The organism is Streptomyces arenae, assembly GCF_022343545.1.
Taxonomy (GTDB): Bacteria; Actinomycetota; Actinomycetes; order Streptomycetales; family Streptomycetaceae; genus Streptomyces; species Streptomyces humi.
Map to the genome: position 1 here is coordinate 169,705 of NZ_JAKQYH010000059.1, position 86,066 is coordinate 255,770.

The window sequence follows — 86,066 nt, forward strand, 5'->3', positions numbered from 1 at the left end:
CACGACCGCGACCACCTCGTCCGAGCCGTCCGCAGAGGCCTACGCCGGATCCAACGACGCACCGACCTCATCGAGGGCTGCCTCGCGGAAACAGGCCTCTCACTCACCCCGACAACTGAACGGAAAGGTCAGTAGGGCCATCGTCTGCACCCATGGTGCGACGACTCGCGGACCGTGCGGTCGGCAGGCGCCCGGTAGTGATCGAATTACGGGTACGCCGGTTCCGCTGCGTGGACAGGGGCTGTCTACGGGCGACCTTCGCCGAGCAGGTAGACGGGTTGACCTACCGGTACGGACGGCGGTCGGCCGGCTTGCGGGCCGTGCTGGAGACCACGGCGTTGATGCTGGCCGGGCGGGCTGGCGCCCGCCTGACCCGCACGTTTGCGGTGACGGCGAGCCGGTCGACCATGATCCGGCTGATACGCGCCCTGCCCGACCCGGCGCCGAGCACCCCACGAGTCCTCGGCATCGATGAGTTCGCTCTGCGCAGATGCGCTACAGCTCCGGCGCCGTCGAGGGCCACAACAACCGGATCAAGATGCTGAAACGGCAGATGTTCGGCCGCGCCAACTTCGACCTCCTGCGCAAGCGGGTCCTCCTCGCGGCATGAGGCCGTTCATGATCGCGGTTTCGGTGACCCTCCGTGGCCCTGGCACGGAAAGCGGAAAGTGATCCAGAACCAAGAGTTCGGCCGTCGTCGAGACCCCGGCGCAGCCGCAGCGACACGCGAAGGTCCCGCCCGCGATCACGCCGGACAAACAGGGCGAACCATCAACCTCATCAGGCAATCGCGACCGCTGACGAATCGAGGTTAAGGATACTGGGCAGTCGGTCCGGTTCACCGCCAACGCCTGCTGGAGCATTACCGACAGCGGCGGTCTGGACCTGCCAGAGATTGGCGTGGTGAAGGTGTGGCGGTCCCGTGCCCCGCCCGCCGTGCCCTCCTCTGCCACTGTCGTCACGGATGCAGCCAGCCGGTACCTCGCCTCCTTCGCCCTTGACCTCGCCGCTGACCAGGCACGGATGCCCGAGACCGATGGCAGCATCGGTATCGATCTCGGCTTGGCCCGCTTCACGGTCCTGTCCGACGGCACGAAGATCGACTCCCCGCGCTCTCTGCGGCGCGCGGAGAAGAAGCTGAAGCAGGCACACAAGGAGCTGTCCCGCATGCAGAAGGGATCGAAGAACCGGGCGGGCCCGCCCGCTTGAAGGTCGCCTGTGCCGATGTCAGGGTTGCTGACGCGCGCCGGGACTTCCACCACCGGTGCGGGCAGACCCTGGTGAAGACCGGCCGGTTCACGCCGACCTCCCGGGCCTGTTCCACCTGCGGTGTCGTGGACGGGCCCACCCCCCTCAGCGTCCGGGAGTGGATCTGTACCGCCTGTGGCGCCGTCTATGACCGGGACCCCAACGCCGCGATCAATGTGAAGACGGCCGCCGGACTGGCGGTACTGGCCTGCAGAGCGCCGGTAGGACCAGGTCTCGTTCTGGCGCAGCGCGGAGAAACAGGAAGCCATGGATTTCCGACCGAACCCTGTGCCGCGTAGCGGCACGACAACAAGTCGAGAAGGCCGGAATTCTCGGGCCTCAGCCCGAGGAACAAGTCAATCAGGCCCGCAGAGGTCGCGCGCGAACAACACCGGGCTACTGCCGGAGGCGGGCGGTGGACCCCGATGAGGCCTGGCGCCGTTGCGTACCGGCTTCAGCTCGGAGCCTCCGCCAACGGGATCTCGGCCCAGATGGTCTTGCCGGTAGAGGTCTGGCGGCTGCCCCAGCGCCTGGTGAGCTGCGCGACGATGAACAGACCGCGGCCGCCCTCGTCGTAGGTCCGTGCACGGCGAAGGTGAGGGGCGGTGCTGCTGGCATCGCTCACCTCGCAGATGATCGCAGAGGTGGCGGCGCTGTCCGGTCGTTCGGCAGGCTCAGGAAGTATCAGCCGTACGCGAACTGGTTGGCGCCCGTACCGGATCGCGTTCGTGACCAGTTCGCTGACGACCAGTTCCGTGAGGAATTCGAGTTCCGGCAGATTCCATGTCGTGAGGGTCCTCGCCACCCACTTGCGGGCCTGTCCCACGGCGGTCGGCTCGTCACCGGGCTGCCAGTCGGCCACTCGGTCGCCGCCGAGGGCCTTGGTTCGCACCAGCAGCAGTGCCGCGTCGTCGGTCCGATGGTCGGCCGGCAGACTACGGAGCAGTTCGTCGCACGAGGCCTCCAACGAGCCCCCCGATGGGGTGATTGCCGCCCGAAACACTCCGATATCGGCCTCATGCTCGCTGCCCTCCAGGAGACCGTCGGTGTAGAGCGCGAGGACACTGCCTTCCGGAAGCTTGCGCTCTGCCACCTCGAAGGGCAGCCCGCCCAGGCCCAGTGGAGGCCCGGCCGGCACGTCGACGAACTCGGCGGAGCCGTCGGGCCTGATCAGCGCAGGTACCGGATGACCGGCACGAGCCATCACGCAGCGACGCGACACCGGATCGTAGAGAACGTACAGGCAGGTGGCACCGACCTCGCCCACGCCCACGCTGGGGGGCGCGGTACCTGGTCTCCTCTCCGCCGCCTCCTGGTCCAGTCGCAGTACCAGGTCGTCAAGCTGGGTCAACAGTTCGTCCGGAGGAAGATCGACATCAGCGAGGGTCCGTACCGCCGTGCAGAGCCTTCCCATGGTCGCCGAGGCCTGGATTCCGTGCCCCACGACATCCCCCACGACCAGCGCCACCCTGGCGCCCGAGAGCGGGATGACGTCGTACCAGTCCCCTCCGGTACCAATCTCCGGGTCGGCCGGCAGATACCGCGAGGCAACCTCCACGGCCGGTCCGGCTTCTCGCGGCGCGTGCTCGGGAAGCAGAGTGCGCTGCAGGGTCAGGGCGGTGCTGCGCTCGCGGGTGTAACGGCGCGCGTTGTCGACACAGACCGCCGCGCGGCTGGCCAGTTCCTCAGCCAGCCGGAGGTCCTCGTCGGAGAACGGGTCCGGGGTGCGGTGACGGGACAGGACGGCCACCCCCAGAATCAGGCCGCGTGCGCACAGCGGCACCAGCAACGACGAGTGGATCCCGTGTCTCTGTATCGATTCGGCGCGTTCGGGACGGCCTGCGCCCCACTCTTCGAGGGACGCCGCAGTGGTCGGGACCAGCAGCGGCCTGCCGATGGCCAGTGCCCGTCCGTGCGGTGACTGCCGGGCGTAACTGTGTAGGGCGCCGAGTGCCACCACGGACTCTGGGCAGCCCGGCAGCACGGACCGCTGGGCGACGCGACGGAACAGCAGAGGCTCTTGCCCGCGAGCGCTGCGGGCCTCCTCGCCGCCGAGTACACGGTCGAGGAGGTCGACGAGGGCGAGGTCGGCGAAGCACTCCGTGGCCACTTCGGCCAACTCGTCCGCGGTGCGGCCGAGATCGAGTGTGGTGCCGATCCGCTCGCTCGCCCGGTTCAGGGCGCCCAGCCGTCTACGCGCAAGGTACTGCTCGGTCGTGTCGACCGCGCCCAGCGAGACGCCCTCGATCCGTCCTGCTGGGTCTCTGACCGCGTACAGCGAGATCAGCCAGGCACATGCCCCTGTTTCCCCGGAGGTGGGGCTGTGCGCTTCGAACGTCACCGTTTCGCCTGTACTCAGCACGTGTTGCGCTGCCGCACTCATGCCCGTCGGCTCCTGCGGGGTCTGCTCGGCTTGCCCGCCGATCGACAACCCGAGCAGGTCTGGCGCGAACTTGTTCAAGACTCCTGTCATGCCCGCGTTCGCGGCGACGCGGATTCCGTTGCGGTCGAAGAGCGCCATGGGTAGCGGCAACTGTTCGAGGGCCCACTGCTTGAGGAGAGCGGTTTCGCAACGGCCGGGGCCTTCCCCTGCGGGGCCTGGACAGGGCTCGATTTCCAGTGTCCAGAGGATGTCGTCCATGCGCCCCAGCAACGGGCGTAGACGCAGAAGGACTTCCGCAGGAGAGCCGTCATGATGCCGGAGGGCCGCCTCACCTCGCCAGGCCCTGCGTTCCAGCCAGCACCGGGTGAGGGCTTCCGGTACGGGTCCGGCGAAGAGCTCCCAGAGCCTGCGCCCGGCCATTTCCTCTGGTGTGGAATCCAGCGGGTCACGGCCACTGGGCGCCCACGCCTTGATCTCCCCCGACGCCGCCACCACACCGACCACATCGCCGTTCGCGGGCACCGCCATCGCGGTACCCGTGTCAGTGAACGCAACGACTGGGTCATCATTCATGGCGGCACACCGTCTGGGCCGCGACTTTCCTCTGCGGCTGGCCACCGCAGCGGATGAGCAGCCCATATCAGCGTGCTCCACATGTGACGCCTACGCAAGAGAACGGCTTTGCGTCGCCAGTAGCAATGGGCCCGGGTGGGCGGTGTCACCCCCTCCCACGAGGGCGTTTAGTGGCTCGTCTCTTGCCCGCGAAGGGTGACGTTGACCGGAGTGGGCGCCAAGGACAAGAGGTGGTTAGCGCTGGAGTCGGCCGGCACGCGTCACGGCAATCTGCCGGACGGCGTGTGGCTGGTGGAGGCCTGGTCAGCGTTCGGCGGCCGATGCGTCGCTCAGGCCGGTGTGTCATCCAGGAACCGCGAGGAGCCGTCGACAGGCATGGTGCCGTGGCACTTCGCGGCGAGCTTGCCGTTCCTGTCCCGGGCAGTGACCGTCAGGAATCCCATGGTGCGGCCGCACTTGTCCACGACGGCCTCGAAGGTGACCGGAGGCAAGGCCGGTCGGAGGAAGTCGCTGTTCAGCGTGGCGGTAGCAGGCATCGAGCCCGGCTCCAGCATGGGGATCAGGGCGATGGCCATGACGTGGTCGGCGCATGCCGCGACGAGGCCACCGTGGATTGCACCGTTGGGATTGAGAGGCCAGGGGCCCCGGTCGAGCACCAGGACCGCCCTGCCGGGCTCTATGTCCTCACAGCGCAGCTGCATGGCCTGCGACGCAGGCATCTCATTGGCCCAGGCGATCCACTTGTCACGATCGCCCCCGTGCGGCGGCGGAGTGGATTCGAGACCGCGTTCCGGTTCTGTCATGTCAGGCCACCGTCCCTTGTGGTGTCTTTGCCTCCTGCGGATGGCGCTCCCAGACCGACTCCCCGTGCATGTCGAGCACAAGGGTCCCCGACTGATTGGTGAGGGTGCCGCGAGTGAGAACGATCGAGCGCTGGGGCCCACGCGGGCGGACCTCACGGATTTCGACCTCACCGTGGAGAACGTCACCGGGGTGTACCGGCGCAGGCAGGCGCATGCCTCCCATGCCCCGCCCCGCGATGATGGCGGCGCGCGAGAAGAGCGCGTCCGCCGTGAGGCGCTGGAGGATCGAGAGGGTGTGGACACCGCTGGCGATCAGCCCGCGAAAGTGGCTCCGCGCGGCGGCCTCCTCGTCCGTATGGATGGGCAACGGGTCCCACCGGCGACCGAAGTCCAAGACATCCTCCCTGGTGACAGTGGCATGCCCCAGGTCGTAGACCGACCCCGGCTGTAGATCGTCGGCGTACAGCAGTCTCATCTTTGATGCTCCCATGTCACCCCACATGATGTGACCGATCGTTCACTTGCAGGTCGATGAAAAGGCATGATGCCCCACGGCATGGATAACGGTCATTGACTGACAGTGTCCTCGTGCGCATTATTGGAACACGCTAGCCCAAAAATGTGAGGTGTGGGTACATGGCCGCGACGGAACTGGGTATCGCAGTGCCGAGCGCTGATGCGGATGTCTTGGAGCGTCTCCTGAGGGGGCGCTGGAGCTGCCGGGGATATCTCTCCGAGCGGTTGCCTCGCGCGGTGATCGAGCGCGTCTTGCAACTGGCCCAGCGCACTCCTTCGTGGTGCAACACTCAGCCGTGGCATGTGGTGATCACCGAGGGTGACGGAACCGATCGCTTTCGGCAGGCCCTGACGAAGCGGGCTGCCGAGGCCTCCATGGAGCCGGACTTCGCCTTCCCGCAGCGTTACACGGGTGCCTACAGGGAGCGTCGCAAGGAGGTGGCCTTGCAGTTGTACGAGAGTGTGGGCATCGCGCGCGGCGATCGTGAGGCCTCGGCTGCTCAGACAGCGAAGAACTTCGAGTTCTTCGGTGCCCCGCACGTCGCCGTCATCACGACGGACGCCGATCTCGGCGTCTATGGGGCGGTCGACTGCGGGTTGTACGTGCAGTCGTTCCTGCTCGCCGCGCACAGTCTCGGGCTTGGTGCCGTCCCTCAGGCTGCGCTCGCCTCGTACGCCCCTGTCGTCAGGGAGTTCTTCGCGCTCCCTGAATCCCGCCGTGTCGTGTGCGGGATCTCCTTCGGCCGTCCCGACGCGGACCATCCGGCCAACGGTTTCCGTGCCCCTCGTGAGTCTGCGGCATCCGCGGTCACCTGGGTGGACTGACCCTTGCTTCCGGTGGCGAGACCCTGATCGGGGCCGGTTTCGGCGTGAGATGATCGGCGCCGCAGGAGGAATGGAGACGAGGGATGCAAGGGGCCGATGCGGGCAGTGAGGCCCGGCGTGGGCGGGGGCGTCCGCGCCGGGAGATCGATCCCGGTGCCGTGGCCGACGCTGTGGCGGAACTCTTCGCCGAAGGCGGTTTTGACGCCGTGTCGATCAACAGCGTCGCCGAGAGGCTTGATGTGTCCCGGGCGACTCTGTACCGGACCGTACCCAGCAAAGAGGACTTGCTGGGCGTTCTCTTCGAGCGCAGCACGCGCGAGCTCACCGAGAAGGCGCAGGGCATCCTGGGGCGTGCCGCTGAACCGCGCGAAGAGCTGTACGCATTGGTCCGGTTGCAAGTGGACGCAGCGGTACGGATGCGCCGGTATCTGCCGGTCTTCTTCGGCGGAGTCGGTCTGCCGGCCGATGTGTACGGACGCTGGCACGACTGGAGCCGTCTGTACGAAACCCTGTGGATCGCTGCGGTAACCCGGGCGATGGGCGCCGGAGTCCTGGAGAAGGGCGATCCTGTGATCGCGACACGACTGCTTCTCGGCATGTGTATCTGGGTGTCGCGCTGGTACCGGCCCAATGAGCCGTACACCACGGAGGAGATCGCGGAAGCGGCGATCAAGCTTCTCCAGTCGGGCCCCTCCGCGAACCGCTGAGTCAAGCCGCTCCGGCGGTGATCCACAAACGATCCTGCTGATGGGCGGGATGTGTTCACCGTCATGGAAACGATCGTTCACATACTTAGGAGTGGCCGTGGACCGAGCAGTCTTCACCCAGGATCACGAGGGCTTCCGTGTGCGCGTGGCCGGGTTCGTCGCCGACGAAATCGTTCCGGAGTACCTGGACTGGGAGCACGCCGGCCGGCCCAGCCGGCGGTTCTGGAGGAGGGCCGGTGAACTGGGGATCCTGGGCATCGGCGCCCCGGTCGAATACGGGGGCATGGCGGGGTCGACCTTCACGTACAGCGTGGTGGTCACTGAGGAGATACAGAAGCGGTTTCTGGCGCTCGGCGGTCTCCGTGTGCAGACGGACATCTGTATGCCGTACTTCCTCCACTACGCCAACGACGAGCAGAAACGCCGCTGGTTGCCGCAGATCGTCAGCGGCCGGGCGGTGACGGCGCTCGCTCTGTCCGAGCCCGGAGCGGGCTCCGATCTCAAGGCTCTGAGCACCAGGGCGGTGCGCGAGGGGGACCACTACGTCGTCAACGGGGCGAAGACGTTCATCTCCAACGGATCCGCTGCGGACCTCGTGATCCTCGCTGTGAAGACCGCACCCGAGTCCGGTCGGCACGGGATCAGCCTGTTGGTGGTGGAGACGGACAGCCCAGGTTTCCATCGCGGACGCAGCCTGGACAAGCTCGGGCTGAAGGCGCAGGACCTCGCCGAGCTCTCGTTCACCGATCTGCGGGTACCGGCAGAGAACCTGCTGGGGGAGGAGAACCGGGGCTTCGAGTACCTCACCTCGAACCTCGCCCAGGAGCGCCTGTCGATCGCTGTCAATTCCCAGGCCGCCGCATCCGCCGCGCTGGCGCACACCGTCGAGACCCTCTCGGGTGCAGGGCTGGGGCAGCACGCCAAGTTCGAACTCGCCGCCTGCGCCGCGGAGGTCCGGGCCGGCCAGGCACTGGTGGACCGGGCGCTGGCGGAACTGGAGGCGGGACTGCTGACGGGCGCCGACGCGGCGCTGGCGAAGCTGTACTGCACCGAGATGCAAGGCAGAGTCGTCGATCGCTGCCTGCAACTCCACGGCAAGGCCGGATACGGGCGCGACAAGCACATGGGGCGGGCTTACGTCGACGGCCGGGTGAGCCGCATCTATGGCGGGTCCAGCGAGATCATGAAGGTCATCGTCGCCCAGTCGCTCGGCCTGTAGGGGGGTGAGTCATCCCGCTTGGAAGCGATCGTTTACTTTAGCGACACGGTGTCCCAAAATAGAGGAGTCACCGGTCGGCAAGACAGGAGCTGCACGCATGGCCACCACCACACACACCCCCGCGTTTCCGCTCGTGCCATCGCCGGAGGAGCAGCTGCTGAGGCAGTCGGTGGGCGCGCTTTCACGGCGTTACGGCCCCGGCTACTTCCAGAACGTCACGGACGCCGGAAAGCCGGCGACTGAACTCTGGAGCGAACTGGGGGACTCCGGTTTTCTCGGTGTCCATCTGGCGCAGGAGTACGGCGGCGGAGGAGCGGGCCTCTACGAGCTCGCGGCGGTCATCGAGGAGACCGCCGCGGCAGGTGTACCCGCGCTCGCTGCCGTCTTCTCCTGCGGCGTCAACGGCACGATCCTGTCCCAGCACGGAACGCCCGGGCAGAAGGACCGCTGGCTGCGCGGCCTCGCGACGGGCGCGATGATGAGCTCCTTCGCGATCACCGAGCCCGACGCGGGTCTCAACTCGCACAACATCAGCACCACGGCGCGCAGGGACGGGGACGGCTGGCTGATCAGCGGCCAGAAGTACTACATCTCCGGTATGGACGAGGCCGACTGGGTCATCGTCGTCGCCCGGACCGGCACTGACGAGCGGACCGGGCGTGGACTGCTGTCCATGTTCCTGGTCGACGCCGACGCCGAAGGGCTGACCTTCCAGCCGCTGCCGACCGCCCTGCAGGTTCCGGAGCGTCAGTCGACGGTCTTCTTCGACAACGTCCGAGTGGGACCCGACCGGCTCGTCGGCAAGGAGCACCACGGCCTGCGGGCCGCCTTCGCCGGGATCAACGCCGAACGTCTGCTGGTCAGTTCGATCTGTACAGGGGTCGGCCGATATGCCCTCGACAAGGCAGTGGACTACGCGAGTGAACGGACGGTCTGGAAGACGCCGATCGGCGCGCACCAGGCGATCGCCCACCCGCTGGCGGCGGCCAAGGTGGAGCTGGAGACTGCGCGTCTGATGACGGCGAAGGCCTGCATGCTGTACGACCTCGGACAGGATGCAGGCGAGGCCAGCAACATGGCGAAGATGACCGGCGTCGACGCGGGCCTGGCCTGCCTGGACGCGGCGATCCAGACGCACGGCGGCAACGGTGTCGCGCTGGAGTACCAGCTGTCCAACTACTGGTTCCTGGTGCGGATGTTGAAGATCGGCCCTGTCTCCAAAGAGATGATCCTCAACTTCATCGCGGAGCACACTCTCGGGCTGCCGCGCTCGTACTGACGGATCATTTTCCGAGGGGGACGGCCGACGTCCCGCGATGCGGCTTCCGCGCTGTTCCACCCTCATGGAAACGATCGTTCACATCGCTGTGCGCGAGGCGCACGAGGAGGACGTCATGGCTTACCCCCTTCCGCAAGACAACGCCCTGAAAGGGCCGTTCCAGCCCATGCGCTTCGAGGCCACGGTCGAGGAGTGCATCGTGAGCCACGGTGAGATCCCCAAGGACCTGGCCGGAGGCTTCTACCGAACCGGTCCTACCTGGAAACGCCCGACCCGCCAGGGGCCGAACGCCCTGCTGGGTATGGACGGCATGGTGCAGGGCCTCGTCATCGAGAACGGCCGGGCCGACTTCCGTAACCGCTGGATCCGTACGCCCAAGTACCTGCTCGAGGAGAAGCACGGCCGTTCTATGTTCGAGTGGAGTGACGGTGGCTTCGGCGACTGGCGCGACAACGCCTACGGCGACGTGAAACGGGACCGCTACAACTGCGGGGTACCCCAGGGCACGGCCAACATCAACATCTTCCCGTTCGCCGGGAACATGGTTGCCTCCTCCGAGCAGGGCGGCGCACCGATCGCGATCGACCCGATCACACTGGACACCAAAGGCATCGTCGACTGGTCTCCGCGCCTCTCGCCGGGCCTTCACCAGCCCGCCGGCTTCGGGGACAACGCCTTCACCGCGCACCCCAAGTGGGACCACGAGACCGGCATTCTCTACGGCTGGACGTACCGCGACACAGCGCCCTTCGTCACGCTGCACATCGTGCACCCCGACGGCGCGGTCGACTCACGGGACCTCGACGACGCCCCCTACAACACCGTGGCGCACGACATCTGGCTCACCCCCGAGTGGATGGTGATGCCCTTCCAGCCCTTCACCCTGGACAAGAAGAAGATCGACAAGGGTCTGGGCATCTGGGGCTGGGAGACCGAACTCCCGATCGTCATCGCGCTCATCCCACGTGATGACATCCACGGCGAGATCCGCTGGATCAAGACGGATCTTCCGCCCCAGTACGTCATGCACACCATGTCGGCCAACGTGAAGGACGGCAAGCTCACCCTCGACGCGCCGGTCTTCAACCGGCCGCCCTTCCCCTTCGAACAGGACTTCGCCGTGGGCGACGATGTAGCCCTGTTCTTCTCCATAGCCAAGAGCCACCTTGGCCGCTGGACGATCGACCTCGCCACCGGAAAGGCAACCAGCGAGCAGCTCTCCGACCGTCCCTCCGAACTCCCGAAGGTGGACGAGCGGTTCTACGGCAGGGGCTACCGATGGGGGTTCCAGGTCGGCGGCGTGGTGAAGCGCTCCGGGATGTCGATGAACAGCCTGGTCGTCACCGACATGGAGAACCTGTCCGAACAGGTCTACCAGATTCGTGCCAAGGAGCACGCGGCTGTCCTGGAGGCCACCTTCGCCCCGCGCACCCCGGACTCCCCCGAGGGTGACGGCTACATCATCGTGCCGGTGTCCTGGTGGGGTGAGCGGCGCAGTGAGTTCCAGATCTTCGACACCTACGACATCACCAAGGGCCCGATCTGCCGTATCGACCTGCCCTTCATGATGGGCTGGACGCCCCACGGCCACTGGATGGACTTCCGCCGCTGACCCAACGGGAGCCATGACGCGGGACCGCCATGCGAGCCCGGCGGTACCGCTCCGCCGAATAACGGATCAACCAAGCGACCACCAGGAGAGATTGCCGTGGAGACAGGCGATTGGAGCAGGTTCACCGAAGAGCAACGGGATTTCGCCCTCGCCGTACGGGAGTTCTGCCGACGTGAAGTAGGCACACGGGAACAGCGGAACAACTACACCGACGGCGGCCGGGAGGCACACAGCCCGGAACTGTACGAGAAGCTGGCCGCCACCGGTTACGTGGGCATCGCCATTCCCGAGGAGTACGGCGGCAGCGGCGGTGGGCTGATCGAGCAGTGCCTGTTCTTCGAGGAGATCCACCGCGGACTGGCCCCCGTGCACGGTGCCGGCTGCTCGCACACCGTCGCCGGCGTGTACAAGCGGTTCGGCACCGACGAACAGAAGAAGACCGTACTGCCCGCCATCGCCTCGGGCCGTGTGATGTCCATCAGTCTCTCCGAACCGCAGGCCGGCTCGGATGCGGCCAACGTCGCTTGCAAGGCCGAGCGAGTGGACGGCGGATACCGGCTGAACGGGCAGAAGACCTGGTGCTCCGACGCCCAGTTCGCCGAACGCATCCTGGTCGTCGCGAGGACCGGGCGCGGAAGCGACCGCCACGACGGACTGACCATGCTCGACGTCCCCGTCGGCGCGGCCGGACTGACGATCCGACCGATCTCGACCATGGGCGGCAACGAGGTCAACGACCTGTACTTCACCGATGTCCACGTCCCGGACACACAGGTGGTCGGCGAGCCCGGCCGTGCCTGGCGCCAGGTGATGGCGGGACTGAACGGCGAGCGGCTCGTGGCGGCGGCCCAGGGACTCGGCATGGCGCAGCGCACCTTCGACGACCTGCTGGAGTACGTCAAGGAGCGGGAGCAGTTCGGGCAGCCCATCGGCACCTTCCAGGCGCTGCGACACCGGATCGCCACCCTGGCCATCGAGATCGAGGCATCCAAGGCCCTGACGTACGACACCGTCCACCGGGTCCAGCACGGTCTCGGCGATCCGCAGGAACTGGTGCGCCTCACCTCCATGGCCAAGGTCAAGGTCACCGAGACGGCGAAGCAGGTCGCCCTCGAGGGTGTGCAGATGATGGGCGGCTACGGCTATGCGACCGAATACGGCATGGAACAGCACCTGCGCAACGCGATCGCTCCGACCATCTACGCCGGCACCAACGAGATCCAACGGGAGATCATCGCCAGCACCTTCGGCCTTCGCTGAGGGAGGAGAGCCCATGACACCCGACACCCTGACCGCAGTCCGGTTCAGCACGCACGACGACGGCGTACGCGAGATCGTCCTCACACGCCCCGATGTCCTCAACCGCTTCGATGCCACCCTCCACCACGAACTCACCACGACGCTGGAGGCCGTACGCGACGACCCGGAGGCCCGCGCCGTCGTCCTTGCCTCCACGGGCGAGGTGTTCTCAGCGGGGGGTGACTTCGCGCTGATGCGGGAGGCGTACGAGGACGGAACGGTTCGCCGCTCCCTTGTCGACGATGCCCGCCGACTGCTGGACGCCTTCCTGAACCTGCCGCAGCCCGTGGTCGCCGCGGTGCAGGGCGCGGCCATGGGACTCGGTGCCACTGTGGCGCTCGCGTGTGACGCGGTCGTCGCCGCCCGGTCCGCCACCCTCGCCGACACCCACGTCAACGTGGGCCTGGTGGCCGGAGACGGCGGATGCCTGGTCTGGCCACAGGCGGTCGGCATGCTCAGAGCCCGACGACACCTGCTCACCGGTGACCCGCTCGACGCCGAGACCGCTTACCGGCTGGGTGCCGTTACCGACCTGGTCGACACCCCGGGCGAGGCCCACCCTGCCGCCATGGCCATCGCCCGCCGAATCGCCCGGCGTGCCCCACTGGCCGTGCAGGGCACCAAGCGGGCCCTGAACGTGGTGTCGCGCCGGCGGGCGGCAGAGGTCGTCGAGCTGTCCCTGGCCCACGAGGAGAGCACCCTCGGATCGGAGGACATGCTGGAGGGCATCGCCGCGTTCACCGGCCGTCGCGCACCGAGGTTTCACGGCCGGTGACGGCTGGACATTGAATGCCGGATGGGCGGCCGCGATATCGCGGCCGCCCATCCGGCATTCAACGCGAGGCAGAAGTCCGGTCCCGCCGGGGGCACGTGCCCCCGGCGTCCCTTCTGCGGCTGTCAAGCTCGTTGGTCGAAGCGCCGTCCGAGGTACTCCGACGCGATCCGGGTGCGCTGCATGGTGGTGGTGCCGCCGGCCAGGGCCCAGCCGTGCGAGTCGCGGTGCAGTCGCTCGATCTCGTACTCGTGTGAGTAGCCGTAGCCGCCGTGCAGCTGCATGGCCAGGTCGGAAACCTTCTTCGCCATCTCGTTGCTGAAGCACTTGGCGATGGAAGCCTCGAGCGCGGACGGAGCTCCCGTACCCGCGGATACCGCGGCTCGGTAGATCAGCAGCCGCGCCGCCTCGACCTGGATCACCATGTCCGCGAGGCCGGCCTGCACCAGCTGGAACTCGATGATCTCCTTGCCGAACTGCTTGCGCTCCTGCACATACCGGGCGGTACGGTCGAGCGCGGTCTGGCCGATGGCCAGGGACATCGTGGAGTTGCCGAGCCGCTCGATGGAGAACGCCGTGAACAGGTTGCGGAAGCCGCCCTTGGGAATGATCACGTTCTCCACGGGCACGCGCACATCCGAGAAGAACATGTCGGCCGAACCCACGCCCCGGTGCCCCATGAGGTGCTCCTGGAAGCCGAAGGCCAACCCCGGGGTTTTCTTGTCGACGAGGACCGCGCCCATGCCCGCGGCTCCGGGCTCGGGCCCGAAGCGCACGTAGACGAGGTACTGCTCGGCGTGCCCGGCACCGGAACACCACCGCTTGCTGCCGTTGATGACGACTTCGTCGCCCTCGACGCGAGCCGAGGTGGCGGCATCGGTCGCGGCCGAACCCGCGTCGGGCTCCGAGATCGACACGGCGATGGTGGACTCGCCTGCGGCCACGGCCGGGAGAATGCGCTTCTTCTGTTCCTCGCTACCGAACAGGTGGATCACCCGAGCCGGGCCGGTGGACGCTTCGAACACCGGCCAGGCGGCCAGCGGACTTGCCTTCGCGAGCTCTTCGAGGACGATCAGGGCGTCGATGAGGGGCCGCCCCCCGCCGCCGTACTCCTCCGGGAGGGTCAGGGCCAGCAGCCCCAGGCTGCCCAGCAGGCGCCGTTCCTCGTCGGGCAGAGGCGTTCGCAGCTCATCCCATGAGCGGGCGTGCGGGGCGTAGCGCTCAGTGGCGACTTCGGCAGCGAGTTGCTTCAGAGCCCTTTGTTCATCGGTCAGTTCGAACATGTCTGTCTCTTCTCGGGTGTGCGAAACGAATCGATACCTCAAAGGCGTTCGATGACAGTGGCGTTGGCCATACCTCCGGCCTCGCACATGGTCTGCAGCCCGTAGCGTCCGCCGGTGTCTTCCAGTCCGTTGAGCATGGTGGTCAGCAGACGTGCTCCCGACGCTCCCAGCGGGTGGCCGAGTGCGATGGCGCCACCGCGCGGATTGAGCTTGTCGGGATCGGCGTCGAAGTATTCGCGCCACGCCAGCGGTACGGGGGCGAAGGCCTCGTTCACCTCGAAGTGGTCGATCTGGCCGATGGTGAGTCCGGCTCGCGCCAGAACCTTCTCCGTAGCCGGAAGCGGGCCGGTGAGCATGGTGATCGGGTCATCGGCGGCCAGTGCGAAGGAGTGGAACCGGGCGCGGGGGCGCAGGCCCAGGGTGTTGGCCCGCTCCTCGCTCATGATCAGTACGGCGGAGGCGCCGTCGGTGAGCTGTGAGGAGTTGCCAGGAGTGATGTGCCAGCCGATCTCGGGGAATCGCTCCGCCAGTTCCTCGCTGTGGAAGGACGACGGGAGGGCTCCCAGCTTCTCCACCGTCGTACCGGGCCGGGGCGTTTCGTCCGAGTCGACGACCGTACCTTCCGGGGTGACGATGGGGACGATCTCGTTGCTGAAATCGGCGGCCGCCGCGAGTCGGTGCGAGCGCGCGGAGAACGCGTCCAGGGTCTCGCGGTCGAACTTCCAGCGGGCTGCGATGAGCTCTGCCGACACTCCCTGGGGAACCAGGCCGGGCGAGTACCGCTGGGCGACGGACGGGCCGAAGGGGTCCTGGCCCATACGGGAGGCGAACATGGGGATCCTGCTCATCGACTCGACCCCGCACGCCACTACGACGTCCTGGGCGCCGGCCATGATGCTCTGGGCCGCGAAGTCGGCAGCCTGCTGGCTCGATCCGCAGGCCCGGTGGACGGACACCGACGGCACGCTCTCGGGCAGACCGGCCGCGAGCCAGGCCCACCGCCCCACCGGTCCGGACTGCTCGCCGACCTGGCTCACACATCCGGTGATGACGTCGTCGACCTGCACCGGATCGATTCCGCTGCGGTCGATCAGCTGCCGCAGCACCTGGCCCAGCAGTTCCACCGGGTGCACGTGGGAGAGCGCCCCGCCCGGTTTGGCGTTCCCGGCAGCCCTGCCTTTTGCCATGGGTGAGCGGACGGCGTCCACGATCACTGCGTTGCGCGGCATGTTCTCTCCTCAGGAATCGGTGGTCGGCACGAGGGCGGCGCAGGCCGCGGTGTCCCAGTAGTAGGCGCGGATCTCCCGTACGAGGCCGTCGCCGTCGAAGGTCCACAGCTCCAGTGCCCCGGTGCTGAGCGCGTGCGGCGACCCGGGGGGGTACCAGTCGAACTCCAGCTGGGCCCCGATTCGGTCACCGCCGTCCACGATCGCGGTGACCACCGGCCCCACGGGGCCCACGCGGACGGGCGACGAGGCCATCCGGCCGAACATGCGGGCCAGCCGGCCGGCTCCGGTGACGGTGCCGCCGTAGGGCAGGGAGTCCGGCAGAACGAGGGTCACCTCCGGGGAGAATGCCTTCGCGACGAGACCTTCGAGAGCAGCCGAGTCCCTGTCGGCCAGTGCTCGGTAGAACGTACGGACCAGGGTTACCCGGTCGTCCTGGGGCCTGAGCGTGTCAGCCATCGGCGTGCCCGTCCTCGTCGGTGTACTCGTCCGGGCGGAAGTGGAGAGTGCGCTGCCAGTAGTCGACGTATTTCCAGGGACTGCTGATGACCACCCGGCCGGCGTCGTTGCGGTAGTACGTGGAGCTGCCCGGGTGGGACCAGATGGACTGGGACAGAGCGTCGTCGAGTTCCTTGTTGTAGTCCCAGAAGACGTCCTCGCGAACCTCCAGCGAGGGGTTGCCGTTCGCGAGCATATGGGCCAGCGCCTGCATGACGTAACGGACCTGGAACTCGACGGCGAGCACCGCGCTGCCCCCGTGGCCGGCGTTGGTGTTGGGCCCGTTGACGATGAAGAAGTTGGGGAAGTCCGGCACCGTGACGCCGAGGTAGGCGCGGGCATCGTTCTCGCCCCACACTTCTCGGAGGGTGCGGCCCGACCTGCCGCGGATCTCCATCGGCCACAGGAACTGCAGGACCTTGAAGCCGGTGGCCAGCACGATGGCGTCGGCATCGAACTCCTCCCCGGAAGCGCTCACCAGGCTGTGCTCGCGTACTTCGGACACGCCCGAGGTGATCAGGTCGACGTCGTCGCGGGCGATGGTGCGGTACCAGCCGTTGTCGATGAGGGGCCGCTTCACATAGGGCGGATAATCGGGCAGACAGGCGTCGAGCAGATCGGTGCGCTCGCCCAGTTCGGAGGTGATGTGCCTGGTCAGGAACTCGCGGTGGCGCTCGTTCGCCTCGTTGACCGACCGTTCGGGGTGCGGCCAGTCCGGGTCCACCTGCAGGGAGGAATGCAGTCGGTCGCTGAAGTTCCAGAATGCCCTCAGCCGGTACCAGCCGGCGTAGAAGGGAACCTCGTCCATCAGCAGACGCACCGCTTCGGAGACGTTCCGGTGGTAGTTGGGGTGGGGGAGCGCCCACTGTTTGGAGCGCTGGAAGACCAGGACTCGCTCGGCCTCATCAGCGATCGAGGGGACCAGCTGCATCGCACTCGCGCCCGTTCCGACGACTGCCACGCGCTTGCCCCGGATCTCCGCGTTGTCGCGCCACTGGGCCGTGTGCATCACCGGTCCGCCGAACTCGCCGAGTCCGGGTATCGGTGGCACCTGCGGTCGGTTGACCATGCCGACGGCGCTGATCAGCGCATGGGCGGTCTGCGTCTCCTCGGTACCGTTGGAACGTCGGGTGCGGACCTGCCAGGTGGCCGTCCGGGAGTCGTAGTCGGCACGCACGACCTCCGTGCCGAAACGGATGGCGCTGCGAAGGCCGAGGTCATCGGCGATACGCGCCAGGTACCCGTGCACCTCACCGCCCCTGGCGAAGTAGCGGGTCCACGCGGTGTTGGGCGCGAAGGAGAAGGAGTAGAGGTGGCTCGGCGTGTCCACGCCGCACCCGGGATAGGTGTTCTCGTACCAGGTGCCACCGATGTCGGGATTCTTCTCCAGGACGACGTGTTCGATGCCGGCGGCCTTGAGTTTGGCAGCCATGCACAGGCCGGACAGGCCCGCACCGATGACGATGACCCGGAAATCCCTGTTCCCGTCGGGCCGGGGGACCTTCACATCGCGGGTGACCAGGCCGAGTTCCTCGGCGAGGAGTGGGCCGTAGGCGCGGGGGACCTCCTCGTCCAGGGCCGCCTCCAGCATCTCCGCGACCTGCTCGGGAGAAGGGTGGCAAGGGGTGATGGTGCCCGCGTGGTAGGCGATGACGGCCTCGAAGGCCGCGTCGCGGATGTCCCTTTGTGCGTCCTCGGGGAGGCCGGCGGAGTCGTTGTCGTCCAGAGGCCGGGCGCGCCTGGGGCGGTACGGTGCCCGCAGCCAGCGCTGATCGCCGGTGAGTTGTGCGAGCACCATGAGCAGCGTCGGCAGGTTGGCCTCGTCGAGGGCCGACCGGAGACGCTTGTGGAGAGTCTGAGGCACGTTGTTCCCCTTTGTGTTGCGCGCCCCGGTGAGTGCCGCTTCGCGCGAACGATCGTTCTTCTGACGGGATGTGGCGTCCTTATTTATGAGGCGATGCGTCTCAATATAAATTTCCATCGAGAGCCCGTCAATGATGGAAACGATCGTTCCGTAGACTGCTGGGGTGAAGCGTGAGCAGCAGATCCTCCGGGCCGCCGAGAAGCTCTTCTATGAGCGGAGCTTCGACGGTGTTGGCGTCGATGCGATCGGTAAGGAAGCAGGGGTCACGGGGTCGGCGATCTATCGCCACTTCGAGAGCAAGGATGAGATCCTCGAGGTCTTGTTCGATCAGGCGATCGACGCCCTGCTGGTCAAGGTGGGGGAGCCGGAGGGCGACCCGCGAGAGGAGCTGGCCCGCCTGGTCAACGCCCACATCGGTTTCGCGCTGAGCCATGAGCGGCTGGCCGCGATCTGGTCGCGGGAGGTGCGGGCGCTGTCCGGCACCGGGCAGCGTAACTTTCTGCGTCGTCAGCATCGCTATGTGGAGCGCTGGGTCGACTGCCTTGCGGTGTGTTATCCGCGCCGCTCGCGGGACGAGCTCGTGTCTGCGGTGCGGGCCGTCCACGGGCTGATGATGTCCGACGCCACGCGTCCACCGGGCGGGAAGCGGGCGCCGCAGCTGCACGCCCTGCTGGTCGACCTCGCGCTGGCGGCGCTGGAGGTGCTGGCCGAGCCTGACGCGGGGCGGTCGGCAGCCACGGAGTGAACCTTCGCCGTGCCGGAGTGGATCAGGCCGATACGAAGTGCGCCAGAGCGGCGTCGAACTCCTGCGCCGACTCGATCATCGGGTAGTGGCCGCACCCGTCCAGCTCGATCAGCCGTGCATCATGCAGCTGTTCGTTCAGCCAGTGCGCGCCCCTGGTCGAATGCACCGGATCGTCGGCGCCGATGATCTGGAGCACGGGCATGGTCACCTTTGGCAGGTCCGCCAGGAGGCTGGTGTGCAGCATGGAGCGGTAGCAGGCGATGGCCGCCCAGGAGGGCATGGCGAGGGAGTGCTGTACGAGTCGTTCGAGGGTCTGTGGATCAGGTGTGCGGCGGAACCCTGAGCTGATCGTCTGCCGACGGGCTGCGGCCTGGTTGCTCCGCTCGGCGGAGATCAAAGGCCCTTCGAGCTCCTCGGGAAGTCGCCCAAAAGGGAAATCCGCGCTCCTGCTCGCCCGTACGCCGTTGGAACTCACAAGGGCCAGCCGGGCGATCCTTCTCGGCTCCTCGGCCGCGGCGCGGAAGGCGACCTGCCCCCCGAACGACCAGCCCACCAGGATGCAGTCGTTCACGTCCAGCCGGCGCAGTGCGGTCAGTAGATCCTGGGCGAGTTGTGCGATCTCGTACCCGTGGTACGGCTTGTCGGAGAGTCCGTGGCCGCGTTGGTCGATGCAGAGCACGCGGTGGGTGCCGGACAGGTTCTCGGCTTGGCGGGCCCATACCCTGTGGTCCATTCCGAATCCGGGGATCAGGACCACCGGTCGGCCGGCGCCGCCCATGTCCTGTACGAAGAGTCGAACATTGTCGTCGACCCGGATGTACGTCATCGCTACCTCTTCGCGGCCGGAGCGTCCTCCTATTTGTGAGACGCCTCGTCTCAACGCTAGTGATCCACCCATGTGGCGTCAACGATGGCTCTGCGGGGGCCTGGACTCATCCGTTCGCTGCGGGCTCCTGGTCGGCGCGTAGGTGCCTGCTCGCGGTGCCCGGGGGTCGGACCGATCGTTCACGTTTGGCTCGCCGCACCCCTTGACCGCAGCTGGGTGCACATTTACGGTGCGTGGAGTCTCAAAAAAGTACCTCTCCGCTCGTCGGGAACGGACTTCCCGAGCGCATGGAGAACTCGCATGAGCCACGGAGCTCTCCGGCGTGGGCGCGATTCCCGAGATCGCGTCGCTCGCGCCGACCCCAGGCTGCTGCCGCCAGTCGAAATCTCCTGACCCCTAAGGATGCGACATGACCGAGGCATTGCAGGATATGGTCGACATTTCACATCTTGCAGATCGGCAGTCACTGTGCGCGGTGTTCCAGGAGACGGTTGCTCGCGTGCCCGACCGCGTCGCGCTCAGAGCCTGGGGAGGCGGCCCCGAGCTCACTTGGGCCGAGTACGGCAGACGAGTCCGAGCGACAGCGGCCGGACTGCGGAGCCTCGGGGTCGATCGAGGCAGCACCCTCGCCATCATGCTGACCAACTCGGTCGAGTTCCATGTCCTCGACACCGCGGCGTTGCACGTGGGTGCCGCGACCGTGTCCGTGTACAATACTCTCCCCGCCGACGACATCGAGTTCGTCCTGCGTGACTCCGGAGCGGTTGCTGTCGTCTGCGACGCCGCTTTCGTCGAGCGTGCCGACGACGCCCGGCGTCGGGTGGGTGTCGAGCATCTCGTCGTCGTGAACGGGTCCTATGAAGGGACCATCACCCTCGACGAGCTGGAGGCCAGGCAGACCCCCGGGTTCGACTTCGACGCGACATGGCGTGCTGTCCGGCCGGACGACCTCGCCGTGCTCATCTACACCTCAGGGGCGACCGGAGCACCCAAGGGCGTCGAGCTGACCCACCGAACCGTCCTGGGTAACCAGCAGGGACTCAATCTGGCGATCGGCATCATCGACGGGGCCACGACACTGTCGTTCCTGCCGATGGCGCACGCCGCTGAGCGGCACATGTCCCACTACCGTGCGATGGTCGGAGGTCTCACCGTCACGACGATCCCGGATCTGCGGAGTGTCCCTCAGGCGCTCACCGAAGTGCGGCCCGACTACTTCTTCAGCCCTCCACGCCTCTGGGAGAAGTTCCAGTCCGCCCTCACCGACGAGGTCGCAGCGGACGACGCCGATCGTGCGGCCCTTGCGCGTCTGCTTGAATTGGGACGCCAGGAAGTCGAGGCGCTCCATCAGAACAGCGCCCTCGACACTGTTCTGGCTGAGGAACTGGCTGCTCTGCGGTCGACGCTCGGTGGCCGGCTTCTCCACCGGATCGGACTGGGGAACGCGAAGGTGGCGCTGACGGGCGCCGCGCCCGTCTCGGGTGATCTCGTGATGTTCTACGTCTCGCTCGGTCTGCCCATCCTGGAGGCCTGGGGACTGTCCGAGTGCGGTGCGTTCGGAGCGTTCAACAGGCCCGGTGACTTCAGGGTCGGAACCGTCGGCAAGGTCCTGCCAGGTGTCGAACTGCGCCTGCTGGACGACGGAGAGATCCTGTTGCGCAGCCCGTGGCTGATGCGCGGCTACCGCAACAGCCCGGCGAAGACCGCCGAAGTGTTCGACGCTGACGGCTGGCTGCATACGGGGGATGTCGGCGTCCTCGACAAGGACGGCTTCCTGTCCATCGTGGACCGGAAGAAGGACATCATGATCAACGCCGCTGGCAAAAACATGTCACCGGCGAACATCGAGGCCAAGCTGCGCGACGCCGACCCGCTGATCGCCCACGCCGTCGTAGTCGGTGAGGGGCGTCCGTACAACGTGGCGCTCATCGTCCTGGCTGCCGACTCGCTGAGTTCCTTCGCAACGCGGGAGGGCCTAAGCCACCTGTCCCTCAGGGACATCGCGGCGCACCCTGTCCTTCTTCACAGGATCGAGAAGGCCGTCGATGTGGCGAACTCCCGTATGTCCAGGGTCGAGCAGATCAAGAAGCACCTGGTGCTGCCGACGGAATGGCAGCCGGCCAGCGACGAGCTTACGCCGACGATGAAGCTTCGCCGTCGGCCCGTCAACGACAAGTACGCGAAGGAGATCGAGTGCCTCTATGAGTGAAGCGCTCGCCTCGTCGCCGCCTTGCCCCCTGTATTGGAAGGAATCTCCGTGATTGTCGAGACCGACGACTACTTCGCCCACCAGATCGTCGAGCCGCACGCACACGTGCTGTACAACGACCCCAGCTGGGCCGACCGTTCGTACATCAGTATCTCCGACCCCGACCGGTTCGGCATGGACATCGGTGTGTCGATGTATCCCAACAACAACGCCATCGAGACGTACGCGATCGCGGCGATCCCGGGCCGTCAGTGGTCGCTGCGCGCCTCTAGGGACCTGAGCGCCGGCCGCTACCCCCTGTGGGCCGGCCCCTCGCGGTTCGAGATCGTCGAGCCCATGAAGCGCTGGACGATGACTCTCGACGAGAACGAGAGCGGGATCTCGTACAACCTGGAGTTCATCGCGCGCGGCGGGCCCTACGAAATTCGCCAGCCCGAGATCCGCAAGAACGGCCGCCTGATCCACACCGACGTGTACGTCTTCCAGCCAGGGCTCGTCAGCGGCACCCTCAAGCTCGACGACCACGAGTTCGAGCTGAACAGTGTCGGCGCCCACCGCGACCGTACCTGGGGCCTGCGAGCGGCCGGTGAGGGGACACTCCCGCACGGCGTACTGGCCTGGCTGGCCGCAGACTTCGAGGACTTCGCCATCGTGGCCCACATCAGGGACCGGGGCGACGACGTTGCCCAGGTCCGGGACGGGGCGATCTTCTACCCCGACGGCCGGACGGTACCCCTTGTGGCCTTCGAGCACGCCCTGGACTTCGATTACGAGACCCGTCAACTCAACCGTGCCCATCTGACCCTGACGGACGAGGACGGCAAGAAGTACCAGATCGAGGTGGAACCGACCCTGCGCATTCACCTCTCCGGGGCCGGATACGTCACGGATCCCAAGCGCCGGCGCGGTCGTCAGGGCAACTCACTGTGGAGCGAGCGGTGGGACCTCACCGACCCGAAGCTTGTCGCCTCTGTCGAAGGGCTGAACGACAACGTCGGCCGGGTCACCTGCAACGGCGAGGTGGGCACCGGCGTCCTGGAGACATCGCTCGGCGAGCACACCCGTTATAAGGCCGTTCCTGCACGCTACGTCTGAGGTTGGGAGAAGCACGATGCTCAAGCGGAACGGCATCACTGCCGAGAGCAAGGAAGAACACGTCGTCCTTGAGTTCCTGGACGGAATGGGACCGGATCTCGGCTCGTTCGTCGCGGCCTTCGAGGCCCGCCTGGCAGAGGACGCCGTCTGGGAGACCGTGGGCCTTCCGCCCCGGACCGGCCGGACGGCATGCGTGAACTACCTCCACACGCTCAAGGCCACGACAGGGATGGAGTACTGCGCCATCACACTGCATGCCCTCGCCTCACGCGGAACGGTGGTCTTCACCGAACGGGACGACAACATGTACCGGGCGGACGGATCTCTGATCAAGGCCTTCCGAGTCGGCAGCGTCATAGTGGTCGAGGACGGACTGATCACGCGGTACACCGACTACTGCGACCTCAGTTCTCTCCGGGGCTGACGTGGGCGCCGGGCTGTAAGCTCGCGCCCACCAGCACCGTCGTGAGACGGCACCCGGGTGCCGGTGCCTAGTGCTGGATTCCTCAAACGGTGTACACATATCGGCGTCGTAGTCGGCGGGTTGGCGGTGCGGGTCTGCCCCAGACCCAGGCGGTGGCACGGGAGTTGAGCTGTCTGGTTGCAAGGGTGGCGGCATGGCGTGTTCCGCTTTGATCCGGTGCCCGTCGGGTGACCAGGCGGGTGCGGGCGGGAAGGTCCGCGGGATCAGTGGCACCAGCTCGTCGGCGCAGATCACTGTCGCGTCGTCGGGCCGGATATGGCGCCAGCGCACGCCTTCGGCGAGCAGGATGCGGCGGACCTATGAGCGGCCCACCTCGATCCCCGTGGTCCGCGCTGCTGCGGCCAGGGAATCCAGAGTCCACTCGATTGGCCCGGACTCGTGGAACGCCGATAGCTGCCCGACAGGTTTCCACCTCGGCCGCCCCGGTGACACGGTCTTGACCAGGGAGATGATCCTGGAGCGTTCTTCCTCGGTGATCCGCCGCTTGCGGCCCTGCCCGCCCAGATCATCCAGCCCTTGCAGGCCCAAGCGGTTGAAGCGGTGCAGTCGGCACCGAACCGTCTTCTGGCTGCAGCCCAGTTCCACGGCGATCGCCGGCACGCGTAGCCTCGACCAGCTCAGCTCGATCATCCCGGCTCGCATCACCACGTCCCGCGGCGCCTTCCGGGCCCGCGACAACCGGCGAACGACGGCCCGTTCGTCCTCGTCACGCCCCGGTCGTGCCCGTAAAACCATCGTCCAGCACCCGCCCCCGAGCACCCGAACATCCCCGCCACCAGGACATATACCCAGCGAAAGAGGAACCCAGAACCACGAGGACTACTGTGCCCTCGGGTGATTGAGGAACGGGACGACATCGTAGACCTTGCCCACGAACAGCGGTTCGTGGGCTTGAAGCGTCAGTCAGGTGCGGCTTGGTGTGCTCGGCCGCTGCGGCCGCTGACGGACCTCCCGCACACTGATACTTCACTGTCTGGCGATTGTCCGGCGCCGGCCCAGCGACGCGCACTCAGCCGACGGCTACAGCCCCACCCCGGCAGCCAGTATCTCCTTCATCTCCTCGCTCGTTCCGCCGTGCCATCGCAGATAGCGGGCGTCCGCGTAAGCCTGCGCGATCGGGTACTCGCGCATGTAGCCGTATCCGCCGTGCAGTTGCATGCCCTGGTCGACCGCTCGGCCGAACAACTCGGTGCAACGCAGCTTGGCGGCCGCTGCCTGTGAAGGAGCGAGCTGTCCGGCCACCCGTTCCTTCGCGCAGGAACGCAGGTAGGTCTCCGCCAGCGCGATGTCCGCGTAAACCTCCGCCAGAGCGAAGCGGGTGTTCTCGAAGTCGGCGACGGATCTTCCGAACACCTTGCGCTCCCGTACGTAGTCGAGCGTCCATACGAGCGCCGCGCGCGCGCCTGCCACCCCGATCGCGGCAAGAGAGAGCTGCTCGTCGGCGCACAGCGTGCGGAACTGCTCGGTGGCGTCGCCGGGAAGGACGCACGCTGTGGACACCATGACGCCGTCCAGATGGATGTCCGCCAGGTCCGCACCGTGCACACCGAGCAGTTCCGGGCCAGCTTTGCGGCTTACGCCCGCAGCGGTGGCATCGACGACCACGACGGCGTACTCACCGGAGTCGGACCGGGCCGCGACCACGAGGAGGCCCGCCGAGGTGCCGTTGGCCACGCCCTTGGCGACCCCGTCCAGCCGCAGTCCGCCGCAGACCTCTTCGAACCGTAGGGGGGACGGAGTACCGATCACGGACGCGAGAGTCGTGCCGGATGCCAGCCCCGACAGCCACATGGCGCGCTGGGCCGCGCCAGCCCAGTGGGCCAGCACGGGAATGGCCACGTTTGTGTGAGTGGCGAAGGCCAGGGCCGGGCCGATCAGTCCCGAGCCGGCTAGCTCTTGTACAGCCAGCAGGCCGAAGCGCACATCGTCCGCCCCGCCGCCGTTGTGTTCTTCGGGGATCTGCATGCCGAGAAAGCCGCTGTCGGCCGCACTCAGGAACACAGTGGCGGGCATGGCGGCTGAGTCTCGCCACTGTTCCCTGCCGGGCAGCACCTTCCGGTCGAGGAACTCACGAAAGCTCTCCTGGAACGCCTCATGGTCCTCGTCGAACACATCTCGTGTGTCTGGCACTTGATTCGTCTCCTTTTCGCAGCGTCAGGTTCCGGTCCACAGGGGTGCGCGCTTCTCCACGAAGGCCCTGGCTCCCTCCGCCGCGTCGTTCGACGAGCGGACGGCGTCGGTGTAGGGGGCTTGCAGTTCGAAGGCCTCGTGGGTGGACCAGTCCGCCGAACGGTCGGCGAGAAGTTTCGCGGTGCGCACGGCGAGCGGCGCGTTGGCGGCGATCGCCGTGGCCAGGGTGCGCGCCTCGGCGAGAGCGGTTCCGGGAGGTGCCACCTTGTTGACCAGGCCCAGTTCTTGTGCTCGTGCAGCGTTCACGGGCTCGCCCGTGAGGATCAGTTCCATCGCTACGGACCGGGGGATCCGGCGCGGCAGCCGCAGCACACCGCCGGCGGCCGCCACTAGGCCGCGCTTGACCTCCGGCAAGCCGAACCAAGCGTCCTCGGCGGCCACGATGAGATCACAGGCGAGGGCGATCTCGAAGCCACCGCCCAGCGCCCTGCCTTCCACTGCGGCGATCAGCGGTTTCGCGGGCGGAGTCTCAACGATGCCGAATCCGCCTCGGTTCTTTGTCACCGGCCGTTCCCCGGTCGCGCTGAAGGCCTTGAGGTCCATGCCGGCGGAGAAGATCCTTCCCGCGCCGGTGAGGATACCGACGCGTATGTCGGCGCGGTTGTCGAGTTCGTCCATGGCTGCCGAGATCGCCTCGGCGGTGGGCCGGTCGACCGCGTTGCGGACTTCGGGGCGGTCCAGCAGGATGACTGCGATTCCGTCGCTGACGTCCATGCGTACGGTGCTCATCGCGGTGCCATCCGGATGGCACCGTCGAGGCGGATGGTCTCGCCGTTGAGCATGCCGTTGTCGATGATGTGCAGGGCGGTCCTGGCGTACTCCTCGGGTCGGCCGAGGCGGCTCGGGTGTGGAACCGTACTGGCGAGCGAGGCGCGGACATCGTCGGAGAGACGGTGGAGGATCGGGGTGTCGAATGTCCCCGGGGCAATGGTGCAGACGCGTATGTTCCGGCTCGCCAGGTCACGGGCCGCCACGATGGTCATGCCGACGACCCCCGCTTTGGCGGATGCATAGGGGATCTGGCCGATCTGCCCCTCGAAGGCTGCGACGGAAGCCGTCAGGACACATACCCCGCGGTCTCCGCCGAGCGGTTCGTTGGCCGCCATCCGGGCGGCGGCCAGGCGGAGGGTGTTGAACGTGCCGATGAGGTTGATGCCGACGACCTCTTTGTAGAGTTCGAGAGAGCCTGGCACACCGTCCTTGCCTACGAGGCGCATGGCACCGCCGCGGCCCGCGCAGTGCACGAGTACCCTGAGCGGCGCGATCTCCTCTGCGGCATCCAGGGCGGTGCCGATCGCTGTTTCGTCGCGTACGTCGGCGGGGGAGAACCGCACCCGGTCACCGAGCTCCTTGGCGACCGTCTCACCTTGTGAGCCGGGCAGATCGGCGATCACGACACCGGCGGCTCCGGCGTCTAGGAGGCCGCGCACCGCGGCCAGACCGAGGCCCGAGGCGCCGCCGGTAACGAGGGCCGAACTTCCGTTGACATCCATGCGTCGTCCGTTCTCGGCTCGCGGAGCCGCTGGTCAGCTTGGCGCGGTCACTGCTCGGCGAATTTTGAGTCTTGCCGTCTCAAAGATATCCTGGATGATGAGGAGGGTCAAAGGTCGTTCACTGAGCCTATGCACTCGTTCCTGATAGGCACTGCTCCGTGGGATGCGTTGAAGCTCATTGCTTCATCTGACTATGTGAGCGATCGTTCTCAGAATCTCTTCGGGAGGCAATGATGGCGGACGCGGAGACCATCCCGCCGCGAGGACCGCTGGCGGGGCTGCGTGTAGTGGAACTCGCCGGCATCGGACCGGGACCGTTCGCGGCGATGCTGCTGGCCGACATGGGTGCCGACGTGCTGAGGATCGAGCGTCCGGAAGGATCGCCAAGCGGTGTGCCCCCTCTGCAGGACGTGCTGCGGCGAAGCCGTCGATCCGTGGCTCTCGACCTGCGGTCGCCCGACGGTGCCCGAGCCGCCCTCGACCTGGCCGCTCGCGCCGACATATTGATCGAGGGTTTCCGGCCCGGTGTGACCGAGCGGCTCGGACTCGGTCCGGAGGACTGCTGGAAGCACAATCCCCGTCTTGTCTACGGCCGGATGACCGGTTGGGGCCAGGAGGGGCCGCTGGCGTCGATGGCTGGCCATGACATCGGCTACATCGCCCTGACCGGCGCCCTGCACGCCATGGGGCGCCGAGGTGAAGCACCGGCCATCCCGCTCAACCTGGTCGGAGACTTCGGCGGCGGTTCGCTGTATCTGGTCATCGGGGTACTCGCCGCAGTCTTCGAGGCGCAGCGTTCTGGACGTGGCCAGGTGGTGGACGCCGCGATCGTGGACGGTGCGGCGTCGCTGACCGGCCTGATGCACGGCATGCTGGCCGCAGGCCTCTGGCGCGACGAACGGGGCGTCAACATGCTGGATGGCGGTATGCCGTGGTATGACACATACGAGACTGCCGATGGGCAGTGGATGGCCGTGGGCGCCATCGAACCGCAGTTCTACGCCCAGTTCATGACTCTGCTCGGGCTGGATCCGGACGAAACCCAGCGCGCGGATCCCCGGACATGGACTGAACTGAGGAAGCAGATCGCCGCGGCTTTCGCGCAACGGGCACGAGACGAGTGGACCAAGGTCTTCGAAGGAACCGACGCCTGTGTCGCACCCGTCCTGAGCCTGGCCGAAGCCGCGGGGCATCCGCACCTCGCGGCCAGGGGAACCTTCACCGAGGTCGGTGGAGTGACGCAGCCGGCTCCGGCACCCCGCTTCAGCCGTACCCCGTCCGCGGTGCGGTGTCCTCCCGCCCGGCCCGGAGAGCACACCCGTGCGGCCTTGTCGGAGTGGGGTGTCGAAGACGTGGAAGCGCTCATCGACACCGGAGTGGCGGTGCAGTCATGAGCGGCGACGCGTCAAGCCCGAGTGATGACAGGCGCAGTCTGCGGCTGGACCGTGACGGTCCCGTCGCCGTGCTGACCCTGGATCGCCCCGAGCGGCTCAACGCATTGAGCCACGACCTCCTCGTCGAACTGCGGATGAGGCTCCGGGCGCTGGACGAGGACCGGGGTGTCCGCGCGATAGTGCTCACCGGCGCGGGTCGTGCGTTCTGCGCGGGTGCCGACCTCCAGAGCGGTCCCAGCGACGCGGAGTCCGTTCTGCGGACCTACTACAATCCTCTGATCAGCGAGATGTCTGACCTGCGCACGCCAATGATCGCAGCCGTCAACGGAGTTGCTGCGGGCGCCGCCGTGTCACTCGCGCTCGCTTGTGACCTGCGGATAGCTTCCGAGAACGCGTCGTTCCGGTTGTCATTCGTCAGGGTCGGGCTGGTTCCCGACGCGGGTTCGACCTGGCTGCTGCCGCGTGCCGTCGGCACGGCTCGTGCCGCCGAGATGGCCTTGCTCGGGCGGCCTGTGCACGCAGCCGAGGCCCTCGACTGGGGGTTGGTCAATGAGGTGACACCCGTCGGTGAGGTGGGTAAGCGAGCCCTGGAACTGGCCCGGGAGGTCTCCGCGTTGTCGTCTTCGGTCGGCCCTACTCGGCTGCTGCTGAGCCGTGGGCTCGGCGTGGACCTGGCCGAGCAGTTGAACGCCGAGGCTGCAGTGCAAGGCCGAGTGCAGGGAGAGCCGGACTACCAGGAGGCGCGCAGAGCCTTCGCGGAGAAGCGCTCGCCCCGTTTCCGGCATTCTTAGAAGGCTACGGCGTGGTATTTATGGCGATCTTGGCGAATGTGCTCCGCAACGGAGAAGTGATGAAACCGGACGTCTCGGCCGCCCGGTGCCTGGCTGGGCGCGGCAACTTCGGCTCAACTGGCCGATATTCGCAAGTGCTTGAGACGGCAAGTTGCTCTTCGGCGTAAAGTGATGAATCGATGCAGGACGCCAGTGGGCGACATACCTCCAGGAGATTGCCGTCCACCGAAGTAGCGCAACCGCCCGGAATCCCTGTCACTGGGGAGAATTTGCACATGGAGGAATTTCATGGCTGCTGTCAACCATAGGATTCTTGTCATCGTCACCAATGTCGACGAGTATCAAAATGTCGGCCTGAGGACTGGGCTTTGGCTCGGAGAATTGACTCACTTCTGGGACTTCGCCGAGGAGCATGGCTTTTCCACGGACCTCGCCAGCCCGTCGGGGGGAAGGGTCCCCCTGGATCCGGAAAGCTTGACGGCACCGATGTTGGACGACCATGGAACCGGAAAGCGGTACCTCGACCGGGACTTCATGAACCTCTTGGGAAGCACCATGAAGATATCCGACGCAAGCGTTGACGACTACGACGCGATTTACCTCACCGGCGGCCATGGGGTCATGTTCGACTTTCCGCAGAATCGGGACCTGAGAAGCCTGATCGTCCAGTTCTATGAGACCGACCGCGTGGTGTCAGCTGTCTGCCATGGTGTGGCAGGTCTGCTGGAGGTCACCTTGAGCAGCGGGAATCCTTTGGTGCAGGGCAAGAAGGTCACTGGTTTCTCGTGGCCGGAGGAGGAGTTGGCGAATCGGGCGACAGCGGTTCCTTACAACCTCCAGGAAGAGCTCCAGAAGCTCGGGGCCGACTACAGTACGGCCAGCCAGCCGTTCACCCCGTATGTCGTCGTGGACGAGAACTTGATCACCGGCCAGAATCCGTTCAGTGCCAGGGAAGTGGCAGAAGAGGTCATCAAGCAACTTACTGCTGACTGACAACGGCTGACCCAGTGCGCTGCGTTCCCAGCGGATACGCAGGCGGCGCGGCGGAAGGCCATGGAGCCATTTCAGGCGCACGGCAGCACCCGCGTCGAGCGGGTGCTCACTGACAACTTCCTTCTGCCTCATCCTGCCCGAGGATTGGCCTACCTCCGGCTCTAAGCATCGTGTCCCACACGGCAGTTGGTCGTCGGGCCGGGCATGGGGTGGCGTACGTGGAGTCGGATTATTCCGGATCCAGCACCCCAGCGAGGGTTGGCGGTTGTCCAGATCGTGGCTGGTGTTCCTGGGCGGCGAGCGAAATCCCCGACGCCAGCCCGCGTAACGGCAGCGGCTTCGGATGTGTCCGCGTAACCAGGGGAACGCGCTGGCCGCCGGCTGCGAGGGGCACGCCTCGCAGCCGGCGGTGTCTGTATCGGTGTCCGTCAGCCCCGGTCAGTCGATCTCGGTCGCCGTGTGCAGCACGCGGCGGTGACCGACCGTACGGAGAGCGCCCGTGAGCCGGAGTGTGTCCCGTAGCCGGACATCGGTGCTGGACGCGCCGATCATGACGGTGATCTCACCGGGTTCGACGATGCGTCGCAAATCCGGCCCGGTGTACGCGAGTAGGTCCGTGTGCAGCCGGAACGTGACCCGCTGCTCCTCGCCGGCTGCCAGGTAGACACGGGCGAAGCCGTTCAGTTGGAGGATAGGACGCGGGAGAAGTGCCACTGGGTCTGCGGTGTACAGCTGGACCACCTCTGCACCGGGCAGGTCACCAGTGTTGCGCACGAGGCAGCTGATCTCGACCTCTCCGTCGGTCGGTATCTCCGAGGAGCTGAGGGACAGACCGGTGTAGGCGAACTCGGTGTAGGACAGTCCGTGGCCGAAGGGGTAGGCCGGGGTCGGGTCCAGGTTGCTGACGCCCTCGCTGTTGCCGCCCAGCGGAGCGTGCAGATAGGTGGAGGGCTGGCCACCGCCATTCCTGGGAACCTGAAGGGGGAGCTTGCCTGAGGGCGTCACGCGCCCGGACAGCATGCCCGCCAGTGCGGTCCCGCCTTCCTCGCCGGGGAAGAAGGCCTGGACGACGGCGGCCGCGCGGTCGGCGTAGGCACCGAGCGCGTAGGGCCGCCCGGAGACGACGAGCAGCACGACCGGCGTGCCGGTGGCCAGCAGAGCCTCGACCAGTTCGTCCTGTACGCCAGGCAGAGAGAGGTCCTCGGCGTCGCAGCCTTCACCTGAGGTGCCGCGTCCGAAGAGCCCCGCGCGGTCGCCGACCACGGCAACGCAGACATCCGCCCGCCTGGCCTGCTCCACGGCTGCATCGAATCCACTGCGGTCGATGTCCTTGACGGGACAGCCCTGCTCGTACGTGATGCGGGTGGCGGGCAGTTCGATGGTGACGGCCTTTAGGAGGGAAAGCGTCTCGATGCCGTTGTCGTAGCCCGGGTGGTGGGGCAGTACGTGGTTGGGGAACGAGTAGCAGCCGAAGAAGGCGTTCGGGTCGTCGGCGCATGGACCGACCAGGGCGATCGAGGTGGTGCTGGATGCAAGAGGCAGAAGGCCGTCCCGGTTGGAAAGCAGCACGATGCTCTGCTCTGCGAGTTCTCGGGCGATCGCTCGATGGGAGGGCGGGTCGAAGTCGATTGGCTCTTCGGTGTCTACCTCTGGAGCGAAGTCGGCATCGAGTAGTCCGAGGTCGGCCTTCTGCCGGAGTACCCGCCGTACGGCGCGGTCGACGAGGTCCTCAGACACCGTGCCGCTGCGAACGAGTTCGGCGAGCGGTTCACCGTAGGCGAGTGTGTCAGGCAGTTCGACATCGATGCCAGCCTCCAGGGCACGTGCCCCGGCTTCGCCGTCGGTGGCTGCGATTCGGTGCATGGTCCTCAGGAAGGCGATCGACCAGTAGTCGGAGACGACCGTTCCCTCGAATCCCCAATCCTCACGCAGGAGCCGGGTGAGTAGACTGGGGTCGGCCCCGGCCGGTACGCCGTCGACGTCGGCGTAGGAGTTCATCACCGAGCGTGCGCCGCCGTCGCGGATTGCGGTCTCGAACGGGGGCAGGATGACGTCGGCGAACTCTCGCGGTCCCATGCTGACGGGAGCGTGGTTGCGGGCCCCCTTGGAGGCCGAGTAGCCGGCGAAGTGCTTGAGCGTGGCGATGATGCCGGCGCTTTCCAGGCCGCGGACATAGGCACTGCCCGTCGTCGCGACGAGGTACGGGTCCTCGCCGAGGGTCTCCTCGACGCGGCCCCAGCGGTAGTCCCGTACGACGTCCAGGACGGGGGAGAGGCCCTGGTGGACACCGACCCGCCGCATGCTGCTGCCGATGGCGTGCGCCATTCGCTCGACCAGGCCGGGGGAGAAGGTAGCCGCCCAGGCCAGGGCGGTCGGAAACACCGTGGCGCGGTAGCTGGTGAAGCCGGTGAGGCATTCCTCATGGGCGATGGCTGGGATGCCCAGGCGAGTGTTGTCCATCAACTCGCGCTGCATGGCGGCGAGTCTGCGGGCGCCCTCGGACGGTTCGACTGGGCGGGTGCCGAACGGGCGGGTCAGATGGCCCAGACCGTTCTTGCTGGCGGAGGCGAACTCCGTTTGGCGGGCGAAGACGTCCTGCATCGGGGCGACGTTCCCACTCACGCGCTCGACACCGGGCCAGGCGCTGCCGAGCTGGGCGAGCTTCTCCTCCAAGGTCATCTCCGCGAGAAGGGCCTCGACCCTGTCGTCGCGCGGGCAGGCCGGATCGGCCCAGGGTGTGGTCATGGTGCGTCCCTTGAGCTGGTGGCGCATGGCGCCGGTGTGGGGTCAGGTGCGGTCGGGGGGTGGCGCCGTGGACGCCCGGACCACCAGTTGGGTGGCGAGTTCCATCCGGTGGCTGTCCAGAGGCTGTCCCGCGGCGAGCCGGAGCAGACTGCGCAGCGCGGCGCGGCCGATCTCGGCGAAGGGCTGGCGGACGGTGGTCAGAGGTGGAGCGGAGGTGGCGGCCGCAGCGGTGTCGTCGAAGCCGACGACACTGACGTCCTCCGGCACCCGCAGTCCGTTGACCCGGGCAGCCTCGATGACGCCGAACGCCTCCAGGTCGTTGCCGCAGAACACGGCTGTGGGCGGCTCTTCGAGGGCGAAGAGCTCCATGGCGGCCTCGTATGCGGGCTCGAAGCGGAAGGCGCCGGGCTTGATGAGCTGCGGGTCGGGCGTGATGCCCGCACCGCTGAGCGCGGCCTGATAGCCGTGCAGCCGGGCGGTGTTGCACAGGGCGTCGTGCCGGCCCTCGATCATCGCGATGTGACGGTGGCCGAGCCGCAGCAGGTGCTCAGTGGCGGCCATGCCGCCACTGAAGTTGGTGGCACCGATGCTCGGCACACTCTCGTCGGGCACGTTCATCGGGTCGATCAGGATGAGCGGGATCTCGGACTGCGCGAACTGCGCCCGCTGCTGGGCGGTGAGTTCGGAGGTCACCAGGATGACTCCCTCCCGCCCGGCGTTGGTGATCTTCCTGGCCCAGGCCGCCCCCAGCGGGTCGTCGGGAACGACGCTGACGACGACGTCCACGCCGGCCTCCGCCGCCGCTTCGGTCACCCCCTGAGTGATCACCCCTATGTGCCGCTCAACGGCACCCTGTCAGTGATGGCGACGCTGGACGCCGTCCGTGAGAACATCGGGGTACAGTACCCGGGCGAGGATCAGTCGAGGGCGGGACAGCGGGTGTCCCAATGACTCGTAGGCGTTGGGGCCTGCACCGGCAGCTTGACGGTGACCGCAACCGCCTTCGCAACTGCTGCGGCACGGGGCCCGTCCACCTGGCTGGCAATCGGGCCGACAGCCGGCGGTCCTGTCCTGCCGGGGCCGTTCTCTTCGTCCCCAGCAAGACACCCGCCTGCCCTCTGCGCCAGCTGATCCAGGCCTGGCGCAACCCGACTGGCTGCACCGCGAGCTCGGGCGCCCGCCCGTACGCCTGGCGCCCCACTCGGGACACCCGGCGACTGAGATTCGGCCCGTCGGGCCGGGGCTGGTCAACGAGATGACAGCCGTCGGCGCGGTGGGCAAGCGATGGCGGTGCTAACCGGACACCTGGTGACGGGTACGGTGAGAGGGCGTGAGGGGGGGGAGTAAGCCGAAGCCCCTGCGTGCGGATCCTGACCGGATGAAGATCGGGTTGGTCGCTGTCTGGCCCAACGGTCGCCTGTTCTTGGCGCCTTCCGAGCCCGCGGGTCAGTGGACGCTGGAAGCCACCGACAGGCACCCGGAAATGGGCAAACGGTCCAGGGACCAAGAATTTTCGATCAGTGCAGCTCGACGTCGAGGCGTGAGCGCAACTCGTCGAGGGTGATGCCGTAGGTCTCCAGAACGTGGATGCCGCTGGGCCGCAGGTCGAAAATGGCGACCTCGGTGTAGACCCGGCTGACACATCCGATTCCGGTGAGCGGATAGGTGCACCGCGGGACCAGCTTCGGTGCACCGGACTTGGTGAAGAGCGTCATCATCACGTAGACGTTCTTGGCGCCGATGGCGAGGTCCATCGCCCCGCCGACGGCGGGGATGTCTTCGGGCTTTCCGGTGTGCCAGTTGGCCAGGTCACCGCAGTCGGAGACCTGATAGGCGCCGAGCACGCACACGTCCAGGTGGCCGCCGCGCATCATGGCGAAGGAGTCGGCGTGGTGGAAGTACGCGGCACCGGGGAGTTCAGTGACCGGGACCTTCCCGGCGTTGGTGAGGTCGGGGTCGATCTCGATGCCCTGGGCCTTCGGCCCCATGCCGAGCATTCCGTTCTCGGTGTGGAGGATCACGCCGAGCTCTGCGGGCAGGTGATCGGCGATCTTGGTGGGCTGGCCGATGCCAAGATTGACGAACGCGCCGGCGGGGATATCCCTGGCGATCACCGCGGCGAGTGCGTCCATGCTTAGGGGGTGGCCAGCGGCCATGGGAGCCTCGGCCGCCGGGCTGGTCGAGGTGGTGGTGTCGGCGGTCATCGTGCCCCCTGGACGGTGTAGTGACGGGCCTTGACTGGGACGATGCGGTCGACGTAGACGGAGGGCGTGACGACCGCTTCCGGGTCGAGTGTGCCGAGTGGGACGACCTCGTCGACCTGGACGATGGTGGTGGCGGCAGCGGTCGCCATCACGGGGCCGAAGTTGCGGGCGGTCTTGCGGTAGACGAGGTTGCCCATCGGGTCGGCTCGGTGGGCAGAGATGAGGGCGTAGTCGCCCTTGATCGGATACTCGAGCAGGTAGTCGCGGCCGCCGATGGTGCGCACTTCTTTGCCTTCGGCGAAGGGGGTGCCGACCGCGGTAGGGCAGTAGAACGCGCCGATCCCGGCGCCGGCAGCCCGCATCCGTTCGGCGAGGTTGCCCTGGGGCACGACCTCAAGCTCGATCTTTCCCTCGCGGTAGAGCGCGTCGAAGATGTAGGAGTCGACCTGCCGAGGGAAGGAACAGAGCACCTTGCGGACCCGGCCTGCCGTGAGCAGCGCGGCGAGTCCGACGTCGCCGTTGCCGGCGTTGTTGGAGACGATCGTGAGGTCTTTCGCGCCCTGCCGGATGAGGGCATCAATGAGGTCGAACGGCATTCCGGCCAGGCCGAAGCCTCCGACCAGGATCGTGGAGCCGTCCTCTATGCCCGCGACGGCGTCGTCGGTCGTTTCCAGCACAGTCGCGCGGCTCACGTGGCCACCTCGAGGTTCTCCAGGACCACGGCCAGTCCCTGGCCGACGCCGATGCAGATCGCGGCCACGCCGTAGCGCTCGCGGCGTTCCTTCAACACGGCGGCCAGAGTTCCGAGGATCCGGCCGCCGGAAGCGCCCAGCGGGTGCCCGATCGCAATGGCCCCGCCGCGCTGGTTGACGATTTCGGGATCGTGCAGGCCCTCCTTCAGCCAGACGTCGATGCAGACCAGCGACTGGACCGCGAACGCCTCGTTGAGCTCGACCGCACCGACCTGGTCCCAAGTGATCCCCGCACGGGCCAGTGCCCGGTTCGCGGCCGCGACCGGGGCGTATCCGAAGTTTTGCGGGTCCAGTGCCATCGCGCCCCTGCCAAGGATTTGGGCGACCGGGCCATGGCCTATGGCCGTTGCCGCCGCCTCGCTGCCGAGGACCACTGCGGACGCGCCATCGGAAAGCGGGGATGCATTGCCCGCGGTGATGGTGCCGTTCGGCCGGAACGAAGGCTTGAGACCGGCGAGTTTCTCGATGTTCGAGTCGGCGCGGATGCCCTCGTCGCGGGCCAGGGCGCCAATCGGAGTGACGAGCGAGTCATAGAAGCCGTCCTCCCACGCCTGGCGGGCGAGGCGGTGAGAACGGATAGCGAACTCGTCCTGGCGCTCGCGGGAGATCCCGAAGCGCTCCTGCAACTGCTCGTTGCACTCACCTAGCGAGACGGTCCATGCCTTCGGCATCGCCGGGTTGACCAGCCGCCAGCCCAGCGTCGTCGACACCGCGGTGGCATCCCCCGCCGGGAAGGGCCGTGACGGCTTGGGCAACACCCAGGGCGCCCGGGTCATCGACTCAACCCCGCCTGCCAGAACGATGTCGCCATCGCCGGTCTCGATCGTGCGGGAACCGGCCATCACCGCGTCCAGACTCGAACCGCACAGCCGGTTGACCGTTGTGCCGGGCACACTGGTCGGCAACCCGGCCAGCAACGCCGCCATCCGGCCCACATTGCGATTCTCCTCGCCGGCACCGTTGGCATTGCCCCACACGACCTCGTCGACCTCTGCCGGATCAAGCGACGGCGTCTGCCCAAGAACACCAGTGATGGCAGCAGCAGCCAGGTCATCGGGCCGGACATCAGCCAGCGCGCCGTTGAACTTGCCGAACGGTGTCCGAGCGGCGGAATACAGGAACGCACTTCTCATAGCTCGACGCTAGATGCGAACGTCGATACTGTAAAATACTAAAATGAGAACCGATTGATACATTGGAACTATGGATCTGCGCCAGCTCCGCTACTTCGTCGCTGTCGCCGAAGAACGCCACTTCGGGCGCGCGGCCGAGCGGCTCCACATCGCACAACCCCCGCTCTCGCACTCGATCCGGCTGCTTGAGGGCGAACTCGGCGTCACCCTCTTCCACCGCACCACGCGTCGCGTCGACCTCACCGAAGCTGGTCGCGCCTATCTCGAACGAGTTCAGAAGATCCTCGCCGATGTCGACGACGCCGCCCACCACACTCGTCGAGTCGCCGCAGGCGCGGTTGGCCACCTCACCCTCGGCTGCGTCGGCTCGGCCACATACAGCCTCCTGCCGACCCTGTCGCGTCACCTCGCCACCGAACTACCAGGCATCGACTTTTCCTTCCGCGGCGAAATGCTCGCACCAGACCAGGCCGACGCCCTGCGCACCGGCGCAATCGACGTGGCCCTGCTGCGCCCGCCCGCGGCCGACCTGTCCCTCGCAGTCCATACTCTGCGCCGGGACCGCCTCGTGGTGGCGCTGCCGGCCGATCATCCGCTCGCTGGTAAGACCCAGGTACACGCCGCCGACCTGGCCGACGTCGACCTGATCGTGCATTGGGCGGACCGGCATTCGGTGATGCACGATGTCGTGTCCGGTGTCCTGCGCGGGGCTGGCGTCGAGCCGCACGTCCGACACGAGGTCGGGGAGACCTCCACGCTCATCACTCTCGTTGCCGGCGGCCTCGGCGTCGCAGTCGTGCCCGAGCCGGTGACCGTGCTCGCACTCGACGGCGTTGTCTACCGCCCTTTGGTGCGCCCGGCGGCAGTGATCGAACTCGCCGTCGCCTATCGCGCCGGCCGTGGTGAACCGCACCTGGCTCGCGCGGTCGAGGTCATCCGCGGGCTGTTTTGAGCGCAGCCGTCGCACTATCCGATCCCTACTGACACCCCTGTGGGCCTTCTCCACGTAACCTGACGCCGCTTCTACCGCCTGGCGCACGTATATGTCATTGCCGGGCGCTGTCATGCTGTTGGAGGTGCAGGCGTCTGACGGTGTGTCGGGGCGTGGCGGGTCGGCTGGCGACGCTGGCGATCTGCTCCCAGACCGCGAAGCGACAGCTGCGGGCTCGTGGCCTCATCAGCCTCGGCTCCAAGCCGACCGTTCAGCCGGCCAGGATCCGATTCGCCGCAGACGGACGAACCTGGTCGGGGCACCCCCTTGGTACCTGTGCACCAGGACCTCCAAGGCGTCGCTGCGCAGAGCCGTGCGCGAGTACGCGTCTCATACGGATCCTTCGGCCTGTCGGATGAAATCAGCGCGTGGAGCGTGATGCATGGGCTGTTGCTCCGACAGGCTGCGGCATTCCAGACTCGCGGGTGATGCGGTCAAGGAACCAGACGCTGACGGGCTCGCCCGGGTACCTGGGACGAACGGTGCTAGCTGCCGTGAGCCGGCTGTTGGCGGTGACTTCCAGCTCGGTGGCTTCCGAGTCGGTGGCGTTCGGTTCCCTGCCTAGCCGCCCGTGGTAAATCCCTGGGGCTGGCAAGGCGGTTCCCTCGGTGGTCAGGACCTCACGGTTGAAGGTGAGGAGTCCGTCTATGCGGTGCGCCCGCCCAAGAGCCTGCGCGGCCGCGGTCACGTCGCCCTCGGCCAGGCAGTGGCGGACGTAGCTGGAGGAGCACGGTAGGTTCGCGCTGTGGAGCAGCTCGACGCTCTCGGCGAGAAAGCCGTGCTGTTGGGCGAGTCGGCGCAGTGTTGTGATGTCTCCAGCACCGCCGCGCCCGAAGCGGAAATTGGCACCGACGACAACTTTGGCCGTGTGGAGCGCCTTCACAAGAACGCGTTCGACGAATTCCTCGGCGCTTACTTGCGCCAGCTCCCGCGTGAACGGCAGGACACACACGGCGTCCACACCGAGTTGGTGAGCCAGCTCGGCTCGCCGGTCCACCGTGGTCAACGCGGCCGTGTCGCGAGGAAGTCCCAGGACGCGGGCGGGGTGCGGATCGAATGTCACCAGCACGGTCGGCAGATGATCTCTCAGCGCGGCCTCTCTGGTCTGCTGGATCAATCGGGCATGCCCGCGGTGGACGCCGTCGAAAACGCCGATTGTGACAGCACAGCGGGGCCAGTCTCCCGGTACCTCGTCCAGCCCACGCCACAGCACCGGCTCGGGGTTTTGCACAGAGGGGATCACAACCGGACCACCAGATTGGACGGCCGCTGGATCGGCCGATGAATGCCAAAACTGTCGGCCAGCTTGCGGCCTTGCCGAGTGTCCGCTTGAGCGATGCGCTCCTCGAGACCGATGACACCCTGCCGCGCTCGGACCGGGATGACGAGTCTTCCCGGCAACTCGATACAGGTGAATCGATGCGCTCGCCTGAGCGGCACCTTGAGCAGGACGGCGTCCACGAGATCGCAGTGCAGATCGGTCATCGGATCCCTTACGTGTCAGAGTTGGGGAACCGGCCAGGCCGGCACCGGGCACCTAGCTGTGCCGGCCTGGCCGGTCGTATATTCGGGCGTCAACCTCGCAGGGGAAGGAGGTTGTACTGGGGCAGTCGTCTGGAACGGTCGATCAGTGGTGCACACCGTCGTCAAGGTCCGTCGACTCTGCCGGCACGGGGTTTCGCCACGACGAGCCACGGAGCACCCTGTGCCGCGGCCCCGTCACCACAAGGTCAGTGGAGGAAGGCGGAGACGGCCGCGTAGGTCGCCTCGGTTTGCTCAACCTGAGGGATGTGACCGGACTTGGGGATGATCTCGGTGCGGCTGTTGGCGATCCTGGCGCGGAAGTCCTCGGCGTACACCGAGGAGATCAGCGCGTCCTGTTCACCCCATACAATGAGCGTGTCGGCGGTGATGCGGTGCAGCCGCTTGTGCAGGCCACGATCGGGGATCGGCCAGCACATCTTGCCCGTTGCGCCGAAGTTCCACACCAGGGAGGCCTGGGCGCTGGCCCGCGCATCAGGGTCCTCGGGCAAGGCAAGCGCGGCCTGGGCCACATCGCTGGTTGGGTCGGCGAAGAGCAGAGCCGGGAGCTGCTCCGGCGGCGCGGCGATCCAGTTCGCCACCGGCGCGTCGTCGCGCCACAGCCCGATCGGGTCAAGGAGAACCACGCGTGAAAACAGGCTCGGGTAGGCCGCAGCGAGTTCGGCTGTGAGCATGCCGCCGAACGACTGGCCGATCACCGGAACTCCCGACAGACCCAGCTCGCGCAAGGTCTGCTCGTAGATGAGGACGGCGTCCCACAGATCGTCGATCTGGTGTATCGCGTACGGATCACCGGGCGTCGTGCCGGGGAATTCGGGTGCGTAGATGGTGTGGTGCTCGGCGAGCCGATCCAGGAAGGGGTCCCAGGCCAAGCCGCCGGCCGGGTGCAGGTAGACGAGCGGTGTGCCGCTTCCACCAGTTCGGACGCGCATGGTGACGCGGTCGTTCCAGGTGGACACTGTGCAATCCGTCAGGGGAGTGGTCATCGCGCGGACACCGCCTCGGACTCGGCGCCGGCGTCGCTGCCGGCGGGACGGGGGACGCCGCCGAGGGACTGGGGCCACCAGTGGTGCTGCCAGCCCTCGTCGGTCCAGATCTGCTTGAGGTGGGGAAGGACCTGCTCGGCGAACAGGCTGATGTTGTCCTTGGCCAGTTCATGGGGCATCGACCCGAACTGGAGCATGGTGTGCAGGTTGCCGATACGGAACTCACGAGCGAACTCGGAGATCTGGTCGCGGACCGTAGCCGGGCTGCCGCAGATGACCGACCCGGCCTCGACGAGATCTTTGAAGCTGGCCTGGCGCATGCGGGAGTAGATGCCGAAGTCGCCGGGGTCGCGGAAGATGAACTCCAGGCCCTTGATGTCGATGCCGCCGGGAAGCGCCATGCGCTCCATCGGGATCGAGCCGATCCCCTTCTGGAAGAAGTACTCGGCGTGCCGGGCGAACAGCTTCTCAGCCTTCGCGTCGGTGTCGGCGACACAGACGGTCTGCATGAAGCCCATCTGGTAGGGATTGTTGTCCTTACCGAGCCGGTCTGCGGCTTCCCAGAACCGGTCGAAGATTCGCCGACCGGTCACCTTCGCTCCGAACCAGCCGAAGTAGTTGAAGCCGAAGCCGCGGTTCAGGCAGAACTCCATAGTGCGGGGGTTCCCGATGCCTGTGATGAAGACCGGCGGGTGCGGGACGTTCTGAAGCGGTCGTGGCCAGAGGTTCACTGCAGGGTGCTGGTGGAAGCGACCGTTCCAGGGGAAGGTCTCGCGCGCGGTCCAGGCTTTGAGGACCAGCTCGAGGTTCTCTTCGAATCGCAGCCGAGTCTCGGCGGGCGGTACGCCGTTGTTGATGTTCGCATCGTAGGCCAGGCCGACGGGGAAGCCCGCGATAAGCCGCCCACCGCTGATCGCGTCGAGCATTGCGAGTTCCTCAGCGGCGCGCAGCGGCTCACGGCTCTTGCCCAGGGAACGGCCGAGTGGATAGATGCCGGTGGCGATGCCCTCCGCCTGGGTGGCGTAGGCGGTCGCCGCCTCGACGATGTTCGGGTTCGGGGCCATGTCGTACGAGCTCTGGCCGTGCTCGGTGACGGCGATCGCGTCGAAACCGGCCCGCGCCGCATGCATGATCTCGTCCAGCGCGCTTTGGAAGGCGCTTGCGACCTTCCCCGGTTCGGTCAGCTCGAAATACGGGGTGGTGACCACCGACTCCGCATAGCGCTTCTCGAAGTCGTCGGGAAGGTCCCGGTAGGGGATCTGCTGGAAATACGTGACCTTCATCTGGCAGGTCCTCACGTGAGGGATGGGTGCGGGTGCGGGTGTTACGGCTCGAGGTACTCGCTGATCTCGTGAAGGAGATGGGCGTGGCCGACCCAGGGCGCGATGGGCCGTCCGTCAAGTTGGACAATCCGGGGCAGGTCGTAGACGCCGACACCGATCATTCGGAACGTGCCTCGGTGGAACAGCAGCGGCTCGCCGCGGCGGCAGTCGTGGTGGACGATCTCGCCGACGAACAGCACGTGGTCCCCGCCGTCGTAGGTGGCCCAAGGTTTGCACTGAAGCCAGGCGACCGTGCCCAGCAGGCGGGGTACCTGCGCGGTCGGCGACCAGGGCACTTGAAGGCCTGTCTGCTGCCGGCCTGCGAACTGAAGGGCGACGTCAAGCTGGTTGGCAGCGAGCACGTTGACGGTGAATGGGCGGTCGCCGAGCAGCTGCGCTGTGGTGGTGGAGCGGGCGAACGACACCAATATCAGCGGCGGGTCCATCGACACCGAGGTGAAGGAGTTGATGGTCGCACCACGCGGCCCGTCGTCGCTCTGGTAGGTCACGACTGCAACGCCCGTGGCGTACTGGCCCAGAGAGCCGCGGAGGGCTCGTGTGTCAAGAGGCGGTCGAGCCGCTGCATCGGTCATTGTCACCATGCCTCCTCCAGCAAGCGGGCGGCATGCGCCCGGTCCATCCCCGGCACCCCCGATGCTGTCCCGTCACCGGAGAGCAGTTGTTCGGCCTGCACCAGCCGGACCTCGGGGAGTCCTATGTCGCGCAACCGCACGGTCGCGCCGACCTCAGCGAGGAGTGCCTTCATGGCGGCCGCAGCGTCCGTTGCACCAAGCGCCTGGCCAAGCACGGCAGCGCGCTCCGGAGCCCCTTCCTGCAGGAAGGCAAGGGCCGGCGGAAGGATCGCCGCGTGGGTTTCCGCGTGCGGCAGATCAAACGCGCCGCCGAGGATGTGGCACACAGTGTGGTGCGCGCTCGTGCCGGCGTGCGCGAGAACCGTCCCCGCCAGATGCGCGCCCTGGGCGAGGTCCGCGCGGGCGCCAGAGTCGGCCGGATCGGTGTTGATCCTGCGGAGTCCGGAGGCCAACAGGCGAACCCCGCCCGCCGCGAGAAGGTCCGTCACCGGGCCGTGTCCGGACGCGAACACAGCACTGGCGCAGTGGGCCAGAGCGTTGACCGCGCTGAACCGGGTGATGTCCTGAGGGAGGTCGCTGGAGAGTACCGGGTCCAGCAGCACGGTACGGGGCAATACCCGGTCTGATCGGCCTGTCCGCTTGATGCCGCGGTCGGTGATCCCGTAAATCGGGGTCAGCTCCGATCCGGCATAGGTGGTCGGTAGAGCGAGGATCGGCAGGCCCGTCTCGAGTGCGACAGCCTTCGCCGTGCCGACTGCTGAGCCGCCGCCGATGCTCAGCAGGCAGTCCGCATCGAGCTCTTGGGCGAGAGCAGTGGCTGACTGGGCGTTGGCGCGCGGCACGTGCCGCCAGACTTCCGCGACGTGTCCGACGACGCGGTCGGCGATCCGTTCGAGCATGCTGTCACGGGCCTTGCGTTCACGTGGGCTGGCCACGAGCAGCACCCGACGGGCTTGCAGTCGGTCCAGCTCTTCGACGAGACCCTTCTCCGCGACCCCGGCGCCGAACACCACACGTGGACCGCTCAGCGTAAGTGTGTAGCGGCCGACCGGATTCTCAGCGGCGTTCATACTTCGCCACCTTCTCCTCGTCGATGGTCATGCCGAACCCGGGACCAGAGGGGAGCAGCAGTTCGCCCTTCTGGTAGGTCACCGGCGCCGTGACGATGTCGTCCTCCAGGAGAAGCGGGCCGAAGAGCTCGGTGCCGCTACTGACAGCAGCCGTTGCGCAGAACAGGTGCGCGGAGGCCGCGGTGCCCAGCGAAGTCTCGATGGCGGTACCGCCATAGCAGCCGAGCCCGGCCGCTTCGGCGACATCAGCGATGCGCCGGACGGCAGACAGGCCACCACTCTTCCCGATCTTGATCGCCACCACGTCGACTGCATGTGCCGCTGCCAGGCGCAGCGCGTCCGCAGGGGTACGCAGAGACTCGTCGGCCATGAGGGCGATGGGAACTTGTTCACGCAACCTGGCCAGGCCGGATACGTGGGCCGCCGGAATGGGCTGTTCGGCCATGCGGATGCCGGCTTCGGCGAGCGCAGGCAGCCACCGTCGGGCGGTGTACTCGTCCCACGCCCCATTGAGGTCGACCGACAGGGGTGCCGCACCATCCAGGGCGTCGGCGATCGCGCTCACCCGCGCCACGTCTTCCTCGACTGCAAGGGCCCCCATCTTCAGCTTGAAGGACCTGTGGCGCCCTTCCGCCAGCAGACGACGGGCTTCCTCGACGGCCACATCGGGGGCCTCACTGCCTAGCGCCCAGGTGACCGGCAGCCGGTTGCGAAGTATCCCGCCCAGCAGTTGATGGACCGGCACTCCCAGTGCCCGGCCGGCTGCGTCCCACACCGCCATCTCGACGCCCGCCCGTGCGAACGGCGCACCCGCAGCCATGGATTCCAGCCGTCGGGCCAGTGCCTCGGGGCGCAGCACGTCCTGTCCGATGACAAGCGGCGCAAGATGCCGCTCGACCAGGGCTGCCATGCCCTCCACCGACTCGCCGCCCCACCAGGGTCCTCCCGGGACAACGCCCTCCCCCCAGCCCACGGTCCCGTCCTCGGTCACCAGGCGGATCAGCAACACACCCTGCGTGTGCATCGTGGTGACCGAAAACCTGTGAGGTCGCACGAGTGGGATGTCGAGCAGCCGGGTCTCGAGGGCTCTGACACGCAGCGCCGCACTTGAACGCTCTGGCTTTGGGTCAGTCACCGGGGGCCTCCGAGGACGGGGCGAAGGCGAAGTCGTAGCGTGCGTCGATGAAGGGCTGGTCCAGTCCGTAGCGGAGGGCCGCCTGGGAGTCCTCGACGAGCTCCGCGGTGATTACCAGTTCGTCCCGGACTGCGTTGGCGACGTCGCTGTCGAGGTACTCGCCGCCCGTGAAGTACAGCTGCGAGGTCCGCTCGCCGAAGTACTCATGCCGCACCTTGACGTGGAGGTGGGCGGGGCGGAAGAAGTGCCGGCCGAGGGCGTTGAGGACAGTTCCGGTGGGACCGTCCTTCGGGATCTCGTACGGCGGAGGTGCGATCGTCCTGACCTCGAATCGGCCCTCGTCGTCGCTGCAGAACCGGCCGCGCAGGTTCCACTCGGGAATGCCCGGGTGGATCTGTGAGTACTGGCCGGACGCGTCGGCGTGCCAGAGATCCAGCTCAGCGCCGCCGAGCGGCATGCCCTTTTCCGTGGTGACCTGTCCGTGAAACACCATCGGGATGCCCGGCTCCCCGATGCGCTGGGGCAGCACGCGGGGCGGTCCGTCGAGCCAAGGCGCACCGGGCAGGTAGAACGGGCCCTCGATCGCTTCGATACTGCCCTCTCGGCCTTCGTTGCCCACATCGGTGGCTGCCGCTTCGAAGAAGACGTCGAAGAGCAGGCTCTCTTCGCCTGCCTTCACCTCGGCGATGATCAGATCGGTGGCCGCCCGGTACTCGTCGTGACTTACACGATGCTTGCGGATCAACTCGACGAGAGTCCGTTCGAGATCCTCCACGACGGCGCGGACTCGATCGTTCGGCATTGAAACCCCTTCCCTAGAGCGGTCGCATTGCGTACACTTGAAACGCATTGCGAACTGATGCCAGGGTGTTCCCCTGGCGCGGGGACTGTCAAGGAGGATGCTGTGACCGATGAGCGGCGCGATCATCTGCAAACACTGGAACGCGGCCTGTCCGTCATAGCCGCTTTCACTGGCAGCGAGCCGCTGATGGGCCTTGCTGAACTGGGTGCGCTCACAGGGCTCTCAAAACCCATCGTCCGCCGAATCCTGCTCACCCTGGAGCGGCTCGGGTATGCCCGCTCGACTGGCGGTCGCTTTGCGCTGACCCCAAAGGTGCTCGAACTCGGCTACGCGTATCTGTCCTCCGTGCGCCTCACTGACACCGCTCGCCCGCTAATGGAGGAGCTCACCAGCCAGCTCGGCGTGGGCACGTCACTCGCCGCGCTCGATGGTGCGGACATCGTCTATCTCGACCGGACTCAGCGAGGGCGAGTGACCAGCGTCAGCCTGGCCGTCGGAACCCGGCTGCCCGCGCATGCGACCTCGCTGGGCCATGTACTCCTTGCATACGCACCGTCATCGGAAATTGAGACGATACTGGCGGACGGGCCGCTGCCAGCGCTCACGGAATGGACACTCACTGACCCCAAGCGCCTGCGCGACAGGCTCACCGTAGTGCGTGCGCGTGGCTGGGACGCCGTAGACCAGGAACTTGAGGTCGGCAGACGCTCGGCCTCCGCGCCCGTCTTCGACAGCGGAGGCCGAGCGGTCGCCGCCCTTGCCCTGTCCTGCAGCACCCTCGAATGCTCCATGGAGCAACTGACCGGTGAGTTCCTCCCGCCTCTGCAGGCCGCTGCCCGCGCGATCAGCGAGGCCCTCGGCGCGGGACCACATACCAGCTGACATCGCCGGCCCGTCCGCGCAACCAGCAGCGACGAACGGAACACCCATGAATGCTTCTCTCGCCCGTGCCAGTCTGAATCTTGCGGCCCTGCCGGACTATGCGGCGCTGCGGGCCCGAACTGACGCCCCACCCGGCTCCAGTTGGGGGCTCTTCGGCCCCGACGACCAGCTCGGCACCCTCAACCTCCTGGGCATGAACGACCTTCGCGCCGCCGCTGCCGAGGTTCAAGAAGGCGCGGCCTTCTCCCTCGATCTGCCCTCCACAGCCGTCTGGCCCTCACTGGCCCCCACCCGCAGGCCGATCGAGCACCACATCTTCCAGCGCACGCCCTTCCACCGCGACGAATGGCTCGACCGCTTCTACACCCAGTACGGCTCTCAACTCGACGGACTGCGGCACATAGGCCACCCCGAGCACGGTTTCTACAACGGCTCCGATCCGAGCCGATTCGTCCCTGGCGACGAAGCACTGAGTATCCACCACCTTGCCGCGTTGCCAATCGCAGGCCGCGCGGTCCTCCTGGATCTGGAACGCCACCTGCGCACATGCGGCACTGCAATCAGCCAGGACACGAGCCATGCCGTCTCGGCTGATGACTTGGAGGAAACCCGCGCGGCTCAAGGCACCGAGATTCGACCCGGTGACATCGTTCTCATCCGTTTCGGATGGCTGCACTGGTACCTGCGTGAGGCAAGCCCGGACATGAGGGCAAGCCTGCAGGTCGAGCAGTTTCACCCGGGACTTGTGCAATCCCACGAGGTCCTTGCTTGGCTGTGGGACCACCGTGTGAGCCTCGTGGCTGCTGACAACTTCGCTCTGGAGTGCTGGCCCGCCGCACCCGACAGCCCCTTTTTCACCCAGGCCGAGCACGTGCAGGGCGTACGTGACCCGCACTCCGGCATCATGCACCGCGCTCTCATCGGCCTCCTTGGCATGCCCATCGGCGAGCTATGGGACCTCGACGCGCTCGCGGCCGCCTGCGCCGCCGACCAACGATGGTCGTTCCTGCTGACCGTATCCCCGCTGAGCGTGGTGGGGGGCGTAGGTTCCCCCGCGAACGCCATCGCCATGCGTTGAGCATCGCGGAGGAGACTCCTTGATCTACGAGGTGAAGCGGCTGTGCCGGGTCCTGGACGTCAACCGGTCCAGCTATCGAACCGACCGGCCCGAACCGGTCTGGCAACTGGACTTCTCCGAGTTCGAGACCACGGCCGGCGGTACCTGGCGGCTCGCGGGCTGCCGTGACTGCTGGTCGAAGTACGAGCTGGGCTGGCACGTCTCCCCGGCCACGAACCGGCACGACGTCATCGTGGCAATCGAAATCACCCTGAAGGAAGCCGAGTTGTTGGCCGGGGCACGGCTAGTCGATCTCGCGCCGCGCGACCCGGACGGCACGGTCCAGCCGTTGGATACGATCGTGACCGACAAGGGCGGTTCGTTCAGCTCGTTCCGGTTGGAGGCGTTCATCGCCAAGCATTCGGAGCTGCGGCACGTGCGCATGCGGGTCCGCATACCGGGCTAGAACGACTCCCGCGAGCAGGGATTCGGGTCGCTCAAGTACGAGAAGCTGTTCCTGGAAGAGATTCCCGACGCCCTTGACCTGGTCCAAGGACTACCGGACCGAGTGCAACGTTGTCCGACCCCGCGAGGCCCTGGCCTGGGGCCGGCACCGCGACGTTCACCTGGGCGCCGCCTACCCCTTCATCCCCAACTTTCCCGACAGTGAAATCACGTCAACGACTTGACGGGGGACAGGCTGCAACCACGAGCTGTGCTTCGGCTTCCTTGACCATACCGGCCTTTCCCTCCAACCAAGATCACCCTAAAACCGAAAGATCTTCGACAAAGTGCTGCTAGTCCTCACCTGGGGACGGCTGGTGCAGGTCCGCTAGCTGGCCAAGCGGGACTGGGACGCTCGGAGTCTGCCGGGCGAAAGCCCGCAGGTCTTGTGCGGTTGGGTGCCCATCTTTGGCGACCAAGCATGCTGTCGCGAATCCGCACACGTGCCCCTGGCACCAACCCATACCCGGACGAGCCAAGAGCTTCGCGGTGCGCAGATCCTCGGCTCCTAGATGGTCTACGGCGTGCCTGAGGGCTGAGTATGACACTTCTTCGCAGCGGCAGATGAGGGTCTCCTCATCCACCCATTTCTGCCATCCTTGCGGCAAGGGGTGGGCGAGGTGCATCGCCTCGGCAAACGCACGTAGGCGACGGATCCGGCGACGCAGCGAGCGTCGCCGACGCTCGTCGATCTTGGCCCCGCTATCGGCAGATGCAGTGATCGCGGCGAGTTCCCCTTCGGCGACGGCGAGAGCTGCGCCTCCGACACCGGTGGCCTCCCCGGCGACGAGCACGCCAGCAACAGAACTGCGCTGGTAGTCGTCCACCACGGTAACAAGCGACCCATCGACGTCCTGCCGCGTGTCTGCACCAACGCAATCGACGAGTTCCATTGACGGGGTAAAACCCCAGCCCATGGCAACAAGGTCGACTTGGATGCGTTCCAGCCTGCGCTCGATGTGACCTTCGCGGTTCAGTCGCGAGAGCGTGACGCCATCGACCTGGTCGCCGGTCTCGTTCGCATGAACGCGGGTGACCGCGGTCCGCAGACGGTACGGGATCCGGTGCCGTGCCAGCGCAGTTCCGTACTGCCCCGCCTCGATCGCCTTTGCCGGAGCGGACATTGCTGCAGGAATGCGCCGAAGCCAACCCCTCAGATCGTTCGCCTCGCAAATCGCAACTACGTGTGCGCCGTGCTCGGCAAGCTGCTTCGCAACTGGGAGCAGGAAGGGACCTGTCCCCGCGACGACCACCCGCTTTCCCGCAACCGTCCGGTGTCCCTTGAGGAGGGCTTGCACACCCCCCGCGGCCATGACGCCCGGCAGGTCCCAGCCCGGTACAGGCAACTGCCGGTCGTAGCCGCCCGGTGCCAGCACGACCCGTGTGGCGACTACCGAGGGGATTCCAGCGGACGCGGCTGCGGTCGTGCCGGTGAGATGGAAGCGGAAGGCTTCGGGCTCCGCCGTGCCCGGCGTGTTCTCCACGTGCCAAACCTGCTGCGACGAAAGGTAGGAGACCAATCCCTCCTGGACCTGTTGACCGAGGCGCTTCCGCAAGCTCTCAAACAACCGCCAGTCATGGTGACCCGCCGACTCATCACCTACAGGAAACCTTTCGTCGGGATGGCGCCAGTACTGGCCGCCCGGCTGGTTACCTGCATCGATCAGAACAACACGCTGCCCCAGCTCGGCTGCCGTCACAGCCGCTGTCAGGCCGGCAGGACCCGCACCCACCACCGCTATGTCGTGATGAGTCTCAGTCAGCTCCGGTAGGTCCATCATTCTACGCCCTCATCCAAGATTGAAATCCGCTTCTCGTCGACGTTGATCCATCGATCATCGCGGGACAAGACCATGCCATCCGCCGCGGGCGCCAGACACGCCCTCTGATTCAGCGCACCGTCAATGGTGATCAGGCAGTCGTAACAGACCCCAATGCCGCAGAATAGCCCTCGCGGCTGCTGATGATGTCTCGTCTTTCTCCACGACCGAATCCCCGACTCCAGGAGCGCCGCGGCGACACTCTGGCCTGGTACCGCAGGGATCTCAAGGCCTTCGAAACTCATGGAAATCGACTTCTCTGAACGGGATTCAGTCGACATTCAGACCAATCCTTTGCAGATCGATGGGCTATCAGTGGGCCGTGTACTCACGCGATTTCACACGAAGTGCGACGCTGAGCACGAGTCCCGCGTGGGCTGGGCGTGCATGCGGTGCTGGACAAATTCTCCGTTCACCTGGCATCCGAGGTCACGAAGCGACTGGCTGACAAAGACCGGTGTCGCTGGCACCTACATTTCACCCCCGACTTCCAGCTCGTGGCTGAATGCCGTGGGACGGTGGTGCATGGAGTTGGCTGACGAACGACTTCGGCGAGGCGTGTTCACCAGCGTGGAGGACATGAAGAAGGACATCACGGTGTGGGCGCAGCACTGGAACACCGACCCGAAACCATTCGTGTGGAAGGCGACCGCCCAGGGCATCATCGCGAAGGTCCGACGTGGCCGTACCACCTTCCACCGGATCGAGACCCGGACGGACCACTAGCATACGGATTCGCATCTCTTCACCGATCCGCCTTGGCGGCCGCCCGGCTCCGTGACCTGGCCGTCCAGGCCGTAGCCGCAGCCACGCCGTATCCCTCTCGGTCGAGACATACGGCGCGCCGGTCGGCAATCTGCGATCTCGCGCTGTGCGGCCCCGGCCGAGCAACGGCATCTACATGCGCCCTGCGTCGACGATGCGCTTCAGGAATGCCTGGGTCCGCTCTCGCTGGGGTTGGCCGAGCACTTCAGCAGCGGTGCCACTCTCGTAGATCGTCGATTCGCTGAGGAAGCAGACTTGGTCTGCCACTTCCTTGGCGAACGCCATTTCGTGGGTCGCGAGGATCATTGTCATTCCCGCGTCCGCCAGTTCTCGCACCAACGTCAGCACCTCGCCCACCAATTCTGGGTCAAGTGCGGATGTGATCTCGTCGAGCAACAGGACCTTCGGGTCCATCGCCAGAGCGCGCACGATCGCAACGCGCTGCTGCTGCCCGCCCGACAGTCGATGTGGGTAGCTGTCTTCGCGTCCGCTGAGCCCGACCCGGGCGAGCAGCTCACGCGCTCGTTCGTACGCATCGGCTTTTGACCACTTGAGTACCTCCATTGGCGCCAACATTACATTCTCAAGAATCGTCATGTTGGGGAACAGGTTGTAGCTCTGGAATACGAAGCCAACCTGGGTTCGCACGTGGTTCAGATCGACGCCTTCTCCACTGATGAAGTCGCCTGCCAGCACGATGTCACCGCTGTCAATGGTTTCCAGGCCGGTCACACATCGCAGCAAGGTTGACTTTCCACAGCCCGATGCGCCGATCAGGCACGTAATGCTGTGCTCGGGAACATCGAGGGAGACCCGGTCAAGGATCTTTACGTCGCCGTACTGCTTGGTGATGTCTCGCAGCTCGATCGCCGGCACCGATGGCGCGCTCATTGCCATAGCGTTAGACATGCCGATCACACCTTTCCTAGGGTCTTAGCGCGGTTACGGGCGATGAGGTAGTCGGAAAGCCGACCGCTCGGGATCGTGATGACGAGGTAGAACATCGCGACGCCGGCGTACGGGGCGAGGCTGGCGGTGTAGTTGGCTGAGGTCTGTGCTTGACTCAAGGCGTCGACGACCCCGATCACAGATACCAGCGCGGTGTCCTTTTGCAGCATGATGAACCCATTCAGAAGCGGTGGGATCATGTTCCGGATGGCCTGCGGCAGGATCACCCGCCGCAGGGTCTGCAGATGGGAAAGTCCCAGCGAGCGGGCGGCCGACTCCTGTCCGGGGTGGACGCTGTGCATGCCTGCGCGAACGGTTTCAGCCATGTAGGCGCCGTAGTTCAGTGTCAGTGCAAGCAGGGCAGATTCGAAGTTGCTGAGCCCGGAGACGACAGGCAGGCCGGTCCTTGGTAGCCCTAGGCCGATGACTAGCAGGATCAGCATGGTCGGCAGGCCCCGAAACACGTCGATATAGACGATGGCCAGGAATCGCAGCGGTGCTGCCGGCCGTCCCGGCAGGTCACGCACCACCGCTACGACAACAGACCACACCAGGATGGCTACCTCCGCGACCAGGAAGAGCTTCACGTTGACCCAGAAGCCCGCCAGGAGTGGGCCGAAGTTGTCAGCGATAACCTTCGGGTCGAAGAAGACGGTCCACACGGCGTGGTTGTTGGCCGTGACGATCAACACACCGAATCCCACGATCACCAGGGCGGCAGCGAAGCCCAGGGATGTGAGGGCCCATACCCGTCCACGGAAGAGATGCGTACGCAGCCGACGTACATCGCCCTCGGCGCGAGCCCTGGCCGCTCGCCTCAACTCTATTGCGGCCAATATCCCTGTGGGGAGGAACAGAATCGTTCCGAAGATCGCGAGAACGACAGTGCTGCGAAATTTCTCGCGCGGCGGTCTCGGTACCGCTGGCGGCAGGCCTCCGTCTGTTGGCGCGACCGCTTCAACGTGACTCATGTGACTTCTCCTTGCGTGCGCTCGTGGTGGTGTCACTGAACCTTGATGGCGGGGTATGACTTGGTTGCGCCCGGGAAGCTATCGTTGATCCACTTGGCCAACTTTCCGGATGCCTCGAGCTTGGCAATTTCAGCGTTGAGGAGGGTGACGTTCTTGCTGGGGGCGTTCTTCGGGAACTGAGCGGCCACGCAGGACGTGCCGGCGTTGCCCATCTGGATCGTCGCGTCGACGCGGCCGTGTAGCGCCTGGAGCGGCGCCTCGTCTGCGCGGCGGATCATCGACGTAAAGTCATCGGCCACGGCGTTGATTCGGCCGGACAGCAGTGCCTGGTATTCCGACGGCTCGTCGTTGAACTTCAGGACTGCTTGCGTGGGCTTCAGGGCACTAATCACCTCGTCACCGTACGAACCGATCTCGACGCCCCATCTTGCGCTCTTCGCTGCCGCGAGGGTCGTAAGCGGTGTGCTGAGTGTGCTCAGCACACCAGTCGGCTGCTGGTAGTAGCAATCGGAGTACTGGTTCACCTTCTGGCGCTTGGGGGTCCGGAAGATGCTCATCAGCCCGATGTCGTAGTTGCTCACGGCGCCGGACACCAAGGGCGTGAAGCTGACGTTGACGAACTTCACCTTAAGGCCGAGTGCGCTCCCGAACGCCCGGGCCATCTCCGCCTCGACGCCACCGGTGACGTGCGACGCGTCCTTCCCGTCCACCCAGCCCGGGTTTCCGACCTCCGTAGCAATCGTGAGAGTCCCGGGCGTAACGCTGGTGAAGCCCGACTTATTCGTCGAGCCGCCCTTGCCGAGGCTGCACGCGCTCACGGCGAGGAGAGGAGCGACAAGAAGCGCGAGCGATGTGGTGGTACGTCGAGTGAACATGAGGCTGCCTTTCACATGTGTCGGTGTCGTTGAGGATGTTCCTTGCTGACTGGTTGCGGGCTGCCCTGCCCTGTTCTTCCGGCTCCGCTCCGCCTGCGCCCGCGGGACCCCACGGGCGCAGCAGCGGGGCTCAGGAGTGTCTGTGGACGGGCCCGGACCCGGTTGCCAGAGTCGTGCAAACAGAGGGTGTCTGACTCCGCTGACCTGGGTTGACTAGGAGGACAGTAGTATGTCACATTCTCCAGGTCTAGCCTTGAAGGCAGATTTCAGAGACGCTTTTGGGAGATCCAGATGACGAAGGTTGTAGTCATCGGAGCCGGCATCATCGGCGCTTCATGCGCCTACCACTTGGCTCGCGCCGGCGCCGGCGTCGATGTGACCGTGATCGATCGCGGTCAGGTCGGCAGCGGAACGACGAGTCGTGGCGAGGGAAACATCGAGCTGTCTGACAAGTGTGCAGGTCCGGAGCTGGAGCTGATGCAGCTCAGCCGGCAGCTGTGGCTTGACACCGCGGGCGACCTCGGTGCTGAGGCACTGGAGCTGGAGCCGAAGGGTAGCCTCGTCGTCGCCACGTCCCCTGGCGCATTCGACCAATTGCAAGAATTCGCGGCGAGGCAGAGGGAAGCCGGCGTCAGGTCAGAGGTCGTCTCGCGCCCATCTGCGTTGGAGCCCAACCTGGCGCCCGACCTCCCCGGAGCCGTTTCGTACCCCAACGACATGCAAGTACAGCCAGCGAAGGCGGCCGCGGCCCTCCTCGCGGCCGCGCGCCGCCGAGGCGCCCGCTTCGTGGGCGGCCAGCCCGTCGTCGGCGCGAGCCATGACTCTTCGGGGGCTGTCACAGCCGTCCAGACACCGACGGAGACCATACCGGCGGACGTCGTTGTCAACGCGGCCGGGACGTGGGCCGGTGCGGTCGGCGCGCTGCTGGGAAGCACCGTGCCCGTATCCCCTCGGCGGGGCTACGTGCTGGTAACCGAGCCCCTCCCGCGCGTTGTGGGACGCAAGGTGTATTCAGCAGACTATGTCGACAACGTTGCGTCTTCCAGCGCGGCGCTCGAGACGTCCTGCGTCGTTGAAGGAACCGAGAGCGGAACCGTGTTGATCGGCGCCAGCCGCGAACTGGTTGGCTTCGACGAAACAGTGCAACCACACATCATCAGCGCACTCGCGGCGAACGCGGTGCGGCTCTTTCCTGGCCTGCGGCCGGTGAAGATGATGCGGATGTACTGGGGGTTTCGACCCTTTAGCCCGGACCATCTGCCGATCATCGGGCCTGACGCCAGGGTCACTGGGCTTTACCACGCCTGCGGGCATGAGGGAGCCGGCATCGGGCTCTCGGCAGCCACCGGGCATGTCATCAGTCGTCTTATCAAGGGCCATGCACTAAGCATCGACATCGCGCCCTTTTCCCCCGCTCGATTCGGCCATTGAGCGCACCATCCACTAGCCACCTGTCAGCCAACCACCCAGACCGCATGTACTACCGCATGCAGAAAAGAAGGAGAAAGGCATGACCGAGAAGCAGCCGTGGCACGGCGTCGTCGTTGCCACCAGCGTCCCTATGAACAGCGACTGCGAGGTGAACCTCGACGCGTACCGCAAGAAGGTGGCCTGGCTGGCCGAGAAGGGTTGCGACGGCGTAACGCCCAACGGTTCGCTGGGCGAATACCACACTCTCACCTTCGCCGAGCGGGATGCTCTCGTCGAGGCGGCCGTGGAGGCCGCCCCGGAAGGATTCTCCGTGGTTCCGGGCGTCGGCGCCTACGGATCGGCAGAGGCGAAGCGCCACACCCAGCAGGCAAAGGACGCCGGCGCAGGTGCGGTCATGTCCCTGCCGCCGAACGGTTTCCCGGCTGACGAGCGAGCGATCCTCGCTCACTACGAAGCTGTAGCAAGCGTCGGCATCCCGGTGGTTGCATACAACAACCCGATCACGACGAAGATCGACATGAAGCCGGCTCTCCTGGCCAAGCTCCACGAGGAGGGACTCATCGTAGCGATCAAGGAGAACTCGAACGATGTGCGCCGCTGCTGGGAGATCAGCGAGCTCGCCCCTGAGCTCGACATTCTGATCGGCGCCGACGACCTCCTTCTGGAGGTTGCCCTCGCTGGGGCCAAGGGCTGGATCTCCGGCTACCCCCAGGTCTTCCCGGAGAGCTGCACCACCCTGTACCAGGCCGCGCTCGCCGGCGACCTTGAAACCGCACTGCCCCTCTACCGCCAGCTGCACCCGGTCCTGCGATGGGACTCCAACACGAACTTCATCCAGGCAATCAAGCTCAGCGCAGGCATGGTCGGTCCTGACGAGGGCCCGAGCCGACCGCCGCTGCTGCCGCTCTCTGCATCCGACGAGGCGACCCTTCGTGCAGCCATGAAGGCGTGCATCGCCGCTGGGATGAAGTAGGCATCACATGCGCAGCACCCACGTGTATCACGCGGTGGACTCCCACACCGAGGGAATGCCCACCCGCGTGGTCACTGGCGGTGTCGGAACGCTGCCTGGCTCGACCATGTTCGAGCGCAGGCAGCGTTTCGTAGCCGACCAGGACCACGTTCGCACCCTGCTCATGTGCGAGCCCCGTGGGCACGCATCGATGTCTGGGGCCATCCTCCAGCCGCCAACGCGACCAGACGCCGAATACGGCGTCCTCTACATCGAGGTGACCGGCTGTGCACCCATGTGCGGCCACGGCACGATGGGCGTCGCTACTGTCCTGGTGGAAACAGGCATGGTGGAGGTCACCGAACCTGAAACGGTGGTCCGGCTCGACACGCCCGCTGGGTTGGTCACCGCACGGGTGGAGGTGCGAAACGGCGAGGCCCGATCAGTCACCCTCGAAAATGTCGCCTCCTACCTTCACGGCGCCGATCAAACGGTCGACGTACCCGGCTTCGGTATCGTCACCTACGACATCGCTTACGGCGGGAACTTCTACGCGATCGTCGACTCCGATGAGCTGGGCCTTGAGTTCTCACGCTCGAACAAGGCCGCACTGCTCGACGCGGGAATGGCCTTGATGACAGCGATCAATGCGCAGAATCCCGTCGCTCACCCGGAGAATCCTGAGATCAACATCTGCGACCACGTGTACATCGCCGCTCCCGGTTCAGATGCGGTCCACTCGCGACACGCGATGGTTATCAGCCCTGGATACTTCGATCGCTCGCCCTGCGGCACGGGCACCAGCGCCCGTATGGCGCAACTGCACGCGCGCGGGAGTCTGGCACTTGACAGCGAATTCGTGAACGAGTCCTTCATCGGTACTCGCTTCACGGGCCGCCTCATCAAAGAGACGAAGGTCGGCGACCGGAACGGTGTGGTGCCCACGATCACCGGCCGGGCATGGATCACAGGGACGGCCCAGTACTTCGTAGATCCCACGGACCCGTTCCCGGCTGGCTTCAGTCTGTAACAGAGCAGTGTGTCCGCTCGGTCCGAGCATGTCTGAACAACGGTCAGGGTCGGTTGCAGTGGAAGAGCCATGCAACCGACCCTGCCTGACTCCTGTCAGTCGTTGCGAATCCCGACAGGGATGGGGATTCGTACGCCGCGACGTGCGTGGAACGGGTGATGTCACATTGACTGAGCGCATGGAACCACCTTCAGGCTGATCGTGCTGTGGAGGGGGCGTCCGTGCCGCCGTTGTACAAGGGGCACTGGTACCCGATGGAGGTCATGGCACGAACCGGCTGTGGCTCGCCGACATGACCGAACACCGCACCGGCCAAGGCAAGCTGTACCTCTGCGCGATGAACTGATCGTTTCAGAATGAGATCTTGGTCTGACGTCTCGACTGAGATGGTGCTCAGTGGGCGATGGAACCGGGTGCCCTGCCCGCGCGTTGGCTCGACAGGACTTTGGGGGGAGAAGCTTGTCGAGTTTGAGCTTTCCGTCGGCGCAGGCGGTTGGACGCGGGGCGGCCTGGTACCGCGGGGACTGCCATGTCCACTCCGCCCACTCGGACGGGGAACTCACCCCCGAAGAGTTGGCCGTTCGGGCGCGCGCGGCCAGGCTCGACTTCATCGCGACGACGGAGCACAACTCAGCCGCGGCCTCGGGTGCCTCGGGGCATCTGGCCGCCGATGACTTCTTGATCCTTCTCGGTGTGAAGAGGTGACCACGAAGACCGGGCACTGGCTCGCGCTCGGCATCGCTCCCGGCGAGGTCGTCGACTGGAACCACCAGGTCAAGGACAGACTGGTGGACCTATGCCTGGACCAGGTCCATCGAGCAGGGGGCCTGTGCATTGCCGCGCACCCGCATGCGCCGTACCCATCGGGCGACTTCATGCGCGATGGGCAGCAGCGACACCCACTTGGAAGGGCGATCGGGATCCTTCACGCCGGGGTCTTCGCCGAGGAACTGAGCACAGAGGCAGTCCTGGCCGGGATCCGCGCCGGCCGCAGCTGGATCGCCGAGTCGGCGGATGCGGACGTGTCGTTCACCGCCCACGCCGATGGCCACGTTGCCGGGGTGGGAGAGCGGCTCGCGACTCATGGTGGGCAGGTGGAAGTCCACGCGGCAGTGCGAGCTGTGCCGGCGGGGACCGTCAGCTTCCACACCGATCGAGGGAAGGTCCACAGGGCCGCTCTCCCCGGTGACGGAGCGGGAGCGGTGAGCGGTGCAGTGGGACACGACAGCGGAGCAGTCGGCGTTCGTCCGCATCGAGGTCCGCCATGCCAACGGGCACATCGCCGCACTTACCAATCCGATCATCCTCAACTGACTGCTCGTTTCATCGTGCAACTCGACATAAGGATCTACGGTTGCAAACCGCGCTCCGAGCATCGGGTCTCGCTCAGGTGGGTGTGGCGCGTAAACATCTGCGTCCAGCGAGGTGTGCGCGCCGCCACAAGCTGTTTCAGCTGAGCACGGGGAACATGTGATACATCAACGTAGTGTCTGGGTATAGGATTTGAGGTGTGTTCGCACCGAAGGTGCCGGGGAGAGTCATCTTGCAACAGTAAGGAAGACAGTCATGAGCGCGGACGGCGCAACCGTGAGCCTGCCTTCCTTCCGTGGACGCCGGAATCTTCGGCAGGAGATCACCGAAACGCTCCGCGGAGCGGTCATCTCGGGGGAGATGACGCCTGGAGTCGTCTATTCGGCCCCGAGCTTGGCCGAACAGTTCGGGGTGTCCCCGACGCCTGTGCGTGAGGCGCTGCTCGACCTGGCTAAGGAGGGGCTCGTCGGCGTCGTCCGCAACAAGGGCTTCCGCGTCACGGCACTCTCCCCGCAGGAACTCGACGACATTACCGAGCTCCGGGCACTCATAGAGCCGCCAACCGTACGCCGCATCACTGAAGCGGGCGTCCCTGCAAGGGCCATCAAGCGACTGCGGCCCCTCGCTGCCAGTATCGAAAAGGCGGCTGCCCGGCGCGATTTCATCGCTCACGTGACCATAGACATGCAGTTCCACCTCGCGCTGCTGGAACTGGCAGGCAATCCGCGGCTGGTGGAGACAGTGAAGACTCTGCGAACCAGCTCCCGGATTTACGGGTTGCGCAGGCTTCCTGAGGGGGAAGTCCTGTTCAACTCCTCACACGAGCATGCAGAGCTGCTCGACCTCATTGAAGCGGGTGACGCGGACGGCGCAGAGGCCCTCATGCGTCGCCATATCGGCCATGTGCGGGGTATCTGGAGCGAGGAAGCTCCGACTAACGAATCCGACTGACCTACCCGCTGGGGGATCTCCACCAACGGAATGTGAGGTCGAGCAAGCTCGCAGTAGGACTGCCTACAGGAGGGCGCGTAGTCGGTTCCGTCAAGGCGCTGGGGAGGGATGTGGACCTTCCCCTGATCCGGAGCACAGACGACCTGTAAGCGCTGCACGTGCCCGGTCGGTTCGCTGTCACCGTGACGGCGAACCGACCAGGCCCTTTGATCGTCAGGCCCGGGTCCGACACTGGCCAGAGTAGTAACGCGTGCTGGCGCGATGCTCCAGCCCCACCGTCCAGACCACTCCGCATACCATGCGGGCCGCTGTTACCGCGGCCCGCATCGCAGCGACACACCGAGCCAACCTCATCTGCCCTTTTCTATGTCGTGCCCCGCACGCTTCCGAGCAGAACACCGCGTTGGCTTGCCTCTCCGCCCTCGGCGACTCGCCGCAGACCGGACATCCCCGATGTTCGCCTCCACGCCCGCCGCCGGCACTCGCAACAGCCAGGGTGTACCCAACCGAACAGCCTCTACGGAGGACCAAAAACGGTTACTGGGCAGCCTCGGCCGCCTCTGCGGCGGCGGTCGCCTCCATCACGTTCGTCACCGCGTCGCTCGTGGAGACTGTGATGGCGCCCACGCCCGCCGGCGCGTTCTCTGGGAAGTGGCAGGCCACCTGGTGCCCGGTCTTCAGCGCGACCAGCGGCGGCTCGACCTCGGCGCACTTGTCCGTAGCTTTCCAGCAGCGGGTGCGGAAGTGGCAGCCGGAGGGCGGGCTGACGGGCGAGGGCACGTCACCGGTCAGCAAGATGCGGTTGCGTTCCTGCTTGCGTGACGGGTCCGGCACCGGCACCGCCGACATCAACGCGTTGGTGTACGGGTGCATCGGCGTTGCGTAAAGCGAGTCTCGGTCGGCGATCTCGACGATCTTGCCCAGGTACATCACCGCGACCCGGTCAGAGGCGTGACGCACCACGGACAGGTCGTGAGCGATGACCATGTAGGTCAGGCCCAGTTCCTGCTGGAGGTCATCGAGAAGGTTGACGACCTGTGCCTGGATCGAGACGTCAAGAGCGGAGACTGGCTCGTCCGCGACGATCATCTTCGGCTTCAGCGCGAGCGCGCGTGCGATGCCGATGCGTTGACGCTGACCGCCGGAGAACTCGTGTGGGTAGCGGTTGTAGTGCTCAGGGTTGAGACCGCACAGCTGAAGCAGGTCCTGGACCGCGGCCTTGATACCGTTCTCGGTCTGGATGCCTTGCAACCGGAAGGGCGCCCCGACGATCGTGCCGACCGTGTGCCTCGGGTTCAGCGAGGAGTACGGGTCCTGGAAGATCATCTGGATGTCGCGCCGCAGCGGGCGCATCTTGGCCCTGCCGAGGTGGGTGATGTCCACTCCCTCGAATGTGATCTTGCCTGAAGTGGGTTCCAGGAGGCGCGTGATCAGTCGGCCCATGGTCGACTTTCCACAGCCGGACTCACCGACGACGCCGAGAGTCTCGCCCTGACGAACGTCGAACGTCAGGCCGTCAACCGCCTGAACCGCGCCGGCCTGACGTTGCATGAGCCCCTTCCTGATCGGGAAGTGCTTGACCAAGTCAGCCACCTGGAGCAGGGTCTTGCCCTTCGAGGGGGTGTGCGCCCCGGGCGCCGGGACGGTCGCATCTGCCGTCGAGCTCTCTGCATTCATTGTCTCTTCGTCTCCTCGACTTGCTTCCGGCTACAGCCGGGGAGCGATCTCCTCGGTGAAGATCTGCTGACGGGCCTCCAGGGCCAGGTGACAGGCAACCAGGTGGTGCTCGCTCACCCTGGTCAGCCGTGGCACCTCCGAGTTGGACCGGCCGTTGGTGCCGCCCGCGTAGGGACAACGGGGGTGGAAGGCGCAGCCGTTCGGCAGGTTGATCAGCGACGGGGGGTTGCCCTTCACAGGGATCAGCCGGTCCTGCAGTTCACGATCGAGGCGTGGCATGGAACCGAGCAGGCCCCAAGTGTAAGGGTGCTCGGGCTGCCTGAAGATCTTTTCAGCCGGCCCCTTCTCCACGCACTTGCCGCCGTACATCACCAGAAGGTCGTCAGCCAGTTCGGCGACCACGCCGAGGTCGTGCGTGATGATGATGACCGAGGAGCCGAACTCCTGCTGCAGGTCCCGGATCAGGTCAAGGATCTGCGCCTGCACGGTCACGTCGAGCGCGGTGGTCGGCTCGTCCGCGATCAGCAGCGAGGGGTTGTTGGCCAGCGCCATGGCGATCATGGCGCGCTGCCGCATTCCGCCGGAGAACTCGTGGGGGTGCTGGTCCACACGCTTGTCCGGCTGGGGGATGCCGACGCGGTCCAGCAGTTGGATCGCGTGATCGCGTGCGGTCTTTTTGGTGGCTCGGGGGTTGTGTTGCCGGTGCCCCTCAATGATCTGCTGGCCGACCGTGAAGTACGGGTGCATCGCCGTGAGCGGGTCCTGGAAGATCATCGCCATTTTCTGGCCGCGGAGCTTTCTGACCTCCTCATCGCTGGCGCTGATCAGTTCCTGGCCGTCCAGCCAGATCTCGCCCTTCAGCTGCGGTCCGCGCTTCTTCCCGACGTTGCGGTGAAGACCCATGATTGACAGCGAGGTTACCGATTTCCCCGAGCCGGACTCGCCCACGATGCCGAGCGTCTTGCCGCGCTCCACCTCAAAGCTGATGCCGTCGACGGATTTCACCAGGCCGTCGTCCGTGGGGAAGTGGCAATGCAGGTCGCGAACGGAGAGGAACGGGGTGGTGCCGCTGTCCCTGGCTTCGACGTTGTTGGTCTTGGGGTCGGTCATGCGAGCCTCACACGGGGGTCGACGACCGCGTAGAGCACGTCGACGATCAGATTGGCCATCACGATGAAGAAGGCAGCGAAGAGTGTTACGCCCATGATCATGGGGAGGTCGTTCTTGGTTATGCCGTTCAGGGTGTCATAACCGAGACCGTGCAGGTTGAAGACGTTCTCCGTCAAGATCGCGCCGCCAAGCAGGCCGCCGAGGTCCATCCCGAAGACGGTCATGATCGGTGTCAGGGTGGACCGCATGGCGTGCTTGCCGATGACGGTTCTCTCGCGCAATCCCTTGGCGCGTGCGGTGCGGATGTAGTCCTCGCCCAGCACGTCAAGCATGGTGGCTCTCGTCAGTCGCGCGTAAGTCGCGGCGAAGAGGAACGCCAGCGTGATCCATGGCAACAGCATCCCCTGGAACCAGGCCACTGGTTCGCTGGTGAGCGTGGCATTAGGGTCTGTGGCCTGCAACCAGCCCAGGTTGTAGACGAAAATCGCGGAAGTGGCCAGGCCTGTGAAGTACACGGGCAGGGAGACACCGGCCAGGGCGGTCACCATGGTGATGCGGTCGATGGCGGTGCGCTTGCGCAGCGCGGAAACCACCCCGGTGCCGACGCCAAAGACCAGCCAGATCACGGCTGCGCCGGCGGCCAGCGAGCCAGTGACGGTGACGTCGTGGAGCAGCGTCGGCCAGACCGGGGCCTGGGTCTGTGTCGAGATACCGAAGCAGGGCGCCGGACACTGGATGACGTCGTTGCCGTTCGCGTAGGTGCGGCCAACCACCAAACCCTTGAGGTAAAGCCAGAACTGCACGTAGATCGGCTCGTTGAGACCCAGCTTGACTTTGAGGCCGGCAATGGCTACGGGGCTGGCGTTCTTGCCGATGTACCTCATCACGGGGTCGATGTGCTGCAACAGCGGCACCAGGAAGAAGATGCCAAAAGTGATCATAGCGACCACCAGTAGCATGGTGACGACGTTCAGCAGTCGTCGGAAGATGTACAGGAGCACTGCGCGCGGCCTGGCCGGGAGCCCCGGCCCCGTCCCCCTGCGGGGGCGGCGGCCGGGATCCGACCCGCCTTCACCTGCCTTTCGGTCTAGCTGTGCTTACAGGTGAGACGGCGTGTTGATCACTTACCGTCGGAAAGACCCAGAGCCGAGAAGTCGATCCCGCCGACCTCTGCATTGAACATGACGTTGGTCAGACGCGGGTTGTAGTAGTTGAGTGACTGCTGGAGTACGCCCGGGAAGCACACCGCCAGATCCATGACTCGGTGGTTGATCTTGGTGTAGTAAGCAGCGGCAACGGCCGGGTCGGTCGTCTTTGCTGCGGCGTCGATCCATGCGTTGATCTGCGGGTCGTTGACCTCAGAGAAGTTGTTGTTTCCGGACTGCTCGATCAGGCGGCCGTTGACCAGGGCGTTCAAGAAGCCAGAACCGGTCGGGTAGTCGAAGCCCCAGCCGACGACGTCCAGGCCAAGGCCGTGCGAGTGGGCGAAACGGGGCGAACCGATGGTGGACCCGGTCTGCGAGCCGTCGTACTGGAAGATCTGGGCGTTGATGCCGACGGCCTTCAGCGCGCCCTGGGCGGCGACGGCCTGCTTTACGTCCTTCGAGACAGTGGAGTTGGCCGAGATTGTGGTGGAGAAGCCGTTCGGCTGACCACACTTGGCGAGCTCGGCCTTAGCCTTGGCGATCTGCGGCTGACCGGCAGACAGACCGTACGGGTCGTACTTGTCCGCACCCGGGATCCCTGGCGGGAGCATGTTGGTGGCCAGCTGGCCGGCCCACTTGCCACCACGGGCGGTCTGCTGGTCTGTGCCGGACAGCGCGTACTCGACGGCCTTGCGGCAGTTGATGTTGTTGAACGGAGCGATCTTGGTGTCGATGGCGATGTAGCGGAGCGTCCCAGCAGGCGCGTCGACCGCGTGAGATTTAAGGGAAGGGGTGGTCAGGATCCTGGCCTGAGCGACTGTCTGGACACCTAGCTGCTGGGCGTCGAGGTCGACCGAGCCGTCGAGGAGGCGGCTGTCCAGATCGTTGGGGTCCGAGGTCACCGTGAACGTGATCTTGTCCGGGAGGGCCGAGTGCAGAGGGTCGGTTGCCTTGTTCCAGTACGGGTTGCGAACTATCTCGAAGCCCTTGTTGGGGACGTAGTTCTTGACGACGTACGGGCCGGTCGAGAGCGGGTGGTTAGCGTACTTGGAACCATCGTCCTTGGCCTCCTCGATCGGGGACCCGCCAGGCAGGGCCAAGTGGTACAGGAAGTCCGAGTTTGCCTGCTTCAGGTTGAAGATGATGGTGCTGTCATCTGGCGTCTGAATCGACTTCAGGCCCGCCGGATCCTTGTCCTTGTACGGGCCGGGGTAGTTCTGGCCTTCGTCGAGGTCCTGGATCAGGTAGACCGGCCCGTTCGGCAGGACGTCCTGCGCGAAGATGCGCTCGATGCCATACTTGATGTCCTTCGAGGTCACAGGGGTACCGTCGGAGAACTTGATGCCGCTTCTCAGCTTGAACGTGTAGGTCTTTCCGCCGTTAGTGATCGTCGGCATGGCTTGTGCCAGGTCTGGCTGCAGCTTCAGACCGGTCGCGCCAGGCTTCGGCGGGTAGCCGATCAACGTGCGCACGTAGAAGCGCTCCAGGTCCCAAGTAAGGCCGAAGTAACTGATCGCCGGGTCGAGCGAGTCGACATCCTGCCTGCTCCAGAGCTTCAGCGTGCCGCCGGCCTTGGTGGACGGGTTCACGATGCTGGTAGCTGCGGCGTTGAAGGACGAGCCGCCGTTGCTGGTGGCCGCGGACGAATTGGAGCCGGTACAAGCCGAGGTGGTCAGTGCCAGGGCCCCGACCACCGCTACGGCAGCTAGCGACTTGTTGTGTCTAATCACTTTGGTGTCACCTTCGAGAGTGCCCAATGCCCAGAGTTCGGACCCTGGCTGACTGATGGACGAGCCGCTGCTCTCCACCGGTGGGAGAACCGCACAATGCGCCGCCGCGGTCTAGTTGCCCTTCGGGTCGAGTGCGTCCCGCAGTCCGTCGCCGAAGAGGTTGAAGGAGAGAACGGTGATGAAGATCGCCAGACCGGGGATCACCATGTAGGCCGGGTCCACCGTGTAGTACTGAACCGAGTCCGAGAGCATCTGGCCCCAGGAGGGTGTCGGGGGCTGGACTCCGACACCGAGGAAGCTCAAGGCCGCCTCGTTCAGGATGTTGGTCGGGATCATCAGGGTGGTGTAGACGAGGATTGGGGCGACCAGGTTCGGCAGCAACTCCTTGAAGAGGATGTACATGCTGCCGCCGCCAAGGCTCCGGGCCGCTTCCACGAACTCCCGCTCACGCAGCGAGAGGGCCTGGCCGCGCACGATGCGCCCGATGTACGGCCAGCCGAAGAAGCCGATGACGAAGATCAGTACGAGGACACGCGGTCCGCTGCCGGCGAGGCCGAGGAGCTTGGTCGGCATGACCGAGATCAGAGCGATGGAGAAAAGCAGTTGCGGGAACGCCAGCAGGATGTCCATGACGCGGCTTATCGCCGAGTCCACCCAGCCACCGAAGAAGCCAGCCGCCAGACCGCAGATGACGCCGATTATCACCGTGAGGATGGCCGCCCCGAAGGCAACGATCAGCGAGATCTGTGCACCGTAGACGATGCGGGCGAAGATGTCCCGGCCGTAGGTCGGGTCGATACCCAGTAGGTGGGTAGAGCTCATGCCCCCGAAGGCGCCTTCCGGTGTGCCGATACCCAAGGAGGCGTCAAGAAGGTTGGTGTGGAAGGTGTCTGGGTTCTGACCCACCAGTGCACAGAGCACTGGCGCGAAAGCACCGACGAGGATCAGCAGGATCACCACGATGCCGCCGCCAAGGGCGACCTTGTCCTTCTTCAGACGGTTCCATGCGATGCGGCCCGGTGACCGTCCAGTGATCTTGACGCTGTCAGCGGCCGGGCCAGCCTGAACTTCCAGTGTTGCGGTCCCGGAGTCGTGGAGTGGCACAGTCATATGGAGAAGACCCCTAAGCCAGTGGTGACTGGCACACGGTGCCCGGCCGACCTGCCGGGACGCGCCCCGAACGGAGGAGCGTGCCGAAAGGCGCGGTCAGAGTTCACAAGTGGTGCCAAGTGCTTTGCAGAGAGCTGAATTTCGCGACGTTGCTTCGATACTGCTGCTTGAGCCGACGTCAATGGTGCTTCGGCAAGAATGCCGTGATTCCGTATTTGGAAGTCGCTGGTGCCCTCTCTCAGCCCCGGGGACTTGAGAAGTCCATCTTGTGGAAGTGCCGCACGACGATCGCCAGCGCCGAAAAGACGTACAGGTTCTGCATCGATTTTCTCCAAGGAAGGCGATCACACCGCCTCAGGCATCTGTGTAGCGCGTCCGTAGCTCGCCGCTGCCGTACCTGAGCACTTGACGCCGAGCGATCGGGGTTGAGATAGGAGGCTGACAGACCATCTATAAATCTGTCAATGGTATGGCGCGGTCACCCGTACGACGGAGGAGTTCATCGTTGAGCACACCCAGCCCCAAATCGACAAACCGCAGGAGGCGGCTGGTCGGACAGTCGGAATTGAGGCGACAGTAGATATTGGAATCGTTGCGAGATGAGATTGTTATGGGGCTTCTGGTTGCAGGGACTCAACTGAAGCAGGACGCACTGGATCAGGACTTCGGGGTGAGCCCTGGGCGGATTCGCGAGGCTCTCCGGGACGCCGAAAAGCGACGGCCTTGTGAAGTAAATCCTCAACCGTGGCCCGAAGCCGCGAGAGCCCGCCAGGAGGAACCAACCTGATCAGCTGTTGGTCCGGCGATATCTCTTCCGCCGTAACCGATGCCGTCACGCCGCGCATCGGGTACTGCTCCGTTTGCGTTGCACTGATGCTCGTGCACGCCCCAGTGCGCGGGAGAACTGAACCCATATCGGAAAGCAGGCGGACTGAGTCGACTACCTGGCCAACCAACAGCACCATCAGTGTGTCCAAGCAGTGCAGGAAAGGCGAGGCGTGACGCGGCACACCGGCAGCATCCCAGGTGCTAGGCGGCGGAACCTGACGGTTCGACGGCCAACCTCACACGAGATCACGAGCCTGGCGTCCTTGGCCGGCATGGCACCAGTCTTCCGGTCGTCACCCCAGTCGGGCCGTCGCCTGCCGTAGGGCTGCGAACAGTGCGGGATCCGTGCGCAGGTGCCCAGAGTTCACCCACTGAAGATCGAGATTGTCGCCGTAGACGCGACTCAGGTCGTATGCACTGACAGCTGGGGTGCACATGTCGAACCGGCCTTGCACAACCTGACAAGGAATGTGCCGAAGTGTCTCAATCCTGTCGAGGATGTGATTCTCCGGCACGAAGCACCCCTGAGTAAAGTAGTGCGTCTCCAGAAGGGCAATTGATAGCATGCTACGGTCTTCACGAAGCTCCGCTTCGAGCTTCGCGGGGTCGTACTGAATGGATACGAGAGTCATCTCCCAGAGGGTCCACTCAAAAGCGAATCGCGCTGCCTCGTCCTCATCGTCCGAGCGCATCTTTTCCGCGTAGAACCTCATGATCGAGGAGCCGTCAACGCGGTGTTCCTCGGGGACAAGCGAAATGAAGCGCTCCCACTCACCTGGGAACTGGTACCGCGGGAAGCCCTCATTGACCCATCTGTTCTCGAACTCCCGAACGAGATACACGCTCCAGATGAGAAGGCTACGGACGCGCTCTGGATACTCGATCGCATAGAGGAGTGACAATGCAGACCCCCACGACCCGCCAGCCACATGAACGGAATCAAGGCCGAAGTGGCCTAGCAGCTTCTCGATGTCGCCAATAAGGTGGGCCGTGGTGTTGTTTTCGGTGCTCGCAAACGGGGTACTACGCCCAGATCCGCGCTGGTCGAAGAACAGCACTCGGTGCGCAGTCGGATCGAAAAGAGCCTTCTGGTCATCTTGAAATGATGCACCAGGACCGCCGTGCAGGTACATGACCGGCGTGCCGTCCGGGTTTCCCCAGTCCTCCCAGTAAAGGTGGTGTCCGTCACCCACATTGAGAAAGCCGCTGGCGGTCGTGAATTCTGACACTCTCGCTGACGTACTCAAACGTTGACCGCCTATCGGTGGATCGACTGCGTGCCGGCGAATGACAATGGGGACCTACCCGGCAGAGCTCGTTCCCGCGATCGCTGAAGGCCTCCTGATCGAGGTGCCTGGGCCCTCGAGAGTGCAGTCGCTCTCAACAGCTCCTATGTGCGATCGTGCCCTGAGCGAATCGTGGCGCCGGAGCGTGCACTAGTGCTCACGAGCTGGCTTCGCCCGTTGCTTGCCCGCGTCGCTGCTTCGACTGCGGCGACGTCGGTAGTATGTTACCGATTATATCGTGCCGGTGCAATGTGAGTCGGGCTCCGCGCCGGCCTTTCACGCCCAGGACTCCCACTCCTCGCACAAGCCCTGAAGGCGACAGCAAGGCCCCAGGGTCGGATGACCTCCCGTGCCGCGCGCCGCCCGTCAGAGCCATCGCCAGAGCAGTGAGTATCAGGCTACGGAACTTGATCGAGCGGTTCGGTGCCCTTCGCCATGACAGATGGACGTCGGCACCAGTAGCCCTGGGCCGTGAGGTGCGCGCAGAGTGGCGGGTTGACCGACGCTGAGAGAACTGCGCGGGAGCGGTTACGGCACCAGGCCGCGGAGCGTTTCGAAGGCGGGCAGAAGAACGCGGCCGCGATCCGGCGTCAGGTGAGGGGGGGAGGTCCGTCCCGAGCGCTTCGGCCGGGTTGTCAGGCTCTACCCTGTGCGGTCTGTTATTGGTTCGCCGACTGATTGCTTGATCAGAGATACCGTGCGGTCCCGTTCAGGCTCCCAGGTATGCCTCGACGATTTGTGGATCTTCGCGTAGCTGGTCGGCAGGTCCTGCCACCGTCACGCAGCCGGATTCGATGACGTATCCGCGCTGGGCGACCTTGAGGGCAGCATGGGCGTTCTGCTCGATGAGCAGTACCGCTGTTCCTATCTGATTGATCGCTGTGGTGGCCTCCCTGCGGGACCACTGCTCGCTGTACATGGCGCGCTTCGGGAGCGCCGGGACGCCTACCGGCACAGCTCGAAGACCACCGTCCGGTACGGGGACCAGTCCGCGCAGCTCAAGAGGATCCGGACGTTCGACCCGGAGCGTCAGGGCCGGTCGGACGCCGGGCTACCCACGCTTCAAGGGCGTCGGGCACTTCGACACCGTCACCTTCCTCAAGGACGGAGACGGCTGCCGCTGGGCCCCCCGCAACCGCCCGACCCGCGTCCGCCTCCAAGGCGTCGGACACGTCCGAGTGCATCAGCACCGGCCCGTGCAGGGCCGAGTCAAGACGATCAGCTTGAAGCGTGAGGGAACCCGCTGGTACGCCGTCCTTGCCTGCGACGAGGTGCCAGCCGAGGAACTGCCGCCTGCTGGGGCGATCGGCGGCGTCGACATGGGCGTCGCCCACTTCCTGACCACCTCGGACGGCGAACACGTCGCCAACCCGAGCTTCCTCCAGGCGATGGCCGACGAACTCGCCGGCGCACAGCGGCACCTCGCGATGTTCCCCAAGCGCACCAAGCGGCGCACCAAGCGCCGCCGCGCGGCGGCTCGGAAGGTCGCCAAGCTGTACGGCAAGATCCGGCGGCAGTGTGCCGACTTCCACCGCAAGACGGCCCGCGCTTATCGCCGGCCACGACGTGATTGCGCACGAGCGGCTCAATACCGCGGGCATGACCAAAGGGCCCGCACCCAAGGCTGACCCCGGGCAGCCCAGCAGTTCCTGTCGAACAGTGCTGCCACGAAGGCCGGGCTCGCTCGCAGCATCCTCGATGCGGGCTGGGCGCAGTTCCTCGGGATTCTGGCGGACAAGGCTGAAAGTGCCGGTCGCCTCATGATCCCGGTGGATGCGCGCAACACACTCCCGCACGTGCTGCCCTGGGTGCGGGCACATCGTGAAGGAGAACCGCCTCACCCAGGCAAGCTTTCAGTGCATGGGGTGCGGTGCGGGTTCGCGGCGAACGCGGACCACGTCGGCGCGACGAATGTCCTCAGCAGGGCCGGGCCGGCCGCAATCACGATCATGAACGGCCATGGGGGAGGTGCTCCTCCACGACGTGCGGTCCGATGGGTCGGGGACGCCGGTGCAGAGCGAGTACGTGCGCCGACTCGGCGGGCGAGGGTGGTATTGATCGGAACGTCCGGGCAACGGGTGACCTCCACACCGTGCGCGGTGTGCTCACCCGGGTCGATGGGCAGGCGATAGCGGGTCTTGTCAGCGATTCAGTTGGCGACGTACTGGCACCAGTGGGTGGCGTAGCGGGGCAGCCGCTCGCTGGGGGCCTGTCAACCTTGAACTGCTTGTAAGCAGCAGACACCGCGAGCAGGGCGCAGCATCGTCGAGGTCATTGGCGTATGTATGCCTCCCGCTCCTTCGCAGTCCAGGCGGAGACGTTGCGGTCCTGGACCTCGGCAGGTTCCGGAGTATCCGGCGAGACCTGTCGGGCAGTGCGTCCACGGATTGTCGGTGTGGTCAGTCTCGCCGGACCCGTTGTTGATCGTAGAGATCCAGGGCTGGAGTTGAGTCCGAGTGCTCACAGGACGGGGTCGTCGAACTGGGCGAGCAGCGCGTCCGTCAGTGCATCGCTTGTAGGCGTGGCAGCGGTGTCGTGGAGGAACTGTTCGGCCCAGATGACCTTGCCGCGCCGGGTGTACCGGGTTCCCCACCGTTGTGCGAACTGTGCCACCAGGAACAGCCCGCGCCCGCCCTCGTCTGTGGCTGCCGCCCGTCGCAGATGCGGGGATGTGCTGCTGCCGTCCGACACCTCGCAGGTCAGATTGCGGTCGTACAGCAGCCGCACCGTGATCGGCGGCGCCCCGTACCGGATGGCGTTCGTGATCAGCTCACTGAGGATCAGCTCTGTGGTGAATCCAAGCTCCTCGAGCCCCCATGCTTTCAGTCGAGCTCCGCATTCGGCACGCGCCGGCGCCACTGCCGCAGGGTCAGGCGGCACGTCCCACTGCGCCACCTTCGACGGCGTGAGTAGCCGGGTGTGTGCCACCAGCAGCGCGATGTCATCGGACGGGTGCGCGGGCAGCATTGTGTCGATCACCGCCTGACAGACCTGCTCGGAGGTACGCCCCGCTACGTTCTCCAACACCCCGCGCAGCACGTCGAGTCCGCTCTCGATGTCCCGGTCCCGGCTCTCGACCAGCCCATCGGTGAACAGCACGAGGTGTGAGCCCTCGGGCAGGCGCAGTTCGACGGTTTCGAAGGGGTGACCCCCCAGGCCGAGCGGAGGGGAAGCTGAAACCTCGGGGTATGTGACGGTCCCGTCGGGATGCACCACTGCTGGAGTCGGATGTCCCGCGCGCGCAATCGTGCACAGCCCTGTCACCGAGTCGTAGATCGCGTACAGGCATGTTGCCCCTGTCACCCCTTCGATCTCCCGGCCCTCTGGGTCTTCTACGGTGAACTCGTCGCTGTCGATCCGGTTGACCACGTCGTCCAGGTGGGCCAGCAACTCGTCGGGGGGCAGGTCGAGGGCGGAGAAGTTGTGCACTGCAGTACGCAGTCGGCCCATCGTTGCCGCCGCATGTAGTCCATGACCGACGACGTCGCCGACTACCAGCGCCGCCCGGGCCCCGGGCAGGGGAAGGACGTCGAACCAGTCGCCGCCCACTCCCGCTTCCGCCGGAAGGTACCGCCAGGCTACGTCCAGTGCATCCTGCTCCGGCAGCTTCCGTGGCAGGAGACTGCGCTGAAGGGTCACGGCCATCGCGTGCTCCCGTGTGAACCGGCGGGCGTTGTCGATGCATACAGCCGCGATGGCTGCCAGTTCCTCCGCGAAGGACAAGTCCTCTTCCTCGAAGGCTGGTGACTGCCCCATGCGCCAGAAGCTCGCCATCCCGAGTACCACGCCGCGCGCCTGCAGCGGCACCGTCATCAGGGAATGCAATCCCAGTGTCAGCGCTTTTTGCGTCCGGTCCGGATCCTGTTCCTGCCACCCGTGCGCCTGCCACAGATTCTCCTCCAGCACCGCCCGCCCGAGCTCGAGTGCCCGCATCTGCGGCGCCGTCGGCACGAAGGTGATCAACTCGCCGGCCGGGTAGAAAGGCAAGGCATCGTGGGAGCCGCTGATGGCCGTGCGCCGCATCTGCCGCCATGTGTCGCGCGCCGGCTCCTGCCCGTGCGTCACCACATCCAGTAGATCCACCACGGCGATGTCGGCGAACCGCGGCACCGCCACGTCCGACAGCTCCTGTGCGGTGCGCGTCACATCCAGCGTCGTGCCGATCCCTATCCCCGCGTCGTACAGCAGATTCAGCCGCCCTCGTGCCACCTCCGCCCGTCCCGAGACCGTCGCCAGCTCCGTGGTGTCCCGCAGTGTCACCACACAGCCAGCCTCCCCGTACGGGGCCGTGGGCCGTTTGTTCACCGCCAGCAGCCGGTCGCCCGCCAGATGCACCGCATCCGTGACGGGCTCGTCCGACGACAGCAGCCGCGAGGTCTCCGCATCGAGCTCCAGATCCGTTACGTGTCGTCGCTCCGCGTCTGCAGGCAGGCTCAGCAGCCGCCGCGCCTCATCGTTCGCCAGCAGCAGTTGCTCTCCCGAATTGATGATCAGCACGCCCTCGCGCACCGCGTGCAGTACCGCATCGTGGTGCTCGTACATCCGCGTCATCTCAGTCGGCCCCAGGCCGTGGGTCTGCCGTCGCAGCCGCCTGGACACCAGCCCCGTTCCGGCAGTGGACAGGGCGAGCGCGGCTGCGCCGGCGCCAAGGATGATTGGCAGCTGCTGATGGACTGGGACAGCCACGCTCTGAACCGTGAGTCCGGCTGACACCATGCCGACGACCGAGCCGTTCGCATCGAAGACCGGAACCACCGACTGTACGACCGTGGCGCGTTTCCCGGGTGCCACCGGCCCTGTGGCCGTCTCGACAGTGACGCGGCCGGCCAACGACGGCTTGATAGTGCCGATGAACTTCTTCCCGATCTGCGTGGGATCGGGCTGCGTGTAGCGGATTCCATCTCTGTTCATGACAACGATGAAGTCGATGGCCGCTCTCTTGCGGGCCGTCTCCGTGCGCGGCTGCAGCACGGCTGTCGGATCCGGGCTTTGCAAGGCCTCAACCGTGCCCGGGGCGTTCGCGAAGGCTTCCGCCGCGGCAACTGACTGGAGCTCGGCTTGTTTCTCACTGTCACGCCCTGCCTGGAGGACGAGGGCAGCCATTGCGGCTGCGGCCAGGAGCATCACGATCGCGACTTGCAGAACAAAGACCTGCCCGGCGGCGCTGTGCAGGTTCAGGAGGGACCTCAGTCCCGACCCTGAACGGGTGCCTGTACTCGGCGGCCTGCTAGGACGACGCGGAAAGCGATGTTTCGAGCGCGAAAGCTTCATGAGGAATCGTCTCCGCTCCGGAGCAGGGACGGGCCGCCGCACCCCCTCCCCGGTTCCCGCTGGCGAAACCGCCTACGGCGCCCTCGCTGCCGTCCTTCCTGGGCACTTGTTTGACCCGGTGTCCGGCTGGCAGAGAGCTCTGCCAGCCGGACACCGGGTCAGCTGGATTCATCGGAGAGAGATCCCTCGCTCCAAATGCCGCGTACATGGCTGATGTGGCGGCGCATGAGGGCTTCCGCGCCGTCTGCATCGCCGGCCTCGATGAGGTCGAGCAACTCGGCGTGCTCGTGAGAGGAGTTGAACAGCGCCTCGCCCGCGGGTAGCAGCCGCAGGCCGTAGATCCGGGAGCTGGTGCGCAAAGACCTCACCGTCTCCAGCAGTCGGGCGTTGCCTGCGAGCTCCAGCAGGGCGAGGTGGAACTGCAAGTCGATGGTCACATGAGCGATGAAGTCCCGGCGCTCGGCTGCCTTCTCGATCCCTGCTGCGAGAGGCCGCAGTTGCTTGATCGCCTTCGCGGAGACGCCGTTTTCGGTTATGCGGCGGATGGTGGGTGGTTCGATGAGCGCCCGAAGTTCGGTGATCTCGTCGAGTTCCTCCGGGGAGAGTGCCGTGACACGGAACCCCTTGTTGCGGACGACTTCGACAAGCCCCTGATTGGCAAGCTCGAGCAAGGCCTCACGTACCGGGGTCGGGGAAACGCCGAACTGCTCGGCGAGGCTCGGGGCGGAGTAGACGACGCCCGGCTTCATCTCTCCCGAGATCACTGCTCCCCGCAGGGTCTCGGTGATCTCCTCACGGAGGTTGCGGCGCCCGCGGAACGAAGGCAATCGCACGGGTGCACCATCGTCCACGCTCATGTCGTTCTCCCTCACTGTCCCACCCCGAAAGGGCACTGTCCTTGCAAGTCGGTTCCTTCTGGCTGCCTCGTGCTGCAGATGAGGAAGCGCAGTCCCCAGCGCGCCTGAAGTCCGCCGGGGGAACGGATACCTGCTTGATCCTATACCCGCCCTGCGTTATGTGATGTATCGTATGGCTGCGGTTACCGTGGTGAAAGCCCTGCTCGACCAGCCCGGGTGGGGCGCGTACTGGCCTTGTCGGCTGGTAAGGGCCCGCACCTGCTGCGGTTGTCCGTGCTGAGGCCACCCGTCCCGCCTGGGTGGTCACAGTTCGAATTCCTGGGGGAAGGGATTGTCCGGGTCGTACAGGTACTGGGCAGTCCCGGTGATCCATGCCCCCGTCGTTGAAGGTGGGAATGACCCGCTGGCGGCCGGTCACCTCGGTCTCCTCGAGGAGTTTGCCGATGAACGACTCGTCGCAGAATGCGGTGTGCGGCGGCAGCAGGCCTCGGGTGTGGAGCTGCGCCATGCGGGCGCTGGTCCCGTAGAGGGAGTGGTCGAGCATGTTCGGGTGGATGACCACGGCGTGCTGGGAAGGGGCTGCCGTCGGCCCGGGAGCGGCCATGTAGAGGTGGTGCACGCCGTTCATCTCGGGGTTGCCGGGATGGGCGGCGCTTCTGTTCGTTGATGTGGCCGCCCATGATGGCCAGGGCCGCCTTTGTGATCCCGTTCTTGTCGGCCCAGATCCCACACCGCAGACGGGGGAACGGGAGGGCTAGAACGATCGAGCTCGGGCCCGGGTTCCTTGTCTGAGGCCGGGATGCTGCCTTCGCAGGTGCTGATGGCGCCTCGTTCGGCCACGTAAACCTTGTAGTCCGGCGGCCGTGCAGTAGGCACGTGCACGCCGCACCCACGACGCCTGCTCCGATGATCAGGACGTCGGTGCGGGAAGGCGGATGAGTCCTTTCGGTATCATGTCATATTGCACTTGTTGTGGCTCTGCCCTAACCTCGAAGCACCCCTCGCCTTGTACTTTTCCGCCGAGAGGATGCGTGCAAGGTCGCCGCAACGGGCAATGGACACCGATCCATGACCGGCCGTTTCGCGCGCCCCAGTCGCCCGGGGCCGGTAGCCCGAGACAGACATCGCTCGCATCGTCCGACCCACCCGGAACAGCATCGCGAAAGAAAGGCCGATCCTCATGCCCAGCCCCGTCTCCTCCGTCGACCCCCGCACGGGCGCCCTGACCGAGGCCGTAGTAATGGAAAGCACCGCCGCCGACGTGAACGGCGCGGTGGAAAGCGCCGTCCGGGCGGCTGCCGGTCTCGAAGCCCTCGGCAGTCACGGGCGTGCCGCGCTGCTCGACACGCTGGCCGAAGCCCTGGAGAACCAGAGAGAAGCTCTGGTGGATGTCGCTGACCGCGAGACTGCACTGGGAGCTGCCCGCCTCAATGGCGAACTGGCCCGCACCACTTACCAGTTGCGCTTCATCGCCGACGTCTTGCGGGACGGCCGCTACACCGGCGCCGTCATCGACCACGCGCAGGACACCGCCATGGGCCCGCAGCCCGACCTGCGGCGGATGCTCATTCCGCTGGGTCCGGTGGCCGTCTTCGCAGCCAGCAACTTTCCTTTCGCCTTCAGCATGCCCGGAGGCGACGTCGCCTCGGCCCTGGCGGCTGGTTGCCCCGTCATCGTCAAGGCACACCCCTCCCACCCGGCCACCTCCGAGGCCGTCTTCTCCATCCTGTCCCGGGCAGCCGCAGCGGCGGACGCGCCGGCCGGCCTGCTGACCAGGGTCCACGGGATGGTGGCCGGGCAACAGTTGGTCGCCCATCCCGACGTCAAAGCGGTGGCTTTCACGGGCTCCACCCGTGGCGGGCGGGCCCTTTTCGATCTGGCGACTGGCCGGTCCGAGCCGATCCCGTTCTTCGGCGAACTCGGCAGCCTCAATCCGCTAGCTGTCACCCCCGCGGCAGCTGCTGAGCGGGCCGCGCAGATCGGCGAGGCCTGGGTGGAGTCCTTCACCCTGGGCGTCGGCCAGTTCTGTACCAAACCCGGTCTGGCCCTCGTGCCGGCAGGAGCCGACGGTGATGCCCTGCGCGACGCGGCAGTCAAGAAGACCCGAGCTGTCGCTCCTGCCTGGATGCTCAACCAGGGGATCCACGATGCCTATCAGAGCGGGGTGGCCCACCTCGTCCATGTCCCCGGCGCCATCGCTCATGTGGCCGGAGACGTACGAGGCACCGAAGGCTTCGCTGCGGGAGCCGCCCTGATCGAGGTCAGCACGGCCGACCTGGCAGCCCACACCGCACCGCTGCTCGACGAGTGCTTCGGCCCCGTCGGGATCATCGCCCGCTACGCCAGCGAGGACGACCTGCTCGAAACCCTCCGCCGACTCGACGGCAGCCTCACTGCCACCGTCCACCTGGCACAGGACGAGACGACACTGCCGCGTCACCTCATCCGCATCGCGGCGGAACGGGCCGGGCGCATCGTGGTCAACGGCTTCCCCACCGGCGTCGCGGTCAACTGGGCCCAGCACCACGGAGGACCCTGGCCCTCCTCCACCAACTCCCAGCACACCTCGGTGGGAGCCCTCTCCGTCCAACGGTTCCTGCGCCCTGTTGCCTACCAGAACGTCCCTGACGCCTTTCTGCCTCCGGAGCTGCAGGACGCTAATCCGCTCGAACTGCCCCGCCGCGTCGACGGCGAATACTGAGCGAGCCGTCCTGTTTGGCTTTTCGATCGGCCTTGTGCAGGTTTCGCATGCGTGAGCCGATCTCCAGGGATGGGTTGTAGTGGGTGGCGAAGCGCACGGTGGCGAGCACGTCCGCAAGGCGGTCTACCCTTCCTCGGGCAGCATGGCGGGCCTTGCTTTTTCGTGGTCCTTCAGCAGCACAACCAGATAGTAAGGCCCTTAGATGACCGAGGTATTCAGCGAAACCGGATGCCGCTTGGTATTTGCCGTTGCGGTGATGTTGGGCTGGCGGGGCGCTGTCTCGCGTGAAAGGGGTGGTGGCAGCGGGCTGTTTGTCGGGGCCTTTACCGGAAGGTGGAGGCCGTCGGGTCGCTGTGTCCCCAGGCTGCTGCGACGGGGGCTCTGTGGGCTGTCCGGGCCGGTCGGCTTCGGGTACTTCGGAGCGAAGGCGGTGGCCCTGGGTCGTTCGTCATTTCGGCGGCCGGTCGGGAGGGGGGAGTGATGACGGCTGTGGAGTCACAGAGAGGGAATCTTCCTGCACTGTTCACCAGTTTCGTCGGCCGTCGGTCTGAGGTTGCTGCGATCCGTGGTCTGCTGCAGTCGGCGCGGCTGGTGACGCTCACTGGGCCGGGTGGGGTCGGCAAGACCAGGCTCGCGCTGGAGGCGGCCGATATCTCGGCGAAGACGTTTCCGGACGGGGTATGGCTGGTGGAGCTGGCCCCGGTGCAGGATCCGGCGGCGGTGGCGGGTGCGATCGCGACGGCCTTGGGTATGTCGGACCGGGGCACTGCGCCGGTCCTGGAACAGCTCGAGAAGTATCTGGCCCAGCGGCGGGCCCTGATTGTGCTGGACAACTGCGAGCATCTGGCGGATGCCTGCGCCGTGCTGGCGAAGACTCTGCTTTGTGCCGCTCCCGAGCTTCACATCCTGGCCACAAGCCGCCGCACGCTCGGTATCACGGGCGAGCAGCTTTTTACTGTGTCCCCGCTGGGTGCTGAGGATGCTGCGGGTTTGCTGGAGGACAGGGCGTCCGCCGTCCGGTCCGGGTTTGAGGTCGGTGAGCGCAACCGGGCCGAGGTCGCCCGGCTGTGCTCCGACCTGGACGGGCTGCCGCTGGCCATTGAACTGGCTGCTTCCCGGCTGCGTACGCTGACTGTCGAGCAGGTTGCGCAGCGGCTGGAGGACCGCTTCGGGCTGCTCACCGGTGGAAGCTCGACCGCGCTGCCGCACCAGCGCACACTCCGCCAGACGATTGCCTGGAGCTACGAGCTGTGTGCCCCGGCAGAGCGGCTGCTGTGGAACCGGCTGTCGATCTTTGCCGGCGGGTTCGCTCTGGATGCGGCCGAAGGCGTCTGCTCAGGAGACGGCATCGCGGAGGGCGAGGTTCTGGACCTGCTGGACCAGCTGGTCGGCCAGTCCGTGGTCCTGACCACGGAGGTCGAGGGTGTGCTGCGCTATCGGCTGCTGGAGAGTGTCCGCCAGTACGGGCGGGAACAACTTGCCGCCTCCGGGGAGGAGGAGCGGTTCCTAGGGCGGCGCCGCGATTTCTTCGTCGGCGTGGCCCAGCGCATTGATGCGGGCTGGTACGGCTCCGGCCAGGTACAGGCCCTGGCTCGGCTGCGCGCAGACCACACTAATCTCCTCGCGGCCCTGGACTATGACGCCGACCCCCAGGCCCGGCTCGCGCTGGCAGGGGCGCTGATCTTCCACTGGTGCGTCGGCGGTTTCCTGCTGGAAGGACGCCGTCAGCTGGAGCGAGCGCTGGAAGAGACACCTGAAACCACACGACAGCGGGCTCGGGGCCTCTTCGCCGCAGTCTGGGTAGCACAGACACAGGGCGATCTACTCGCGGCAGACCGGTGGCTGGACGAGGCCGAGGAACTGGCTGAACAACTGGGGGACCCAGTTGGGCGTGCCCGGGCGGGTGGCTTCCGCGGCGTGTCAGCGCTTTACCGGGAGCAGCCGGAGGAGAGCATTTGCCGGTACGAGGGCGCGTTGGCCGCTTCGACGGCGGCTGGCGATGAGCGTGAAGCGACCTCCTGGCGGCTCGCGTTGGCCTGTGTCCAGGCCTATGCCGGAGATCCTCGAGCGGCGGAGTCCTGCAGGCAGGTGATCGCCGCCTTCGAGGTGAGCGGGGAGCGGTGGGGCCGCGCACAGGTACTGATGGCACTGAGCCACAACGCCTGGGTGCGCGGTGACAAGGAGGCGGCCGAGGCGCTGGTTCGGTCCGCACTGGAGAGCATGCGGGGCTTCAACGACCATGCGATGGTCGCGCGGATGCTGGAACTGCTCGCCTGGGCGACCGGCTCCGGCGGAGACCACGCCCGGGCGGCCCGACTGCTGGGTGCCGCCGGTGCCCTGTGGCGAAACGCGGGCACCTGCATCGCCGCGTTCGGCCCGTGGGTGGCCAAACAGCACACACGTTGCGAGAAGGCGGCGACCTGCGCCCTGGGGCCAGGGCCGTATGCGCAGGCACTCGAGGAAGGCGCCAGCCACGACAACCCCGGCCAGGCCATCAAGTACGCTCTGGCCCTGGCCTGCACCTCGTTCACGCCGACAGCCCCTACGGCTGCGCTCACCCGCCGGGAGAGCGAAGTAGCGGAACTCGTAGCCAAAGGTCTGAGCAACCGGCAGATCGCCTCCAAACTCGGACGATCACCGCGTACGGTCGAAGGCCACGTCGAGAACCTCCTGGCTAAGCTGGCCTTCAGCAGCCGCGCCCAGATCGCGTCATGGTGGACGGCAACCCACACACCCGCCTCTGGGACAACTGAGCAGTGACTGGCCCTGTCGAGATTGTTGTGTGTTTCTGTGGGTGGTGAGGCTGAGGGAGACACCTCACGACGCCAAGGTGTCCAGCCGCCGCCGCAGGCAGCGTGGAGAGGGTGGTCTTTCCATCGGACAACTCGCCCTTCTGGAGGCGACGGTAGGGCTGGCCGATCATGCGATGGAAGAGATGCCGTTGGGTGGCGGCATGCCAGTCTCCGTGATCGTCACGGCGCCGCCGGTAGTGGGCCATGTCGCCGGGCGAGGTCCGGAGGGCGGTGAATGCCCACGGGTATTCGGCGTGGTCGCCAACGCAGCATCGATGCCGAGGCCGAGCTACTCCGCGAAGGCTCCCGTGCCGACCGAGCCCGCCAGCCCGCCCTGATCAAGGACACGCCGGCAGGCAGAGCTCACCCTCCTAGTCCAGATGCAGGCCGCCTGCGCCACAGCCTCCGACCTCTCCAAAGGCGGTCGAAGAGGCCTTCCCTCAGCGCCCGAACACTGACGTACTGCTGAGCTTCCCCGGGCTCGGACTTCAGCCCGGTGCTCAGGCGCTCGCCGAGATCGGGGACGGCCGCATACGGTTCGCCGACGCCCGCAGCCGGAAGCCCGTGCTGGCTCCCCGCCCATCACCACGGCCATCAGGAAGAAGCCGAACACCACCCGCCGATCGGTCAAGAACGACCGGCTCCCGAGCTGAGTGCGGGTCAGCCGAGCGGCTGCTGTGGTGTGGGAGTCGGGGTGCTTTTTGTGGATCGAGAGCCTTGGCGCGGTGCAGGCCGTTCTTGCGGGGGCTCGATCGCTGCTTCCGGAGAACGCTCGCGGAAGGCGTGCTTCACAGCACCCCTGCCACGGCCATCGTTCATGCCCTGGGGTTGTGCACCAGGACTGGTGACATCTCCGCGGCCCAAAACGTGCTGCGCCGGGTGCGGCGCCGGGCAGTTCGCCGCCGCACTCCGGTGCACGGTTGACGGTTGCGTCCAGAACATCTTTGCCGGGTCCTCCTGCCGCTTGCGTACCCAGGCCGCCGCTTGGTGGGCGGCGGACCGGCACCCCTGCATTGTTGGACCCTGCGAGGGCCCCAAGGCGATCAGCACGGCGTGTGCCGGCCGGGACATCCGTGCGGGGCGTCGACGATGCCATGGGGCCGTGTGTGGGAAAGGGAGTTCCTGTTCAGCGACGTCTGTCTGCGCCGTGTCGTCGGGACGGAGGCGGGAGGTGCCGGTCCGCGGTCGCTACCTGGTTTCGTGAACCGGGTAGTGCGCGGTGCGGTGGACCGGGTACTACCCGAATCCGGCGAACAGCGTTGCAGGACCGCGTAAAAGTACCCGTTGAACCCGGCTGCTCCTGGCGCTGATGATTCTCGCGTGCAGCACCTCGATTCGGGGGCTGGCGCAGGCGAAGAGTCGGTTTCGTGCCCGAATTCGTTGGCGTCGTGCTTCCGGCTGGCCCTGTCGGCCGAAAGCACGACTGAGGCGGATTGAATTCCCGGTCTCGTGATCGGCGCTGGGTAGGAGTGAGCAGCTTCCCGGGTCGGTGTCGCATCGTTTCTGCGGGCCGTGCCTCATGGAATAGGGAGCCCGGAGAAGGCGAAAAGCGTTCGACCCTGGAAAAGGGGGAAATCGGTGCATCTGGATGCCCTGAGTCCCAGGCCGCCTCCGCTGCGGCGGTAGTGAAATCGGTTGATTTTCCAGCCTGGGGCATCGGCCGGAAAAGCTCCCGCAGTTGGGGGATTTTTAGTCGATGCATTCCGAGTTCCATCCTGTATGAGAAGGACGAAATGAGAACAACAGTGAGATCGAAGCGCCTTGCCGGGGTGCTGATGGGGGTTTCCGCCCTCGCGGGGGCTCTGGCGGTACCCGTTCCCGCATGGGCTGCCGAGGCCAAGCCTGCGGCATCAGTCAAGGAGCCGAGCCAAGCGCAGTGGAAGCAGCTCGACGAGGTCGCGGCAAAGCACTCCGCCCTCGGTGTCTTCGGTGCCGACAGCGGTTCAGCACCGGTGCTGATGCTGCCCGCGAATACGCCTGCCCCCGGGCGGGCCAAGTCCGGGGCGGAGTCCGACGAGAAGGCCAAGGTGTTGGCGGACGTCCCGTCGGGGATGCAGGTCACCGTCAAGGTCAGCAGGTTCGCCAAAGGCGAGGTAGACAAGATCCAGAACGAGGTGGCGGACGACGCCAAGTGGGACAACGGTGCGCAGAAGTACCGCCAGGGCTACGCCTACGACGGTGTGGTGGACAAGGTGGTGGTCAACACCGAGGCTCCCGCGTCCGTCAGGTCGGCGCTCCAGCGTCACTTGGGTGACAAGGTCGAAGTGGTCCAGACGCGCTTCGAGCAGCAGTACAACCGGTTCAATGACGGATTCAATGACTTCCTGGGAGGGGACTCGATCAACGACGGTTCCTTTAACTGCACGTCCGGATTCAAGGTTCATGTGGTCAATCCCGACACCGGCATAGCGGCCGACATGATGACCACGGCCGGGCACTGTTTTTCCCTGAACCATCTTGTCGTGGGTGCAAACGGCAACAATGAGGGCTGGGTGAAGAGGATCGGGTCGACCGACCTTGAGGCATTCGTCGGCTACCGGTACGGGAGGAATATCTGGACGGGCGGTTACGCCTCCAGTGAATCGTCCAGGACGGTCGCTTCCCTGCAGGCCATCACCTACAACAGGCAGGTCTGTGTGAGCGGGCAGACGACGTACAACCACTGCGGCCACCCCATCTCCTCCATCAATTACGCCTTCGACTGGACGGACAGTACCGGCAACAGGCATCACAGCAACTCGTGGGACGGCTTCACGTATGCGCCGGGCGGGACCAACGCTCCCAACTACGACAACGGCCAGCACACGCAGCGCGGTGATTCGGGTGCCCCCGTCTACATTCCCTACGACGTCATAGGCGCGAACAACAACACCCTGCACTACGCGGGAATCATCGGCAGCCACTCCGGTCTTTACGAGTGGTACAACGGCCCGTGCCATTGCACCCAGTACCGGATGTACGGGGTCAAGGCGAACTTCATACATTCCGGCTGGGGCGGCTATGTGGTCACCAACTGATCCGCGGGCAGGGGCGTAAGCGGCCCCGGCCGAGCTGCCCGGCGAAGTGCCGGGTTCCCCGGTCACCGCCCCGGTAGTGCGACAGTGCCGGCGGGCGCGGCCTTTTAAGGAGAGGCCGGCAGGCGCCGCCGGCGCTGTTCGGGGCCGGCAGGCCGGTCACGGCTGCCGCCCGGCGCGTCATCATCGCACCGGCTGGCCGGCGACGGGCCGGTCGGCCCACCATCCGCCCCGCTCGGACCCCATGCCCCAGGTCCTGCGGATCGCACACCTCCGGCCTTTCCCTTTCCGACATGCCCGCCGTGACTCGCCCGAGCCGCCGTGCCGGGCAGGACCACACACCCCTGGAGTCTGCATCATGCCCCCCACTACCCTTGCCGCTGCGGCCCCGATGGACCAGCACACCGAGCCGGGCGACCGTGCCGTCACCCGGCTCGGCCGGTGGCTCACCGCCGCAACTCCCCACCTCGCCACCATGACTGCCCTCGGCGGCCTGCTGACCGTCCTGGCCTACGCCGTCGGCGGCTGGCACATCACCGAACTCTCGCACAACGTCACCGGCCAGCAATTCTCCTGGCTGCAGCTCGACAGCTGGGCGGTGGCACTGCGGCAGACCGGCAGCCTCACCCTGGAGCTCCTCGGCCTGGCCATCGCCCTGTACACGGCCTACGGTATCGCCGGCCGCCCGGCCCTGTTCCCCGCCTTCGCCGGTGGTCTGACCGCGGTGACCCTGCACACCGGCTCCCTCGGCGGCCTGGCCGCAGGCCTGCTCGCCGGCGCGGTCACCCGGGCCCTGCAGAAGATCACTGTCCCGGCCAGGTGGCACACCCTCATGGCCAAGGCGGTCATTCCGCTGCTGGCCACCCTGCTCACCACGGTCGTGTTCTTCTGCGCGCTCCTGTCGCCCCAGCTCGACAAACTCAATTCCTGGCTGTCCAATGAGCTGGTCACCCTGGAACTCACCAACCAGCGCCTCGTGCTCGGCCTGCTCCTCGGCCTGGCCGTCTGCTGCGACTTCGGCGGGATCTTCAACAAGGTCGCCTACACCTACGCCGTCGCGGGCCTGAGCTCCGACGTCCCCACTCCGGACCATATGGCCTTCATGGCCGTGGTGGTGGCGGCCGCCATGGTCCCGCCGCTGGGCCTGTCGCTGGCCGCCGTGGTACGCCGCAAGGCGTTCACCCAGGCCGAGCGCAACTACGCCAAGGTGGCCTGGCTGCTCGGTCTGGCCGGTGTCCCCGAAGGCACGGTTCCCTTCGCGCTGCGCGACCCGCTGCGGGTGATCCCCGCCTCCATGGCCGGCGGCGCCGTCACCGGCGTGCTGACGATGACCTTCGGTTCGACCATGGGCGCTCCCTACGGAGGCGTCTTCGCCGCTGACCAGCTCGGAAAGCCGCTGCTGTTCGCCGCCGCCGTGGCCGCCGGCGTCCTCGTCACCGCAGGCGTCGCAATCGCACTGAAGAGCCTGGGGCGCACCGCAACGGCCGCGGCCACCGCGAGGGCCGCCACCCACCGGAAGACGCCCGTGGCCGCCTGACCTCCGCAGGGATGTTCGGGCTACCCGCACACCAAGTGCATGCGCGACACGGGCCTCTTGCCGCGCCGTGAGACGACGGCGGCGCATCACGGAACGCCTGCCGCCGACTTTCCGGCGCCGGCGATCGAGGAACCGCCGACCGGAAATCCGGCGGACGTGAAGCGGCCGCGCGCTGGGCATCACCGCAGGAACTGACGCCAGGTTGCCCGGCACCGGCAGATCCAGGGAGGGAAACGAATGGGGGCGTCCGCAGCGCCAACCTGGTTCCAGAAGCGGGCCGGTTGCATCACTGGCTCACCGACTGCGTCGGCTGCGGCAGGACGCCGACGGTATCACCTGCCGGGAGATGGCACGAAGCACGCAGTTGGGGCTCGTGCCGTGGTCCTGGTGTACGCCGAGGCGTGGGGCGCAGACCCCCGCTGCCGGGAGCGGCACTGGCAGCAGGGGAGTGAACCGAAATTGGTTCGGTGAGTTTTCGTCGCATATGCGGCGGGGTGGTCCCGCCCGCAGTACCGCAGAGAACAGAAAAGGTGAAGAAATGCCAAGAAGAATGTCCCGGACGCTGGTGCTGAGCACCTTCCTGGCTGCGTCCCTCGTCCTGGGTGCCGCCCCGTCGTACGCATCCATGTCCCCGGGAAGCGCCGGGATCAGCGATTCGGACTGGGCGATGGTCGGAGAGATCGGCAGCTACAACAGCGCCTACACGGAGTACGTGGACAACCAGGGGAACGCCACTCTGGTGTTCACCGGAGGCAATGTCCCCAGCCAACTGCAGTACCCCCCGGACTTCCACGGGTTCTCCAACACCAACCTCACGCTCTACGGTGAGTTCAGCCAGTTCTCCACCAATGACGCCATTGATTCGGCCATCAGTGACACCGTCGCGCAGATACAGGCAGCCGGCTACGGCGCTTCTTCGGCCTACAACCCGGACACGGACGTAGTGGACGTGACCACCGACGCCCCGTCGTCCGTCACCGCCCCGCTGGTCTCCAGCTACGGCAGCAAGATCAGCATCGTCGCGGGCACTCCCAACATCAGCGCTTCGGACTGGGCCCTGGTCCAGGAAATCTCCGACTACAACGGGGCGTACGCGGCGTACCTGGACGCGCAGGGTAACCCCATTCTGGTGTTCACCGGAGGCAATGTTCCCAGCCAGCTGCAGTACCCCTCGGACTTCCATGGGTTCACCGACCGCGACCTCACGCTCTACGGTGAGTTCAGCCAGTTCTCCAGCAACAGCGCCATCGATTCGACCATCAATGACACCGCCACGCAGATACAGGCCGCCGGCTACGACGCCGGAGCGACCTACAACGCGTACACCGACAAGGTGGACGTGACCACCAACGCCCCGTCGACCGTCACCGACCCGCTGGTCTCCACCTACGGCAGCAAGATCAACATCATCGCCGAGAATCCCCAGTCGCAGCAGTCGGGCACCACTGGCACAACACACAGCTCCCCGAAGAAGCGCGCCCTGAAGAAGCACATCAAGGGGAAGAAGCCGGCCACCAAGAAGCACGCCACCAAGCACGTGCCCACCAAGCACATCGAGAAGGCAACCCCCGCGCCCGGGGAAGTGCACAAGGTCGTCCTCACCCTGCCCAAGCCCCAGTAACCCTCCTTCGTCCTCTCCCGTACAGGCGACATCGGCTGCTCGGGCGGAGTGACATGATGAGGCCCCCAGCGCGACGCGGTGTCTGACCCACAACACCGTGCGCTGGGGGCCTCGCCGGTTCCGCATCTGGCCCGCGGGCGGCACGGTCGCGCCACCCCGGACGCGGACGAGAAGCGGTCCAAGTGGGGAGACGTCACCAACCTGCTCGGCGCACTCGACGACATCACCCAGGTTGCCACCGAACAGACCACCGGCGCAGACACCCAGGCCGGTGTAGCCTCCAGCGCC

76 protein-coding genes and 3 pseudogenes (1 of these 79 running past the window's edge) are annotated in these 86,066 nt (G+C 66.1%); 36 read left to right on the plus strand and 43 right to left on the minus strand.

Annotated elements, in window-relative coordinates:
* Positions 1-135 (plus strand): annotated as a pseudogene (locus MB828_RS46945) (IS630 family transposase); it begins 951 nt to the left of the window's first position.
* A gap of 148 nt (positions 136-283) precedes the next feature.
* On the opposite strand, the gene MB828_RS26895 reads toward MB828_RS46945, so the two are convergent.
* Positions 284-469 (minus strand): hypothetical protein, encoded by a 186-nt coding sequence (locus MB828_RS26895; protein WP_301650473.1) that lies wholly within the window; start codon positions 467-469, stop codon positions 284-286.
* Positions 470-493: 24 nt separating this feature from the next.
* On the opposite strand from MB828_RS26895, the pseudogene MB828_RS26900 reads away from it, so the two are divergent.
* The 3 genes and pseudogenes from MB828_RS26900 to MB828_RS46720 form a co-directional block, all read left to right on the plus strand.
* A pseudogene (locus MB828_RS26900) lies at positions 494-610 on the plus strand (transposase); the annotation flags it as partial.
* A 413-nt stretch (positions 611-1,023) separates the two neighbouring features.
* Positions 1,024-1,209: a transposase gene (locus tag MB828_RS46715; RefSeq protein WP_343236200.1), complete on the plus strand. Its 186-nt coding sequence runs from the start codon at positions 1,024-1,026 to the stop codon at positions 1,207-1,209.
* 71 nt (positions 1,210-1,280) lie between these two features.
* On the plus strand, positions 1,281-1,547 hold the full coding sequence (locus MB828_RS46720; protein WP_343236201.1) for a zinc ribbon domain-containing protein: 267 nt from the start codon (positions 1,281-1,283) through the stop codon (positions 1,545-1,547).
* A 155-nt stretch (positions 1,548-1,702) separates the two neighbouring features.
* On the opposite strand, the gene MB828_RS26910 is transcribed toward MB828_RS46720, so the two are convergent.
* From MB828_RS26910 to MB828_RS26920, 3 genes are all read right to left on the minus strand, one after another.
* Positions 1,703-4,204: a SpoIIE family protein phosphatase gene (locus tag MB828_RS26910; protein ID WP_301650474.1), complete on the minus strand. Its 2,502-nt coding sequence runs from the start codon at positions 4,202-4,204 to the stop codon at positions 1,703-1,705.
* Positions 4,205-4,533: 329 nt separating this feature from the next.
* Complete coding sequence (locus MB828_RS26915) at positions 4,534-5,007, minus strand: PaaI family thioesterase (protein ID WP_301650475.1); 474 nt, start codon at positions 5,005-5,007, stop codon at positions 4,534-4,536.
* 1 nt (position 5,008) lies between these two features.
* Positions 5,009-5,482 (minus strand): MaoC/PaaZ C-terminal domain-containing protein, encoded by a 474-nt coding sequence (locus MB828_RS26920; protein ID WP_301650476.1) that lies wholly within the window; start codon positions 5,480-5,482, stop codon positions 5,009-5,011.
* Positions 5,483-5,643: 161 nt separating this feature from the next.
* Here MB828_RS26920 and MB828_RS26925 point away from each other — a divergent pair, with 161 nt between their 5' ends.
* From MB828_RS26925 to MB828_RS26955, 7 genes are all read left to right on the plus strand, one after another.
* Positions 5,644-6,348: a nitroreductase gene (locus tag MB828_RS26925; RefSeq protein ID WP_301650477.1), complete on the plus strand. Its 705-nt coding sequence runs from the start codon at positions 5,644-5,646 to the stop codon at positions 6,346-6,348.
* A 158-nt stretch (positions 6,349-6,506) separates the two neighbouring features.
* The gene (locus tag MB828_RS26930; protein ID WP_301650478.1) at positions 6,507-7,055 is read left to right on the plus strand and encodes a TetR/AcrR family transcriptional regulator; all 549 of its coding nucleotides are present in this window, start codon (positions 6,507-6,509) and stop codon (positions 7,053-7,055) included.
* Positions 7,056-7,152: 97 nt separating this feature from the next.
* Positions 7,153-8,274 carry an acyl-CoA dehydrogenase family protein gene (locus tag MB828_RS26935; protein ID WP_301650540.1) on the plus strand — a complete coding sequence of 374 codons (1,122 nt, stop codon included), beginning with the start codon at positions 7,153-7,155 and terminating at the stop codon, positions 8,272-8,274.
* A 97-nt stretch (positions 8,275-8,371) separates the two neighbouring features.
* Entirely contained in the window at positions 8,372-9,553 is a 1,182-nt protein-coding gene (locus tag MB828_RS26940; protein ID WP_301650479.1) for an acyl-CoA dehydrogenase family protein, read from the plus strand.
* Positions 9,554-9,668: 115 nt separating this feature from the next.
* The gene (locus MB828_RS26945; RefSeq protein ID WP_301650480.1) at positions 9,669-11,165 is read left to right on the plus strand and encodes a carotenoid oxygenase family protein; all 1,497 of its coding nucleotides are present in this window, start codon (positions 9,669-9,671) and stop codon (positions 11,163-11,165) included.
* Between the two features lie 96 nt (positions 11,166-11,261).
* Positions 11,262-12,425 carry an acyl-CoA dehydrogenase family protein gene (locus MB828_RS26950; protein WP_301650481.1) on the plus strand — a complete coding sequence of 388 codons (1,164 nt, stop codon included), beginning with the start codon at positions 11,262-11,264 and terminating at the stop codon, positions 12,423-12,425.
* Between the two features lie 13 nt (positions 12,426-12,438).
* Complete coding sequence (locus tag MB828_RS26955; protein WP_301650482.1) at positions 12,439-13,239, plus strand: enoyl-CoA hydratase/isomerase family protein; 801 nt, start codon at positions 12,439-12,441, stop codon at positions 13,237-13,239.
* A gap of 122 nt (positions 13,240-13,361) precedes the next feature.
* Here MB828_RS26955 and MB828_RS26960 read toward each other — a convergent pair whose 3' ends face one another.
* From MB828_RS26960 to MB828_RS26975, 4 genes are read right to left on the minus strand one after another with little or no spacing between them, the layout of a single operon-like run.
* The gene (locus MB828_RS26960; RefSeq protein ID WP_301650483.1) at positions 13,362-14,519 is read right to left on the minus strand and encodes an acyl-CoA dehydrogenase family protein; all 1,158 of its coding nucleotides are present in this window, start codon (positions 14,517-14,519) and stop codon (positions 13,362-13,364) included.
* 38 nt (positions 14,520-14,557) lie between these two features.
* Positions 14,558-15,748, minus strand: coding sequence for a thiolase family protein (locus tag MB828_RS26965; RefSeq protein ID WP_301650484.1), 1,191 nt, complete (start codon positions 15,746-15,748; stop codon positions 14,558-14,560).
* A 9-nt stretch (positions 15,749-15,757) separates the two neighbouring features.
* Positions 15,758-16,204: a nuclear transport factor 2 family protein gene (locus tag MB828_RS26970; RefSeq protein ID WP_301650485.1), complete on the minus strand. Its 447-nt coding sequence runs from the start codon at positions 16,202-16,204 to the stop codon at positions 15,758-15,760.
* Entirely contained in the window at positions 16,197-18,107 is a 1,911-nt protein-coding gene (locus tag MB828_RS26975) for a flavin-containing monooxygenase (RefSeq protein ID WP_301650486.1), read from the minus strand. Before MB828_RS26975 ends, MB828_RS26970 begins: the two co-directional genes overlap by 8 nt.
* Before the next feature lie 163 nt (positions 18,108-18,270).
* Here MB828_RS26975 and MB828_RS26980 point away from each other — a divergent pair, with 163 nt between their 5' ends.
* Positions 18,271-18,852, plus strand: coding sequence for a TetR/AcrR family transcriptional regulator (locus tag MB828_RS26980; RefSeq protein ID WP_301650487.1), 582 nt, complete (start codon positions 18,271-18,273; stop codon positions 18,850-18,852).
* Between the two features lie 22 nt (positions 18,853-18,874).
* On the opposite strand, the gene MB828_RS26985 is transcribed toward MB828_RS26980, so the two are convergent.
* Positions 18,875-19,678: an alpha/beta fold hydrolase gene (locus MB828_RS26985; protein ID WP_301650488.1), complete on the minus strand. Its 804-nt coding sequence runs from the start codon at positions 19,676-19,678 to the stop codon at positions 18,875-18,877.
* Between the two features lie 409 nt (positions 19,679-20,087).
* Between MB828_RS26985 and MB828_RS26990 the strand changes: the two genes are divergently transcribed.
* From MB828_RS26990 to MB828_RS27000, 3 genes are read left to right on the plus strand one after another with little or no spacing between them, the layout of a single operon-like run.
* Complete coding sequence (locus MB828_RS26990) at positions 20,088-21,887, plus strand: AMP-dependent synthetase/ligase (RefSeq protein ID WP_301650489.1); 1,800 nt, start codon at positions 20,088-20,090, stop codon at positions 21,885-21,887.
* Positions 21,888-21,935: 48 nt separating this feature from the next.
* A complete protein-coding gene (locus tag MB828_RS26995) occupies positions 21,936-22,982 on the plus strand; it encodes a hypothetical protein (protein ID WP_301650490.1) in 1,047 nt (348 codons plus the stop codon).
* 16 nt (positions 22,983-22,998) lie between these two features.
* Complete coding sequence (locus tag MB828_RS27000) at positions 22,999-23,406, plus strand: limonene-1,2-epoxide hydrolase family protein (protein ID WP_301650491.1); 408 nt, start codon at positions 22,999-23,001, stop codon at positions 23,404-23,406.
* Positions 23,407-23,763: 357 nt separating this feature from the next.
* On the opposite strand, the gene MB828_RS27005 is transcribed toward MB828_RS27000, so the two are convergent.
* From MB828_RS27005 to MB828_RS27020, 4 genes are all read right to left on the minus strand, one after another.
* Entirely contained in the window at positions 23,764-24,201 is a 438-nt protein-coding gene (locus MB828_RS27005; protein ID WP_343236202.1) for a helix-turn-helix domain-containing protein, read from the minus strand.
* 285 nt (positions 24,202-24,486) lie between these two features.
* Positions 24,487-25,578 carry an acyl-CoA dehydrogenase family protein gene (locus tag MB828_RS27010; protein ID WP_301650492.1) on the minus strand — a complete coding sequence of 364 codons (1,092 nt, stop codon included), beginning with the start codon at positions 25,576-25,578 and terminating at the stop codon, positions 24,487-24,489.
* Positions 25,579-25,620: 42 nt separating this feature from the next.
* Entirely contained in the window at positions 25,621-26,385 is a 765-nt protein-coding gene (locus MB828_RS27015) for a crotonase/enoyl-CoA hydratase family protein (protein ID WP_301650493.1), read from the minus strand.
* Positions 26,382-27,149, minus strand: a complete 768-nt coding sequence (locus tag MB828_RS27020) for an SDR family NAD(P)-dependent oxidoreductase (protein ID WP_301650494.1) — start codon at positions 27,147-27,149, stop codon at positions 26,382-26,384. The genes MB828_RS27015 and MB828_RS27020 overlap by 4 nt, the downstream gene beginning before the upstream one ends.
* Positions 27,150-27,382: 233 nt before the next feature.
* Here MB828_RS27020 and MB828_RS27025 point away from each other — a divergent pair, with 233 nt between their 5' ends.
* The 3 genes from MB828_RS27025 to MB828_RS27035 all read left to right on the plus strand — a co-directional run bounded on the left by MB828_RS27025 (position 27,383) and on the right by MB828_RS27035 (position 30,327).
* Positions 27,383-28,543 (plus strand): CaiB/BaiF CoA transferase family protein, encoded by a 1,161-nt coding sequence (locus MB828_RS27025; RefSeq protein WP_301650495.1) that lies wholly within the window; start codon positions 27,383-27,385, stop codon positions 28,541-28,543.
* Positions 28,540-29,334 (plus strand): enoyl-CoA hydratase/isomerase family protein, encoded by a 795-nt coding sequence (locus MB828_RS27030; protein ID WP_301650496.1) that lies wholly within the window; start codon positions 28,540-28,542, stop codon positions 29,332-29,334. The genes MB828_RS27025 and MB828_RS27030 overlap by 4 nt, the downstream gene beginning before the upstream one ends.
* 288 nt (positions 29,335-29,622) lie before the next feature.
* Positions 29,623-30,327: a type 1 glutamine amidotransferase domain-containing protein gene (locus MB828_RS27035; RefSeq protein WP_301650497.1), complete on the plus strand. Its 705-nt coding sequence runs from the start codon at positions 29,623-29,625 to the stop codon at positions 30,325-30,327.
* 438 nt (positions 30,328-30,765) lie between these two features.
* On the opposite strand, the gene MB828_RS27040 is transcribed toward MB828_RS27035, so the two are convergent.
* The 5 genes from MB828_RS27040 to MB828_RS27065 form a co-directional block, all read right to left on the minus strand.
* The gene (locus tag MB828_RS27040; RefSeq protein WP_301650498.1) at positions 30,766-33,072 is read right to left on the minus strand and encodes a glycoside hydrolase family 3 N-terminal domain-containing protein; all 2,307 of its coding nucleotides are present in this window, start codon (positions 33,070-33,072) and stop codon (positions 30,766-30,768) included.
* A gap of 42 nt (positions 33,073-33,114) precedes the next feature.
* Positions 33,115-33,885, minus strand: coding sequence for a substrate-binding domain-containing protein (locus MB828_RS27045; protein ID WP_301650499.1), 771 nt, complete (start codon positions 33,883-33,885; stop codon positions 33,115-33,117).
* Positions 33,886-34,589: 704 nt separating this feature from the next.
* Positions 34,590-35,276 carry a 3-oxoacid CoA-transferase subunit B gene (locus MB828_RS27055; RefSeq protein WP_301650500.1) on the minus strand — a complete coding sequence of 229 codons (687 nt, stop codon included), beginning with the start codon at positions 35,274-35,276 and terminating at the stop codon, positions 34,590-34,592.
* On the minus strand, positions 35,273-35,968 hold the full coding sequence (locus tag MB828_RS27060) for a 3-oxoacid CoA-transferase subunit A (protein ID WP_301650501.1): 696 nt from the start codon (positions 35,966-35,968) through the stop codon (positions 35,273-35,275). The genes MB828_RS27055 and MB828_RS27060 overlap by 4 nt, the downstream gene beginning before the upstream one ends.
* Positions 35,965-37,161, minus strand: a complete 1,197-nt coding sequence (locus MB828_RS27065; RefSeq protein WP_301650502.1) for a thiolase family protein — start codon at positions 37,159-37,161, stop codon at positions 35,965-35,967. The genes MB828_RS27060 and MB828_RS27065 overlap by 4 nt, the downstream gene beginning before the upstream one ends.
* 70 nt (positions 37,162-37,231) lie before the next feature.
* Between MB828_RS27065 and MB828_RS27070 the strand changes: the two genes are divergently transcribed.
* The gene (locus tag MB828_RS27070) at positions 37,232-38,113 is read left to right on the plus strand and encodes a LysR family transcriptional regulator (RefSeq protein WP_301650503.1); all 882 of its coding nucleotides are present in this window, start codon (positions 37,232-37,234) and stop codon (positions 38,111-38,113) included.
* 400 nt (positions 38,114-38,513) lie between these two features.
* On the opposite strand, the gene MB828_RS27075 is transcribed toward MB828_RS27070, so the two are convergent.
* The 8 genes from MB828_RS27075 to MB828_RS27110 all read right to left on the minus strand — a co-directional run bounded on the left by MB828_RS27075 (position 38,514) and on the right by MB828_RS27110 (position 45,602).
* Positions 38,514-39,395 (minus strand): bifunctional riboflavin kinase/FAD synthetase, encoded by an 882-nt coding sequence (locus tag MB828_RS27075; RefSeq protein WP_343236203.1) that lies wholly within the window; start codon positions 39,393-39,395, stop codon positions 38,514-38,516.
* A complete protein-coding gene (locus MB828_RS27080) occupies positions 39,392-39,637 on the minus strand; it encodes a hypothetical protein (protein WP_301650504.1) in 246 nt (81 codons plus the stop codon). Before MB828_RS27080 ends, MB828_RS27075 begins: the two co-directional genes overlap by 4 nt.
* A gap of 245 nt (positions 39,638-39,882) precedes the next feature.
* Positions 39,883-40,653: an alpha/beta fold hydrolase gene (locus tag MB828_RS27085; RefSeq protein ID WP_301650505.1), complete on the minus strand. Its 771-nt coding sequence runs from the start codon at positions 40,651-40,653 to the stop codon at positions 39,883-39,885.
* A 23-nt stretch (positions 40,654-40,676) separates the two neighbouring features.
* On the minus strand, positions 40,677-41,963 hold the full coding sequence (locus tag MB828_RS27090; RefSeq protein ID WP_301650506.1) for an LLM class flavin-dependent oxidoreductase: 1,287 nt from the start codon (positions 41,961-41,963) through the stop codon (positions 40,677-40,679).
* Positions 41,964-42,004: 41 nt separating this feature from the next.
* Positions 42,005-42,604 (minus strand): flavin reductase family protein, encoded by a 600-nt coding sequence (locus MB828_RS27095; protein WP_343236204.1) that lies wholly within the window; start codon positions 42,602-42,604, stop codon positions 42,005-42,007.
* The gene (locus tag MB828_RS27100) at positions 42,598-43,665 is read right to left on the minus strand and encodes an iron-containing alcohol dehydrogenase (RefSeq protein WP_301650508.1); all 1,068 of its coding nucleotides are present in this window, start codon (positions 43,663-43,665) and stop codon (positions 42,598-42,600) included. Before MB828_RS27100 ends, MB828_RS27095 begins: the two co-directional genes overlap by 7 nt.
* Positions 43,652-44,800, minus strand: a complete 1,149-nt coding sequence (locus tag MB828_RS27105) for a muconate/chloromuconate family cycloisomerase (protein WP_343236205.1) — start codon at positions 44,798-44,800, stop codon at positions 43,652-43,654. Before MB828_RS27105 ends, MB828_RS27100 begins: the two co-directional genes overlap by 14 nt.
* Positions 44,793-45,602 (minus strand): dioxygenase, encoded by an 810-nt coding sequence (locus MB828_RS27110; RefSeq protein ID WP_301650509.1) that lies wholly within the window; start codon positions 45,600-45,602, stop codon positions 44,793-44,795. The genes MB828_RS27105 and MB828_RS27110 overlap by 8 nt, the downstream gene beginning before the upstream one ends.
* A 102-nt stretch (positions 45,603-45,704) precedes the next feature.
* On the opposite strand from MB828_RS27110, the gene MB828_RS27115 reads away from it, so the two are divergent.
* From MB828_RS27115 to MB828_RS27125, 3 genes are read left to right on the plus strand one after another with little or no spacing between them, the layout of a single operon-like run.
* Entirely contained in the window at positions 45,705-46,484 is a 780-nt protein-coding gene (locus MB828_RS27115) for an IclR family transcriptional regulator domain-containing protein (protein ID WP_301650510.1), read from the plus strand.
* Positions 46,485-46,530: 46 nt separating this feature from the next.
* Complete coding sequence (locus MB828_RS27120; RefSeq protein WP_301650511.1) at positions 46,531-47,562, plus strand: cyclase family protein; 1,032 nt, start codon at positions 46,531-46,533, stop codon at positions 47,560-47,562.
* Between the two features lie 19 nt (positions 47,563-47,581).
* On the plus strand, positions 47,582-48,007 hold the full coding sequence (locus tag MB828_RS27125; protein ID WP_301650512.1) for a hypothetical protein: 426 nt from the start codon (positions 47,582-47,584) through the stop codon (positions 48,005-48,007).
* 331 nt (positions 48,008-48,338) lie between these two features.
* On the opposite strand, the gene MB828_RS27130 is transcribed toward MB828_RS27125, so the two are convergent.
* Positions 48,339-49,826 (minus strand): NAD(P)/FAD-dependent oxidoreductase, encoded by a 1,488-nt coding sequence (locus MB828_RS27130; protein WP_301650513.1) that lies wholly within the window; start codon positions 49,824-49,826, stop codon positions 48,339-48,341.
* Positions 49,823-50,146, minus strand: a complete 324-nt coding sequence (locus MB828_RS27135; RefSeq protein ID WP_301650514.1) for a (2Fe-2S)-binding protein — start codon at positions 50,144-50,146, stop codon at positions 49,823-49,825. Before MB828_RS27135 ends, MB828_RS27130 begins: the two co-directional genes overlap by 4 nt.
* A 298-nt stretch (positions 50,147-50,444) precedes the next feature.
* On the opposite strand from MB828_RS27135, the gene MB828_RS27140 reads away from it, so the two are divergent.
* Positions 50,445-50,591 carry a hypothetical protein gene (locus MB828_RS27140; RefSeq protein WP_301650515.1) on the plus strand — a complete coding sequence of 49 codons (147 nt, stop codon included), beginning with the start codon at positions 50,445-50,447 and terminating at the stop codon, positions 50,589-50,591.
* Between the two features lie 171 nt (positions 50,592-50,762).
* Here MB828_RS27140 and MB828_RS27145 read toward each other — a convergent pair whose 3' ends face one another.
* From MB828_RS27145 to MB828_RS27155, 3 genes are read right to left on the minus strand one after another with little or no spacing between them, the layout of a single operon-like run.
* Positions 50,763-51,539 (minus strand): amino acid ABC transporter ATP-binding protein, encoded by a 777-nt coding sequence (locus MB828_RS27145; protein WP_301650516.1) that lies wholly within the window; start codon positions 51,537-51,539, stop codon positions 50,763-50,765.
* 5 nt (positions 51,540-51,544) lie between these two features.
* On the minus strand, positions 51,545-52,549 hold the full coding sequence (locus MB828_RS27150; protein WP_301650517.1) for an amino acid ABC transporter permease: 1,005 nt from the start codon (positions 52,547-52,549) through the stop codon (positions 51,545-51,547).
* A gap of 32 nt (positions 52,550-52,581) precedes the next feature.
* Positions 52,582-53,424, minus strand: coding sequence for a transporter substrate-binding domain-containing protein (locus MB828_RS27155; protein WP_301650518.1), 843 nt, complete (start codon positions 53,422-53,424; stop codon positions 52,582-52,584).
* A 291-nt stretch (positions 53,425-53,715) separates the two neighbouring features.
* On the opposite strand from MB828_RS27155, the gene MB828_RS27160 reads away from it, so the two are divergent.
* The 3 genes from MB828_RS27160 (at position 53,716) to MB828_RS27170 (ending at position 56,837) form a co-directional block, all read left to right on the plus strand.
* A complete protein-coding gene (locus tag MB828_RS27160; RefSeq protein WP_301650519.1) occupies positions 53,716-54,855 on the plus strand; it encodes an NAD(P)/FAD-dependent oxidoreductase in 1,140 nt (379 codons plus the stop codon).
* A 79-nt stretch (positions 54,856-54,934) separates the two neighbouring features.
* Positions 54,935-55,828, plus strand: coding sequence for a dihydrodipicolinate synthase family protein (locus MB828_RS27165; protein ID WP_301650520.1), 894 nt, complete (start codon positions 54,935-54,937; stop codon positions 55,826-55,828).
* A gap of 7 nt (positions 55,829-55,835) precedes the next feature.
* Positions 55,836-56,837, plus strand: coding sequence for a proline racemase family protein (locus MB828_RS27170; protein ID WP_301650521.1), 1,002 nt, complete (start codon positions 55,836-55,838; stop codon positions 56,835-56,837).
* Between the two features lie 794 nt (positions 56,838-57,631).
* Here MB828_RS27170 and MB828_RS27175 read toward each other — a convergent pair.
* Positions 57,632-57,943: a hypothetical protein gene (locus MB828_RS27175; protein WP_301650522.1), complete on the minus strand. Its 312-nt coding sequence runs from the start codon at positions 57,941-57,943 to the stop codon at positions 57,632-57,634.
* Between the two features lie 460 nt (positions 57,944-58,403).
* Here MB828_RS27175 and MB828_RS27180 point away from each other — a divergent pair, with 460 nt between their 5' ends.
* Complete coding sequence (locus MB828_RS27180; RefSeq protein ID WP_301650523.1) at positions 58,404-59,099, plus strand: GntR family transcriptional regulator; 696 nt, start codon at positions 58,404-58,406, stop codon at positions 59,097-59,099.
* Positions 59,100-59,312: 213 nt separating this feature from the next.
* Here MB828_RS27180 and MB828_RS46950 read toward each other — a convergent pair whose 3' ends face one another.
* The 6 genes from MB828_RS46950 to MB828_RS27205 form a co-directional block, all read right to left on the minus strand.
* Complete coding sequence (locus tag MB828_RS46950; protein WP_430381427.1) at positions 59,313-59,630, minus strand: DUF2116 family Zn-ribbon domain-containing protein; 318 nt, start codon at positions 59,628-59,630, stop codon at positions 59,313-59,315.
* 6 nt (positions 59,631-59,636) lie between these two features.
* Entirely contained in the window at positions 59,637-60,776 is a 1,140-nt protein-coding gene (locus MB828_RS27185; RefSeq protein WP_301650524.1) for an ABC transporter ATP-binding protein, read from the minus strand.
* A gap of 30 nt (positions 60,777-60,806) precedes the next feature.
* On the minus strand, positions 60,807-61,886 hold the full coding sequence (locus tag MB828_RS27190) for an ABC transporter ATP-binding protein (protein ID WP_301650525.1): 1,080 nt from the start codon (positions 61,884-61,886) through the stop codon (positions 60,807-60,809).
* Positions 61,883-62,887, minus strand: a complete 1,005-nt coding sequence (locus tag MB828_RS27195; protein WP_301650526.1) for an ABC transporter permease — start codon at positions 62,885-62,887, stop codon at positions 61,883-61,885. Before MB828_RS27195 ends, MB828_RS27190 begins: the two co-directional genes overlap by 4 nt.
* A gap of 119 nt (positions 62,888-63,006) precedes the next feature.
* Positions 63,007-64,761, minus strand: coding sequence for an ABC transporter substrate-binding protein (locus tag MB828_RS27200; protein ID WP_301650527.1), 1,755 nt, complete (start codon positions 64,759-64,761; stop codon positions 63,007-63,009).
* A 111-nt stretch (positions 64,762-64,872) separates the two neighbouring features.
* Positions 64,873-65,871 carry an ABC transporter permease gene (locus tag MB828_RS27205; protein ID WP_301650528.1) on the minus strand — a complete coding sequence of 333 codons (999 nt, stop codon included), beginning with the start codon at positions 65,869-65,871 and terminating at the stop codon, positions 64,873-64,875.
* Between the two features lie 592 nt (positions 65,872-66,463).
* Here MB828_RS27205 and MB828_RS46955 point away from each other — a divergent pair.
* Positions 66,464-66,658 (plus strand): hypothetical protein, encoded by a 195-nt coding sequence (locus MB828_RS46955; RefSeq protein WP_430381428.1) that lies wholly within the window; start codon positions 66,464-66,466, stop codon positions 66,656-66,658.
* Positions 66,659-66,992: 334 nt separating this feature from the next.
* Here the strand turns inward: MB828_RS46955 and pip are convergent, their stop codons facing one another.
* A complete protein-coding gene (gene pip, locus MB828_RS27210; RefSeq protein ID WP_301650529.1) occupies positions 66,993-67,928 on the minus strand; it encodes a prolyl aminopeptidase in 936 nt (311 codons plus the stop codon).
* 528 nt (positions 67,929-68,456) lie between these two features.
* Here pip and MB828_RS46960 point away from each other — a divergent pair.
* Positions 68,457-68,573: pseudogene (locus tag MB828_RS46960) on the plus strand (IS630 family transposase); the annotation flags it as partial.
* 121 nt (positions 68,574-68,694) lie between these two features.
* Here the strand turns inward: MB828_RS46960 and MB828_RS46965 are convergent.
* Positions 68,695-68,904: a hypothetical protein gene (locus MB828_RS46965; protein ID WP_430381429.1), complete on the minus strand. Its 210-nt coding sequence runs from the start codon at positions 68,902-68,904 to the stop codon at positions 68,695-68,697.
* Between the two features lie 277 nt (positions 68,905-69,181).
* On the opposite strand from MB828_RS46965, the gene MB828_RS46970 reads away from it, so the two are divergent.
* Positions 69,182-69,613 (plus strand): transposase, encoded by a 432-nt coding sequence (locus MB828_RS46970; protein WP_430381430.1) that lies wholly within the window; start codon positions 69,182-69,184, stop codon positions 69,611-69,613.
* Between the two features lie 832 nt (positions 69,614-70,445).
* On the opposite strand, the gene MB828_RS27220 is transcribed toward MB828_RS46970, so the two are convergent.
* From MB828_RS27220 to MB828_RS46975, 3 genes are all read right to left on the minus strand, one after another.
* Positions 70,446-73,256, minus strand: coding sequence for a SpoIIE family protein phosphatase (locus MB828_RS27220; RefSeq protein WP_430381431.1), 2,811 nt, complete (start codon positions 73,254-73,256; stop codon positions 70,446-70,448).
* Positions 73,257-73,414: 158 nt separating this feature from the next.
* Positions 73,415-74,113: a GntR family transcriptional regulator gene (locus tag MB828_RS27225; RefSeq protein ID WP_301650530.1), complete on the minus strand. Its 699-nt coding sequence runs from the start codon at positions 74,111-74,113 to the stop codon at positions 73,415-73,417.
* A complete protein-coding gene (locus tag MB828_RS46975) occupies positions 74,049-74,741 on the minus strand; it encodes a proline racemase family protein (protein WP_430381432.1) in 693 nt (230 codons plus the stop codon). The genes MB828_RS27225 and MB828_RS46975 overlap by 65 nt, the downstream gene beginning before the upstream one ends.
* Positions 74,742-75,293: 552 nt before the next feature.
* On the opposite strand from MB828_RS46975, the gene MB828_RS27230 reads away from it, so the two are divergent.
* The 6 genes from MB828_RS27230 to MB828_RS27260 all read left to right on the plus strand — a co-directional run.
* Entirely contained in the window at positions 75,294-76,814 is a 1,521-nt protein-coding gene (locus tag MB828_RS27230) for an aldehyde dehydrogenase (NADP(+)) (RefSeq protein ID WP_301650531.1), read from the plus strand.
* Positions 76,815-77,294: 480 nt separating this feature from the next.
* Positions 77,295-79,574, plus strand: coding sequence for an ATP-binding protein (locus tag MB828_RS27235; RefSeq protein WP_301650532.1), 2,280 nt, complete (start codon positions 77,295-77,297; stop codon positions 79,572-79,574).
* Positions 79,575-81,351: 1,777 nt separating this feature from the next.
* Positions 81,352-82,623, plus strand: coding sequence for a hypothetical protein (locus MB828_RS27245; protein ID WP_301650533.1), 1,272 nt, complete (start codon positions 81,352-81,354; stop codon positions 82,621-82,623).
* Positions 82,624-82,978: 355 nt separating this feature from the next.
* Positions 82,979-84,157, plus strand: coding sequence for a fructose-specific PTS transporter subunit EIIC (locus MB828_RS27250; protein ID WP_301650534.1), 1,179 nt, complete (start codon positions 82,979-82,981; stop codon positions 84,155-84,157).
* A gap of 538 nt (positions 84,158-84,695) precedes the next feature.
* On the plus strand, positions 84,696-85,778 hold the full coding sequence (locus tag MB828_RS27255; RefSeq protein ID WP_301650535.1) for a hypothetical protein: 1,083 nt from the start codon (positions 84,696-84,698) through the stop codon (positions 85,776-85,778).
* A gap of 78 nt (positions 85,779-85,856) precedes the next feature.
* Positions 85,857-86,066: hypothetical protein (locus tag MB828_RS27260; RefSeq protein ID WP_301646675.1), on the plus strand; the 210-nt coding region annotated here is incomplete at its 3' end.

What these genes read in the sequence shown, in the direction of transcription:
- MB828_RS27160 (WP_301650519.1), top strand. Translation starts at nt 53,716, where the DNA reads ATGACGAAGGTTGTAGTCATCGGAGCCGGCATCATCGGCGCTTCATGC.
- MB828_RS27095 (WP_343236204.1), bottom strand. Translation starts at nt 42,604, where the DNA reads ATGGTGACAATGACCGATGCAGCGGCTCGACCGCCTCTTGACACACGA.
- MB828_RS26965 (WP_301650484.1), bottom strand. Translation starts at nt 15,748, where the DNA reads ATGCCGCGCAACGCAGTGATCGTGGACGCCGTCCGCTCACCCATGGCA.
- MB828_RS26910 (WP_301650474.1), bottom strand. Translation starts at nt 4,204, where the DNA reads ATGAATGATGACCCAGTCGTTGCGTTCACTGACACGGGTACCGCGATG.
- MB828_RS27140 (WP_301650515.1), top strand. Translation starts at nt 50,445, where the DNA reads ATGAAGAAGGACATCACGGTGTGGGCGCAGCACTGGAACACCGACCCG.
- MB828_RS27165 (WP_301650520.1), top strand. Translation starts at nt 54,935, where the DNA reads ATGACCGAGAAGCAGCCGTGGCACGGCGTCGTCGTTGCCACCAGCGTC.
- MB828_RS27205 (WP_301650528.1), bottom strand. Translation starts at nt 65,871, where the DNA reads ATGACTGTGCCACTCCACGACTCCGGGACCGCAACACTGGAAGTTCAG.
- MB828_RS26990 (WP_301650489.1), top strand. Translation starts at nt 20,088, where the DNA reads ATGACCGAGGCATTGCAGGATATGGTCGACATTTCACATCTTGCAGAT.
- MB828_RS27230 (WP_301650531.1), top strand. Translation starts at nt 75,294, where the DNA reads ATGCCCAGCCCCGTCTCCTCCGTCGACCCCCGCACGGGCGCCCTGACC.
- MB828_RS46715 (WP_343236200.1), top strand. Translation starts at nt 1,024, where the DNA reads ATGCCCGAGACCGATGGCAGCATCGGTATCGATCTCGGCTTGGCCCGC.
- MB828_RS27035 (WP_301650497.1), top strand. Translation starts at nt 29,623, where the DNA reads ATGGCTGCTGTCAACCATAGGATTCTTGTCATCGTCACCAATGTCGAC.
- MB828_RS27130 (WP_301650513.1), bottom strand. Translation starts at nt 49,826, where the DNA reads ATGATGGACCTACCGGAGCTGACTGAGACTCATCACGACATAGCGGTG.
- MB828_RS27225 (WP_301650530.1), bottom strand. Translation starts at nt 74,113, where the DNA reads ATGAGCGTGGACGATGGTGCACCCGTGCGATTGCCTTCGTTCCGCGGG.
- MB828_RS26985 (WP_301650488.1), bottom strand. Translation starts at nt 19,678, where the DNA reads ATGACGTACATCCGGGTCGACGACAATGTTCGACTCTTCGTACAGGAC.
- MB828_RS27235 (WP_301650532.1), top strand. Translation starts at nt 77,295, where the DNA reads ATGACGGCTGTGGAGTCACAGAGAGGGAATCTTCCTGCACTGTTCACC.
- MB828_RS27180 (WP_301650523.1), top strand. Translation starts at nt 58,404, where the DNA reads ATGAGCGCGGACGGCGCAACCGTGAGCCTGCCTTCCTTCCGTGGACGC.
- MB828_RS26970 (WP_301650485.1), bottom strand. Translation starts at nt 16,204, where the DNA reads ATGGCTGACACGCTCAGGCCCCAGGACGACCGGGTAACCCTGGTCCGT.
- MB828_RS26945 (WP_301650480.1), top strand. Translation starts at nt 9,669, where the DNA reads ATGGCTTACCCCCTTCCGCAAGACAACGCCCTGAAAGGGCCGTTCCAG.
- MB828_RS27155 (WP_301650518.1), bottom strand. Translation starts at nt 53,424, where the DNA reads ATGTTCACTCGACGTACCACCACATCGCTCGCGCTTCTTGTCGCTCCT.
- MB828_RS27005 (WP_343236202.1), bottom strand. Translation starts at nt 24,201, where the DNA reads ATGGTTTTACGGGCACGACCGGGGCGTGACGAGGACGAACGGGCCGTC.
- MB828_RS27070 (WP_301650503.1), top strand. Translation starts at nt 37,232, where the DNA reads ATGGATCTGCGCCAGCTCCGCTACTTCGTCGCTGTCGCCGAAGAACGC.
- MB828_RS27065 (WP_301650502.1), bottom strand. Translation starts at nt 37,161, where the DNA reads ATGAGAAGTGCGTTCCTGTATTCCGCCGCTCGGACACCGTTCGGCAAG.
- MB828_RS27250 (WP_301650534.1), top strand. Translation starts at nt 82,979, where the DNA reads ATGCCCCCCACTACCCTTGCCGCTGCGGCCCCGATGGACCAGCACACC.
- MB828_RS27190 (WP_301650525.1), bottom strand. Translation starts at nt 61,886, where the DNA reads ATGACCGACCCCAAGACCAACAACGTCGAAGCCAGGGACAGCGGCACC.
- MB828_RS27015 (WP_301650493.1), bottom strand. Translation starts at nt 26,385, where the DNA reads ATGAGCACCGTACGCATGGACGTCAGCGACGGAATCGCAGTCATCCTG.
- MB828_RS27170 (WP_301650521.1), top strand. Translation starts at nt 55,836, where the DNA reads ATGCGCAGCACCCACGTGTATCACGCGGTGGACTCCCACACCGAGGGA.
- MB828_RS27000 (WP_301650491.1), top strand. Translation starts at nt 22,999, where the DNA reads ATGCTCAAGCGGAACGGCATCACTGCCGAGAGCAAGGAAGAACACGTC.
- MB828_RS27135 (WP_301650514.1), bottom strand. Translation starts at nt 50,146, where the DNA reads ATGTCGACTGAATCCCGTTCAGAGAAGTCGATTTCCATGAGTTTCGAA.
- MB828_RS26915 (WP_301650475.1), bottom strand. Translation starts at nt 5,007, where the DNA reads ATGACAGAACCGGAACGCGGTCTCGAATCCACTCCGCCGCCGCACGGG.
- MB828_RS27145 (WP_301650516.1), bottom strand. Translation starts at nt 51,539, where the DNA reads ATGTCTAACGCTATGGCAATGAGCGCGCCATCGGTGCCGGCGATCGAG.
- MB828_RS26895 (WP_301650473.1), bottom strand. Translation starts at nt 469, where the DNA reads ATGCCGAGGACTCGTGGGGTGCTCGGCGCCGGGTCGGGCAGGGCGCGT.
- MB828_RS27090 (WP_301650506.1), bottom strand. Translation starts at nt 41,963, where the DNA reads ATGAAGGTCACGTATTTCCAGCAGATCCCCTACCGGGACCTTCCCGAC.
- MB828_RS26940 (WP_301650479.1), top strand. Translation starts at nt 8,372, where the DNA reads ATGGCCACCACCACACACACCCCCGCGTTTCCGCTCGTGCCATCGCCG.
- MB828_RS26955 (WP_301650482.1), top strand. Translation starts at nt 12,439, where the DNA reads ATGACACCCGACACCCTGACCGCAGTCCGGTTCAGCACGCACGACGAC.
- MB828_RS27040 (WP_301650498.1), bottom strand. Translation starts at nt 33,072, where the DNA reads ATGACCACACCCTGGGCCGATCCGGCCTGCCCGCGCGACGACAGGGTC.
- MB828_RS27025 (WP_301650495.1), top strand. Translation starts at nt 27,383, where the DNA reads ATGGCGGACGCGGAGACCATCCCGCCGCGAGGACCGCTGGCGGGGCTG.
- MB828_RS27080 (WP_301650504.1), bottom strand. Translation starts at nt 39,637, where the DNA reads ATGACCGATCTGCACTGCGATCTCGTGGACGCCGTCCTGCTCAAGGTG.
- MB828_RS26925 (WP_301650477.1), top strand. Translation starts at nt 5,644, where the DNA reads ATGGCCGCGACGGAACTGGGTATCGCAGTGCCGAGCGCTGATGCGGAT.
- MB828_RS27020 (WP_301650494.1), bottom strand. Translation starts at nt 27,149, where the DNA reads ATGGATGTCAACGGAAGTTCGGCCCTCGTTACCGGCGGCGCCTCGGGC.
- MB828_RS27185 (WP_301650524.1), bottom strand. Translation starts at nt 60,776, where the DNA reads ATGAATGCAGAGAGCTCGACGGCAGATGCGACCGTCCCGGCGCCCGGG.
- MB828_RS27120 (WP_301650511.1), top strand. Translation starts at nt 46,531, where the DNA reads ATGAATGCTTCTCTCGCCCGTGCCAGTCTGAATCTTGCGGCCCTGCCG.
- MB828_RS26920 (WP_301650476.1), bottom strand. Translation starts at nt 5,482, where the DNA reads ATGAGACTGCTGTACGCCGACGATCTACAGCCGGGGTCGGTCTACGAC.
- MB828_RS27100 (WP_301650508.1), bottom strand. Translation starts at nt 43,665, where the DNA reads ATGAACGCCGCTGAGAATCCGGTCGGCCGCTACACACTTACGCTGAGC.
- MB828_RS27255 (WP_301650535.1), top strand. Translation starts at nt 84,696, where the DNA reads ATGCCAAGAAGAATGTCCCGGACGCTGGTGCTGAGCACCTTCCTGGCT.
- MB828_RS46965 (WP_430381429.1), bottom strand. Translation starts at nt 68,904, where the DNA reads ATGTACAGCGAGCAGTGGTCCCGCAGGGAGGCCACCACAGCGATCAAT.
- MB828_RS27110 (WP_301650509.1), bottom strand. Translation starts at nt 45,602, where the DNA reads ATGCCGAACGATCGAGTCCGCGCCGTCGTGGAGGATCTCGAACGGACT.
- MB828_RS27030 (WP_301650496.1), top strand. Translation starts at nt 28,540, where the DNA reads ATGAGCGGCGACGCGTCAAGCCCGAGTGATGACAGGCGCAGTCTGCGG.
- MB828_RS27055 (WP_301650500.1), bottom strand. Translation starts at nt 35,276, where the DNA reads ATGACCGCCGACACCACCACCTCGACCAGCCCGGCGGCCGAGGCTCCC.
- MB828_RS27220 (WP_430381431.1), bottom strand. Translation starts at nt 73,256, where the DNA reads ATGAAGCTTTCGCGCTCGAAACATCGCTTTCCGCGTCGTCCTAGCAGG.
- MB828_RS26960 (WP_301650483.1), bottom strand. Translation starts at nt 14,519, where the DNA reads ATGTTCGAACTGACCGATGAACAAAGGGCTCTGAAGCAACTCGCTGCC.
- MB828_RS46975 (WP_430381432.1), bottom strand. Translation starts at nt 74,741, where the DNA reads ATGAACGGCGTGCACCACCTCTACATGGCCGCTCCCGGGCCGACGGCA.
- MB828_RS27150 (WP_301650517.1), bottom strand. Translation starts at nt 52,549, where the DNA reads ATGAGTCACGTTGAAGCGGTCGCGCCAACAGACGGAGGCCTGCCGCCA.